This is a genomic window from Qipengyuania sp. B-5 (assembly GCF_056857815.1).
Genome location: NZ_JBSXNU010000037.1, coordinates 1 through 97,318, shown reverse-complemented (window position 1 = coordinate 97,318; position 97,318 = coordinate 1). Strand labels below are relative to the sequence as shown.

At 61.3% G+C, this 97,318-nt stretch carries 108 protein-coding genes, 2 tRNA genes, 1 pseudogene and 2 riboswitches; of the genes and pseudogenes, 52 read left to right on the top strand and 59 right to left on the bottom strand.

Translation table 11 applies throughout. The features are described from left to right. Window positions 1-255, top strand: a 255-nt coding sequence (locus tag AC13CE_RS05985) for a hypothetical protein (RefSeq protein WP_482971855.1), incomplete at its 5' end; no start/stop codon positions are given. A 67-nt stretch (window positions 256-322) separates the two neighbouring features. Here AC13CE_RS05985 and AC13CE_RS05980 read toward each other — a convergent pair. The 3 genes from AC13CE_RS05980 to AC13CE_RS05970 are packed head-to-tail and all read right to left on the bottom strand — an operon-like array spanning window position 323 to window position 2,199. After that, window positions 323-1,654 (bottom strand): dihydrolipoyl dehydrogenase family protein, encoded by a 1,332-nt coding sequence (locus AC13CE_RS05980; RefSeq protein WP_482971854.1) that lies wholly within the window; start codon window positions 1,652-1,654, stop codon window positions 323-325. Then, window positions 1,647-1,859 (bottom strand): GDCCVxC domain-containing (seleno)protein, encoded by a 213-nt coding sequence (locus AC13CE_RS05975; protein ID WP_160681134.1) that lies wholly within the window; start codon window positions 1,857-1,859, stop codon window positions 1,647-1,649. Before AC13CE_RS05975 ends, AC13CE_RS05980 begins: the two co-directional genes overlap by 8 nt. Then, complete coding sequence (locus AC13CE_RS05970; RefSeq protein WP_160681135.1) at window positions 1,852-2,199, bottom strand: mercuric transporter MerT family protein; 348 nt, start codon at window positions 2,197-2,199, stop codon at window positions 1,852-1,854. Before AC13CE_RS05970 ends, AC13CE_RS05975 begins: the two co-directional genes overlap by 8 nt. A gap of 75 nt (window positions 2,200-2,274) precedes the next feature. On the opposite strand from AC13CE_RS05970, the gene AC13CE_RS05965 reads away from it, so the two are divergent. Continuing rightward, entirely contained in the window at window positions 2,275-2,664 is a 390-nt protein-coding gene (locus tag AC13CE_RS05965) for a MerR family transcriptional regulator (protein ID WP_482971853.1), read from the top strand. Window positions 2,665-2,796: 132 nt separating this feature from the next. Here the strand turns inward: AC13CE_RS05965 and AC13CE_RS05960 are convergent, their stop codons facing one another. The 3 genes from AC13CE_RS05960 to AC13CE_RS05950 form a co-directional block, all read right to left on the bottom strand. Continuing rightward, on the bottom strand, window positions 2,797-3,429 hold the full coding sequence (locus AC13CE_RS05960) for a tyrosine-type recombinase/integrase (protein ID WP_482971852.1): 633 nt from the start codon (window positions 3,427-3,429) through the stop codon (window positions 2,797-2,799). A 286-nt stretch (window positions 3,430-3,715) separates the two neighbouring features. Then, window positions 3,716-4,984: an ATP-binding domain-containing protein gene (locus tag AC13CE_RS05955; protein WP_482971851.1), complete on the bottom strand. Its 1,269-nt coding sequence runs from the start codon at window positions 4,982-4,984 to the stop codon at window positions 3,716-3,718. Beyond that, a complete protein-coding gene (locus AC13CE_RS05950; protein ID WP_482971850.1) occupies window positions 4,981-6,795 on the bottom strand; it encodes an ATP-dependent nuclease in 1,815 nt (604 codons plus the stop codon). Before AC13CE_RS05950 ends, AC13CE_RS05955 begins: the two co-directional genes overlap by 4 nt. Window positions 6,796-6,984: 189 nt before the next feature. On the opposite strand from AC13CE_RS05950, the gene AC13CE_RS05945 reads away from it, so the two are divergent. From AC13CE_RS05945 to AC13CE_RS05935, 3 genes are read left to right on the top strand one after another with little or no spacing between them, the layout of a single operon-like run. Beyond that, window positions 6,985-9,384 carry a hypothetical protein gene (locus tag AC13CE_RS05945; RefSeq protein WP_482971849.1) on the top strand — a complete coding sequence of 800 codons (2,400 nt, stop codon included), beginning with the start codon at window positions 6,985-6,987 and terminating at the stop codon, window positions 9,382-9,384. A gap of 41 nt (window positions 9,385-9,425) precedes the next feature. After that, window positions 9,426-11,006 (top strand): hypothetical protein, encoded by a 1,581-nt coding sequence (locus AC13CE_RS05940; RefSeq protein ID WP_482971848.1) that lies wholly within the window; start codon window positions 9,426-9,428, stop codon window positions 11,004-11,006. Window positions 11,007-11,010: 4 nt separating this feature from the next. After that, complete coding sequence (locus AC13CE_RS05935) at window positions 11,011-12,660, top strand: hypothetical protein (RefSeq protein WP_482971847.1); 1,650 nt, start codon at window positions 11,011-11,013, stop codon at window positions 12,658-12,660. 402 nt (window positions 12,661-13,062) lie between these two features. On the opposite strand, the gene AC13CE_RS05930 is transcribed toward AC13CE_RS05935, so the two are convergent. After that, window positions 13,063-13,136, bottom strand: a tRNA-Gly gene (locus AC13CE_RS05930). Between the two features lie 113 nt (window positions 13,137-13,249). Here AC13CE_RS05930 and AC13CE_RS05925 point away from each other — a divergent pair. The 10 genes from AC13CE_RS05925 to mmsB all read left to right on the top strand — a co-directional run bounded on the left by AC13CE_RS05925 (window position 13,250) and on the right by mmsB (window position 22,304). After that, window positions 13,250-14,323, top strand: coding sequence for a PLP-dependent cysteine synthase family protein (locus AC13CE_RS05925; RefSeq protein WP_221537885.1), 1,074 nt, complete (start codon window positions 13,250-13,252; stop codon window positions 14,321-14,323). Window positions 14,324-14,356: 33 nt separating this feature from the next. Next, window positions 14,357-15,571, top strand: coding sequence for a DUF819 family protein (locus AC13CE_RS05920; RefSeq protein ID WP_482971846.1), 1,215 nt, complete (start codon window positions 14,357-14,359; stop codon window positions 15,569-15,571). A 90-nt stretch (window positions 15,572-15,661) separates the two neighbouring features. Further along, window positions 15,662-17,158, top strand: a complete 1,497-nt coding sequence (locus AC13CE_RS05915) for a CoA-acylating methylmalonate-semialdehyde dehydrogenase (RefSeq protein WP_482971845.1) — start codon at window positions 15,662-15,664, stop codon at window positions 17,156-17,158. Between the two features lie 28 nt (window positions 17,159-17,186). After that, complete coding sequence (locus AC13CE_RS05910) at window positions 17,187-17,672, top strand: hypothetical protein (RefSeq protein WP_482971844.1); 486 nt, start codon at window positions 17,187-17,189, stop codon at window positions 17,670-17,672. Between the two features lie 11 nt (window positions 17,673-17,683). Continuing rightward, window positions 17,684-17,980: an I78 family peptidase inhibitor gene (locus AC13CE_RS05905; RefSeq protein WP_221537889.1), complete on the top strand. Its 297-nt coding sequence runs from the start codon at window positions 17,684-17,686 to the stop codon at window positions 17,978-17,980. Then, a complete protein-coding gene (locus AC13CE_RS05900; RefSeq protein WP_482971843.1) occupies window positions 17,977-18,366 on the top strand; it encodes a RidA family protein in 390 nt (129 codons plus the stop codon). The genes AC13CE_RS05905 and AC13CE_RS05900 overlap by 4 nt, the downstream gene beginning before the upstream one ends. A gap of 48 nt (window positions 18,367-18,414) precedes the next feature. Beyond that, entirely contained in the window at window positions 18,415-19,560 is a 1,146-nt protein-coding gene (locus AC13CE_RS05895; RefSeq protein ID WP_482971842.1) for an acyl-CoA dehydrogenase family protein, read from the top strand. An 11-nt stretch (window positions 19,561-19,571) separates the two neighbouring features. Further along, complete coding sequence (locus tag AC13CE_RS05890) at window positions 19,572-20,618, top strand: enoyl-CoA hydratase/isomerase family protein (RefSeq protein WP_482971841.1); 1,047 nt, start codon at window positions 19,572-19,574, stop codon at window positions 20,616-20,618. Continuing rightward, the gene (locus tag AC13CE_RS05885) at window positions 20,615-21,397 is read left to right on the top strand and encodes an enoyl-CoA hydratase-related protein (protein WP_482971840.1); all 783 of its coding nucleotides are present in this window, start codon (window positions 20,615-20,617) and stop codon (window positions 21,395-21,397) included. The genes AC13CE_RS05890 and AC13CE_RS05885 overlap by 4 nt, the downstream gene beginning before the upstream one ends. Beyond that, window positions 21,330-22,304, top strand: coding sequence for a 3-hydroxyisobutyrate dehydrogenase (gene mmsB / locus AC13CE_RS05880; RefSeq protein ID WP_482971839.1), 975 nt, complete (start codon window positions 21,330-21,332; stop codon window positions 22,302-22,304). Before AC13CE_RS05885 ends, mmsB begins: the two co-directional genes overlap by 68 nt. Here mmsB and AC13CE_RS05875 read toward each other — a convergent pair. The 9 genes from AC13CE_RS05875 to AC13CE_RS05835 form a co-directional block, all read right to left on the bottom strand. Next, complete coding sequence (locus AC13CE_RS05875; protein ID WP_482971838.1) at window positions 22,291-23,016, bottom strand: Nmad3 family putative nucleotide modification protein; 726 nt, start codon at window positions 23,014-23,016, stop codon at window positions 22,291-22,293. The two genes, mmsB and AC13CE_RS05875, sit on opposite strands and share 14 nt — an antisense overlap. A gap of 16 nt (window positions 23,017-23,032) precedes the next feature. After that, window positions 23,033-24,640, bottom strand: coding sequence for an aminomethyl-transferring glycine dehydrogenase subunit GcvPB (gene gcvPB / locus AC13CE_RS05870; RefSeq protein ID WP_482971837.1), 1,608 nt, complete (start codon window positions 24,638-24,640; stop codon window positions 23,033-23,035). After that, window positions 24,637-26,004, bottom strand: coding sequence for an aminomethyl-transferring glycine dehydrogenase subunit GcvPA (gene gcvPA, locus AC13CE_RS05865; protein WP_482971836.1), 1,368 nt, complete (start codon window positions 26,002-26,004; stop codon window positions 24,637-24,639). Before gcvPA ends, gcvPB begins: the two co-directional genes overlap by 4 nt. A 94-nt stretch (window positions 26,005-26,098) precedes the next feature. Next, window positions 26,099-26,470, bottom strand: a complete 372-nt coding sequence (gene gcvH, locus AC13CE_RS05860; RefSeq protein WP_482971835.1) for a glycine cleavage system protein GcvH — start codon at window positions 26,468-26,470, stop codon at window positions 26,099-26,101. Between the two features lie 5 nt (window positions 26,471-26,475). Then, a complete protein-coding gene (gene gcvT, locus AC13CE_RS05855; RefSeq protein WP_482971834.1) occupies window positions 26,476-27,651 on the bottom strand; it encodes a glycine cleavage system aminomethyltransferase GcvT in 1,176 nt (391 codons plus the stop codon). A 52-nt stretch (window positions 27,652-27,703) separates the two neighbouring features. Then, a riboswitch (glycine riboswitch) is annotated at window positions 27,704-27,803 on the bottom strand. Then, window positions 27,804-27,899, bottom strand: a riboswitch (glycine riboswitch). It abuts the riboswitch before it with no gap. Window positions 27,900-27,955: 56 nt separating this feature from the next. After that, a complete protein-coding gene (gene metH / locus AC13CE_RS05850) occupies window positions 27,956-30,571 on the bottom strand; it encodes a methionine synthase (protein ID WP_482971833.1) in 2,616 nt (871 codons plus the stop codon). Continuing rightward, on the bottom strand, window positions 30,571-31,611 hold the full coding sequence (locus tag AC13CE_RS05845) for a homocysteine S-methyltransferase family protein (protein ID WP_473821546.1): 1,041 nt from the start codon (window positions 31,609-31,611) through the stop codon (window positions 30,571-30,573). Before AC13CE_RS05845 ends, metH begins: the two co-directional genes overlap by 1 nt. Before the next feature lie 4 nt (window positions 31,612-31,615). Further along, window positions 31,616-32,536 carry a methylenetetrahydrofolate reductase gene (gene metF / locus AC13CE_RS05840; protein WP_482971832.1) on the bottom strand — a complete coding sequence of 307 codons (921 nt, stop codon included), beginning with the start codon at window positions 32,534-32,536 and terminating at the stop codon, window positions 31,616-31,618. Then, on the bottom strand, window positions 32,533-33,504 hold the full coding sequence (locus AC13CE_RS05835) for an ArsR/SmtB family transcription factor (protein ID WP_482971831.1): 972 nt from the start codon (window positions 33,502-33,504) through the stop codon (window positions 32,533-32,535). The genes metF and AC13CE_RS05835 overlap by 4 nt, the downstream gene beginning before the upstream one ends. Before the next feature lie 291 nt (window positions 33,505-33,795). On the opposite strand from AC13CE_RS05835, the gene AC13CE_RS05830 reads away from it, so the two are divergent. Continuing rightward, window positions 33,796-35,835 (top strand): glycoside hydrolase family 3 C-terminal domain-containing protein, encoded by a 2,040-nt coding sequence (locus AC13CE_RS05830; RefSeq protein WP_482971830.1) that lies wholly within the window; start codon window positions 33,796-33,798, stop codon window positions 35,833-35,835. 128 nt (window positions 35,836-35,963) lie between these two features. Here the strand turns inward: AC13CE_RS05830 and AC13CE_RS05825 are convergent, their stop codons facing one another. The 4 genes from AC13CE_RS05825 to AC13CE_RS05810 form a co-directional block, all read right to left on the bottom strand. Next, complete coding sequence (locus tag AC13CE_RS05825) at window positions 35,964-37,388, bottom strand: aldehyde dehydrogenase family protein (protein WP_221537906.1); 1,425 nt, start codon at window positions 37,386-37,388, stop codon at window positions 35,964-35,966. A gap of 123 nt (window positions 37,389-37,511) precedes the next feature. Then, window positions 37,512-37,634: a DUF2474 domain-containing protein gene (locus tag AC13CE_RS05820; RefSeq protein ID WP_221537907.1), complete on the bottom strand. Its 123-nt coding sequence runs from the start codon at window positions 37,632-37,634 to the stop codon at window positions 37,512-37,514. Further along, window positions 37,634-38,641, bottom strand: a complete 1,008-nt coding sequence (cydB, locus tag AC13CE_RS05815; RefSeq protein ID WP_482971829.1) for a cytochrome d ubiquinol oxidase subunit II — start codon at window positions 38,639-38,641, stop codon at window positions 37,634-37,636. Before cydB ends, AC13CE_RS05820 begins: the two co-directional genes overlap by 1 nt. Further along, on the bottom strand, window positions 38,631-40,088 hold the full coding sequence (locus tag AC13CE_RS05810; RefSeq protein WP_482971828.1) for a cytochrome ubiquinol oxidase subunit I: 1,458 nt from the start codon (window positions 40,086-40,088) through the stop codon (window positions 38,631-38,633). The genes cydB and AC13CE_RS05810 overlap by 11 nt, the downstream gene beginning before the upstream one ends. 218 nt (window positions 40,089-40,306) lie before the next feature. Between AC13CE_RS05810 and AC13CE_RS05805 the strand changes: the two genes are divergently transcribed. Beyond that, entirely contained in the window at window positions 40,307-40,651 is a 345-nt protein-coding gene (locus tag AC13CE_RS05805; RefSeq protein ID WP_482971827.1) for a Pycsar system effector family protein, read from the top strand. A 312-nt stretch (window positions 40,652-40,963) separates the two neighbouring features. Continuing rightward, on the top strand, window positions 40,964-41,986 hold the full coding sequence (locus AC13CE_RS05800) for a GGDEF domain-containing protein (RefSeq protein ID WP_482971826.1): 1,023 nt from the start codon (window positions 40,964-40,966) through the stop codon (window positions 41,984-41,986). A 136-nt stretch (window positions 41,987-42,122) separates the two neighbouring features. Here AC13CE_RS05800 and AC13CE_RS05795 read toward each other — a convergent pair. Then, window positions 42,123-42,213, bottom strand: a tRNA-Ser gene (locus AC13CE_RS05795). Window positions 42,214-42,473: 260 nt separating this feature from the next. On the opposite strand from AC13CE_RS05795, the gene AC13CE_RS05790 reads away from it, so the two are divergent. Beyond that, window positions 42,474-43,562 carry a peptidylprolyl isomerase gene (locus tag AC13CE_RS05790; RefSeq protein WP_221537947.1) on the top strand — a complete coding sequence of 363 codons (1,089 nt, stop codon included), beginning with the start codon at window positions 42,474-42,476 and terminating at the stop codon, window positions 43,560-43,562. A gap of 27 nt (window positions 43,563-43,589) precedes the next feature. Here AC13CE_RS05790 and AC13CE_RS05785 read toward each other — a convergent pair whose 3' ends face one another. The 3 genes from AC13CE_RS05785 to AC13CE_RS05775 are packed head-to-tail and all read right to left on the bottom strand — an operon-like array spanning window position 43,590 to window position 48,068. Continuing rightward, window positions 43,590-43,955 (bottom strand): VOC family protein, encoded by a 366-nt coding sequence (locus AC13CE_RS05785; RefSeq protein WP_482971825.1) that lies wholly within the window; start codon window positions 43,953-43,955, stop codon window positions 43,590-43,592. Further along, entirely contained in the window at window positions 43,952-46,045 is a 2,094-nt protein-coding gene (locus AC13CE_RS05780) for a RelA/SpoT family protein (protein ID WP_221537949.1), read from the bottom strand. The genes AC13CE_RS05785 and AC13CE_RS05780 overlap by 4 nt, the downstream gene beginning before the upstream one ends. Before the next feature lie 58 nt (window positions 46,046-46,103). Beyond that, a complete protein-coding gene (locus AC13CE_RS05775; protein ID WP_482971824.1) occupies window positions 46,104-48,068 on the bottom strand; it encodes a M1 family metallopeptidase in 1,965 nt (654 codons plus the stop codon). 144 nt (window positions 48,069-48,212) lie between these two features. Between AC13CE_RS05775 and AC13CE_RS05770 the strand changes: the two genes are divergently transcribed. Beyond that, window positions 48,213-49,148, top strand: a complete 936-nt coding sequence (locus AC13CE_RS05770; protein ID WP_482971823.1) for a glycoside hydrolase family 16 protein — start codon at window positions 48,213-48,215, stop codon at window positions 49,146-49,148. A 6-nt stretch (window positions 49,149-49,154) separates the two neighbouring features. Here AC13CE_RS05770 and AC13CE_RS05765 read toward each other — a convergent pair whose 3' ends face one another. Genes AC13CE_RS05765 through hemF form a run of 3 tightly spaced genes read right to left on the bottom strand, consistent with a single transcriptional unit; the run spans window position 49,155 to window position 52,027 of the window. After that, on the bottom strand, window positions 49,155-49,823 hold the full coding sequence (locus tag AC13CE_RS05765; protein ID WP_221537952.1) for a potassium channel family protein: 669 nt from the start codon (window positions 49,821-49,823) through the stop codon (window positions 49,155-49,157). After that, complete coding sequence (locus AC13CE_RS05760; protein ID WP_482971822.1) at window positions 49,813-51,144, bottom strand: TrkH family potassium uptake protein; 1,332 nt, start codon at window positions 51,142-51,144, stop codon at window positions 49,813-49,815. Before AC13CE_RS05760 ends, AC13CE_RS05765 begins: the two co-directional genes overlap by 11 nt. A gap of 25 nt (window positions 51,145-51,169) precedes the next feature. After that, window positions 51,170-52,027 (bottom strand): oxygen-dependent coproporphyrinogen oxidase, encoded by an 858-nt coding sequence (hemF, locus tag AC13CE_RS05755; RefSeq protein ID WP_482971821.1) that lies wholly within the window; start codon window positions 52,025-52,027, stop codon window positions 51,170-51,172. Between the two features lie 46 nt (window positions 52,028-52,073). On the opposite strand from hemF, the gene pdeM reads away from it, so the two are divergent. From pdeM to AC13CE_RS05720, 7 genes are all read left to right on the top strand, one after another. Next, window positions 52,074-52,778, top strand: coding sequence for a ligase-associated DNA damage response endonuclease PdeM (gene pdeM / locus AC13CE_RS05750; protein WP_482971820.1), 705 nt, complete (start codon window positions 52,074-52,076; stop codon window positions 52,776-52,778). Between the two features lie 136 nt (window positions 52,779-52,914). Beyond that, window positions 52,915-53,433, top strand: coding sequence for a translation initiation factor IF-3 (gene infC, locus AC13CE_RS05745; protein ID WP_221537956.1), 519 nt, complete (start codon window positions 52,915-52,917; stop codon window positions 53,431-53,433). Between the two features lie 294 nt (window positions 53,434-53,727). Beyond that, window positions 53,728-54,798 (top strand): DUF547 domain-containing protein, encoded by a 1,071-nt coding sequence (locus AC13CE_RS05740; RefSeq protein WP_482971819.1) that lies wholly within the window; start codon window positions 53,728-53,730, stop codon window positions 54,796-54,798. Window positions 54,799-54,879: 81 nt separating this feature from the next. Then, window positions 54,880-55,062: a hypothetical protein gene (locus AC13CE_RS05735; protein WP_482971818.1), complete on the top strand. Its 183-nt coding sequence runs from the start codon at window positions 54,880-54,882 to the stop codon at window positions 55,060-55,062. Between the two features lie 45 nt (window positions 55,063-55,107). Then, the gene (locus tag AC13CE_RS05730) at window positions 55,108-56,514 is read left to right on the top strand and encodes an SLC13 family permease (protein ID WP_482971817.1); all 1,407 of its coding nucleotides are present in this window, start codon (window positions 55,108-55,110) and stop codon (window positions 56,512-56,514) included. A gap of 156 nt (window positions 56,515-56,670) precedes the next feature. Further along, a complete protein-coding gene (locus tag AC13CE_RS05725; protein WP_482971816.1) occupies window positions 56,671-57,981 on the top strand; it encodes a cystathionine gamma-synthase family protein in 1,311 nt (436 codons plus the stop codon). A 179-nt stretch (window positions 57,982-58,160) separates the two neighbouring features. Further along, window positions 58,161-58,865, top strand: a complete 705-nt coding sequence (locus AC13CE_RS05720) for an ATP-grasp domain-containing protein (protein WP_482971815.1) — start codon at window positions 58,161-58,163, stop codon at window positions 58,863-58,865. 2 nt (window positions 58,866-58,867) lie between these two features. Here AC13CE_RS05720 and AC13CE_RS05715 read toward each other — a convergent pair whose 3' ends face one another. Together AC13CE_RS05715 and AC13CE_RS05710 are read right to left on the bottom strand one after the other, a co-directional pair. Continuing rightward, window positions 58,868-59,143 (bottom strand): PilZ domain-containing protein, encoded by a 276-nt coding sequence (locus AC13CE_RS05715; protein WP_482971814.1) that lies wholly within the window; start codon window positions 59,141-59,143, stop codon window positions 58,868-58,870. 87 nt (window positions 59,144-59,230) lie between these two features. Next, window positions 59,231-59,764, bottom strand: a complete 534-nt coding sequence (locus AC13CE_RS05710) for a DnaJ domain-containing protein (protein WP_221537960.1) — start codon at window positions 59,762-59,764, stop codon at window positions 59,231-59,233. 148 nt (window positions 59,765-59,912) lie between these two features. Between AC13CE_RS05710 and AC13CE_RS05705 the strand changes: the two genes are divergently transcribed. Continuing rightward, entirely contained in the window at window positions 59,913-60,062 is a 150-nt protein-coding gene (locus tag AC13CE_RS05705; RefSeq protein ID WP_482971813.1) for a hypothetical protein, read from the top strand. A gap of 59 nt (window positions 60,063-60,121) precedes the next feature. On the opposite strand, the gene pal is transcribed toward AC13CE_RS05705, so the two are convergent. The 12 genes from pal to hisB form a co-directional block, all read right to left on the bottom strand. Then, the gene (gene pal, locus AC13CE_RS05700) at window positions 60,122-60,634 is read right to left on the bottom strand and encodes a peptidoglycan-associated lipoprotein Pal (RefSeq protein WP_482971812.1); all 513 of its coding nucleotides are present in this window, start codon (window positions 60,632-60,634) and stop codon (window positions 60,122-60,124) included. 79 nt (window positions 60,635-60,713) lie between these two features. Continuing rightward, window positions 60,714-62,099, bottom strand: a complete 1,386-nt coding sequence (tolB, locus tag AC13CE_RS05695) for a Tol-Pal system beta propeller repeat protein TolB (protein ID WP_482971811.1) — start codon at window positions 62,097-62,099, stop codon at window positions 60,714-60,716. Next, window positions 62,096-62,902 carry an energy transducer TonB gene (locus tag AC13CE_RS05690; protein WP_221537964.1) on the bottom strand — a complete coding sequence of 269 codons (807 nt, stop codon included), beginning with the start codon at window positions 62,900-62,902 and terminating at the stop codon, window positions 62,096-62,098. The genes tolB and AC13CE_RS05690 overlap by 4 nt, the downstream gene beginning before the upstream one ends. Before the next feature lie 10 nt (window positions 62,903-62,912). Then, entirely contained in the window at window positions 62,913-63,392 is a 480-nt protein-coding gene (locus AC13CE_RS05685; RefSeq protein ID WP_482971810.1) for an ExbD/TolR family protein, read from the bottom strand. A gap of 1 nt (window position 63,393) precedes the next feature. Beyond that, window positions 63,394-64,092: a protein TolQ gene (tolQ, locus tag AC13CE_RS05680; RefSeq protein WP_482971809.1), complete on the bottom strand. Its 699-nt coding sequence runs from the start codon at window positions 64,090-64,092 to the stop codon at window positions 63,394-63,396. Next, entirely contained in the window at window positions 64,092-64,544 is a 453-nt protein-coding gene (locus AC13CE_RS05675; RefSeq protein ID WP_482971808.1) for a YbgC/FadM family acyl-CoA thioesterase, read from the bottom strand. The genes tolQ and AC13CE_RS05675 overlap by 1 nt, the downstream gene beginning before the upstream one ends. A 96-nt stretch (window positions 64,545-64,640) precedes the next feature. Beyond that, window positions 64,641-65,018: a histidine triad nucleotide-binding protein gene (locus tag AC13CE_RS05670; RefSeq protein ID WP_221537968.1), complete on the bottom strand. Its 378-nt coding sequence runs from the start codon at window positions 65,016-65,018 to the stop codon at window positions 64,641-64,643. Next, the gene (locus AC13CE_RS05665) at window positions 65,018-65,332 is read right to left on the bottom strand and encodes a phosphoribosyl-ATP diphosphatase (RefSeq protein WP_482971807.1); all 315 of its coding nucleotides are present in this window, start codon (window positions 65,330-65,332) and stop codon (window positions 65,018-65,020) included. The genes AC13CE_RS05670 and AC13CE_RS05665 overlap by 1 nt, the downstream gene beginning before the upstream one ends. 17 nt (window positions 65,333-65,349) lie before the next feature. Then, a complete protein-coding gene (gene hisF / locus AC13CE_RS05660; protein ID WP_482971806.1) occupies window positions 65,350-66,123 on the bottom strand; it encodes an imidazole glycerol phosphate synthase subunit HisF in 774 nt (257 codons plus the stop codon). Between the two features lie 10 nt (window positions 66,124-66,133). After that, window positions 66,134-66,862: a 1-(5-phosphoribosyl)-5-[(5-phosphoribosylamino)methylideneamino]imidazole-4-carboxamide isomerase gene (gene hisA / locus AC13CE_RS05655; protein ID WP_482971805.1), complete on the bottom strand. Its 729-nt coding sequence runs from the start codon at window positions 66,860-66,862 to the stop codon at window positions 66,134-66,136. After that, on the bottom strand, window positions 66,859-67,485 hold the full coding sequence (hisH, locus tag AC13CE_RS05650; RefSeq protein ID WP_482971804.1) for an imidazole glycerol phosphate synthase subunit HisH: 627 nt from the start codon (window positions 67,483-67,485) through the stop codon (window positions 66,859-66,861). Before hisH ends, hisA begins: the two co-directional genes overlap by 4 nt. Further along, window positions 67,478-68,071: an imidazoleglycerol-phosphate dehydratase HisB gene (gene hisB, locus AC13CE_RS05645; protein ID WP_482971803.1), complete on the bottom strand. Its 594-nt coding sequence runs from the start codon at window positions 68,069-68,071 to the stop codon at window positions 67,478-67,480. The genes hisH and hisB overlap by 8 nt, the downstream gene beginning before the upstream one ends. 114 nt (window positions 68,072-68,185) lie before the next feature. Here hisB and AC13CE_RS05640 point away from each other — a divergent pair, with 114 nt between their 5' ends. The 4 genes from AC13CE_RS05640 to AC13CE_RS05625 all read left to right on the top strand — a co-directional run bounded on the left by AC13CE_RS05640 (window position 68,186) and on the right by AC13CE_RS05625 (window position 70,633). Next, window positions 68,186-68,686 carry an SspB family protein gene (locus AC13CE_RS05640; RefSeq protein ID WP_221537975.1) on the top strand — a complete coding sequence of 167 codons (501 nt, stop codon included), beginning with the start codon at window positions 68,186-68,188 and terminating at the stop codon, window positions 68,684-68,686. A 39-nt stretch (window positions 68,687-68,725) separates the two neighbouring features. Continuing rightward, the gene (locus AC13CE_RS05635) at window positions 68,726-69,139 is read left to right on the top strand and encodes a hypothetical protein (RefSeq protein WP_473821403.1); all 414 of its coding nucleotides are present in this window, start codon (window positions 68,726-68,728) and stop codon (window positions 69,137-69,139) included. Window positions 69,140-69,176: 37 nt separating this feature from the next. Further along, entirely contained in the window at window positions 69,177-69,827 is a 651-nt protein-coding gene (gmk, locus tag AC13CE_RS05630; RefSeq protein WP_221537977.1) for a guanylate kinase, read from the top strand. Between the two features lie 215 nt (window positions 69,828-70,042). Next, on the top strand, window positions 70,043-70,633 hold the full coding sequence (locus AC13CE_RS05625; RefSeq protein ID WP_473821405.1) for a PilZ domain-containing protein: 591 nt from the start codon (window positions 70,043-70,045) through the stop codon (window positions 70,631-70,633). A 125-nt stretch (window positions 70,634-70,758) separates the two neighbouring features. Here AC13CE_RS05625 and AC13CE_RS05620 read toward each other — a convergent pair whose 3' ends face one another. From AC13CE_RS05620 to AC13CE_RS05610, 3 genes are read right to left on the bottom strand one after another with little or no spacing between them, the layout of a single operon-like run. Beyond that, window positions 70,759-71,565, bottom strand: coding sequence for an SDR family oxidoreductase (locus AC13CE_RS05620; RefSeq protein ID WP_221537979.1), 807 nt, complete (start codon window positions 71,563-71,565; stop codon window positions 70,759-70,761). A 14-nt stretch (window positions 71,566-71,579) separates the two neighbouring features. Then, a complete protein-coding gene (locus AC13CE_RS05615) occupies window positions 71,580-72,719 on the bottom strand; it encodes an acyl-CoA dehydrogenase family protein (protein ID WP_482971802.1) in 1,140 nt (379 codons plus the stop codon). A 3-nt stretch (window positions 72,720-72,722) separates the two neighbouring features. Next, window positions 72,723-73,904 carry an acyl-CoA dehydrogenase family protein gene (locus tag AC13CE_RS05610; RefSeq protein ID WP_473821407.1) on the bottom strand — a complete coding sequence of 394 codons (1,182 nt, stop codon included), beginning with the start codon at window positions 73,902-73,904 and terminating at the stop codon, window positions 72,723-72,725. Window positions 73,905-74,074: 170 nt separating this feature from the next. On the opposite strand from AC13CE_RS05610, the gene AC13CE_RS05605 reads away from it, so the two are divergent. The 9 genes from AC13CE_RS05605 to AC13CE_RS05565 all read left to right on the top strand — a co-directional run bounded on the left by AC13CE_RS05605 (window position 74,075) and on the right by AC13CE_RS05565 (window position 82,087). Next, window positions 74,075-74,926 carry an SDR family NAD(P)-dependent oxidoreductase gene (locus tag AC13CE_RS05605; protein WP_482971801.1) on the top strand — a complete coding sequence of 284 codons (852 nt, stop codon included), beginning with the start codon at window positions 74,075-74,077 and terminating at the stop codon, window positions 74,924-74,926. Then, a complete protein-coding gene (locus tag AC13CE_RS05600) occupies window positions 74,926-76,398 on the top strand; it encodes an MFS transporter (protein WP_482971800.1) in 1,473 nt (490 codons plus the stop codon). Before AC13CE_RS05605 ends, AC13CE_RS05600 begins: the two co-directional genes overlap by 1 nt. An 82-nt stretch (window positions 76,399-76,480) precedes the next feature. Beyond that, window positions 76,481-77,815 (top strand): acyl-CoA dehydrogenase family protein, encoded by a 1,335-nt coding sequence (locus tag AC13CE_RS05595; protein WP_482971799.1) that lies wholly within the window; start codon window positions 76,481-76,483, stop codon window positions 77,813-77,815. After that, entirely contained in the window at window positions 77,815-78,903 is a 1,089-nt protein-coding gene (locus tag AC13CE_RS05590) for a Zn-dependent alcohol dehydrogenase (RefSeq protein ID WP_482971798.1), read from the top strand. Before AC13CE_RS05595 ends, AC13CE_RS05590 begins: the two co-directional genes overlap by 1 nt. Continuing rightward, on the top strand, window positions 78,903-79,982 hold the full coding sequence (locus tag AC13CE_RS05585) for a phosphotransferase family protein (RefSeq protein WP_482971797.1): 1,080 nt from the start codon (window positions 78,903-78,905) through the stop codon (window positions 79,980-79,982). Before AC13CE_RS05590 ends, AC13CE_RS05585 begins: the two co-directional genes overlap by 1 nt. Window positions 79,983-80,030: 48 nt before the next feature. Then, entirely contained in the window at window positions 80,031-80,855 is an 825-nt protein-coding gene (gene dapD, locus AC13CE_RS05580) for a 2,3,4,5-tetrahydropyridine-2,6-dicarboxylate N-succinyltransferase (protein WP_482971796.1), read from the top strand. 69 nt (window positions 80,856-80,924) lie between these two features. Then, a complete protein-coding gene (locus AC13CE_RS05575; RefSeq protein WP_221537988.1) occupies window positions 80,925-81,251 on the top strand; it encodes a hypothetical protein in 327 nt (108 codons plus the stop codon). A 49-nt stretch (window positions 81,252-81,300) separates the two neighbouring features. Beyond that, window positions 81,301-81,492, top strand: a complete 192-nt coding sequence (locus tag AC13CE_RS05570; protein ID WP_221537989.1) for a DUF3008 family protein — start codon at window positions 81,301-81,303, stop codon at window positions 81,490-81,492. Between the two features lie 163 nt (window positions 81,493-81,655). Continuing rightward, window positions 81,656-82,087, top strand: a complete 432-nt coding sequence (locus AC13CE_RS05565; protein ID WP_221537990.1) for a DUF1810 domain-containing protein — start codon at window positions 81,656-81,658, stop codon at window positions 82,085-82,087. A gap of 34 nt (window positions 82,088-82,121) precedes the next feature. On the opposite strand, the gene AC13CE_RS05560 is transcribed toward AC13CE_RS05565, so the two are convergent. Further along, complete coding sequence (locus AC13CE_RS05560) at window positions 82,122-83,399, bottom strand: dipeptidase (RefSeq protein ID WP_482971795.1); 1,278 nt, start codon at window positions 83,397-83,399, stop codon at window positions 82,122-82,124. Window positions 83,400-83,477: 78 nt separating this feature from the next. Here AC13CE_RS05560 and AC13CE_RS05555 point away from each other — a divergent pair, with 78 nt between their 5' ends. Both AC13CE_RS05555 and AC13CE_RS05550 read left to right on the top strand, forming a co-directional pair. Continuing rightward, complete coding sequence (locus AC13CE_RS05555) at window positions 83,478-83,768, top strand: DUF427 domain-containing protein (protein WP_221537992.1); 291 nt, start codon at window positions 83,478-83,480, stop codon at window positions 83,766-83,768. Further along, window positions 83,765-84,166 carry a DoxX family protein gene (locus AC13CE_RS05550; RefSeq protein WP_482971794.1) on the top strand — a complete coding sequence of 134 codons (402 nt, stop codon included), beginning with the start codon at window positions 83,765-83,767 and terminating at the stop codon, window positions 84,164-84,166. Before AC13CE_RS05555 ends, AC13CE_RS05550 begins: the two co-directional genes overlap by 4 nt. Before the next feature lie 3 nt (window positions 84,167-84,169). Here the strand turns inward: AC13CE_RS05550 and AC13CE_RS05545 are convergent, their stop codons facing one another. Further along, on the bottom strand, window positions 84,170-84,421 hold the full coding sequence (locus AC13CE_RS05545; protein WP_221537994.1) for an SWIB/MDM2 domain-containing protein: 252 nt from the start codon (window positions 84,419-84,421) through the stop codon (window positions 84,170-84,172). A 33-nt stretch (window positions 84,422-84,454) separates the two neighbouring features. Beyond that, window positions 84,455-84,988, bottom strand: coding sequence for a YbhB/YbcL family Raf kinase inhibitor-like protein (locus AC13CE_RS05540; RefSeq protein ID WP_482971793.1), 534 nt, complete (start codon window positions 84,986-84,988; stop codon window positions 84,455-84,457). A 508-nt stretch (window positions 84,989-85,496) separates the two neighbouring features. Here AC13CE_RS05540 and AC13CE_RS05535 point away from each other — a divergent pair. Together AC13CE_RS05535 and AC13CE_RS05530 are read left to right on the top strand one after the other, a co-directional pair. Next, the gene (locus AC13CE_RS05535; RefSeq protein ID WP_482971792.1) at window positions 85,497-86,723 is read left to right on the top strand and encodes a S41 family peptidase; all 1,227 of its coding nucleotides are present in this window, start codon (window positions 85,497-85,499) and stop codon (window positions 86,721-86,723) included. A gap of 193 nt (window positions 86,724-86,916) precedes the next feature. Then, window positions 86,917-87,249, top strand: a complete 333-nt coding sequence (locus AC13CE_RS05530) for an Mpo1-like protein (protein WP_221537996.1) — start codon at window positions 86,917-86,919, stop codon at window positions 87,247-87,249. Here AC13CE_RS05530 and AC13CE_RS05525 read toward each other — a convergent pair. The 3 genes from AC13CE_RS05525 to AC13CE_RS05515 all read right to left on the bottom strand — a co-directional run bounded on the left by AC13CE_RS05525 (window position 87,246) and on the right by AC13CE_RS05515 (window position 89,373). Next, on the bottom strand, window positions 87,246-87,698 hold the full coding sequence (locus AC13CE_RS05525) for a DUF3429 domain-containing protein (RefSeq protein WP_482971791.1): 453 nt from the start codon (window positions 87,696-87,698) through the stop codon (window positions 87,246-87,248). The genes AC13CE_RS05530 and AC13CE_RS05525 overlap by 4 nt on opposite strands. A 101-nt stretch (window positions 87,699-87,799) precedes the next feature. Then, window positions 87,800-88,228 (bottom strand): COG3650 family protein, encoded by a 429-nt coding sequence (locus AC13CE_RS05520; RefSeq protein ID WP_482971790.1) that lies wholly within the window; start codon window positions 88,226-88,228, stop codon window positions 87,800-87,802. 239 nt (window positions 88,229-88,467) lie between these two features. Beyond that, window positions 88,468-89,373 carry a hypothetical protein gene (locus tag AC13CE_RS05515; RefSeq protein WP_482971789.1) on the bottom strand — a complete coding sequence of 302 codons (906 nt, stop codon included), beginning with the start codon at window positions 89,371-89,373 and terminating at the stop codon, window positions 88,468-88,470. 195 nt (window positions 89,374-89,568) lie between these two features. Between AC13CE_RS05515 and AC13CE_RS05510 the strand changes: the two genes are divergently transcribed. The 4 genes from AC13CE_RS05510 to AC13CE_RS05495 all read left to right on the top strand — a co-directional run bounded on the left by AC13CE_RS05510 (window position 89,569) and on the right by AC13CE_RS05495 (window position 91,855). Next, window positions 89,569-90,156: a hypothetical protein gene (locus AC13CE_RS05510; RefSeq protein ID WP_482971788.1), complete on the top strand. Its 588-nt coding sequence runs from the start codon at window positions 89,569-89,571 to the stop codon at window positions 90,154-90,156. Between the two features lie 235 nt (window positions 90,157-90,391). Then, window positions 90,392-90,985 carry a LuxR C-terminal-related transcriptional regulator gene (locus AC13CE_RS05505; RefSeq protein ID WP_482971787.1) on the top strand — a complete coding sequence of 198 codons (594 nt, stop codon included), beginning with the start codon at window positions 90,392-90,394 and terminating at the stop codon, window positions 90,983-90,985. Between the two features lie 52 nt (window positions 90,986-91,037). After that, window positions 91,038-91,388 (top strand): hypothetical protein, encoded by a 351-nt coding sequence (locus tag AC13CE_RS05500; protein ID WP_221538002.1) that lies wholly within the window; start codon window positions 91,038-91,040, stop codon window positions 91,386-91,388. Window positions 91,389-91,399: 11 nt separating this feature from the next. Then, entirely contained in the window at window positions 91,400-91,855 is a 456-nt protein-coding gene (locus AC13CE_RS05495) for a hypothetical protein (RefSeq protein ID WP_482971786.1), read from the top strand. 54 nt (window positions 91,856-91,909) lie between these two features. Here the strand turns inward: AC13CE_RS05495 and AC13CE_RS05490 are convergent, their stop codons facing one another. The 3 genes from AC13CE_RS05490 to AC13CE_RS05480 all read right to left on the bottom strand — a co-directional run bounded on the left by AC13CE_RS05490 (window position 91,910) and on the right by AC13CE_RS05480 (window position 92,963). Further along, complete coding sequence (locus AC13CE_RS05490; protein WP_482971785.1) at window positions 91,910-92,254, bottom strand: HPF/RaiA family ribosome-associated protein; 345 nt, start codon at window positions 92,252-92,254, stop codon at window positions 91,910-91,912. Between the two features lie 193 nt (window positions 92,255-92,447). Beyond that, window positions 92,448-92,663: a hypothetical protein gene (locus tag AC13CE_RS05485; protein ID WP_482971784.1), complete on the bottom strand. Its 216-nt coding sequence runs from the start codon at window positions 92,661-92,663 to the stop codon at window positions 92,448-92,450. A gap of 87 nt (window positions 92,664-92,750) precedes the next feature. Next, window positions 92,751-92,963 (bottom strand): cold-shock protein, encoded by a 213-nt coding sequence (locus AC13CE_RS05480; protein ID WP_221538006.1) that lies wholly within the window; start codon window positions 92,961-92,963, stop codon window positions 92,751-92,753. Between the two features lie 281 nt (window positions 92,964-93,244). Between AC13CE_RS05480 and AC13CE_RS05475 the strand changes: the two genes are divergently transcribed. After that, on the top strand, window positions 93,245-93,403 hold the full coding sequence (locus AC13CE_RS05475) for a hypothetical protein (RefSeq protein ID WP_221538076.1): 159 nt from the start codon (window positions 93,245-93,247) through the stop codon (window positions 93,401-93,403). A 4-nt stretch (window positions 93,404-93,407) separates the two neighbouring features. Here AC13CE_RS05475 and AC13CE_RS05470 read toward each other — a convergent pair whose 3' ends face one another. From AC13CE_RS05470 to AC13CE_RS05455, 4 genes are all read right to left on the bottom strand, one after another. Beyond that, entirely contained in the window at window positions 93,408-93,599 is a 192-nt protein-coding gene (locus AC13CE_RS05470) for a hypothetical protein (RefSeq protein WP_482971783.1), read from the bottom strand. Between the two features lie 23 nt (window positions 93,600-93,622). Beyond that, on the bottom strand, window positions 93,623-93,826 hold the full coding sequence (locus AC13CE_RS05465; protein ID WP_221538008.1) for a dodecin family protein: 204 nt from the start codon (window positions 93,824-93,826) through the stop codon (window positions 93,623-93,625). Between the two features lie 305 nt (window positions 93,827-94,131). After that, window positions 94,132-94,443 carry a hypothetical protein gene (locus AC13CE_RS05460; protein WP_482971782.1) on the bottom strand — a complete coding sequence of 104 codons (312 nt, stop codon included), beginning with the start codon at window positions 94,441-94,443 and terminating at the stop codon, window positions 94,132-94,134. A 48-nt stretch (window positions 94,444-94,491) separates the two neighbouring features. Beyond that, the gene (locus AC13CE_RS05455) at window positions 94,492-95,022 is read right to left on the bottom strand and encodes a YbaY family lipoprotein (protein ID WP_482971781.1); all 531 of its coding nucleotides are present in this window, start codon (window positions 95,020-95,022) and stop codon (window positions 94,492-94,494) included. 2 nt (window positions 95,023-95,024) lie between these two features. Between AC13CE_RS05455 and AC13CE_RS05450 the strand changes: the two genes are divergently transcribed. Further along, entirely contained in the window at window positions 95,025-95,468 is a 444-nt protein-coding gene (locus AC13CE_RS05450; RefSeq protein WP_482971780.1) for a PRC-barrel domain-containing protein, read from the top strand. 86 nt (window positions 95,469-95,554) lie between these two features. Here the strand turns inward: AC13CE_RS05450 and AC13CE_RS05445 are convergent, their stop codons facing one another. Next, window positions 95,555-96,178: a cation efflux transmembrane domain-containing protein gene (locus tag AC13CE_RS05445; RefSeq protein WP_482971779.1), complete on the bottom strand. Its 624-nt coding sequence runs from the start codon at window positions 96,176-96,178 to the stop codon at window positions 95,555-95,557. A 171-nt stretch (window positions 96,179-96,349) separates the two neighbouring features. Here AC13CE_RS05445 and AC13CE_RS05440 point away from each other — a divergent pair, with 171 nt between their 5' ends. Beyond that, window positions 96,350-96,967 carry a DUF2726 domain-containing protein gene (locus AC13CE_RS05440; RefSeq protein WP_482971778.1) on the top strand — a complete coding sequence of 206 codons (618 nt, stop codon included), beginning with the start codon at window positions 96,350-96,352 and terminating at the stop codon, window positions 96,965-96,967. Window positions 96,968-97,178: 211 nt separating this feature from the next. Here AC13CE_RS05440 and AC13CE_RS05435 read toward each other — a convergent pair. Beyond that, a pseudogene (locus AC13CE_RS05435) lies at window positions 97,179-97,318 on the bottom strand (IS630 family transposase); the annotation flags it as partial.

Sequence of the window (97,318 nt, the reverse complement as noted above, 5' to 3'; positions counted from 1 at the left end):
CGGACCCTTCCGCTTATCGGCACCGTCAGCAGCCGTCGGGATCAGCGCAAAGTCGAAATCCCCATAGCGCACCGCGTGCGGCCCGCGGGTTCGGGCACCGTCGACTTTCCGACGCCTCGCGGCGTCCGAAACTCTAAACGTTTCCGGACAGTCTGCTATCTAGCGCCGGACCTGGTCAAGCAGACATTCGGCTTCCGACGCCAAAGCAGACGCATGCCGACCTTTGTTGCTTCTTCAATGCGGTCGATCATTTAGCGAAAAGCAATGGGTATCTGCAGCATCCGTTAGGGAGTTTCAGGCGACTGGGTGAAGTCGCCGCACGTCAACCGACCATGTATCCTGCGTCAGACGCTGCTGTCGGGTAAGCGAACATCGTCGATTGAATATCGTTTGCAGTCAGCCCATGCCGGATGGCGAGACTGAAAATATTGATAAGTTCGTCAGCGTCGGGGCCGACGAGGTGTGCACCCAGAATGCGGTCCGAGCCTTTCTCGATCAGAACCTTGTGTCCATAAATCTCCTCGTTCAGACGCCGCGCCGAAAACCAGCTTGGGTGTGATCCAGCGTTCACCTCGAAATCCAAACCGGCTTCGCGCGCCTCGCGTTCCAGCGCCCCGACCCTCGCTGCGGGCGGTTCGGTGAAGAGTACGCTCGGCACGCCCCGGTAATTTGGTTTTCGACCGCTATCTTCGAGTATATTCTCCACCACGACCTTTGCATCGTGACTGGAAACAGGCGTCAGCGGCGGCCCATTGGCGGCAGCGTCCCCAGCGGCGAACACTTTGTCATTGCTTTGGCTGCGGAGCTGCGGGGTAAGCAACAAACCGGATTTACCCCGAGCTACTTCACCCGCCTCCAGGTCGAGTTCGCCGATTGCGGGCACTCTGCCTGCTGCATGCACTGCGAGTTCTGTCTCGATCGTTCTGTCGCCAGCGTGCACCTTGAGACCCGCGCCATTGTCCGTCACGCCGCTGACCTCCGCGTCCACAATCTCAATTCCTAGATCATCAAAACTCGGCATCAGCCATTCGACGATGTCAGGGTCGAATGCCTTCAAGAGACGGCCACGTTGGAGGATCGTGACTTTGGCTCCGGCGCGTGCAGCGAGATGGGCAAATTCCGCCGCAATATAACCACCGCCGACGAACACGATCTGATCAGGAAGTGTATCCAGTTCGAGAAAGGCGTCGCTGTGGGTCAACAATTCCTCACCTTTGATCCCAAGCGGTCGAGGGGTCGCTCCGGTTGCGATCAGTGCGTGGGAGAACCGCAGGTCGTTACCCTCCACTTTGATCCGATCGGGGCCAGCGAAGCGCGCCCTGCCGTGGAACGTTGCAACGCCCTTGCGTTCGTATCGCGCCTGTTGCTTTTCTGGGACAGGATTGGTGAAGCTGCGCTTGAAGGCCTGTAGTTCGTTCCAGTCTATTGAAGCCGACCCATCGATACCGTGCCCCTTCATCCGTCTGAAAGCTGCGAGCGCCTCCTCGCCGCTAACCATCATCTTTTTGGGGTCGCACCCGCGAAGGGCGCACGTGCCCCCATAGGGCCGATAATCGATAACCGCGCATCGCTTCCCCTCGTCGGCCATGCGATGGACAGCGACCTGCGCAGCCGTTCCGGAACCGATTGCGATGAAGTCAAACTTCTCAGCCACTACAGCAATTTCCCTCTTGGATCGGTGGGCAGGGGACCGTGCCGTATGAACAGAACACGCAGCAATCGCCGTGGAGCGGCTGAAGGCGTACGCCGCAGCTCGAGCAATTATAGAAAAACATGCAGGCGTTGGTCGGCATTTCCTCTTCCTTCTCGTGCCCGCACTCAGGGCAACGCAGGCGAGAAGTCAAAATCAGTTCAGCCATAAAAGAAAGCTCCAATCAGCAATACTGCACCGATGGCGATCCCTACGGCGGTCAAAACCCGATAGGTTAGTGAGCCACAATTCCCATCAGCCGGACACGTTCGGACGGTGTGAAATTGCCAAAGTAGTCGGAGGGTTGCCGCGAAAAGCAGAACCGACGCGAGGATAAGAAGCGGTGACCGATAAGGCGCTACGACCGGTGACACACTGCCAAGCCAAGCCGAACCTACGCCGACCGACGCCAGTGCCAAAGGAAGCGCACAGCAAGCAGCAGCACCGAATGCTGCAAAGAGGCCGCCGCCCGTAGCTAATCCGTTCCACCAAGTGCCAAGGCTGCGCATTGAATGTCCTTTTGCAGAATCCGAGTCGCAGCCATATCTACTGTCTGTAGCAACTACAGACTCAAGGGGTTTTGTGTGAAAATCGGTAAAGTGTCGAAGCAAACCGGATGCAACATCGAGACGATCCGCTATTACGAACGGATCGGCGTGATCGAGCCGCCCCCGCGCCAGGGTGCTTACCGCGATTATGGTCCGTCGGATATAGAGCGCCTCCGTTTCATCCGGCGCGCACGAGAACTCGGCTTTTCGCTTGAAGAGGTGCAAGCACTGCTCGATCTTGCGCCCCGACCGCAGAAGAATTGCGATCGAGTGCAATCGATCGCCGAACAGCACCTATCAAATGTTCGCACCAAGCTAGCAGATCTCACACGGATGGAAATTGCTATCGCCACATTGGTCGAACAGTGCGGCACAGGGAATCATGATCAATGTCCGGTGGTAGAGAGTTTAACCGGTAACGACTGAAACGGCCGCGCAGCAAGGTTCGAGCGCACCAGATAAAGCCGGCAGCTATCCACCCCATCCCGGCCGTTAGACCGCGTGTCGCAGATGCCTCAAAGCGGTCGGCCGGGGATCAACGGCCGACCGCTCAATGGCTTAAATTTCGGTGCGCTCTGCCAGGAGCAATGCGTCTTCAACATCGACACCGAGATAGCGGACGGTATTCTCGATCTTGGTATGCCCTAGCAAAATCTGGATCGACCGAATGTTGCCGGTGGCCCGATAGATCATTGCGGCTTTTGTCCGCCGAAGCGAATGCGTTCCGTATTCAGACTTCCGAAGACCGATCGCATTCACCCATTCATCGACTAGGCGGGCATACTGCCGCGTGCTCATGTGTCCGGCTTGATCGATCCTGCTGGAGAATAGATAATCGCCCATAGAACCACCCCGGCGTTCCAGCCAGGCTAGTAACGTGGCTCGCACGTCGGCGGTGAGTTCGAACTGGACTGGTCGATTGGTCTTCTGCTGAATAACGATCGCACGATTGCGGATGTCAGTGCCAGCAACCACGTCGCCAATCTTGATCTTCACCAAATCGCAACCGCGCAGCTTGCTATCGATTGCGAGATCGAAGAGCGCCTTGTCTCTCAACCGGCCTTCGCGATCGAGGTGAAAGCGGATCGCCCATATCTGTTTTTGCGATAGTGGGCGCTTGGTGCCGACATTCTTACCAGCGTTCCATGCCACGCGTCTCTGCATGGCAGGGTCAAATCGTGAGTATCCCATTGTCTTTCTCCTTGGCCGTCATTGGCCAAGGGAAGAGGATCCGAAGAAGGTGAAAATCTGGGGCGGGCAGAATCTGGGCCGGAAGGAGAATGTCCGGTCTCGGGTGCCGAGCTTGGGGAAGCAGACATTCGGACGAACCGAGTGCTTCGACAGCCGCCGCCGACCTTTCAGACCTTCAGGCTACCGAACTGGCAGCCCTAAAACGGTCGTTTGTTCATCTCACTCATACTGACGCCAGTTGAGCCTTTGCTGCCAGTCTAAAAGACGGCCACACGGCATCGAGCACTCAGGCGAACGGCGCGGCAGTGAGAATATTCTGGCCCTGGACGATAACATTGCACCAGCGCTTTGCCCGGGTGATGGCGTTGTAGAGGAGCCGACGCTTGTGTTCAGCATCGCCGCCCACCTGATAGGGCCAAATGACAACGACGCCCTCGAACTCCCTGTTCTTGGCCTGCTGGACCGTCATCGCGGTCAGTTGATGCGATGCACCGCCACCATGTTGCCGTCGCAGCGAGACCTGTCGCGCAATAACAGCCTCGATCTCCGCACGGGTGAAATTCACCCGTGCGCAAGCGTGAATCTGGTTCTCGACCCACGATAAAGTTGCGCGCACGGGTCCATTGCGCGGCATCGCTCGCAGCGCTCCACAGGCGTCAGTCGCCGACGCATCAGCCGCCAGGTCGAGACCGGCGATGATTGCCTGCGCCTCGTCGCGGTCATTGCCTTCCCAATGTAGATTATAAGGCCCATTTTTGTGTTTGCCGCAGGGCCCCTGAGCGAGACGAGCGACAACCGACGTGGCAAACCCGCCTTGCAGCGCTGGCGTGATCACCGCGACATCACCACCCTGCCGCCAAGCGATGGCATTGGCGAGCAAAGTCGCGGCAAGCGGCACACTGGCTCCCGGGGGCAGGAGCTTGAATCCCACGCCGTTAATGGGCGCATTGCCCGCACGGATCGCGGTCGCTGCCGCTAGCAGACCCGGTGAATTCGTGCGGCGCACCTGAACTAGTGCTTCCGGCTCGGTGTCCTGCTGCAACCAGGCGACCAGCGGGTTGGGCCGAAGCGCCTGATCGAGACACTGGAACTCGTCGGCGGCGATCAGCGCATGGCCTTCGCCCGCAAGGGCCTTGAGCATGCGCAGGCGCTCGGGCTTCAGGTCCTGACCTTCGTCGACAAGCACGATTGGAAAGCTTGACGCTACCCACGCGCCGACTTGGGCCTGTTCCAGTAGCAATCCGGCTGCGTCGCAGACGCGATCAAAATCGCCTTCGCCCGCAGGAGCTATTGCGAGCGCGCCCGCCAAACCCCGCCATCGGCGATAGATGCGCCAAGCAAAGGCATCGATCGTACAGCATTCCACGCGTCCACGAAGGTTGGCGACCGTCCGCAACCGCTCGGACAGGCGACGTCGCGATCCGTGCATGAAGGTGAGCGCGAGAACGCGCTGCCCGTCGCAAAGCGGATGGGCTTCTAGACGTTCCGCAAGCATCTCCATTAGTCGGTACGTCTTCCCGCACCCCGCACCGCCCTCGACAGCCTGAATGGTCACGGTGTGAAGACCTTGATCGCCGGATGGTCCGGGTCCGCTACAAACAATGGATTGTCGATGCCCTGAGCGACTTCGGTGATGGCGTTGAGGAGCGATCGTGCTCGGGCGCAACATGCCTCATTTGCACCGACCGCCCCCGCTATCGCTTCATAGCTGGAACTATCCTTCTTGAGTCCGCCTGATGCACGCACCTCGTCCTTTAGCCGTGCGACGAGATCCGCCACATTATCGGGTGGATCGTCGATCGGAATGATCGGCAGGCAACCGGGAGCATCTGCATCGATGATCCAACCGATCAAATCCTCGAGCATCTGGCCGTCGGCCCAGCGCAGGATAATTCCTGAATTCGGCGCGCCAGCTTCAGCAAGCGCATTTGCATAGCCCACGCCCTCTGGATCTCCATCGACCAACGCGACCACACGTGGGTGAAGTGGCGACATCGTTGCCACCGTTCGCAACACGGAACCGTCATGGGTCGGGATGACGCCGACGAAGGCGTCGAAGCGGCATTCATCGGCAGCGGCCCAGCTTTGATGGAGATCAACAGCCCGGACGAGCAGACCCAGCCATTCATAGTCCGTGCGTCCCTCAGGAATCAATACGAAGTCGTGCATGACCGCCGCGATCGTCTCGACGCGGTTGACCTGAAACAGCTTTCGGATGCTGTTGGGCGTGTCCGCCGGCAAGGTTGATTGTAGGAGAGGCACTGAAGTCAGGACGCCGCCTTCGTTGCGCAAGACAACGACGCCACTCGGGTCAGCCAATGCAGCGACCATCGGCGAGTGGGTCGAGACAAAGGTCTGGGATGACAGTGACTGTATGCGATGCACCAGCCGCCGCTGCAACGCCGGTGGAACATGCAGTTCGGGCTCCTCCAGCGCCATCCAGAAATTCTCGTCAGCCTCAACCCGCAGTCGTCCAAACTGCAACAGCAGCAACAGATGCTGCAGAGACAACAGTCCGCTACCGTGTCGTTTCGCCGGAAGCGGTAGGTCCGCGCCATTATGGGCGTAGTGCGATACGACGGATTCGAGCAGCCCGTCCGAATCGGTGGGCGTCACCCGCAAATGCAATGTCGGGTTCATCCGGAAAAAGCCGCTCAGCTCATGATTGAGCCGGTCGACGATCGGCGAGAGCCGTTCGTCCTGCTCGAGCCTAGCTTCCGGCGCGCGCAAACGGTCGCGCTCGGCGAGAACCGACTCCGAAGGCTGTCCGTCGCCAGCGGCGACTACGCGGCGGAACAGCTCGGAACCGAACGACACGGTTCGGTCCCACGTCCGCGCTGCAGGTACGAAGAAGAAGCCGAGTTCTCGGATAAGACGCGCAGGAAGCGGGGTCGCCATCTCGTCGTCAAACACATCGCCGACACTGTCGTCGTCGTGGAAATAGCGCAGCGTCTCTACCTCGAGCGATGGCCGATGGAAGCGCGCCGAGAAGGCAATCTGGCAGGCGAGCTTCCATGCTGGATCTGTACGTGCGGGATGGACGGTGCCGGTCGCCGCGTTCCACCACTTGACGATGCCCCTGTCGTCCCGGAACCAGTCCGGATGCTGGGTCGGATCGTCGTCATGGAAACCGATGACTGTTGCGGTTAGCCGAATGCGATCTGCAGGCTGCGGATTGCTGCCGTAGAAATCATGCTCGGTCAAAGAGCGAATCATCCGGTCGCGGCCGAATAAGAGCGCCAACGCCTCGATCACCGTGGTCTTGCCGCAGTTATTGGCACCAACAAGCACTGTGTGCGGCGAGAAACGCACTATGCCGTGTTGCACGCCCCGAAAGTTCTCGATCTTAAGGCTGGCGATCTCCATTTCTTCCCCCCGCTACCGATCGGACGGCAATTGGAGCCGCATCTGGCTGTCAGCATGACATCGTCGAGCAGGCCAGTGATTGCAATCCACCGTAAAGGCATCGTCAACATCTTGCCATAAGGATCGAATATCTCGTTCGCAGAACACTAAATAGTGCAGTTTGGACACCAACCGGTGTAAAATGGGGAAATGACTGTCACCCAGACCACGGTCGGCAAGACCGAAACCGACCTTGAAGTCCACGCGAACTCGGCCCTAAAGATTGCTTTGCCCTGGCTCGATGTCGCTGGAATAAAGCATCAGCTGACCTTCTCCTTTAGACTGGGCCACAAGACGGTCCAGATTAACGGCGCCAAAGCCTCCAGTCGGCGCGGTCGGCTCGATATGCTGATTGAAAGCGCCGGCAAGCGACTGGCGATCCTCGAACTGAAGAAGCCGGGGCAGCCGCTCGACGCGGACGATGTTGACCAGGGGCTATCCTACGCCCGCGTGCTGCATCCCAGACCCCCGATCGTGATCGTCTCGAACGGAACCGAGACCCGTACCTATGCGACCGAAACGGGCGATCTTCTAGAGAACGGGCTGGCAGATGAGCAGGCCTTCGCTGCCTTAATGGATGCCGCGATGATGAATGCCCACGCCGGTCTGCAAGATGCCATCGCAACGCTCATGGGGCCGGGTTCGGCTGTCTGGATGGCCGCCATCCGGGCCGCTACCGAGCAGACGCTCGACGAACTGACCGGCGGCTGGAGCGACATTCGCACTCCGTTCACGCCCGATTTCCACATTTCGCGCAAGGCCTCCGCTGAGGCGATGACGGTTCTGCTTGGCACGCGCCGCGTCGTCGCGATCGAGGGTGCACCCCTGATCGGCAAGAGCCATGTCCTGCGCGAGCTTGCGATCGGCACAACCGCGTCGGACGAGATGGCAGTGCTCCTCGTCGAGGCATCGGGCACCGCCGCGATCGGGATCACGGAGGAGATCGCCCGGCTCCTGTCGGGGACGATCGGATGGCGTATTTCGGCTGAAGAGGCACGGCGCTGGCTCGAGCGGCTCGCGTCATCCGATGGTCCGCAACTCGTGATCGCCATCGATGGTCTGGGCCTCGAACATGACGGCATCCGCCGTGAACTCGAAGCGCTGTCGGCTCAATTGATGGGGCCGAAGGTGAAATTCGTAGTCGAGGCCGACACTTCGGTGGTCGACCGTCTATGGAAGGGTGTGACGCGGCGTAAGGATACCGTCTTCGCCCGTCGAGGCGTGCGTATCATGGTCGATCGGCTCGACGACGACGAATTTGACCAGGCCCTGAGGGTGCTGCAGCGGCATGACGTGACCTTCATGCATGGTGCGGACAGGGCCGATGAATATCGCCAACCCTGGTTGCTGCGATCGATGGCGGCCAGCGTTGTTGAAGCGCCGGAGAGGACCAGTGGCATGACGGCAATCCTGCCGCCGCTGCTAAGCCTCGACCTATTCCGCTATACCCGCGCTCACTTCATTCAGGATGAACTCGCTGAACAGGCGGCGACCTTAGCACGCGCGGTGCTCGATGATTATGGCCGGGGCGATCGGCCCAACGACGTCATTCTGCGATCGATGCACAGCTTCATGGTTCGCAGGGCGACGATGCGCGACCATGCCGATAGCGACGAACTGGGGGCGATGGTGCAGTCTGGCCTGACTGGAACTGCTCTCGACATCGGCAATCGACCTCTCGTCACCGGACGCATTCCCGAACTGATTGCATCCGAACTCGCGCGGCAGATCGCTGAGCAATTGGCTGAGCGCATGGGCGACGAAGAGGGGGATGCCGACGCGGACGCCGCCGACTGGCTCGTCGCGACAACCGCGCGCCTGCCCTTTGGCGATGTGATCGGCGCGCAGGCGCTGGTCGATCTCATTTCATGGCGCAACGGCATCTCGGTCGCGTTCCTGAATAGGTTGTTCCAGCGGGCGCCGGAGGTCCGCCCGATCAAGCCGGGTACGCGCGCAGTCGTCTGGATGCCGAGCGTCGGCCAGCTCAACATGACGACGCGCGCCGACGGCGTGACCGTGATCAAGAAGCCCGGCTGGAGGGAAGGCATCGAATTGCCCGCCGGCGAAGCCGCGGTGACCTATGCCGATCTCGACGCCTGGCTGATCCTCTCGCATCTCGCGAGCGTTCGGATCGGCGCGCTCGCGACCGATGAAGACCGGATTGTCGGCCTCATGGACCCGGCGATCTTGGCGCTGGTCGGCACCAGTCCGATCCTTCTGCGCCGCGTGCCTGAAGATCCCGAACGCTCCGGCCACCACACCCATAACGGCCCTGGCGGTGCCCAGCTCGCCTGCCGTGAAGACGGAATCATCGAGCCGGTCACCTTCTCGCTCCTGCGCTTTCTCGAGCGCGAGCAGGACAATGCCGACGAGTGGCTCGGGGAGGCTTGTGACGACGGATCCGCCCCCTTGCTGAATCGCCTTTCGCAGGCCCTGTTCATACTGACAGTGCTGAACCCAAAGGCACCGCGGGCGAAATGGGCCAAAGTCCGGCTCGACACATTGGTGAATCCGGCGCTGAAGAAGGCCCTTTCATCGACCGAGGGTTAGCGCGTAATCTGATGTCGTCCTTTCCACCACTCCCCGATGATATGCCCGAGCATCTCAGAGTGCTCGTGGAAGATTTGGATCGCCGCCAGCAGGCCTTCGATGCGGAATGGCCGAAGGTCATGGAATTGCGCCGACGATATTTCGTCGAGCGGAGCGAAGCTGCCAAATTGGAAATGGAGGCGGCGATCGAGCGCGCGCAGCGCGCCCGTGTCGATCTCGATGCCGCGATCGCGGCTATGTTCGAGGCCGCCGGGATCGATCCGGACGATCTTGCCGAGGAAAGAGAGCCGGTCGGCGACCCTTTTCCGAGGCTCAGTCGGGCATCGATCGTGGAGGGGACACCGGCTGCGACTGCTTATGTCGAAGACCATCTGCCCGAGGCAATCGAGTTCATCGAACGTCATGCGCCCAACGGCTGGTTGGAGCGAGAACCTGCTGACCTTTTTCGCTTGTCATCGGTGGCCGATGAACAGCCCGTCTCAATTCTAAAGGGTGTGCGACTGGAAAGCGAACGGCCGAAAGGACACCGACTTCGCCAAGCCATGACATTGGCGAAGGACTATCTCGCCAACGATCCGCGCTACGACCATTTCGGCGGCGCGCTGGCCGTAACCCAGCTCGCCCAGCTCGGGCGGCGGATCGAGGCGCTGCGGGCGGTCGGTGGTTCCCAAGAGAGGATCGACGCCCTCTATTCCGGCGCCGAGACCGATGCGACTATGTTCGAACTTCTCGTGGCAGCTGCTTGCTCAGCGCAGGGCAGAGCCATGGTCTTCGTCGAGCCAACGAGCGTCAAATCGCCTGATCTGCGCTGCACGGACGCTTTCAACATGGTCGTCGAGTGCAAGCGCAGCGCAGCGCTCACGGTCTATGAGGTCGATGAGGAAACGCGGATGCGTAGCCTGTTTCGCCTGCTCAGGGCTAGCGCGATGGCGCGCGGTCAGTTCGGCAGGTACGAGGTTGCGTTCTCGATCGAGGCCAGCGCGGTCGATATCGCGGATGTCGCCGCGACGTGCCTTCGGCAGCGGCTTGCCGCGCATCCCGAGCGGCCACTCACCTACCCATGGGGCAACGTTGCTTTTAAACCGCTGCCACGTCGCGTCGACCTCGACGAGGTGACGAAGGCGTACAGCCCGATCATGCTGGATGAGGTATTCGGTTGGAAACTGGAGATGCCGAGCTGGGATGGCTTCATCTGTCAGATCGACGGGCCTCCCGCTGTAGCCGTAGACCAGGTGCGCTCGCCGGTTGGGCTCGCCTGGCGGGTCGACGCGGAGGCAGCGATCACCAAGCGGAGCCGGGCACCACTGGGCCTGTTCGCTAAGGCGGTAACGCAGGTACCGCGCGGGGAGTTCGGGTTGGTCTATGTCGCCTATCCCGAGGGCGCGCGCTCCGATGTGGCCGACAATCGCACCCGTGCGTACATGGAGCGCATCCATCAATGGGAGCATGACGGCGCCATTCGTATTCCCGCCACCTTCCTCGTGCGCCAGTTTCCTCTGCCGACCGGTCATGGAAATCCGGACATGGTGGAGAACACGATCCGGTTCCTGAGCGAGGAAGGTGGCGGCGACGAGTGGATCTTCCGCGAGTATCCAGCCGCCATCTTTACGAGTAAGGATTAGCCGATTGCTTCGGTTTTCCGATCTGAACCCGGCCCTGCTCAATCCCCGCAGCGATCAGACGGTGTTCGAGGCGACCATCAATGCGCTCGGCACGTACACGACGGAGCATTTCGTGCTGCGCTTGAGCCCCCGAACGCATGAACTGGTCGATGCCATCACCCGGCAGGAAACAGACGGCTATGAGACGGCCGAACTGTATCAGGCCTATTCCACCTATCTGCACGAAACGATCCACTGGTGGCAACATGTGGGCTCGACGGCAGGCCTAATCCTGAGCCTGGCCTATCCTGCGCAGGTGTACGGCAGCATGGGCTTCCTCGCGGATTTTGCGCGCGAGGTCGGCGCCGTGAAGCCGATCAAGGGATGGGCAGATCGCGCTTTGATCGACGGCACGCCGACCCTCGATCCAGGGCTCGTTGCCGGCAATGTCGCCGTAAACAACGCACTCGATATTAACTACTATAAGCAGCTCGCCCTCTTTCCCGAGTCGGTGCTGGAGCATGAGCGCTCGCCCTTCTTCCTCGGTGTAGGGCACAGCTATCTCAAGGCCTATGGCGACACCGTCAGCGCCATCAACGGCTCGTGCGACTTCACTGACGGCCAATTTCCAAATCCCAAGAGCTGGGATGCGGAAACCCGTCGCCTGCATGCCGAGCGCAGCGAAGGCTTTCCTTATGGTCCGCGGCCGCCCTACGCGGAGATCGGCCGGCGCCACATCTTTGAAAGCCAAGCCCGCTTCTGTCAGATCCAGTTTCTGGCGTCGGCCGGCGGCCCTCAACTGCTTCAGACCTATCGCGACGGTGGCTATTTCGCGCCGCTCTACCGGGATGCCTTCGAGCTGTTCCTCAGGTTGACGGCCACACAATGGCCGGAGCGCTACGACGACCCGCTGGTCGGTCTCTTTCTTTTGATTTGCGATCTGGCGATCAACCCCACGCGTGGTTTTCCGCTGGATATCGAGCATTTCGACGACCTCATCAGCGATGTGGATGCAGGCGCCCGTTTCACGCTTCTGTGTCTGGCAGCGGCGGAGGCGCCGGAACTTGCGAACGGCGTGCAGACCTACTCCGCCCTCGAATATGATTATATTGCGGGTCGGCTGACCGACCGTTGCGGTTACGACCATCCGCGTGCGGCCCTTGAAGCGGTCGTCAGCCTTGTCGGAGATGGTGGTCCGGTCGACGCGCTGATGGAGGAGCATCGCACATTCGGCTTCCGAGCCGTCAACACGCCGGTGCGCGTCATGGTCGCGCACTATATCGCTTTCTGTCGCGACAAGCTGAAGCGACCTGAATTCTTCTGCTGGCCCGGTATGTGGCTGGCGGGCGATAAGGCGACGCCCGAGGAGAGCGCCCTTCTTGTGGATCATCTGTCCCTCTTTCAGGACCGAGCCGATACCGAGCAGATCTTTCCGCGCGCGATACGTGGCCGCAGCGATCAGAACATCAACATGCTCGTGCAGACCTTCTTCACTGGCATGCTCGTGTACGATCTGGCGCTGCAATGGACCCTGCGACCGGGGCCGTTCTGCTACGACTTCAAATGGCTCACCGGGAAGAGCGACAACGCCACCCTCATCGCGCTCGCCAAGCACCAGTTCCGACAATATTACGGGATCGACTGTGATACGTGCAATCTAATTGATCCACCTTAGATCTGGTAGCAAGTACAGAGTAAACTCATCGGTGGCTTGCCAATGCGGTTCCGGCTTTCCGCTTCACGAGCGAATTGATGGTGTTTTCCTGGCAGCGCAGCAGATCATCTTCCTCATCATTCGCGACGAAATGGAGCCTCCTGATCCGACGTCGGCTTTAGGGCGCGCCGATCAATCCACCGAATGACCGGGAAGGGAGCGCTTTGCTGTCATCGCGGCAAGCTTGATCGAACGGCAGGTTTCGGGCGAAAGTTGCAACCGCTCGAATGACCGAGGTGAGGGCGCAAAGCTAATGTTCCCACAAGCCAGCGATGGAAATTGGATGTACGAAGGTCCAGCCCCGGCGGCGCGGTGCAGCAATCTGCAAATTAGGCGCAACTTTAGTGCAACCGGACAACCCGCTGGAGCGGGTGAAGGGAATCGAACCCTCGTCGTCAGCTTGGGAAGCTGCTGCTCTACCATTGAGCTACACCCGCGAGGTGGGGCGCTTGCCATGATTTTCGCGAAACGGTCAATACACTCCGGCCTTGCCCGCGGAAAATGGCGGCGCCGGGGTTCCCCTGCGGTCCGGAGGCGATACAAGGCCCCGATGACTGACAAGCGCGAATGGCAGAACTGGGCGATTGGCCGGATCGAAGCGGATTTCAATCGCTCGGCCGATACGCATCTGATCCCCTTGCCGGTCCCTTCGCTGCCCGACATCGCGATCTACCTGAAGGACGAATCGAGCCATCCCACCGGCAGCCTCAAGCACCGGCTGGCGCGCTCGCTGTTCCTCTATGGGCTGTGTAATGGCTGGATTCACCGGAACACTGCTATCGTGGAGGCGTCGAGCGGGTCGACCGCCGTTTCCGAAGCCTATTTCGCCCGCATGCTCGGCCTGCGCTTCATCGCCGTGGTTCCCCGCAGCACTGCGAAGGCCAAGATCGATGCGATCTCCTTTCACGGCGGGGAGTGCCATTTCGTCGACAAGCCTTGCGAGATCTACGATGCCGCGCAGGCGCTGGCGGACGAGCTGGGCGGGCATTACATCGACCAGTTCACCTTCGCCGAACGGGCGACCGATTGGCGGAGCAACAACAATATCGCCGAATCGATTTTCACGCAGATGTCGCGTGAACCGCATCCGGTTCCCCATTGGATCGTGTGCGGCGCTGGTACTGGCGGGACATCCGCAACCATCGGCCGCTATGCCCGCTACAACCGCTTTGCCACGCGCGTCTGCGTGGCCGATCCGCAAGGTTCCGTCTTCCATCGCCACTGGGCGGACAGATCGGTCGAGCGGGTGGATCATCCCTCCGGCTGCATCGAGGGGATCGGCCGCCAGCGGGTCGAGCCCAGTTTCCTGCCCGACGTGGTCGACCGGATGGAAGTGATCCCGGACGCTTGCTCCATCGCTGCCGCGCACGAGGTGAGCGAGCGGCTCGGCCGGCGCTGCGGCGGGTCGACCGGCACCAATGTCTGGGCCTGCGCAAAGATCGCCGCGGAGATGGCCGACAGGGGAATGTCGGGCTCTATCGTTTCGATCCTCTGTGACGACGGGGCGCGCTATTCGGACACCATTTTCGACAACGACTGGCTTGCCGAACGCGGGCTCGACATCCTACCGCAAAAAAAGAAGATCGCGCATTTCTTCGATACCGGCACTTTCGCTGCCGGATAGGCGCGGCGAATACGAGAGAGGGACGCTTACCCCATGATCACCGACGATCGTATCATCCTCGGCCTGCTGGCCGCATTGCTGGCCTTCGTATTCGCCACGCGCGACCGGCCGGGCTGGCAGCGTTTCTACGTCTTCGTGCCGATCATCCTCGTCTGCTATCTCGTGCCGTCACTCTTCGTGACGACCGGCCTGATCGACACGTCGGAAAGCCAGCTCTGGCCGATCGCCAAGGATTACTTCCTTCCCGCCGCGCTGTTCCTGATGACGCTCAGCATCGACATCAAGGGCATCCTCGGCCTCGGCAACAAGGCGATCATCATGTTCCTGACCGCCACGGTCGGGATCATCCTGGGCGGGCCGCTGGCCCTGTGGATCGTGGCGCAGTTCGATCCCACCGTGATCGGCTCGGGTGACACCGCCGCCTGGCGCGGGCTCGCGACGCTGGCGGGAAGCTGGATCGGTGGAGGCGCGAACCAGACTGCCATGCTTGAAGTCTATGGCTATCCACTGGAAGGTTTTGCCGCCCTGCTAGCAGTGGACATCATCGTGGCGGAAATCTGGATGATCTTCCTGCTCTATGGTGCCGGCGCGCATGAACGTGTCGATCGTTGGCTCGGTGCAGACAGTTCATCCATCGCACGGCTGCGTGACTCGATGGCGGACTACACCGCGAAAACAGAGCGGATCGCCACGGCCAACGACTATGTCCTGCTGTTCGGCGTCGCCTTCGCCGTGGTTGGGTTTTCGCATCTACTGGGCGGGTGGCTGGGCAATTTCTTCGCCGAATTGCAGGGCGAAGAGGCAACGCTGGCGAGCAGCTTCTTCTGGGTCGTGGTGATCTCCACAACGGCCGGTTTGCTGGCAAGCTTCACCCGCGCCCGCGAACTTGAGGGCATCGGTGCAAGCAAGTTCGGCGTGTTGTTCATCTTCCTGCTGGTGGCGGTCATCGGTACGCGGATGGATGTGACCAAGATCATGGATGCGCCAGTTTTCATGGCGATCGGGGCGATCTGGATGCTATTCCACATCATCCTGCTGCTGATCGTCGCCAAGATCATCAAGGCGCCGTTCTTCTTCGTCGCAGTGGGCAGCAAGGCGAATGTCGGCGGTGCTGCATCGGCACCGGTGGTGGCTGCGGCCTTCCATCCCGCCCTGGCCCCGGTCGGCGTGTTGCTGGCGGTGCTCGGTTATGCGTTGGGTACTTATGGCGCGATCCTGTGCGCGCAGATGATGGCAGCGGTCGGCTAGACGCAATCCTTCCCGGTTTCATTTGATACCGGTTGATTTCGGACCTCTCGCTTGCCAAGGCCGTTGGCAAGAAAAGAGAGGAATTTTTCCATGCGCCAGGTTGACCACTTCATCGCTGGCGGGGCCGGTGGCTCCGCCAATCGCACCCACCAGATCTGGAACCCGTCGACGGGCGAGGTCCAGGCCGAAGTCCCGCTGGGCGATGCTGCATTGCTGCAGAAAGCGGTCGATGCGGCCAAGAAGGTCCAGCCCGAATGGGCGGTGACCAACCCGCAGCGCCGTGCCCGCGTGATGTTCAAGTTCAAGGAACTGGTCGAAGCGAACAAGCAGGAACTCGCCGAACTGCTTTCGAGCGAGCACGGCAAGGTCGTCGACGATGCGCATGGCGACGTGCAGCGCGGCCTTGAGGTGATCGAATATGCCTGCGGCATCCCGCAGGCGCTGAAGGGCGAATACACGCAAGGCGCGGGGCCCGGTATCGACGTCTATTCGATGCGCCAGCCGCTCGGTATCGGTGCTGGCATCACCCCGTTCAACTTCCCGGCCATGATCCCGATGTGGATGTTCGGCATGGCGATCGCGGCTGGCAATGCCTTCATCCTGAAGCCTTCCGAGCGCGATCCCAGCGTGCCTGTGCGGCTTGCCGAACTGTTCCTCGAAGCGGGCGCTCCCGAAGGCCTGCTGCAGGTGGTCCACGGTGACAAGGAAATGGTCGATGCCATCCTCGACCATCCCGATATCCCGGCGATCAGTTTCGTCGGCTCATCCGACATCGCGCAATATATTTACTCACGCGGCACGGCCAACGCCAAGCGCGTGCAAGCCTTCGGCGGGGCGAAGAACCACGGCATCGTCATGCCCGATGCCGATCTAGACCAGGTGGTGAACGATCTTGCCGGGGCCGCTTTCGGTTCTGCAGGCGAGCGCTGCATGGCGCTCCCCGTCGTCGTCCCGGTTGGTGAGGACACCGCCGATAAGCTGCGCGAGAAGCTGATCCCTGCTATCAACGGCCTGCGGGTAGGTGTCTCGAACGACCCGGATGCGCATTACGGCCCCGTCGTCACCCCCGAACACAAGGCGCGCGTCGAAGGCTGGATCGACACCGCCGAGAAGGAAGGCGCCGAGGTCGTGATCGACGGGCGCGGCTTCAGCCTGCAGGGCCATGAAAAGGGCTTTTTCGTCGGCCCGACCCTGCTCGACCGGGTCACCACCGACATGGAAAGCTACAAGGAAGAAATCTTCGGCCCCGTCCTCCAGATCGTGCGCGCCAAGGATTTCGAGGAGGCCGTGCGCCTGCCGAGCGAGCACCAGTACGGCAATGGCGTCGCCATCTTCACCCGCAACGGCCATGCGGCTCGCGAATTCGCGAGCCGCGTCAATGTCGGCATGGTCGGCATCAACGTGCCGATCCCGGTTCCGGTGAGCTACCACAGCTTCGGCGGCTGGAAGCGCAGCGGCTTCGGCGACATCGACCAATATGGCATGGAAGGCCTGAAGTTCTGGACCAAGGCCAAGAAGGTCACCCAGCGCTGGCCCGACGGCGGCGGCGATGGCTCGAACGCTTTCGTCATTCCGACGATGGGATAGGATTTCGGTGCGGAGCGTTGGAGACAGCATGAAACAGCTCAACCTTCTCCGCTCCGCCCTACCCCTCACGCTTCTCGCCCTTGCGGCATGCGCTGAACCGATCGAAGACAGGCCCGAGACCGAAGAGACGATGATGCCCGTCGAACCCGATGGCGGCATCGGAGACGGTGCGACGCCGCCCGCCGATATGGTAGATGGCGATATCCCCGGCAGCCTCCATGGACGATGGGGCCTCGTTCCTGCCGATTGCACCTCCGACCGCGGCGATGCGAAGGGTCTGATCAATATCGATGCCGAGGGCATCCAGTTCTACGAATCGCGCGGCGTGGTAGATACCGTGGAAACCAGCGAACCCGGCCAGTTCAGGGCCACCTATGCTTTCACCGGCGAAGGTATGGAATGGACCCGCGACATGGAGCTCAGCCTGTCGGAAGACGGCACGCAACTGGTCCGCAGCGAATATGGCGAAGATGCGCTGGCCGAGCCGCTGACCTACACCAAATGCCCTGCCTGAGGAGAATAAGCATGAAGACGATCCTGTTGGCCGCCGCCACCATCCCGCTGGCCGCCTGCGCCACCGCCTATGGCGAAGACACTCCCTCTCCCCCCTCTGCAGGTGGCACGTGCAATGCCGAAGCGGCGCAGTCATACGTGGGTAGTGAAGCGACACCGGAAGCCGGCGCGGCAATACTCGAGGAAAGCGGGGCGCGCACTCTTCGCTGGGGGCCGCCCAATTCGGCCTGGACCATGGATTACCGCCAGGACCGCGTGAATGTCCGCTATGACGAAGGCATGACGATCACCGAGATAACCTGCGGGTGAGCACACGCCGCCATGCCTTCACCGGCTCTCCCTACGAAACGAAGTTCGGGTTCGCCCGGGCAGTTCGCGAGGGCGACCGGATCATCGTTGCTGGCACCGGCCCGGTAGAGGACGACGGCTCCTCCACGCCGGGCGGTGCCGCCGCACAGGCCGAGCGCTGTTTCACGCTGATCCTGAAGGTAATCGAGGAACTGGGCGGCACACGAGACGACATCGTGCGCACCCGCATGTTCCTGACCGATTTCGACGATCAGGAAGAGGTGGGCAAAGTCCATGCGCGCTTCTTCGGAGAGGTGCAGCCCGCCGCAACTATGGTCGGCTGCGCATGGCTTTGCCGCAAGGAATGGAAAGTCGAAATCGAAGCCGAGGCAATCGTTCGCGGCTGACCCCGCGGCCCCCTTCCCATCACCCGTCCACAGGGCTAGAGCGCAGCCATGACAGGACAATTCCAGCTTACCGAAGAGCAGCTGCAGATCCAGGAAATGGCGCAGCGCTTCACTGCCGACAACATCACCCCGCATGCTGCGGAGTGGGACGAGAAATCGCACTTTCCGCGCGACGTGATCAAACAAAGCGCCGAACTCGGCTTCGGTGCGATCTACGTCTCCGAAGAAAGCGGCGGCATCGGCCTCGGCCGGCTCGAGGCAGCACTGATCATGGAAGCCATGGCATACGGCTGCCCCGCGACCAGCGCCTATATATCGATCCACAACATGGCCGCCTGGATGATCGACCAGTTCGGAGGCGCGGAGGTGAAGGAGAAATATCTTCCCGACCTCGTCACAATGGAAAAGATCGCCAGCTATGCACTGACCGAACCGGGTAGCGGCTCCGATGCTGCGGGCCTCAAGACGAGCGCGAAGCTGGATGGCGATCATTATGTGCTCAATGGCACCAAGCAGTTCATTTCGGGCGGCGGTTTCAACGACGTCTATGTCACCATGGTCCGCACTTCCGACCACAAGACCAGGGGCATAACCTGCCTGGTGATCGACAAGGACACGCCCGGCGTTTCTTTCGGCAAGCCTGAAAAGAAGCTGGGCTGGAACGCCAGCCCCACCGCGCAGGTGATCTTCGAAGATGCCCGTGTTCCGGTCGCCAACCGCGTGGGCGATGAAGGCGAAGGTTTCCGCTTTGCCATGATGGGCCTCGACGGCGGCCGTCTCAATATCGGTGCCTGCTCCCTCGGCGGGGCGCAGCGCTGTCTCGACGAGGCGGTGGCCTATACCAAGGACCGCAAGCAGTTCGACACACCCATCGCCGACTTCCAGAACACGCAGTTCATGCTCGCCGACATGGCGACCGATCTGGAGGCTGCACGCGCTCTGCTCTATCTTGCCGCGGCGAAGGTCACAGACAATGCGCCCGACAAGAGCAAGTTCTCCGCCATGGCCAAGCGCCTTGCCACCGATAGCGGCAGCAAGATCGTCAACGACGCGCTGCAGCTCTTCGGCGGGTACGGCTACTTGCGTGAATATCCGATCGAGCGGTTCTGGCGCGACCTGCGAGTCCACTCGATCCTCGAAGGCACGAACCAGGTCATGCGAATGATCGTGGGCCGCGACCTGCTGCGTCAGTAAGCGAGAGTAACATGACCGACGAAGTGAATATCCATGCGCATGGCCGCACCGGCCATATCTCGCTGAACCGCCCCAAGGCTCTCCACGCGCTTACGCTCGACATGTGCCACGCGATGAGCGCTGCGCTGACGGAGTGGGGCGCAAGCGGCCAGGTCGAGGCCGTGATCCTCGACCATGCCGAAGGACGCGGGTTCTGCGCCGGGGGCGACATCAACCTGCTGCGCCATTCCGCACTCAACGATGGCGGGAAGAGCGGCCGCGAATTCTTCCACGACGAATACCAGCTCAACCACCAGATGATGACCTATAACAAGCCCATTGTGGCCTTCATGGACGGCATCACCATGGGTGGCGGCGTGGGCATCGCCCTGCCGTGCAAATATCGCGTCGCGACAGAACACACGCGCTTCGCCATGCCCGAAACAGGTATCGGCCTGTTCCCCGACGTGGGCGGTGGCTGGCACCTTTCGCGCCTCGGCGGCCGGCTCGGCCAGTTCCTTGCCTTGACCGGCGCACGGCTCGACGGGGCGGAGTGCGTCTGGGCGGGCATCGCCACGCATTACCTGCCGACGGAAAAGCTGGCCGAAGCCAAGGCTCGCATCACCGAGCATCCGGACCGCATCTCGGGCATCCTCTCGGAACTCTCCGTGTCCCCGCCCGAAGCGCGGATCGAAGCCAATTTCGATGCCATCAAGAAGCACTTCGCCTCCGATCGCTACGAGGACATCCTCGCCAGCCTCGAGGCGGACGACAGCGAATGGGCGGCGAAGGAACTCGCCACCCTGCGCTCCAAGAGCCCGCAGACCTGCAAGGTGGCACTGCGCCAGCTGGCGGAGAGCGAGAAGCTGGACAGCTTCGCCGACAACATGCGCATGGAATACCGCATCGCCAGTCGCGTGCTGACCCGCCCGGATTTTTCCGAAGGCGTGCGCGCGGTGATCGTGGACAAGACGAACGACCCCCAATGGGATCCGGCAACGCCCGAGGGCGTGAGCGACGAACTGCTCGACAGCATCTTCGCCCCGCTTCCCGCTGACGAGGAATGGAAACCCCTATGAGCTACGAAACCATCACCGTCGAACAACGTGACGCGGTTACGCTGATCACCCTGAACCGCCCCAAGGCGCTGAATGCTTTGAACAGCACGGTTCTCGAAGAACTGATTCACGCCTTCGCCGCCTATCAAGCGGACGACAGCCAGCTTTGCGCAGTTCTGACCGGATCGGGCGACAAGGCCTTTGCCGCCGGTGCCGACATCAAGGAAATGAGCGAGAAGGACGCTGCGGACTTCTACCTCGAGGATTTCTTCGCCCCCTGGACCAGCGAGATCGTCAAGAAAACCCGCAAGCCGTGGATCGCCGCAGTCAACGGCTTCGCGCTCGGCGGTGGGTGCGAACTGGCGATGATGGCGGACTTCATCATCGCATCCGAAAACGCCAAATTCGGCCAGCCCGAGATCAAGCTCGGCGTCGCGCCGGGCATGGGCGGATCGCAGCGCCTTACAAAGGCGGTGGGCAAGTCGAAGGCGATGGAGATGTGCCTGACAGGCCGGATGATGGATGCCGAGGAAGCCGAACGCAGCAACCTCGTCGCCCGCGTCGTGCCGCATGACAGCCTGCTCGACGAGGCGATGAAAACCGCCGCGCAGATCGCCTCGATGCCGCCGATGGCCGCAATCGCGAACAAGGAAATGGTCAATGCCGCTTTCGAAACCAGCCTCGACCAGGGCCTGATCATCGAGCGCCGCATCTTCCAGATCCTCGCCGCGAGTGAGGACAAGAAGGAAGGCATGGCCGCCTTCGTCGAAAAGCGCGAAGGCAAGTGGAAGGGGCGCTGAGCCCCTCCCCTTCGAACACGAGAATACGCGGAGAGAGAACATGAAAATCGCCTTCATCGGCCTCGGAAACATGGGCGGCGGAATGGCCGCGAACCTCGTCAAGGCGGGGCACGAGGTGAACGCCTTCGACCTTGCCGATGAAGCGCTTCATACAGCCGCTGAACACGGGTGCACAACGTTCGACGATGCCGGCGCGGCATGCCAAGGTGTAGATGCAGTGGTGACGATGCTGCCCAATGGCGCAATCGTGAAGTCGGTCTATAAAGAAAGCGTCATCGGTCACGCCCCTGCAGGTGCTGTCCTGATCGACTGCTCGACCATCGACGTTGCTACCGCCAGGGAAGTGATCTCTAACGCCGAGGCTGCTGGGTACGACATGGTCGACGCCCCCGTTTCGGGCGGGATCGCAGCGGCGAATGGCGGCACCCTGACCTTCATGGTCGGCGGAACCGACAAGGCCTTCAAGCGCGCCGAGGAAGTGCTTCAGGCGATGGGCAAGGCGGTGATCCATGCGGGCGATGCGGGCGCGGGGCAGACCGCGAAGATCTGCAATAACATGCTGCTCGCCATCTCGATGATCGGCACGGCAGAAGCCATGAAAATGGCCGAAAAGCTCGGCCTCGATCCGCAGAAATTCTACGAGATTTCCAGCCAGTCCTCGGGATACTGCTGGTCGCTCAATGCCTATACGCCGATGCCTGGAGTCGGTGTCGAAAGCCCGGCGGACAACGAATACAAGGGCGGCTTCGCCACCGCGCTGATGCTGAAAGACCTGCGCCTCGCGATGGATGCGGCGAAAGATGTCGATGCGAAAACCGTGCTCGGCGCCAAGGCTGCGGAAATCTACGAGGCACTAGCCGAGGAGCATGGGGGGCTCGACTTCTCCTCAGTCATCAAGACCCTCTGAGTTCGCGCATCACCCGCGCGAGCCATTCGCGCGGGGGCTGACGCCTGCCCACATCGGCCACGAATTCCTGGCCGCGCGCCACGCTCTTCAGCCGCCCGTTGCCGAGCCAACGCTCGGGACGGTCGTGATAGGATAACCCTCCCCGCTTCAGCCAGTCGGGCCGCTTCCACAGCGATGGCGGCCCGCCCGGAACGGTGAGGCGCAAGTCCTCGCTCGCCCGCGCAGCCGTGCCGCCCGGTCCGATATAGATGCAGTCGTTGGGGCCATGCATTTCCAGCGCATGCGGGTGGTTCGCTTCGGCCAGCCAGGCGGGCACTCCGCGCGCGAGGTGAACGGTCTCGGCGACCTCCATCCACCCGAAGATCCGGTGGTGCAGTTCGCCGCTCTCCTCCTCGCGGAACAGGCCGAAAAAGAGGAATACATCGCCCTTTCCCACGCCGCGATTGGCAAGGTGGGTCTGCGCCGCACCGACCTGTCCGAAGAGACAGGTTCCGTCATCGCGGAACATGGGATCATGGTGGCAGAGATCGTCCGCGCCAAGTTTGCCGCGACTGGCCGCGGCCGCATGGTCCCCAAGCCCCAGATCGCGGTAGCTGGTGCGCGACGCAGCGCCTGCCGGGATCGGCAGGCTCAACGGCCTGCCGTCCACGATCGGCGAAGGTCCGCCGCCCGAAGCGCTATCGAAGCCCTTGCGGCTGAAGACGATCTTCATGGCCGCGGGCCCGCGCTTACCGTCCGCCCTGCTCGCTCATGCTCGGCGCACCGCCGGGAGGGTTGGGTTCTTCCCAGGCGAGGATCGGCTTGCGTGCCGCCAGCGTCTCGTCGAGGCGGCGACGCGGGGCATAATGCGGTGCGGTCTTGAGACTTTCGTCGCCTGCCTTCGCCCGCTCCGCCACGCTGCGCAGCGCGCCGATGAACTGGTCCAGCGCCGCCTTGCTCTCGGTCTCGGTCGGCTCGACCAGCATCGCGCCATGCACCACCAGCGGGAAGTACATGGTCATCGGATGGTAGCCCTCGTCGATCAGCGCCTTGGCGAGGTCGAGCGTCGAGACGTCCCCGGCGAAACCCTTATCTCCGAACAGCGCCTCGTGCATGCACGGCCCGCTGTGGCCGAAGGGCGCATGGAGCACGTCTTCGAGGCTGCGCAGGATGTAATTGGCGTTGAGCACCGCATCCTCGGCCACCTGCCTGAGACCGTCCGCACCGTGGCTGAGGATATAGGCCAGCGCACGGGTGAACATGCCCATCTGCCCGTGGAAGGCGGTCATGCGGCCGAAGGCCTTTGTATGCTCGAACTCGGCTGCGTTCTCTTCCTCGACGAGGTGGACCACGCCGTCTTTCGTCCGCGCCGTGAAGGGCAGCGGGCCATAAGGCGAAAGCGCTTCGGACAGCACCACCGGCCCCGAACCCGGACCGCCGCCGCCATGCGGGGTAGAGAAGGTCTTGTGCAGGTTGATGTGCATCGCGTCGACACCGAGGTCGCCCGGGCGCACCTTGCCGACGATGGCGTTGAAATTGGCCCCGTCGCAATAGACGAAACCGCCCGCTTCATGGACCGCGTCGGAGATCGCTTTCATGTCGCGCTCGAACAGTCCGCAGGTGTTCGGGTTGGTGATCATCACGCCCGCCACGTCCGGGCCCAGCCGCGCCTTGAGCGCTTCCAGATCGACCCGCCCATCGGCATTGGCGGGAATGTCCTCCACCCGGTAACCGGCAAAGGCCGCAGTCGCCGGGTTGGTGCCGTGCGCGCTTTCGGGGACGAGGATAACCTCGCGGGCATCGCCGCGGGCTTCCAGCGCAGCGCGGATGCAGAGAATTCCGCACAGCTCGCCATGCGCGCCCGCCTTGGGGCTCATCGCCACGCCGTGCATCCCGGTCAGCTCGATCAGCCAGTGCGCCAGTTCGTTCACGACCTCCAGCGCGCCGCGCACCGTGTCGACCGGCTGCAACGGGTGGACATCGGCAAAGCCGGGCATGCGCGCGACCTTCTCGTTCAGCCGCGGATTGTGCTTCATCGTGCACGAACCGAGCGGGAAGAGGCCGAGGTCGATGGCGTAGTTCTGGCGCGAAAGGCGCGTGTAGTGGCGGATCGTTTCGGGTTCGGAAAGACCGGGCAGGCCGATTTTCCCGCTGCGGTCGAGCCCGCCGAGGCGGTTCGAGCCGGACTGCGGTTCGGGCAGGTCGACACCGGTGGTCTCGGTCGAGCCGATCTCGAAGATCAGCGGCTCCTCCAGCATCAGTGCGCGGTTGCCGGTGACGGTATCGGGACCGGCCATGGCGTTGTGATCCTGCACAGGCGTGCCGGGCTTCCAGCCGGATGCGTTGGGCGCGCTCATGCCAGCACCTCCTCGAGAGCCAAGGCAAGGGTTTCAATATCCTCCTCGGTCGTGGTTTCGGTGACCGCGACGATCAGCCCGTCGGCGAGGTCGGCGTGGTCGGGGAACAGGCGGCCGAGCGAGACCCCTGCAAGCACATCCTGCTTGGCCAGCTTGCGCACGACGGCACGCGCATCGGTACCGAGGCGGATGGTGAATTCGTTGAAGAAGCTGTCGTTGAGCACCGAAACGCCCGGCACCTTGGCCAGCCGGTCGGCGGCGATGCAGGCGAGACGGTGGTTCTCCATCGCCAAGCGGCGCAGCCCGGCTTCGCCCAGCAGCGTCATGTGAACGCTGAATGCCAGCGCGCAGAGGCCCGAATTGGTGCAGATGTTGCTGGTCGCCTTTTCTCGGCGGATATGCTGCTCGCGAGTGGAGAGCGTCAGCACATAGCCCCGCTTGCCCTCGGCATCCTGCGTTTCGCCGCACAGGCGGCCCGGCATCATGCGGACATGCTTGGGATCGCGCACGGCAAAGAGGCCGAGATACGGACCGCCGAACTGCAGGCCGACGCCGATCGACTGGCCCTCGCCCACGACGATATCCGCGCCCATCTCACCGGGCGACTTCAGCGCGCCCAGAGCGACCGGTTCGGTATTCACGACGATCAGAAGCGCGCCCTTGGCATGGGCTGCCTCTGCTATGGGAGCAAGGTCGGTCACGCGACCAAGAATGTCCGGATATTGCACAACGACCGAGGCGGTATCCTCGTCGATGCGCGCGATCAGGCCTTCATTGTCAGGTTCTGCCTGCATGGCGGGCCTGGCATGTGCGATCTCGTCGTCGGTGAACTTCGCCATGGTCTTCACGACCTCCGCATAATGCGGATGCAGCGCGCCGGAGAGCACCACCTTGCGTTTCTTGCCGCGCGCGATGCGGCCAGCCATCGCCACCGCTTCCCAGCACGCGGTCGAACCATCGTACATGCTCGCATTGGCCACCGCGCAGCCATAGAGATGCGCGACCTGGCTCTGGAATTCGAACAGCATCTGCAGCGTGCCCTGCGCGATTTCCGGCTGGTAGGGCGTGTATGCGGTCAGGAACTCGCCGCGCTGGATGATGTGATCGACGCTGGCAGGGACGTGATGCTTGTAAGCGCCCGCACCGAGGAAGAAGGCGGCATCGGCGGCCGCAAGGTTCTTCTTCGACAGCCGCCGCATATGCTTTTCGACGGCCATCTCGCTGGCGTGCATCGGCAGGCCATGGATCGGACCGTCGAGCCGGGCTTCCTCCGGCACATCGACGAACAGGGCGTCCACATCGGACGCACCGATTTTCTCGAGCATTTCCGAGCGGTCGGCATCGGTCAGGGGAAGGTAGCGCATTTCAAAATCCCGTCATCCCAGCGAAAGCTGGGATCTGGTGCAGCAAAGTCCGACCATGCGGACAGCGATCCCAGCTTCCGCCGGGATGACGAAGTTACAACCCGTCGCAGAAGCTCTTGTAGGCCTTGTCGTCCATCAGGCCTTCGAGTTCGGACTTGTCGGAGACGGTCATCTTGAAGAACCAGCCGTCTTCTTCGGGCGAGGAGTTGACCAGGGCCGGATCGTCATCGAGGCTTTCGTTCACCTCAACCACTTCGCCTGAAAGAGGCGCGTAGACATCGCTTGCCGCCTTGACGCTTTCGACCACGGCGGCATCCTTGCCCTTCTCGACCATAGTGCCGACTTCGGGCAGTTCCACGAAGACGATGTCGCCAAGCTGGCCTTGCGCGTAATCGGTGATGCCGACCGTGGCGGTATCGCCTTCGAGGTCGATCCATTCATGCTCATCGGTGAAATAACGGGCCATCTCTCTCACTTTCCTCTGTGATAGCGGTGGGGGACGAAGGGCATGCTGGCGACCTTCGCGGACAATCTCTTGTTACGAACCTCGACTTCGAGTTCGGTTCCTTCATCGGCGAGCGCGGTGTCGATATAGGCCATGGCGATCGGCCGTTCGAGCGTGGGCGAAAACCCGCCGCTGGTGACGCGGCCGACCTGCTTTTCGCCAGAATAGACGAGCGCACCCTCGCGCGCAGGCAAGCGGCCGTCGATCGCCAAGCCGACGCGTTTTTGCGCGGGACCATCGGCGAGCACCTTGGCCACCGCTTCATGCCCCATCCAGCCCCCGTCCTCGCGGCGCTTCTTGGTGAGCGCGAAGAGGAGATCGGCAGAAACCGGATCTGTTTTTTCGGTGATGTCGTGGCCGTAGAGCGGAAGGCCCGCTTCCAGACGCAGGCTGTCTCGCGCACCGAGGCCGATGGGACGCACCTCGATTTCAGCACAGAGACGGTCGCAGAGGCTTTCGGCAAACTCGGCGGGAACCGAGATTTCGAAACCATCCTCTCCGGTATATCCCGAGCGGGTGATGCGAAGCGGCCACTCGCCGAAGTCGTGGACGAGCGAATCCATGAAGACCATGTCGTCGATGACATTGCGCATCACGCGATTGAGGGCGGTGGCGGCGTTCGGACCCTGCAGCGCGATCAGCGCATGCTCGTCCATGTGAGTGAGAGTGACGTCGTCATCGAGATGTTCGCGCAAATGGGCGATATCGTCCCACTTCATCGCACCGTTCACCACGAGATAGTAGGCCGGCACTCCCCAGTGGCCCTCGGTACCTTCTTCCTCGTCACCCTCGATCCATGGCGTCGCATTGGTGACCATCAGATCGTCGAGGATGCCGCCGTCTTCGGCCATCAGCAGCGAATAGCGCGTGCGCCCGGGCTTGAGCGAGGCGATCGCGCCGGGAAGCAGCTTTTCCAGTTCCTCGGCAGCCTTCTCGCCGGTCACCATGAGCTGGCCCATGTGGCTGACATCGAACAGGCCCGCCTGGTCACGCGTCCAATTATGCTCGGCAACGATGCCATCATACTGGATCGGCATTTCGTAACCGGCAAACGGGACCATGCGCGCGCCCTTGCCGCGATGCCATGCATCGAGCGGCAGAGTGCCGATTTCGTCCTCAAAGGTTTCGTTTTCTTCGCTCAAGTCCCGTCCTTCAAAAGCATGGGTGCGCCCGTCGCCGTGCGCCAAACCAACCCATGCCCCCTCTGTCGGGAAACCTGAGAGACTGACACGCCAGTTAGCGCGCTTACCCCTTCGGTGGCCGCCTGATCGGGCGACGCTTTCCAGAGTGTCGATGGCAGCGCACGGTCCATGTGCCTGAGAGTTTCCGGGGCGGTTGCTCCTTCGGCGCTATGCGGGTCTTCCCGCAGAGTCTCTCCCGTGCGCGCCCGCTGCAGAATCGCTCCTGAAGCCGACGCAAATGCCCTGCGCGATTAGCGCAGTGCGGTCAATCCAGATTGGGCCTGAGCCAGCGTTCGGCAGTCGCGATATCCACACCGCGCCGCTGTGCGTAATCCTCCAGCTGGTCGCGGCCGATACGCGCAACTCCGAAATATTGCGCTTCGGGATGGCCGAAATAGAAGCCGCTCACTGCCGCAGTAGGCAGCATGGCATAGTTTTCGGTCAGCTTGAGCCCCGCATTCGTTCCGGCATCGAGCAAATCGAACAGGATGGGCTTCAGGCTATGGTCGGGACAGGCAGGGTAGCCGGGCGCCGGACGGATGCCGCGATACTGCTCCTTGATCAGCGCTTCGTTGGTGAGCTGCTCTTGCGGCGCATACCCCCATAAATCCGTACGGACATGCTGATGAAGCCGCTCGGCAAAGGCTTCGGCAAAGCGATCAGCCAGCGCCTTCAGGAGGATGTCCGAATAATCGTCCTTGTCGGCAAGGAATCGCTTCGAGTGCTCCTCGATTCCGTGGATGCCGACGGCAAAGCCGCCGATCCAGTCGCCCGCCGGATCGATGAAATCGGCCAGGCACATATTCGCCCGGTCGCGGCTTTTCTTCACTTGCTGGCGAAGGAAGGGGAGAACCACATGCTCCTCGCGCTCGGAGAGGTGAAGTGTCACATCGTCGCCGTCGCGCGCGCAGGGCCAGAAACCCGCAACTCCCTTGGCGGTCAGCCATTTCTCGCCGATGATCCGGTCGAGCATCTGGTCCGCATCGTCTTTCAACTGGCGCGCGGTTTCGCCCACCACTTCGTCGTCGAGGATCTTGGGATAGGTTCCGTGCAGTTCCCAGGCGCGGAAGAACGGTGTCCAGTCGATATAGTCGCGCAACTCTGCCAGATCCCAATCTTCGAAAGAGTGGACCCCGGGCTGCAAGGGCGGCGCGGCCTTGTCCGAGAGATAGGCGTCGAAGAAGTTCGCTCTCGCGTCTTCGAGGCTGAGCAGCACGCTCTGTGTCTTGCCTTCGCGCGCCTCCCGTACCTTGGTATAATCGGCGGCGGTGGTCTCGACGAAATCGTTCCGCTGGGTGTCCGACAGAAGCCGGCTGGCCACACCCACAGCACGGCTTGCGTCCAGCACGTGGATCACCGGCCCCTTGTAGGCAGGATCGATGCGCAGCGCGGTGTGTACCTTGCTGGTGGTAGCTCCGCCAATCAGCAGCGGCATGGTCATTTCCGCAGCCTGCATTTCCTCCGCAACGGTGACCATCTCGTCGAGCGAGGGCGTGATGAGCCCGGACAGGCCGATCATGTCTGCCCGGGTTTCGCGCGCGGTTTCGAGAATCTTTGCCCATGGCACCATGACGCCAAGATCGATTACTTCGTAACCGTTACACTGCAGCACGACGCCGACGATGTTCTTTCCAATATCGTGAACGTCGCCCTTGACCGTGGCCATCACGATTTTGCCCTTGGCTTTGCGTTCCTGTTCCGGAAGCAGGTCCTTCTCAGCCTCGATGAAGGGGATGAGGTGAGCGACCGCCTTCTTCATGACGCGGGCGGACTTCACCACCTGGGGCAGGAACATCTTGCCGCTGCCGAACAGGTCGCCGACCACGTTCATACCGTCCATCAGCGGACCCTCGATCACTTCGATGGGCCGGGAAAACTCCTGACGAGCTTCTTCGGTATCGGCCACTACATGCGCGTCGATGCCTTTCACCAGCGCATGTTCGAGCCGCCGCTGGACGGGCCATCCGCGCCATTCTTCCGCGGCCTTCTCGTCCGCCGCGTTCTTGCCGCGATAGCTTTCGGCAAGGTTGATCAGCCTTTCGGTCGCATCCGGGCGGCGCATCAGGATCACATCCTCGCATGCTTCGCGCAGTTCAGGATCGATCTGGTCGTAAACATCCAGCTGGCCAGCATTGACGATTGCCATGTCGAGCCCGGCGGGGATCGCGTGGAACAGGAAAACCGAATGCATCGCGCGGCGCACCGTTTCGTTGCCGCGGAAGCTGAAGCTCAGGTTTGAAAGGCCGCCGCTCGTCTTGGCATGCGGGCAACGCTGCTTGATTTCCTTTACCGCCTCGAGAAAGTCCAAGCCGTAGCGGTCATGCTCTTCGATCCCCGTTGCAACCGCGAAGATGTTGGGATCGAAGATGATATCCTCTGGCGGAAAACCCATACCGGTAAGCAAGTCATAGGCCCGGCTGCAGATTTCGACCTTGCGCTCTTTCGTATCGGCCTGTCCGGTTTCATCGAAGGCCATCACGACAACGGCAGCGCCATAATCCATGCATTTGCGTGCATGTTCGAGGAAAGCTTCCTCGCCCTCTTTCATGCTGATCGAATTGACGATCGGCTTGCCGGAAACGCATTTCAGGCCTGCCTCGATCACGTCCCATTTGGAACTGTCGATCATCACCGGCACGCGCGCGATATCGGGCTCGGCGGCGATGAGCTTGAGGAAGGTCGTCATCGCATGCTCGGCGTCCAGAAGACCCTCGTCCATGTTGACGTCGATCACCTGTGCACCATTGTCTACCTGGTCGCGTGCGACTTCGACGGCGGCTTCGTAATCGTCGGCGAGGATCAATTTCTTGAACCTTGCAGAGCCGGTCACATTGGTACGTTCGCCGATATTGACGAAGCGGGCGGTGGTCAGGTCACTCATCAGGCGGCAATCGTGAAGGGTTCAAGTCCGGCGAGGCGCATATCCGGGCCGATACTGGGTGGCTTTCGTGGCGCGATGCCGGCGACGGCCTTCGCCATCGCGGCAATATGTTCGGGGGTAGAGCCACAACAGCCTCCAAGCGCGTTGATCCGGCCACCGTCGGCCCAGACCTTGGTGAGCGCGGCGGTCGTTTCCGGCAGTTCGTCATACTCGCCAAGATCATTGGGCAGGCCGGCGTTCGGATAGGCCATCAGATAGGCATCGGCGATGTCGGAAAGTATCTGGACGTGCGGCCGCAATTGCTCAGCGCCGAAACTGCAATTGAGGCCGATCGTAAGCGGCTTCGCGTGTCGCACGGTATACCAGAAAGCTTCGACGGTATGTCCGGAAAGATTGCGCCCTGAAAGGTCGGTAAGGGTAAGCGAAATCATCAGCGGGATGTCGCGCTCAAGCTCGCGTTCCAGCTGCTTCACCGCCATGATCGCCGCCTTGCAGTTGAGCGTATCGAATACGGTTTCGATCAGGATGAAATCTGCCCCGCCCTCGATAAGCGCCCGGGACTGCTCGACGTAGACCTCCACGATCTCGTCGAAAGTCACTTCGCGAAAGCCCGGGTCCTCGACATCGGGCGACAGTGAAAGCGTCTTGTTGGTCGGCCCGACTGCACCAGCGACAAACCGCGGAATTCCATCGGTGCGAGCGTCGATCGCTTCACGAATTATCTTCGCGGCGGCCACGTTGATGTCGTGGACAAGCCCTTCCGCGCCATAATCCGCCTGACTGATGCGGTTAGCGTTGAAAGTGTTCGTGGCGAGTATATGTGCGCCCGCATCGATATAGCTGTCGCAAATCCGGCGGATGACTTGGGGCTGGGTCAGGTTGACGAGATCGTTATTGCCCTTCTGGTCGGCCTCCAGCCCGGTGTCCCCTGCATAGTCCTCCGGTCCCAGCTTCGCGCGCTGGATCTCGGTGCCGTAGGGCCCGTCCTTGATAAGAATCTGCTTCGCCGCGGCGGCTTCGAATTCGTGTCTCTTGGACATTGATTTACGCTTTCGGTCGCAGGCCGAGCATGTGGCAGATCGCATAGCTCAGCTCGGCGCGGTTGAGGGTGTAGAAGTGGAACTGCCGGACGCCGCCCGCATAGAGACGGCGGCACATTTCGGCGGCGATGGTGGCGCTGACGAGCTGGCGGGCCTCGGGTCTCTCATCCAGACCGTCGAACAGGCCTCCCATCCACTCGGGAATGGCCGTGCCGCAGAGGCCGGACATACGCTGGACCGCCGCGAAACTCAGGACCGGCATGATACCAGGGACGATCTCGCCCTCGATCCCGGCAGCAGCCGCCTTGTCGCGAAAGTCGAAGAAGCATTCCGGCTCGAAAAAGAACTGGGTAATCGCGCGTGTCGCACCCGCATCGAACTTGCGCTTGAGATTATCGAGGTCTGCCTGCCGGTCCGACGAGTCCGGATGCACCTCGGGATAGGCGGCGACCGAGATTTCGAAATCGGCGATCTTCTTCAGTCCGGCAATCAGGTCGGCGGCATTTTCATAACCACCGGGATGCGGAGCATAGCCTTTTGAGCCGCTGGGGGCATCGCCGCGCAGGGCAACGATATGGCGCACGCCTTCCTGCCAGTATTCCCGGGCCACCTGATCGACTTCCTCGCGGGTCGCGTCGACACATGTCAGGTGAGCTGCGGCGGGAATTGCCGTTTCGTTCACGATGCGCCGAACCGCCTGATGGGTGCGCTCGCGCGTCGAACCGCCTGCTCCGTAAGTCACCGAGAGAAAGCGCGGATCCAAAGGGGCGAGCGTCTGGACACTCTGCCACAGCGTCTCGCCCATCTTTTCGGTCTTTGGCGGGAAGAATTCGAAGCTGACCTCGATGTCGCCGGGCAAACCGGAGAAAAGCGGTCTTTCCAGTGCCCGCTGCGCTTCGCGCATCTGGTCGAGAGTGGGGCTCATCCAACTGTCCTTTCCGAACCGCGCCGGCGGTTGCACACCCAGATCTTTACGCCGATCTCACCATCGTCGAGCGAGATCGGCTCTCGCGGTTCGAAGCCCGCATCATCGAGTAGTTCATGCATATGGCCGTCGGCGAAGCCGAGCCGGGCATGGGCGTGCTTCTCACGAAGCTCCTCCCGCTGGTGAGCGGCGAAATCGACGATCGCAATTCGCCCGCCTGCCCGGGTCACCCTCGCCGCCTCGCACAGAGCGGCTGCCGGACTGGTCGCAAAATGCAGCACCTGGTGGAACAGGACGGTGTCGAAACTGTCGGGCGCAAAGGGCAGGCTTGCGAAGTCCCCCTGCATAACCTCGACCCGGGCGGCAGGGAGATGTTGTAGCTTGGCGCGGGCCAGCCGCAGCATGGCAAGGCTCTTGTCGAGAGCGACGATGTGATCTGCCTTGTCGGCGAAGAGTTCGGCCATCCGTCCCGTACCGGTTCCGATATCAAGAAGGCGGCCCAGCGCCCTTTCCTCGAGCGCTTCGGCGAGCGCTGCTTCGACCAGTTCATCGGAAGAGTGCAGGCGCCGCAATTCATCCCAGTCATGGGCATGATCGGCGAAATACTCCTGCGCTTGGGCCTCGCGAGATGCACGGATTTCCGCCAACCTGCGGCGGTCGCTTTCGCATTGCTCACCAAAGTCGCTGTCGAATGCCTCGATCCGGGAAAGAAAGCGCCCAAGGTCGGCCCGGATAGTTGAAGCATCCTCATCGTCGCTCTTTGCGCGCAGAAAAATCCAGCTCCCCTCGCGTCGACGCTCGGCAAGCCTCGCATCGCAGAGGATACCGACATGGCGTGAAACGCGCGGTTGGCTTTGCCCGAGGACCTGAGCAATTTCTCCCACCGCCAACTCCATCGAGCCGAGCAGCCGCATGATCCGCAGGCGCGTCGGGTCCGCAAGGGCACGAAAGATGGTTTCAGTCCGCATCACGCCCGACATATAAAGATATTTTTATGTCCGTAAACGATGGAAGGCAAAGCATTGCTTGCCCCGATGCGAACTGCGGTTTGGCGGCCTCGCTTACCGGATATTCACCATTTCCTCTCATCTTCGTGACTCGCTTGTGATGATCCCGCGCCTCGGCGGTCATCCACCACGCGTGTCGCCGTAGGACGAACATCTGAGTCGGTCACAGCTAGATGGAGGCAACGTGCGCAGTCGAAGTCGGACATTTCTCCTCCAGTCACCCGTACGCCTGGCACCACGAGCGAATATCGGATGATCCAGGCAATCACCGATACGGAATGCCAAAGGCTGATAGCCGATCTGCTGGCATACATGTCTGCAAAGGAAAAGGCGGGCCAGTTGGCAATGCGACCGGCCCCGTTCCCCGGCGATCGCGGTGAAAGGGAGCGTCTCGCCGCTGATATTCGCAAGGGCATGATCGGATCGATCAAGGGAATCCGCGACCGCGAACAGGCCGATTATTTCCAGAATATCGCCCAGACGGAGTCGCGTCTCGGTATACCCCTGCTTTTCCCGGCAAGAACCGGGACTGGGATCGACACGATATTTCCCACTGCGCTCGCTGCAAGCTCGAGCTGGGATATGGAGGCTATCGAGACTTCGGAGGCCGTTATCGCGCAGGAGGCCGAGCGACGCGGCATAAACTGGGCATTCGGTCCCGAGATCGTTCTATCCGATGAGCGTGGAGCACCTTCGGATTCGTGTGGCCAGGACACGCATCTTGCCGCACGCATAGCCGCTGCTCGTATCCGTGGGCTGCAGCAGACGGACGCAAGCGGCGCGTTCGCCTTGCTATCTTGTCTGGATTTGTCCGGCATTATCGCAAGCTATCGACAGGACGACAAACGCACGGGACCGACTGGAGCGCTCGATATTACGCTCGCCGCCATTACGGAGGCAGATGTCGGAGCTATTGCTATCGATGAGCTGGGCGGTGAAGTCCAACATGCGGTAGATACAGCATTTCGGTTCCTTAAAGGGCCCGGGGGCTTCGACGGAATATGGCTTTCCGAATGGGACGATCTGGCGCGCGACTTGACGGGTTCCGGGGTTACCGGCTTGCGCGACGGCATATCGGCGGATTTGCTGGCAACTGCTATCGATCAAGGGCGGATTTCAGCAGAGCGCCTGGATTCTTTGGTCGCACGCGTACTGCGCGCAAAATTCCGTCTTGGCCTGCTTAGGGCCGCCTTGTCGTCCAGCCAGGCCCCGCAGACGAATGACTTGCCGACACCGATCCACAATCGGGAAGCCGCGCTTGAGCTGGCAAGGCGTTCCCCCGTGCTTTTACGCAACGAACCGCAATTGCTACCGCTGGGAATAGATTCTGGCGACGTCCTTCTGGTGGGTCCCGCCGCTTCCGATCGATCCGCGCCTCTCGCCGGACGGGCAGGCATCGCAGCGAGCATTATCGATGGCTTGGAACAGCTCGGAGTGCCGCATCGCTATGTATCGGGCCTTGCGTTGCGCGACGGCGGAGCGGGGCCTGGAGACATGATCGCCGCCGACAATATGGCGATCGGAATGGCGATCGAGGCAGCGAAACGGGCGGGAACGGTCGTGCTGGTTCTCGCCGGCACCGACAAGGGTGAACTCGGAGAAGCGAACGAGCAGTTATTATACGCGCTTTCCGCCGCCAATCCGCGCCTGGTGTTGGTCACCATGGGACCGCGGCCAATCGATCCACGGATTTCGGGAGAATCCCTCCCCTGCATCCTGCATGCCGGCCAGCTGGGAACGATGAGCGGCCACGCCATCGCGGAGTTGCTGACCGGTGAAACGTCTCCGTCAGGAAAATTGTCGCTGGAGATATGCACGCCCGATGGGTCTACATTGCTGCCCTTTGGCCACGGCCTGACCTATGCCGATTTCGCCCTGACCGAATTCTCGATCGAATTGGGGCGGGACACTATCTTCGCCATCGCGCAGCTGCACAATGCAGGCAATTGCGAAGGGACCGAAACCGTACAGCTCTACATCGCGCGCCGGACGACGGACGGCGAAACGCGGCCTCGGCGGATGCCTCTCGTCGATTTCCAGCGTATCCATCTCCGGCCGGGTGAACGGGAAACCCTCACCTTCGAGATCGGTCGCGAGGCGATGGGATCGCATCAACCAGATGGCAGCTTTCGCATCGAGGCCGGAATCTTCGATGCCTTTCTCGGCCTGAGCAGTGAACGGGGAATTGGCGGCGAGATCACCCTTTCGGAGCAGATGGCGCGCACCATGACGGTGCAAGGCGTACACCCCACTCCGACGATAGGTTCGTTCGGCACCCGCAGGCGGGCCTAGCGCCGCCAATCATCGCGCACCCCAAGCAGTGCGAAGTCGCTCCAACATAATCGCCGGAGACATGGTCGATCACGCCTCACTGGCGCATCAGGGCGCGCCTTCGCTCATACCTGTATGGGGAGGGAAGATCAGACCCTGGCGTCGCGCTTTACCGTGATGACCTGAGGATAGGTAAATTCCTTCAGACCATCGATCCCGTACTCCGCGCCGAAGCCCGACTGCTTGTGTCCACCGAACGGCGCCAGCGGGGAAATGTGAAGGAATTCGTTGATCCACACTGTCCCGGTTTCGAGCTGTTCGGCAATTTCCACGCCCTTGTCGGTATCCTTGGTCCAGACTGCACCAGCCAGCCCATATTCCGAATTGTTCGCCCGCTCGATGGCTTCTTCCACCGAGGCGAACTTCATCAGCGGCATGACCGGCCCGAACTGTTCTTCTGCCACGATGCGCGCATCTTCGGGCGGATTGTCGAGGATGGTGATCGGCACGTAGTATCCCGTGCCCGAGGGATCGACATCCCCGCCGGTCAGGAATTCATAGCCCTTGTCCTTGGCATCCTGAATCAGTTCGCAAACGCGATCGAACTGCTTCTTGTTCTGGATCGGGCCGACGCCTGTGCCCTGCTGCGATCCATCACCGACGACAACGCCCTTGGCGTATTCGGCAATGGCCTTGGAAAGATCGTCATAGATGTCTTCGTGGATGTAGATGCGCTTGGCTGCGACGCATATCTGCCCGGCATTGGAAAAGCTCGACCAGAAAAGCTGTTCGGCCACCTTCTCGACATCGGCATCGGGCAGCACGATCGAGGCATCGTTACCGCCCAGTTCCAGCGTAATCCGCTTCAGATCGCCCGCGGCGCCTTCCATGATCTTCTTGCCCGTCGCCGTGGAGCCGGTGAAGGTGATCTTGTCGATATCGGGATGCTCGGTGATAAGCGGACCGAGTTCGTCGGGGCCGGTGATGATATTGACCGTTCCGGCCGGGACCACGTCCTTGATCAATTCTGCAATGCGCAAGGTGGTAAGCGGCGTGAAAGGCGATGGCTTCAGCACGATGGTGCAACCCGAAATCAGTGCGGGCACGATTTTCTGGATCGCCATCATGACGGGGAAATTCCACGGCACGATGCCGCCGACGACGCCAACCGGTACGCGGCGCGTACGGCTGAGGCGTGTGTCGTCATCCTGGTTGATCACATCGTCGAGCGTGAGCGTCGATTGCGCTGCGGCCAGTCCGGCAGCGCCGTAAATCTCCTGCTGCGCCTGTGCATGCGGCTTTCCCTGCTCGGTGGTCAGCAGGCGGAACAGCTCGTCGGCATTATCCTTGATCACGCCGGCGATGCCCTGCACGACCTTCTGGCGTTCTTCCGCGCTGGTCTTGCGCCAGGTCTTGAATGCGCGCCGGGCGGCAGAGACTGCGCGGTCGAGTTCGTCCTTTCCGCAAGCAGGCGCGAGACCCACGACCTGCTCGTTAGCTGGATTCACGACTTCGAAAGTCTGTCCGGCAGTAACCATCTCGCCGTCTATCAAATTGGCATAGGTCTTCGTCATGGGTCTCTCCTCAATATGCAGATTCGGTTGCGGAGAGAAACGTAATGGCTCGCAGCGGAATCACAAACTCCAATCAACATGCGAAGCATCGAAGCTTGACCGGTGGCTATTGAATCGCGTCAGTCAGAGCCCGAGCCATGTCCGGATCAGCAGCGCCACCACACCAAGGACGGCGACACTGGCGAGCCAGATGACGGCCATCCAACCCAGCCTTTGCCAGAGAGGTTTTTCTTCGGGACGCGTCATCAATGATAGCCCTCGTCCGCGACCTTGCCGCGGAAAACCCAATAGGCCCATGCCGTATAGGCGATGATCAGCGGCATGGTGATCGCAACTCCGATCAGCATGAAAACCTGGCTACGCTCGGGCGCAGCGGCATCCCAGATAGTCACGGACGGAGGTACGACGTTCGGCCACATCGTAACGCCGAGCCCTGCCATGCCGAAGAAAAAGAGGGCAAGGCTCAACCAGAAGGGCTTGCTATGCCGTTCGACCGACAGAGCGCGCAGCAATGCCAGCGCGATGATGCCGGTCAGGATCGGCACGGGAGCAGCAAAGTAAATCTCCGGTTCGGTTAGCCAACGTTCGGCATACTCCGGGCGCAGGCCGAGATTGTAGAGGCTGACGGCGCCCATCAGGATGAAGGTCATCCAGGCAGCGCGCTTGGCGAGTTTGCGCGCGTGGTTCTGGCTCTCCCCTTCCAGTTTCCATACCAGCCATGTCGCACCCAGCAGCGCATAGCCCGCGACCGTGCCGAACCCGGTCAGCAGGGTGTAAGGCGTGAACCAGTCGAACCAGCTTCCTGCATAGGAGCGATCGACGACTTCGATCCCCTGCAGCAATGCGCCCAGAGTCATGCCCTGCGCCATCGCGGCGACCAGGCTTCCACCGGTAAAGGCCGCATCCCAGTATCGCCGGTGGCCGGGATCACGCCACCGATATTCGAATGCCACGCCGCGAAAGACGAGGCCGAGCAACATGGCGATGATCAGCGGATAGGTGGCGGGAAGGATGACTGCGTAGGCCAGTGGGAAAGCCGCGAACAGGCCTCCCCCACCCAGCACCAACCACGTCTCGTTTCCGTCCCAGACCGGCGCGATCGAATTCATCGCACAGTCGCGTTCCGGTCCCACCTCGAAAGTCGGGAAGAGTATGCCGATGCCGAGATCGAAGCCGTCCATCACGACATAGGCAAACACGGCAAAGGCGATGATGAACGCCCAGATGGTCGTCAGGTCCACGTTAACGGCCATCGGTCGCCTCCTGGTGATCACGCGGCAGGGTGTCGGGATCTTCACCCGGGTTCTGCGTCGGCCCCGGCGTGATGCCCGCGGTCCGGATCGGTCCCTTGTCGCCGCGCTTCACGCCGTACTCGCCCGTGTGCGGCGGCTTGTGCATCAGGTGAAGGATGTACCAGACGCCCGCGCCGAACACGGCGAAATAGACGACGACGAAGGCGAGCAGCGAGGCACCCACAGCAGGAGCATCGAGCGGGCTTGCTGCATCAGCCGTTCGTAACAAATTGTAGATGACATAGGGCTGTCGGCCGACCTCGGTAGTGATCCAGCCTGCGAGGACTGCAACAAAGCCGCTCGGCGCCATGACCAGTGCCGCCTTGTGCAATATGCGCCAATCATAGAGCTTCTTGCGATACCGCGCGAACAGGCTCCATAATCCCAGTCCCAGCATGGCGAAGCCGATGCCGACCATGATCCGGAACGACCAGAAGACGATGCCGACGGGCGGTTCTTCATCGTCGGGTATCGTGTCCAGCCCGGCCAGCGGAGCATTCAGGTCGTGCTTGAGAATGAGCGAGGAAGCCTTCGGAATCTCCAACGCGTAATCCACACGCTTCTCTTCGCTGTTCGGAATGCCGAACAGGATCAGCGGCGCACCATCAGGGTGGCTGTCGAAATGCCCCTCCATCGCCATGACTTTCTGCGGCTGATGCTCGAGCGTATTCAGGCCGTGCATGTCTCCCGCGAATATCTGGATCGGAGCGACGATCGCCGCCATCCACATCGCCATCGAGAACATCTTGCGCGCATGGAGGTTGGCGCGATCCTTTAGCAGGTGCCATGCACCGACCCCGCCTACCACGAAGGCAGTGGTGAGATAGGCAGCGATGACCGTGTGGACGAGGCGATAGGGGAAGCTCGGATTGAACACGATATTCCACCAGCTGTCGCCGGGCAGAAACTGGCCGTTCGCTCCGATTTCATAGCCCACCGGCGTCTGCATCCAGCTGTTGACCGACAGTATCCAGAACGCGCTGATAAAGGTCCCCACCGCAACCATCAGCGTAGCTGCGAAGTGCAGTTTCCTGCCAACCTTGTTCATGCCGAACAGCATGACCCCCAGGAAACCTGCCTCGAGGAAGAAGGCGGTCAGCACCTCGTAAGCCATGAGCGGGCCGATGACCGGCCCTGCAATATCCGAGAATTTCGACCAGTTGGTGCCGAACTGGTAGCTCATCACGATTCCGGACACGACGCCCATGGCAAACGTGATCGCGAAAATCTTCAGCCAGTATTTGAACAGGTCGAGATAAAGCTGCCTGCCGGTCTTGAGCCACAGCCCCTCAAGCACCGCGAGATAGCTGGCCAGTCCGATGGAGAAAGCCGGAAAGATGAAATGGAAGCTGACCGTAAAAGCGAACTGAATGCGGGCCAGCAGCAGGGCGTCGAGCTGTTCGAACATGTATCGGCTATAACCCAAATTGAAAGATCGCGCATTGCGAACAGTCGAACTGGTATTCGCTTTGATGCATCTTGATGCATCCCCCTAGGAATGGCTCTCGATGCCGAAAAGCAAGCATCGTCGCAACAGGCAGATGGGTCGGCCTTCCGGTCATCCGTTTTAATGGGACCAAAGCGAATTCAAGATGAATGTGAATTGCCCATATCCATTCGCGAAGCGTGCTCGCGCTGTTTTCCTTCCTCTCTGCGCTGAGCGCGATGATGGCGGTGATGCCGTCGACCCGGGCGGGCCAAGCTGGCCCCGAACGCCAGAACATCCTGTTCTTCGGTGTATTCTCGCGCTTGAGCGAAGAGGAGTTCGCCACCGACGTGCTCGATCGCCTGGAAACCGACGAAGATCTCTATCGCACCATGCTGCGCGACATCTATCAGAACGGGCTAGTGCTCCAGCACCGCAAATATCGCTATCTCGGCATCGCCTACCGCATCTTCATGGTCGGCCTCGTGCTGACTCTGGCCGTGTTCCTGTTCGAAAGCAGTGACCTGCTCGCGCGCCTGTTTTAGGGTTCCCTCTGGGAGTAACATCTCCGACCCACACGGGGATTAGACGTCAAGCTGCCACTACCACGCGACGCAGATCCTAGCCGAGCCTGATCAAACTCACATTTAATTGCCGCGGTTGTTGCCGCGCAATCGCGGGCGATACCTTCGAGGCGCGTCCCGAACCGAAATCGCAGCGATTGCAGTGCTTCTAAACTCTAACCATTCCGCTTTTAGTCCGGACGGTTTCCCCACAAGGTTGAGGTCTTCGGCATCGCCGATTCTGCTAAGGTCCGAAGTACGTCTTTACCGCGCTTGCCAGAGTGTGGCCGTTCGTTGCTCTTTGATTTTTGCGCTTATGTCCGGATAAACGTGGTATTTACCCCGAGATGTCACCGAGGCCAATTATCTCGAGCCGGACCCATGAACAAAATACTTGCACCGAAGGCCTTCAATCGCGTCACCAACCTCGCAGCTGGCGACGAGGTGAACACCCTGGAACTGTACGATCAGGCCGCTTCACTCGCAGCTCTGGGCGCTTGGTCATGCGATCTCGAAAGCGAACGTCTTACCTGGACAGGTGGAGTTTTTAAACTCTTCGGTCTCTCCGTCGAGCAGCCGCTCGAGCGACAGAGCATTGTCGAGCTCTATAGCGAACAGTCACGCGAGCTACTCGAGCGAAAACGATCGCACGCAATTGAGACGGGTGGAGCCTTTTCGCTCGACGCCAACATAGTGCGCCCTGACGGGGAGGAGCGCTGGATACGGATAAACGCAGCGACGCGAAGCTCCGGTGGACGAGCCAGAACTCTTTACGGGATGAAGCAGGACATTACCGAGGATCACACACGGTGGGAAGCCCTGCGAGCTATGGCCGAATTGGACCCACTCACTGGCGTTGGAAACCGCTCGCGCTTTCAGCGCTTCCTGGACCAACCAGATGAGCCTGCTCAGGACGACGTCGGGGCGTTAATCTTGTTCGACATGGACGAGTTTAAGCGGCTCAACGACTGGTGGGGACACTCTGCCGGGGATGCGTGTCTAGCCGCTTTCGGAGAGCGACTGAGAAATGCGTTTCCCGAAGCGCAACTTATTTCGCGGATCGGCGGCGATGAATTCGCAGTGTTGCTTCCGTCTGGCAAAACGCGGCGCGATACGGAGATGGAAGTGGGAATGCGCATCGGTAGCCTGCGGAGCCCAATACTTTACAACGGCGATTTATTGCCAATTGACGTGTCGGTTGGATTGGCCTTCGTTCCGAAAGACACTGAATTGAACCCCAAACTCTTGTTCGAAGCGGCCGACAGGGCGCTTTACGACGCCAAGAGAAATACCTCGAAATTTCTTGTCTGCTCATGATGCGTAGTATCGATAGGCAGCCAGAGCATATACTCTATCAATCGCTCTCTGAACTACGCAAAGACCGCTTGAAGGCCGCAGAACTGCGGGATTCAGGGATGAAGCGTCTGGTTTAGGTGAGCTTGGTCAGACTAGGTGGCGGAGCAGGAGGGATTCGAACCCTCGATACGGGGTTACCGTATACACACTTTCCAGGCGTGCGCCTTCGACCACTCGGCCACTGCTCCGCATTCCCGGAAGGCGCGCCTCTAGCGGGACTTGGCAGGGTGCGCAACAGCGACAAGGCGGGCACCGCGCAGGCGCAGGAATTTTATCGGCGGGCGGGAACCGGATCCTGTGTAGCGGCGTTTCGGATTTACACCCCCCAAGTTGCGGTGCTGCGCGGAATGGCATTCCCTGCGAACACCGTTACAGAGCCCCTTCCCGCCCACAAAAACGTGCGTGAAGGGGCTTTTCTTTTGCGCAGGCGGTGCCAAGCTCCTTCTCCATGAAAAAGCACCTGATCTCGCTGGCAGCAGCGCTCACCCTTGGCTCGCCTCTTGCCGCTCAGGAAACCGTCGAAAGTCCGCCCAGTCCCAACGAGATCGTGGAGCAGGCAGGCGCTGAGGAGTGGGTCGCGATCCCCGCTGAAGACCTGCTGGTGATGACGCTTGCTCCTGATGCCGAGGGGAACGCGCGCAGGGTGGTAATCCAGTTGATGCCCGAACCCTTCAGCCAGGGATGGGTGGAGAACATCCGAACCCTCGCCCGCGCCGGATGGTATGACGATATCACCGTCAACCGTGTACAGGACAATTACGTCGTCCAGTGGGGCGATCCCAATTACGACAATCCTGAGGCTCAAGGTGAGGCCAAGCCGCTGCCTGAAGGGCTGAGGGTGATGGATGAGAGCGACTATGCTACTTTGCGGAAAACACCTGGAGGCAGCGAACTTAACCGGGCCGTGCGGGCATTCGCTCATCGATACGCAAAAGCAATTGCTTCCAATCCCGAAGCTACTAGGTTTGATCCGGTGCACAATCGCTATGAGATAGTCGGCCGATATCAGTCCGATAGCTATGCACAATTTACTGGTTTTCGCTGGGGTTGGCCCTTCGCAGGCGCACCGATCGGCTTCTGGCCCGTCCATTGCTACGGCATGGTCGGCGTCGGGCGCGGAATGTCACCAGATACGGGTTCGGGCGCCGAACTCTACACGGTGATCGGTCATGCCCCGCGCCATCTGGACCGTAATATCGCGCTGGTCGGGCGGATCGTGGAGGGGATGGAACACCTCTCCAGCCTCCCGCGCGGTTCGGGCGCGCTAGGCTTCTACACAGCGGAGGAGGCGGACAAGCGCACACCGATACTCTCGGTCCGCGTGGCCAGCGACCTGCCTGAAGCGGGAACGGCCTCTAGTAGCGAAGCGGTAGGCCGACAAACACGCCCGGAATTCGAATACCTCTCCACCGAGGGAGAGACCTTCGCTCGCTATGCCGAAGCCCGTGCCAACCGCCGCGATCCCTTCTTCATCGTGCCCGCGGGCGGCGCAGACATCTGCAACATTCCGGTGCCGGTCAGACGCGTTGAAAGGTAATAGTCCGAGCCTGAAACAGACCCGCGTCTAGAGCCTTTCCATCAGCTCGATACGGTTGCCGAAGGGATCGGCGATGTCGCCTCGGCGATAACCGTCGAGCGGCTTGCCCGGTTTGAAAGGAACCCCCGAAGCCTCCAGCTTGGCTGCCAGCGCACCGAGGTTTTCGACCAGCAACGCGGGATGCGCGCGGCGGGCAGGCAGGAAGGCGTCCTCGACCCCGTAGTGAATCGCTATGCCCTCATCTTCGAACCAGCATCCGCCATTGACAGCGAGATGCGCGGGCTTCTCGACCTCCCGCAGTCCCATCGCCCCGGTCCAGAACTTGCGCGCATGCGGTTCCCCGCCGTGCGGCATGGCGAACTGGACGTGGTGGATGCCGGTGATCAGGCTCATGCGCGCTCTGCCTGCGCCACTGCATCGCTGGCACGCAGCGCGCTGAGGATGCGGGTGAGGTGTGCAAGGTCCTGTACTTCCAGATCAACCTCGTAAGTCGTGAACGGGTGATCGAGTTGGGTCTGCTCCAGGCTTTTCACATTGGCCGCGTTCTGCGCGAAAATCCCCGCCATTTCGGCGAGCGTGCCCGGCCGGTCGTAAAGCGTGACGCCAAGCCGGCCGACAGCGCCGCGCGATCGCCGGCCCCAACTCAGATCGAGCCAGTCATTGTCGATACCGGTGGCGAGCTGGTGGCAATCGATCGCGTGTACCTCCACCCCCTCACCCTTCTTGCGCAGCCCGACGATCCGATCCCCCGGCACCGGATGGCAGCATTCGGCCAGTTGGTAGCCGACACCCGGGGTCAGGCCGCGGATCGAAAGTGATTTGCCACTGCGCAGCCATTCGTCGTCTTCCTCGGCCATGTCCTCGGTCGAGCCGGGAACGAGCGCTTCCATCACGGTGCGATCGGAAATTTTCGCCGCACCGATGGCGTAGAAGAGATCTTCCGGCTCTTCCATTTCCAGCCGCTTGAGCGCCTCGCGCAGTGCTTTCTTGCCGATCTTGGCGGGCACGCGGGTGACGATTTCGTCATAGAGTTTCTGCCCGATATCGGCGACCTCGGCACGTTCCTTCTGCCGCACCGCACGGCGGATGGCGGCACGGGCCTTGCCGGTGATGACGAAACCCAGCCAGCTCATCTGCGGCTCGGCATTCTTGCCTTTCAGGATTTCGACCACGTCGCCATTGTTGAGCTGGGTGCGCAGGGGCATGTGCCGTCCGTTGATCTTCGCACCCACCGTCTGCGCGCCGAGATCGGTATGCACCGCAAAGGCGAAATCGACCGCGGTCGCGCCCTTTGGCAGCTGGAACAGCGCGCCCTTTGGCGTAAAAGCGAAGATGCGATCCTGATAAATCGCCATGCGCGTATGCTCGAGCAGTTCCTCGGCATCGTGGCTGGCATCGACGATCTCGATCAGGTCACGCAGCCAACCGACTGCGCCATCGGGCCGGTCGCCCTGCTTGTAAGCCCAGTGCGCGGCAAGGCCGAATTCATTTGTCTGGTGCATGTCCCGCGTGCGGATCTGCACTTCCACCCGCATCGACTTTCCGTAAATCAGCGAGGTATGAAGCGAGCGGTAGCCATTGGTCTTGGGCGTCGAGATATAATCTTTGAACTTGCCCGGTAGGAACTGCCACGTCGTGTGCAGCACACCCAGCGCGCGGTAGCAATCGGCCACATCGTCGCAGATGACGCGAAAGGCCATGATGTCGGTTACCTGTTCGAAGCTGACGTGACGCTCAGCCATCTTGCGCCAGATCGAATAGGGATGCTTCTCGCGTCCCGAAACCTCCACATGCAGGCCCGTTTCGGCCAGCGCATGCTTCATGTCGAGCGCGATGGCATCGACCTGCCCGCCATCTTGTTCGCGGATCTGCTGCAAACGCTTGGTAATGGTGGTATAGGCTTCGGGCTCGATCTGCTCGAAGGCGAGCAGCTGCATCTCGCGCATATATTCATACATACCCACGCGCTCTGCCAGCGGGGCGTAGATATCCATCGTCTCGCGCGCGATCCGCTGGCGCTTTTCGGGCTTCTTGATGAAGTGGAGCGTGCGCATGTTGTGCAGCCGGTCGCCCAGCTTCACCAGCAGCACACGTATATCCTCGCTCATGGCGAGCAGGAACTTGCGCAGGTTCTCCGCCGCGCGTTCGTTCTCGGGCATCTGCTCGATCTTGGATAGCTTGGTCACCCCGTCGACCAGCCGCGCGACTTCGGGGCCGAAATTGGCCTCGATATCCTCGATCGTGGCCAGCGTATCCTCGACCGTATCGTGCAACAGCGCGGTGGCGATCGTCTCCTGGTCGAGCTTCAGATCGGTCATCAGACCCGCAACCTCGACCGGATGGCTGAAATACGGATCACCACTGGCGCGCGTCTGTGTGCCATGCTTCTGCACAGTATAGACATAGGCGCGGTTCAGCATCGCCTCGTCGGCGTCGGGGTCGTATTCGAGGACCCGCTCTACAAGTTCGTACTGGCGCAGCATCTGCTGTTTAAGATGGGGGCAAAGCGCCTCTTTTTGCAATGCAAAAGAGCGGGTGAGACTATTCGCTTCTTCCCATCACCCGATCGACCGCGCCGCGCGTCACCGCGTGGTATGTCGGGCGGGTTTCCGTGTAGATCCGCGTTGCGATGTGTCGGCCCCACTCACCCTCATTCCACAGTGTTGCGAAAAGTGGGCTTACGAACTTGGCACGACCGACGCGGCCTAGGAATTCCTCGGTTTGCGGAACGGCGGGTTCATAGCGGTTGGCCAGTGCCAGTTCGAGCCAGAGAAACAGGATTTCGTTATTCTGCGTGGTCGAAAGGCCGAGCTTGCTTTCGAGATTTTCGAGTTCACGAGCGCTCAGCTCAGTCGGAATACGCTGAAGAAAGCGCTGGCGTTCGGCAGAAGTCCAGTTCCCCCATTCAGATGGTGTCCTGAGCCGGAGACCCTCGGCATCAGGGAAAGCCATCCCTGTCGCCGGATCGACTATTGCGGTACGAATCCTGCTGTAGTCCCTCACCGCCGCATCGACTTCGGCAAAGGCCGCCGGATCGGGCCGCGCGACATTGGACGGGAGGCCCGGTTCGAAGATCCACTCGCGCAGCATCAGCCGGTCGGCCTCTGCCTGGTTGCGGACTAGGTTCGCCATCATGTCGTCATAGAACAGCTCGCTGGTCGCTGGCTGGAATGCGTGGTTGTCGAACCACTGGCGCAGCCACGCATCGAACCGCTCGCGGCCCACGATGCTTTCTACCGTGCGCAGGAAGAAGTGGCCCTTGTCATAGGTGATCGCGCTGCCGATTTCGGCACCGGTGGATTCGTGGTGCAGCGCAGTGCCTGGCGCATCCATGCCGACTTCGGCCAGCACGTCCTCGATTCCCGCAAAGGCCAGCGCGGCTTCCTGCTCAGCGCGTTTCTCCCCATAAACCGCCTTGACGATGCGGTTTTCGAAATAGGAGGTCACGCCCTCGTTCAGCCAGCTGTCTTCCCAGACCGCATTGGTGACGAGATTGCCCGACCAGCTATGCGCCAGCTCATGCGCGACGAGACCGTTGTTTGATCGGTCGCCCGCAATGAAGGTCGGCGTGAGGAAGGTCATCACCGGATTTTCCATTCCGCCATACGGAAAGGCGGGCGGCAGTACGATCATGTCGTAGCGTCCCCAGCGGTATTCGCCATAAAGCTCTTCCGCCGCATCGATCATCTCTTCGGTATCGGCGACTTCGTTATAGGCACGCTCCAGCGCCGAAGGTTCGGCCCAGACACCGCTGCGCGGACCTATTGCCTGGAAATCGATATCGCCTGCCGCGATGGCGATGAGATAAGGCGGCACCGGCTTGTCCATCACGAAACGAAAAGCGCGGCGACCATTGCCCAGATCCTCCGGCTCGCCCTGTCGCACTCCGCTCATCACCACGTCGAGCGGCTTGGGGGCGGTGACGCGTGCTTCCCACGTCTGCCGGATTCCGGGGCTGTCCTGCGTGGGTATCCATGTCCGGTTGAGGATCGCCTGACCCTGGCTGAAGAGATAGGGATATTCGCCGCCAGCGGTCTGCTCGGGGGTCAGCCATTGGAGGGCTGCCGCATCGGCGGGTGCCATGTACTGGATGCTGACATTGCGCGCGCCTTCCAGCTGGATCGTCAGGGGCGCGCCCTTGCCGCCTTCTTCAACTGCCTCGCCGATCTCGTAGGAAAGCTCGCGTCCCGAACCGTCGGTGATACGCGAAATCTGCAGACCATTGCTATCAAGCACGAGTTCCTCCTCGCCTGGCTCGGCCAACACCCGCAGGTTAGCCACACCGCCGACACGCTTCGTTTCGAAGTCCAAGGCGAGATCGAGTGCCACATGAGTCACGCGCGCTTCCTGCGGCTGGGCATAGGTCATTGTGTCGACAGCATCGGACCCGGTGAGGATGGGAGAGACCATCGGATCGGCAACCGTTGCTGGACTGGAACCCGTCGGCGACGTGGCGCACGCGGTTGTGGCAAGCAGCAGGGACAGGACGGTGATGGTGCGACGCATGGAATTCTCCCGGATTGTCTTCAGGCCGGAGGATGCCCCGGCACGGACTAAACGCGGGCCGTCCTATCGACGATCCCGGCACCGTAATCCAGTGCTGGCGATGAAATCGTCCGCAGCCTCTGGCAATGTACGGGGAAATAAGGCATGGGAACGTTAACAATAAATGGCGGAGAGGCTGCTATGATCCGGATTTCCACCCTTGCCCTGTCAATCGCGCTGATGCTGGGCGCCGCGGGCACATTGTACGCGCAGCAGGCAGATGCCGGCGCAGCGTTGGCCGAAGCGGTCGCGCCGGAGCGCGAATTGCTGTTCGCCGACGAATTCAACGGCGGGGCGCTCGACCGTGATAAGTGGATCGTTATCGGTCCTGACTTCTGGGTGAACAACGAACAGCAGGCCTATATCGACGATCCCTCGACCATCGCATTCCGCAGCGATGTGCCCGGGGCGGATGGCGGCGCTCTGGTTTTGCGTCCCGTGTTCAAGCCCGGGACCGATCCCAAGGCCGAGCGGAATGCGCCGTTCGTTTCCGGCCGGATCGAAAGCCAGGGCAAGTTCGATTTCCAGCACGGCCGCGCCGAAGCGCGGATCAAATTGCCCGATAACGTGGGCGTATGGCCAGCTTTCTGGCTATTGGGCAACGACCGGTGGCCGGACACCGGCGAAATCGACATCATGGAATATGTCGGTGAAAAGGACTGGATCGGCGTCGCCCTTCACGGCCCGGGCTACTCGGGCGAGACCCCGCTGGTAAACAAGTTCTTCTTCCCCGAAGGCGTCGACGTGACGGCCTGGCATACCTATGCCGTGGAGTGGACCGACGAGCAGATCGATTTCCTGATCGACGGCCACGTAACCTACCGTGTGACCCGCCCCATGGTCGAGAACTACGGCGAATGGCGCTTCGACAATGAGAAATACCTCATTCTCAACTTCGCCATGGGCGGTGCATACCCGTTCAAGACCAACCGCATCGAGGAACCCTATAACGGCGTTCCCCAGGAAACTGTCGATGCGGTGAAACGGGGTGAGGTGGAAATGCTGGTCGACTGGGTGCGCGTTTACGCACCGAAAAAGTAAAAGCCGTCAGCTCACTGAAATTGCCGAGAAGGCCTCGATCCGGTCGATCCGACCCGATACCACCAGCTCGTCGTCGGGCATGATAATCGTGTCGGGCACGGCGTGGATGAAATCCTCGCCCGCCCGCTTCACGCCGACCACCGTAACATCGAATTTCTTGCGGCACTGGCTGGTTACCAGCGGCAGGCCGATGATCGGCTCGGGCGCTTTCAGGCGGGCGATGGCGAATTCGCCATCGAAGCTGATGAAATCGAGCAGGCGTTCGTTGACCAGGTGCGCAACGCGTTCGCCCATTTTCTGTTCGGGAAAGACGACGTGATGTGCCCCGGTGCGTTCCAGAATACGGCCGTGTCGGTCGCTCGTCGCCTTGGCCCAGATATTTGGCAGACCGAGATCGACCAGCGCCAGTACCGCCAGCAGGCTCGCCTCCACATTGGAGCCGATAGCCACAATGGCAGTATCGAATTCAGCCGCTCCAAGTCGGCGCAGGGTTTCGATCTCGGTACAATCAGCTTCGACGATCTGGGTGAGCGCATCCTTGTGCTCGCGAACGATTTCAGCATCGGCATCGGCGCCGAGCACTTCGTGCCCCATACGTTCGAGAGTGGCAGCGACGGCGCTGCCGAAACGGCCAAGACCGATGACGAGGACGGGTTTGCGTGGGTCAACCGACAATCGGGTTCTCCTCGGGATAACGATATGGGCGATCGCTTCCGCCAAGGGCAAGCGCGGTCGCAGCGGTAATGGTTCCAACGCGGCCGATGAACATCAGCATCGCCAGCACGATCAGCGCCGACGGCGGCAATTGCGCGGTGATGCCGGTCGACAGGCCGACGGTGGCGAAGGCGGAGATCGTCTCGAACAATACGTCCTGCAAGGGCAGCCGCGTGATCGAGGTTATGAACATGGTCGCACACAAGACCATGAGCAATGCGAGCGAGGCAACGGTCAGAGCCTGCCGCTCCACCGCATGGCCGAAGCGGCGGCCGAACATGCCCGCATCGCGTCGCCGCAGGACTTCTGCCAGTACGATCGCGAGAAGCACCAGGAATGTCGTAATCTTGATGCCTCCAGCGGTGCCGGCGCTGCCGCCGCCGATGAACATAAGTACGTAATTCACCACCAGCGTTTCCTCGCGGAAAGCGCCGAGATCGAGGCTATTGAATCCGGCGGTGCGCGGCATGACCGAATGAAACCCTGCGTTGAGCAGCTTGGCTCCGGTCGCCATCGGCCCGAGCGTATCGGGATTGCTCCACTCCATGAGCATTATCGCCAGCCAGCCTAACAGCAGGAGCATCAGCGTGCCAGCCAGCGTCATCTTCGAATGCAGCGTCCATTGTCGCCAGTGCCGTCCGTGAACGCGCCAGTCTTCCATCACAGGAAAGCCGAGCGCCGAGACGATCACCGCCAGCGCTATCGGCACCAGGATGACACCATCGCCCTGGAAACCCATGACGCTGTCCGAGAAGGTCGAGAATCCGGCATTGTTGAAGGCACTGATCGCGTGGAAAAGCCCGTGCCATGCAGCCTCGCCCGCGTTCATGCCCCAGTTAGTAGCAAAGCGGAGCGCGAGAATCACCGCCAGTATCAGTTCCACCGTAATTGTGATCCGCAGGATAAGCTTCAGAAGCGACGCTGTACCCGTAAGATTCAGGCGGCTACGCTCGACCTGGGTTGCCATCCGGTCACGCAGACCGAAGCCGCGTCCTGCCATGAGACCCAGCAAGGTTGCCGCCGTCATGATGCCCAGCCCGCCGATCTGAAACAGCGCCATGATCACAACCTGCCCGAAACCGGACCAATAGGTTCCGGTGTCGACCACTACGAGTCCGGTCACGGCGACTGCCGAAGTTGAAGTGAACAAGGCCGTGACAAACGGCACCGGCTCGCTCTCGGCGCTCGCGATGGGAAGCATAAGCAGGATGGTGCCAAGCGCAATCGCTGCCAGAAACAGCAGCGGGATCAATCGCACCGGATCGCGAAGGGCGTGAATCATGACGGCATAGCGCGCAACTGCGTGGTTAGCTCCACGTCGCTTCGGGGGGCAGGCTCATCAGGATGGCATCGATATTGCCGCCTGTCTTGAGCCCGAACAACGTCCCGCGGTCGTAGACGAGGTTAAATTCGGCATAGCGACCGCGCCATTCGAGCTGCTGGCGTTTCTCGGCATCGGTAAATTCACTGTCCATCCTGCGACGCACCAGTTTCGGGAATATGTCGAGGAAGGCTTCTCCCACATCCTTCGTGAAGGCAAAATTCCGCTCGAAAGCGGCTTCGTCATCGCATTCGAGGTGATCGTAGAAAATCCCGCCTACACCGCGATGCACGCCGCGGTGGGGAATGTAGAAATAGTCGTCGGCCCATTTCCTGAACCGGTCGTAATAAGTCGGGTTGTGCGCGGCGCAGGCGGCGCGGAACCGGGCGTGGAATTCCTCGGTGTCCTCCTCATAGGGAATCGGCGGATTGAGATCGGCCCCGCCCCCGAACCACGCAGCCTGCGTTGTCAGGAAACGCGTGTTCATATGGACCGCAGGCACATGCGGATTGGCCATATGCGCGACGAGGCTGATCCCGGTAGCGGTGAAGCCGGGGTTTTCTGCACTGGCGCCATTTATCGAGGCGGCGAATTCGGGCGCGAAATTGCCGCGAACGGTCGAAACATTGACGCCGACCTTCTCGAATATCTTGCCCCTCATCAGGCCGCGCGTGCCGCCCCCGGGATCATCGTTACCCTCTTCCTCGCGGTCCCAGCCGTCGTACTGGAACGAGGCATCGCTGCCCGCTTCGCGCTCGATGCTTTCGAACTCTGCGCAGATGCGTGTTCGCAGGGTTTCGAACCAGCCACGCGCCTGTTCTGTCTCATCGGCCCAGTCGGTCATGGGAGAAGCCCTTGCCATTGTAGCGCGCAAGCGGCAATAGCGATGCATGGTTCCCCTTTCGTTCGCAGGAGAGGAATGGCTCCTCACCGAAGGTCGTGCGCTTTACTGGCCGCGAGAGCAGGCGCTGCTGGTGGCCGACCTGCACCTTGAGAAAGGGAGCTTTTTCGCCCGTCACGGGCAGATGGTCCCGCCCTACGACAGCCGCGAAACGCTGGAGCGCGTGGCACTCGCCATCCGCGAAACCGGCGCGCGCAGGGTCATTACCCTGGGCGACAATTTCCACGATTCGGAGGGGTCCGCACGGCTTGAACCGTATGCTGCAGGAATGCTCTCGGCGCTTACGAGGGCGGTCGACTGGGTATGGATCACCGGCAATCACGATCCCGACATGGACGTGCGTTGCGGCGGGACTTTGGCAGAGGAGCTGGAGATCGGCGGCACTATCCTGCGCCACCGCGCGCAGCGGGGCGAGACCCGGCCCGAACTTTCCGGGCACTATCACCCGCGCCTGCAACTCACCGTCCATCGCCGCCACATCCGCCGCCCCTGCGCAGTGGTGAGCACGAATGAAGACGCTGGCGGCAACCCTTCCGGGCGCATGATCCTGCCTGCTTTCGGCGCTTACACCGGCGGGATGAATGCCGCCGATCCGGCTATTTTAGAGGCGCTCCAGCCGGCGGAGCGAATCGATGCCGTCGTGTCCGCAAAAGGCAGGTTGGCCCGCTTCAACCTTTGGTCCCGCGCTGCGTGATGGCAACGGATGCGGAGAAATCAGCGCGCGTGATTGCCTTCCCCTTTGCGAATCTGCGGAACAGCGCCTACATCTTCACATTCGATAGAGACGTAACCAAGGAGAATACCCCATAGCCCGTCCACCCCGGCGCAGCATGCAAATGCCCGTGAAAAGCGGCCCGCGCTACGATAACATGATCAATGTCCCCAAGGTCCGCGTGATCGATCACGAAGGCGAAAACCTGGGGGTGATGTACACCCGCGAAGCGACCGAGCAGGCCAACGAGCTTGGCCTCAACCTCGTCGAAGTGTCCCCAAATGCGGACCCGCCGGTGTGCAAATTCCTCGATGTTGGCAAGTATCGCTTCGAAGCGCAGAAGAAAGCCAACCTGCAGCGCAAGACGCAAAAGACGCAGGATATCAAGGAAATCAAGATGCGCCCGAACATCGATGATCACGATTACGATGTGAAGATGCGCAACGTGCACAAGTTCATCGACAATGGCGACAAGGTGAAGTGCACCCTGCGCTTCCGCGGCCGTGAAATGGCGCACCAGCAGTTGGGCATGGACCTGCTCAACCGCGTGCGTGACGATATGGAAGAGACCGCCAAGGTCGAGAGCTTCCCGCGCCTCGAAGGCCGCCAGATGGTAATGGTGCTCGCGCCGAAGTAGGCAAGGCAGGTAATCAATGAGTTTGACGGGGCGGCACGCGAGTGTTCGCCCCGTTGGTGTTGTAGAATAGCAGATTTAAGGATTTATCCGTTGCTTGTATTCGACGGATAACACCATTCGCTCGGCAAAGCACATGGCATCGGTGTAATTATTCTTCTAAAATTCATCGTGATAGCCATTCTGAATTTTTGGACAGATAGAGCCATGATTTTCCGTTCGATCATCATAATCGGCGCATTTGCAAGCTTCGCCTGCGCCTTACCCCTCCATGCACAACAGGGAGGCGCGAAGCCGGTGAGCAGTCCCACCACAGGCGATGCTATTGATCGTTTCGTACCCCGACCGTCGGGCAAAGAGACCAAGTTCGAATACTCGTTCTTCGATACGGCGCTAGAATACATGGTGTTGCGCATGTGGCCTTCGACGCGCGACGGGTCACGCAATCCCGATCCCATCATTGGATCACGGATGAATTGGGGCCACACCTCACGCTACAGGCTGGAGAGCAACCGAATTGTCTTTTCCATGCTCGAGGAAAAGGACATCACGCCCTTGACCGAATACCGACAAGATCTGGAGCGGCTCGGGAGTGAAATCGATATTGCGTCGCTGCCGCGGAACGAGCAGCTCGCCTACTGGATGAATCTTCATAACGTCGCGGTCATCGAACAGATCGCGATCAACTACCCGGTCAAGTCCCCTTCGCTGCCCAAATTCGGCCCCGGACAAACTCCGCTCGACCACGCGAAGGTCCTGACCGTCGACGGAATCGCCCTCAGCCCGCACGACATCCGTACTCGGATCGTGTTTCCCAACTGGAACGATCCCGATGTCATCTATGGCTTCTTCCGAGGGGACATCGGAGGCCCTTCTATCCAGAGAAGAGCGTACACAGGGGAGAATTTGGCCGAGCTTCTAGGCAGCTCAGCGCGTGAATTCGTCAATTCGCTGCGCGGCCTTGAGAGCTTCGGCAAGAATATCAGCGTGTCGAAAATCTACGAGGAAGCAGCCCCCTTCTACTTCCCGCGTATGGATGAAGACCTGCGTGCACATCTTGCAGAACACGCCGCACCAGAAGTTTCGAGCCTCCTCGCGCAAGGCGGGGAGTTTGAAATAAATCGTTATGAAGACACGGTCGCCGATCTGGCCGGTGGGGAAAAGGAACCGAGTTACAGTTATGTCGAACTGGGAGGCATGCCACAGGATACGCGCATCAGCCCCTCGATTGCGCGCCTCCTTGGTGAGCGCCAGCAGAAGATCGAGCAGTTGCTCCGCGATGGCGAATTGCGCGGTCGTGTGATCGTCCTGTCGCCGGCAACGGGTGAAGAGATCTCGGCCGAGGAAACCGCGCCCGAAATCGACTAGCGACCATCCCAGAGGTTGCCAGGCCACGTGCTGTGAGTCGAGGCAGGAACACATATGCCGCGCTCCCGGTTTTCATTTTATTTGATTTTTCTCGGATCATCCTACTACATCAGCCGCGCGACGATTACGGCCGAAGACCCCGACGGACTCCACGTGCGGTACGAGGGGCAGATCATGCTACGGCGGATCAACGATGTACCCGGCGCCACCGAACAGCAACTGCGCTGGAATATCGACAGCGTAACGCTCGACTGGACGCACTAGCCCTCGCCTTCCCCGCTTGCTAGCAGCACGGCAGGGGAGAGAGGGATGACCGCCAAGCGTATCGGACTGGGCGTGGGCGCACTGGCCCTGCTGGCCAGCATCCTGCTGCCGATGCCCGCTGGAATGAGCCGCGAGGCCATGATCGTTGCGGGTCTCGTCATCCTGATGGCCGCCTGGTGGATGACCGAGGCGCTGCCGCTTACCGCCACTGCGCTGATGCCGTTCCTCGTCCTGCCCTTCGCCGGGGTAATGGATGCGCAGGAGACGGCCAGCGCCTATTATTCACCCATCCTCTTCCTGATCCTTGGCGGGGCCTTCATCGCACTTGCCATCGAGCGGACCGGACTACACAGGCGCCTTGCGCTCGCCCTGTTGAGGATCGCCGGCCACCGTGGTCAGGCAGGCGTGCTGCTGGCCTTCATGGTGACGGCTGCGATCCTTTCCATGCTGATATCCAACACCTCCACCGCGCTCATCATGATGCCGATGGCAATGGCGGTCCTGGCCAGCGGTGGGTCACCTGAGGGAGACACCGAGGGACTGGCGGGAGCACTTCCCATAGGCATCGCCTTTGCCGCCAGCATCGGCGGACTCGGCACGCTGGTCGGATCGCCGACCAACGCCATCGCTGTAGGTCTGCTCGACACGATGACCGGCACGCGCATCACCTTTGCGCAATGGACGCTCTACGGCCTGCCGGTCGTGATCCTCGGCGTTCCGCTGGCGGCATTTCTGGTAGCGCGGGTCCAGAAGGTGGCGGCGCACCCCTTCGATACGGAGGCAGCGCGCCGCGCAATCGACTTGCATACGGCCTGGAGCAGCGCGGAGAAGCGGCTCGTCCCAGTGGTCGCAGTGACCTTTACACTGTGGATGGGCCAGATGTGGATCGCGCCCTACCTGCCCGATGGCTCATTGACCGACGGGACAATCGCCGTCGCCATGGGGCTGACACTGTTCCTCCTGCCCGACGGGACGGGACGGCCGCTGCTCCTCTGGAAAGAGGCCGACCGCGCACCCTGGGGCGTGATCATGATGTTCGGCGGCGGTCTCGCGCTCGCGGCGGGCATGGGTGCAAGCGGGTTGGCCGACTGGCTGGGGCAGGCGCTTCTGCCGCTCGAAAGCTGGCCGCTGCTGCTCGTCGCGCTGGCGGTCGTGGCGATGGTGGTTCTCATCACCGAATTCGCCAGCAATGTCGCCACAGCCAGCGGGATCATTCCCGTTGTCGCCGCGCTGGTGGTAGCGCTCGGCGTCGATCCGATTCTGCTCGCCATGCCTGCCGCACTCGCCGCCAGCTGGGGCTTCATGCTGCCCGCCGGGACCGGGCCGAATGCCATCGCCTGGGCGACCGGGCGTATCCGTATCGAGCGCATGGTCAAGGCGGGTCTCCTGCTCGACCTGGCAGGCATCTTTATGATCGTCGGGGTGGTCTGGGGGATCGGCGCGTTGGTCTGAGCAGGCAGTTGATTCCCGTTCGCGTCCGCCATATTGGCAGGCCCATATCGGCTGCCGGTGGAGAGGCGTTCCTGCGGAGGTTAGGAACGGGCGCCCCGGCCAGTTCTCACGGCTCCCGCCTTCCTGGGAGCGATATGCAGGAAGGATGCTCTCACCATGAGCGACCACGATATCGACCCTACTTCGCCGCGCATGGCACCCAAGCCCGAAGTCACCAAGATAAACGGGCGCGAGCTAAAGCCCAGCACACTTATGATGGGCCATGGCTTTGATCCGGTGCTGTCCGAAGGCAGCCTCAAAGCTCCTATCTTCCTCACCTCGACATTTGCTTTCCCCAGCGCGGCCGACGGGAAGCGTCACTTCGAAGGGATCACCGGCAAGCGTCCGGGCGGCGCGGATGGCCTCGTCTATTCGCGCTTCAACGCGCCGAACCAGGAAATTCTCGAGGATCGCCTGTCGGTGTGGGACGGCGCGGAGGATGCGCTCAGCTTCTCCAGCGGCATGACCGCGATCTGCGTGCTGATGCTGGCCTATGCCAGCCAGAACGACGTGATCGTACACTCCGGTCCGCTCTATGCCGCCTCCGAAGGCTTCGTCGCCAAGATCCTCGCCAAATTCGGCGTGACCTATGTCGATTTTCCCGCAGGCGCGACGCACGAACAGATCGACGCCGTGCTCGAAAAGGCCAGGAAGCAGGCGGACGAACAAGGTGGCAAGGTCTGCATGGTCTATCTCGAAAGCCCGGGTAACCCGACCAATGCACTGGTCGATATCGAAGCCGTGCGCGATGCCCGCAACGCGGCGCTGGGCGAAGATTGCCCGATCGCGATCGACAATACCTTCCTCGGCCCGCTGTGGCAGCGTCCGCTCGAGCATGGCGCGGATATCGTCGTCTATTCGCTGACCAAATATGTCGGCGGCCATTCGGATCTCGTCGCTGGGTCCATTGCGGGCGCTAAGAAGTGGATGGATCCGGTGCGCATGCTGCGCAACACCATGGGCGGCATCTGCGATCCGAACACCGCCTGGATGCTCTGCCGCAGCCTCGAAACGGTGGAACTGCGGATGAGCCGTGCGGGCGAGAATGCCGCCAAGGTCTGCGATTTCCTGTCGAAGCATCCCAAGGTTGAAGGCCTCGGCTATCTCGGCATGATCAAGGACGCGCGCCAGCAGGACATCTACGATCGTCACTGCCTCGGCGCGGGCTCGACCTTCTCGCTGCTGCTCAAGGGCGGCGAGGCGGAATGCTTCCGTTTCCTCGACAGTCTCAAGATCGCCAAGCTGGCTGTCAGCCTCGGCGGGACGGAAACGTTGGCCAGCCACCCGGCGTCGATGACGCACCTCTCGGTAGCCGAAGGGCGCCGTGCGGAACTTGGAATCTCGGACAACCTCGTGCGCATTTCGATCGGTATCGAGGACGCCGACGATCTCATCGCCGATTTCGAACAGGCGCTGGAGGCGGTCTGATACGCATCGGTTTCCTCGCCTGCGCGGATACCCTGCCGGGCGAGGGAGCGCGGCGGGGCGATGCGTTCGAGCACGATGTCGAGGTCGCGGCGCTGCGTCCTGCATTCGAGGGCGCGGGTCTGGAACTAGTAGAGATCGACTGGCGTGCCTCGCTGGACGAGTTCGACGGGCTCGCACTGGTGCTGCTGGGAACCGCGTGGGACTATCAGGACCATCTCGAGGAGTTCCTGGATAAGCTGGCGGCGGTCGAGGCTCGCGGCACTATGGTTTGCAACCCGCCGCCCGTGGTCCGCTGGAATGCAGAGAAACGCTATCTGTGCGAATTGGAAGAGCGTGGTGCGACCATAGTCCCGACGCTCTGGCTCGGCGATGCGGGACGCGAGGAGGTGCTCTCCGCGATGGACCAATTCGGCATCGACCGCGTGGTCGTAAAACGACAGGTGGGTGCTGGCGGCCTTGGGCAGCACAGCTTTACGAGAGCCGCCTTGCCGGACGAGGAATGGCGCATGGGCCGCCCCTGCATGATCCAACCATTCCTGCCCAGCGTGGTCGAGGAGGGCGAATACACCTTCGTGTTCGTCGATGGGCAGTTCAGTCATGGCGTGCTCAAGCGTGCCGCGGAAGGTGAATACCGAATTCAGTCGCTCTTCGGCGGAAATGAGAGCGATTACGCACCCGAACCGGCAGATCTGGCGCGTGCCCAAGCCGTCGTGAGCGCCCTGCCCTTTGGCGATCTGCTCTATTGCCGCATCGATATGGCACGGCTGCCTTCAGGCAAACTGGCAGTGATGGAGGCGGAGGCGATCGAACCCTATCTTTACCCCGAACAGGGTCCGCAGCTCGGGAAACGCTTGGCGGCGGCTATCATGAACCGCCTTATCTGAATTCAGAGTTCGAGCGCATCCATCGCGAGCGGACTGAGCTTGTGCATGAAGCGAACACCCGCTTCATTGCCTTTAACCCACACGATCTGACCAGCCAGCTCGTTCCGATCATCAAGTTCGAAAAATATTGTCGAACCCTTGTTCACAAAGCCGTCGAACAGCTCGATCCGGCAACCCGTGAGCGAGATATCGCACAGGATTGCCCGCGCACGCTGGATCGGCACTCGGCAATCGAGCACTATATCGCTGCCCTGGCGGTTTGTAGTTCGCGTCTGCATTTCGGGTCCTCGGTGTGCTCCTCCCTTTTGCCGGGAAAGCCGCAAGAAAGGGTTAATGTCGCATTTATACAATGCGGCAGTTCGCGCTCAGCCCTTCCATTCGCGGCGTTCTTCCGCGGCTTTGAGCACCTCGTAGGCGACCTGATATTTCTGGAACTGGTCGGCTGCTTCCTTGTCGCCCGGCTTGACGTCCGGATGGACCGCCTTCGCCTTGACCCGCCAGGCCTTCTTGACCGCAACGAAATCCGCGTCGGCCTCGAGCTCCAGAATTTCGAGCGCGCGCATTTCGTCGGCACTGCGCGATCCGTCGCCCGAACCGCCCCAGCCATAGTGCTGGGCCTCGGCATAGCCGGCGTTCTCCGCTTGCTCTGACTTGGTGCGCGCGGCCTTTTCCGCCTTGTCGAGGCCTTCGAAATAATCCCACTTCGAATTGTATTCGGCCGCGTGCTTCTGGCAGAAATACCAGCGCTCGGGCGTGTTCGGCGATTTCGGCGCAGGGCAATCGCCTCTTTCCTCGCAACCGTGCCGGTCGCACAGGCGTACGGTCGCCGCTTCGCGGCCCTCGTCATAGCCGCGCCAGCGGGGAAAGCCCCAGTCGTTCGAGCGACGCGCCTTAGGCACAAGCGGTCGCGAAATATGTCGTCGGTCGAGCGGGCATGGCTCTCAATCTAGGGATGCTGGCGCTATTGGCAAGCGCGTGGGAAGGGAAGATACCTTGCTGTGTTGCATTGCAACGAAGCATTCATGATCCCTCCTTAGAGAGACCACCATGAGCAAGCAACTTACCCTTTCCGCCACTGTCGCCGTGTTGAGCATGGCTGCTTTCGCGCTCGTTTCGGGCCTTGGGAATTTCGGGGCCGCGAACGATACCCATCAGGTCGCGGGGGCGCCACCGATCAGCCTCGACGCTTCGCGCTGACGAGCGCTGCAAGTTGATAAAAAGCCCCGGCCGAAACCGGGGCTTTTTCTTATCGGTGATCAGTCGATCGTGACAGTGGCGGCGCGGCGGTTCTGGGCCCAAGCGGCCTCGTTCGACCCCAATGCCACCGGACGTTCCTTGCCGTAGCTGACCGTGCGGATCCGGCTGGCCGGAATACCCAGCGAGACCAGGTAGTTCTTCGCGGCATTGGCACGACGCTCGCCCAGCGCGAGGTTGTATTCGCGTGTTCCGCGTTCGTCGGCATGGCCTTCGATGGTAAAGCGGACATCGGGATACTGGTTGAAGTACTGTGCCTGCGTCTGCAGCTTGGCGCTGTCTTCCGCATCGATGTTGTAACGATCGGTATCGAAATAGACGGTGGTGTTCGCCTGGCCGACTGCCTGCATGAAATGCTCCATGCTGCCAACGGCGGGGCCACTGGAGGTGGGCGTGGGCGTAGGCGTCGTGGTTTCGGCCGGCGGCGGCGGAATCTCTTCCGGGGCCTTCTTCTGGCATGCTGCCAGCGCAAGCGCGGAACTGAGCATCACTGCAGTAGCAATACGGGTATTCATCAGGCTGTCCCCTTATAAACAGCGGTTGAACTTGTCTTTGGCCCCCGTTTCATCCGTCCCCACGGATAGAACAATGTTCTTACGGCAGGATCGGTCCCCAAGCAGGGTCCGAGGCATCCACCGGCGTCGGCAGGCGACGCTCGTTCTCGCCGGTGAGGTCCACCTGCCAGAGCGAGGTATCGCCGGTATTGCGCTGCGTCCGGAAGAACTGGATGATCCGGCCATTGGGCGCCCAGGTCGGCGCTTCGTCCTGCCAGCCACGCGTGAGCGTGCGGACATTGCCGCCTGAAGGCGACATGACGGCAATGTTGAAATCGCCCGCGATCCGCGTGAAAGCGATCTGGTCGCCGCGCGGGCTCCACTCCGGCGTCGCACAACGGCCACCGCCAAAACTGATGCGGCGCTGGTTCGAACCGTCGGCATTCATGATGTAGCACTGCTGCGCACCCGAACGGTCGCTTTCGAACACGATCTGGCTGCCATCCGGCGAATAGGACCCGCCAACGTCCACGCTGGCGCCATCGGTCAGGCGCTGCGGCTGTCCGCCGCTGGCGGAAACGCGATAGATGTCGGTATTGCCGCTCACCGCCATGGAATAGAGGATCCAGCGCCCGTCAGGGCTGAAGCGCGGGGCGAAGGTCGGATTGTCGCTCTGCGTCACCAGTTGCTGGCGGCCGCTCCCAATATCGTAGATGTAGATGCGCGGATTGCCGTCGACATAGCTAAGATAGACCAGCTTGCTGTAATCGGGCGAATAGCGCGGGGTAAGCGCGGTCGAGCGGCCGGTGGTGATGAAGCGATGATTTGCCCCGTCGCTATCCATGATGGCCAGCCGCTTGGTCCGGTTATCCTTCGGGCCGGTTTCCGCGATGTAGGCGATACGGCTGTCGAAGAAAGGGCTTTCGCCGGTCAGCCGCGAATAGACGAGGTCGGCGCATTTGTGCGCTGCACGGCGCCAGTCGGCGGGTGCAACGACCCAACCTTCGGCTACGAGACGCTGCTGCAGCGCCATGTCGTAGAGATAGCAGCCCACGGTCAACCGATCGTCACTACGCGCGCGAACATAGCCGTGCACCAGCATTTCCGCGCCGCGCACGCCCCAGGTCGACCAAACGGGCGAGGTGATGTTGTCGAAGCTCGGCTTGGGCAGCGAGTCCGGGCCGGTCGGCTTGAACAGGCCATTATTCCGCAGGTCGGCGGTTATCACCCGGGCAAGTTCAACGCCCAGCGCCTCGGTGCCGTTGGCATTAGCAGGCGTAGAGGCGTTGCGATCGGTCGCAAAGGCGGGAATGGCGATGCCAAGATCATCGAGATTGCCTTCGAAGCTGACCGACCCGGAGAGGCCTTCCTCCTGCTCGATCGTCTCGACCTCCTGCCCTTCCGGAACAGGTTCGCCGAGATCTTGGTTCTGCGCCGCCAGTGGGCTGGCGACAAATGCGAGAGTTGCGAAGATCAGTTTTTTCATTGGGCAAGCTTCCAGTCAAAGCTGAACGAAGTGATGTTCTTCCACGCCTCGTAATACTCGGGTGGCAGATCATCAAAGGGGGCGGCAAGTTGTACGGCCCGGATGGCCTGTTCGGCATGGCGGCTCGCTTGCGCGCGATTGGTGTCGTTGATGCCGGTCTGCCGGACTACTTGCGGTCGACCCGCCAAGCTACCGTCGGGGTTGAGACGGAAACGGAGGAAGGTGGTGATTGCATCAACATCGGGTCCGCTTGGCGGTTGCCATCTCGGCTTGATCTTGCGGGCGATGGCCTGAACCAGAGAGGCCTTCGCGCTTGCACCAATCTGCGAGGCGGGGGTGCGGGTTTCGTCAGTGGTCGTGCTGCCACCGGCGCCTGCCAGAAAGTCGCTACCGATGCGCGAACCGCCGCTGCGTTCGGACGGTCTGGGCTGGCTGCGCTCGCGCGGCTGTTCGCGGCGAGGCTGCGGGCGGGCCTCACGGGCAGGAACGGGCACGGGCGACTGTACGCGCTGCGTGGGTCGTTCGACCACCGGGTCGCTCGGCGCGTCGAGCATTTCCGGTGAAGGCGAGGGAGTGTCGGACAAAGTCGGCGCGATGGCCGCCCGGCTTTCCGGCACAGGATCGGGTGCGGTCGCCTCCATACCGACATCTTCGGCGAGGTTGACTGTCATCCTTTCGGTACGCTCGATTTCGGGCGCGGGCATCAGAGCCTGGATTACCATGGCGGCGAGCAGCGCAAGGTGCAGCGCCACGGCGACGATCAGACCTGTGCGTTCTTCGCTCCTGATGCCTGCGCTATACATGGGACCGTGGCTATTCCCCGGACTCTGAACCGCGGTTGACCGGCGGAGCCGATTGTCCGCCATTCGTCACCAGTGAAATCCGGTTGAGTCCGGCGCGGTTGAGTTCTCCCATGACCGCCATCACGCGCCCGTAATCGAGCGCGCGGTCGGCGCGCAGTGTGATATCCGGCCCTTCGCCCGTGCGCGGGATGACCTCAAGCGCCTGCGGCAATTCGCCCACCGGAACCTGGTTGTCATCGATATAGACATAGCCTTCGGTGTCGATGCTGATCGATACCTGCTGTTGTTCCTGCGGCAGCACGTTGGCGCGGCTGTCGGGGAGCTGGATCGGCACGCCCGCAGTCAGCAGCGGCGCGGTAACCATGAAGATGATCAGCAGCACCAGCATCACATCGACGAAGGGCGTGACGTTGATTTCGGCCATGGGCCGCCGCCCGCCGCGTCCGCGACGCCGCCTTGTTCCTTTCCCGGAAGCGAGAGTCATCGCCATGTCAGCGCTGCTCCAGCTGGCGGCTGAAGCTGGCGTGCAGCTTGTCGGCGAAGCGGTGGAGGCGCGTCTCGAAGCGTTCGACGGCATGACTGAACCGGTTGTAAGCGATTACCGCGGGAATTGCGGCGAACAGGCCGATGGCGGTGGCGAACAGCGCCTCGGAAATACCCGGTGCTACCACTGCGAGCGACGAACTTTCCTGCGCGCCGATCTGGAAGAAGCTGTTCATGATGCCCCAGACCGTGCCGAACAGGCCTACGAAGGGAGCGACTGCGCCCACCGTGGCAAGGAAGTTCAGCCGCTCGGCGATATCGTCGGCCTCCTGCGCGATCTGGCTGTCCATCGCCGCGGCGATCCGGCCCCGCAGCGCCTCGCGGTCGCGCACCTCGTTCTTGGTCGAACGCCGCCATTCGCTGATCGCCGCCTGCGCCACGCGGGCGGAAGGGATATCGCTCTTGCCGCGCTCGGACATAAAGCGATCGAAATGATCTGCCTGCCAGAATTCGCTTTCATAGGTCAGCTGCACGCGCTTCAACTTACCCATGCGAAGGCTGAAGGACACGATGATCGCCCAGACCCAGATGCTGGCAAGGATCAGGCCGGCCATGACCGCCTGGACGACGATATCGGCATCAAGGAACAATTGCACCGGGTCGAGCCGGGTCGGTGCGCCGATGGAAAGAAGGGAAAGTGTGGTCATCAATCCTCTGTCGAATGAACGAAGCGCGCGAAAGCCGCGCGCCATTCTTCTGGCTGGCGAATAGGCCGTCCGCCGGGTGAAACGAAGCCGACGCGCAAATGTGCCTCGGCCAACAATTCTTCTCCGCGGAACGCCTTCTGGTGCATCCGGCAGGATGCTGCCTTGAGTTCGGTACAGCGGGTCTCGATAAGGATGTCGTCATCGAGCTTGGCTGGCCGCAAATATCTGAGGCTGACCTCGGACAGTGCATAAGCGCCGAGGCCCGCTTCGATCGCGGCGCGCTGATCGATGTCGAGGCGGCGCAGCAGGTCGGAGCGCGCGCGTTCGAACCAGCGAAGGTAATTGGCGTGATAGACGATGCCCGAAAGATCGGTGTCTTCGTAATAGGCACGCACGGCATAGAGATGCCGGTCGCCATCGAGTACTCCGTCGGGGGGATTGGGCAAGGACATGCGAAAGGCGCTCTAGCGCAGCGGGGAGTCGCTGCAAAGCCGCCTTTCACTCCGAAAACATGAACGGCGGTGAAACGAGATTCTCGCGCGGCGAAACTATCTGGCGATCATCGGACCGAGCGGCTGGCCGCCAAAGATATGGACGTGCAGATGCGGCACTTCCTGCCCGCCATGCGCGCCGACATTGGCCATCATTCGGTAACCGGGCTCCACCAATCCCTTGTCGCGCGCGATCTTGCCGACCGCGCGCACGAAACCGGCGATTTCCTCCGCACTGGCTTTCGCACTGAAATCGTCCCAGCTGACATAGCGCCCCTTGGGGACCACCAGCGTATGCACTTCTGCCTGCGGATTGATGTCCTCGAAAGCAAAGGCCCATTCGTCTTCGTAAACCTTGGACGAAGGGATCTCGCCGCGCAGGATTTTCGCGAAGATATTGTCATCGTCATATGGTTGGGTCGGGTCGATCGGCATTATTCGCTCCTCGAGTTTTTCTCATCGATACCGGACACGCCCTCGCGCCGGTCCAGTTCGGCCATGACGTCCGCCAGGGGCACGTTCTTTTCGGCCAGCAGCACCATCAGGTGGAACAACACATCGGCTGCTTCACCGACCAGTTCCTCGCGGCTGCCCGAGAGCGCTGCAACGCAGGTTTCAACGGCCTCTTCGCCCAGCTTGCGCGCCATGACCGGCAGGCCGCGATGGGTCAGCTGCGCCACATAGCTGGTGTCGGGATCGGCCGTGCGGCGCTCGGCAATGGTCGTCTCGAGGCGGGTAAGCGTGTCCATGGAGACCGTGTGCGGTATCAGCCGCGCGCAGGCAAGCCCGCCGCGCGCAGGGCACGGTGCGCCTCGCCGATCGAATGCTGCCCGAAATGGAAGATCGAGGCGGCGAGCACGGCGCTGGCATGGCCCTGTCTCACCCCTTCGACGAGATGGTCGAGCGTGCCGACACCGCCGCTGGCGATGACAGGCACGGAAACACTGTCGGCAATCGCGCGGGTCAGTTCGAGGTCGTATCCCTGCTTCGTCCCGTCCCCATCCATCGAGGTAACGAGCAGTTCGCCCGCGCCCAGCTCTGCCAGCCTTTGCGCATGTTCGACCGCGTCGATACCGGTCGGCTTGCGGCCGCCGTGGGTGTAGATTTCCCAGCCGCGAAAGCCCTCGCCCTGCGTATTGGCGCGCGCATCGACACTGGCGACAATGCACTGACTGCCGAATTTCTCGGCAATCTCGCGCACGAGTTCCGGCCGCGTGACGGCTGCGGAATTCACCGCCACCTTGTCCGCCCCAGCCAGTAGTAGCGCCCGCGCATCCTCGACGCTGCGTACCCCGCCGCCAACGGTCAGCGGCATGAAGCACACTGCCGCGGTACGCCGCACCATGTCGAGCAGCGTTCCGCGCCCCTCGTGACTGGCGGAGATGTCGAGAAAGCACAATTCGTCCGCCCCGGCACGGTCATACGCCTGTGCCTGCTCCACCGGATCGCCCGCATCCTTGAGATCGACGAAATTGACCCCTTTCACCACGCGTCCGTCGGCAACGTCTAGGCAAGGAATGACGCGGATACGGACGGTCACTTCAAGAGCCTCATGATTTCGCCGCCATCGCCAGCGCCGCCGCCAGGTCCAGCCGCCCGTCATAAAGCGCACGCCCGGTAATCACGCCCTCGATACCTTCCTTGGCATAGAGCGAGAGCACATGGATATCGTCCAGACCCTTCACCCCGCCGCTTGCGATCACGGGAATATCGACTTGCCGCGCCAGTTCCACGGTCGCGTCGATATTCACGCCCTTGAGCAGCCCGTCGCGCCCGATATCGGTGAACAATAGCGCTGCAACTCCGGCATCCTCGAACCGGCGGGCAAGATCGTCCACGGGCACGTCGGACACCTCGGCCCAGCCCTCGGTCGCGACCATGCCGTCCTTCGCATCCACCGCGACGACTATGCCGCCTTCGAACTCGCGCGCCATGTTCTTGACGAACTCGGGGTCCTTGAGGGCCGCAGAACCCATCACTATGCGCGACACGCCCGCACCGAACCATCCTTCCACATCCTCGCGCTTGCGGATGCCGCCGCCAAGCTGGACATGACCGGGAAACGCCTTGACGATGCTCTCCACCGCCTCGCGGTTCTGCGCCGAGCCGACGAAGGAGCCGTCGAGATCGACCACATGCAGGTGCTGTGCACCCGCCTCGGCGAACAGCGCCGCCTGCGCGGCGGGATTGTCGCCATAGACGGTCGCGCGCTTCATATCGCCCTCGGCAAGGCGCACGACCTGGCCGCCCTTCAGGTCGATGGCGGGAAAGACGATCACGGTTTCCACTCCAGGAAGCGTTGCAGGATGCCGAGCCCGTAGCTCTGGCTTTTTTCGGGATGGAACTGCACCCCGAGGATATTGTCGCGCCCGACTGCGGCAACCAGCCCGCCGCCATGGTCTGTCATCGCCAGCACGTCGCGACCGCTGTCGGCGTGGAAGTGGTAGGAATGGAGGAAATAGGCCTCGCCAACCTCGATCACCTCATGGTTCTTCGCATGCGGTGTGGGCGCGACGTCGTTCCAACCCATGTGCGGCACTTTCACGCTGGTATCGGTCGGCTCGATCAGCCGGACTTCGCCTTCGATCCAGTCAAGCCCCGTCGTTTCGCCATATTCCAGCCCGCGCGTGGCGAGCAATTGCATGCCCACGCAAATGCCGAGGAACGGCGCGCCACCCACAAATACCCGCTCGCGCATTGCTTCGATCGCGCCCTTCTCCGCGCGTAGCCCTGCCGCGCAGGCCCCGAAACTGCCGACTCCAGGCAGCACGATCCGGTCGGCGGCGCGCAACACGTCGGGATCGGCCGTGACCTTCACCTGCGCCCCTACCTTACGCAGCGCGTTCTCGACCGAGTGCAGATTGCCCGCGCCGTAATCGACCAGCGCGATCACTTCACCCACCGAGCTGTCCCTTGGTGCTGGGGATCGCCCCGCCCTTGCGCGGATCGATTTCCACTGCGGCGCGCATTGCGCGGGCGAAGCCCTTGTAAATGCTCTCGCAAATATGGTGGTTATTGGTGCCGTAGAGCAATTCGACATGCAGCGTCAGCCCGCAGGTCTGCGCGATGGAATGGAACCAGTGCTCGATCAGCTCGGTATCCCATTCGCCCAGCTTTTCCTGGCTGAAGCCCGCCCGCCAGACGAGATAGGGCCGCCCGGAAATATCGAGCGCCACACGCGCCAGCGTTTCGTCCATCGGCGAATAGGCACTGCCGTAACGCGCAATCCCGCCCTTGTCGCCCAGCGACTGCGCCAGCGCCTGCCCCAGCGCCAGCGCGCTGTCCTCGGTCGTGTGATGCTGGTCGACATGGAGATCACCATCGACCTTCATCGTTACGTCGATCAGCGAATGCCTGGAAAACTGCTCGACCATATGATCGAGGAAACCGATCCCGGTGGAAATGTCATAGGCACCCGTCCCGTCGAGGTCGACTTCGACCAGGATGTGCGTTTCCGCGGTGTTTCTTTCGATACGGCCTGTTCGCATGCCGCCTGCCTATAGGCGCCAGTGTGGGCGGCGCAAGAAATAGCCGCTATTCGCAGGGTAAAGACAGGCTTAAACCGCTTGACCACGGCATCGTGCGGTTCCACCTAGGAGGGCATGAGCGAAGACACGCCTGACAGCCTTATTCCCTATGACACCATCGTGCAGGAGGCCCTGCGCGCAGTGGTTGGCCGGGTACTGGGCGAAATCGAGCAAAGTGGCAGCGAACTGCCCGGTGCGCACCATTTCTACATCACCTTCAAGACACACGCGCCGGGGGTTTCGATCCCCGCCAGCCTGCGCGAGCGGTTTCCCGACGAAATGACCATCGTGCTGCAGAACAAGTTCTGGGATTTGAACGTGCGCGAAGACGGCTTCTCGGTCGGCCTGTCCTTCAACCAGATCCCGTCGCAACTCGACATTCCCTATTCCGCAATCACGCAATTCGTCGATCCGGCGGTGGATTTCGGCCTGCAGTTCCAGGCGACCGTCGCCGACATGGCTCCCGCCGCGACCGAAGAGGCTGGGAATGACGAGGAACAGGGTCGCCAGGCACCCGTTGCAGGTGTGGAAGACGGCTCGAATGTCGTCTCGGTCGATTTCGGCCGGAAGAAATAAAGGCGCGGGGGCTGATCTGCGCCGGAAGGTGCACAGGGAATGGTTAGACACGTCAAGGAAATGGGTGCGGATCTCGTGGAGAATACGCGCGAGGCGACAGGTGGTCGCGAGGAAAATGTACCCGGCCCGTCGACCAATCCCATGACCAACATTCTGCTGGCGGATCTGATGATCCGCGCAGGGTCATACGTCATGCGCGATGCAATCGAGCGCGGAATGCTTCGCGGGCGCTACGGACGCGAAACGGCGCGAGAGATGATCAAGAACAAGTCGCTCGGCCAGCAGGCGATCAGCTTCGCACTAGCCAAGGTGGCGACACGCAGTCTGCCCGGCGCATTGCTGGTGGGCGGCGGTGCGCTCGCCAAGACGATCTTCGACCGCAGCCAGAAGCGAAGAAAATCGCGCCGCGAAGGCGATCGTGCCCTGATCGAACAGGCCCATTCGGACGAGTAGGCTTGATTTGAACGCGCCGCTTGGCCCAAAGGCGCGCATGGCCGATTCCTCAGACAGTCACGACAACGCACTCGCCCGGCGCGGATTGATGTTCATCCTCTCCTCGCCCAGCGGGGCCGGGAAGACCACGATCAGCCGCATGCTGCTGGCTGCCGATCCGTCGATCAAACTATCCGTCAGTGTAACAACCCGCCCGCCGCGCCCGGGCGAAATCGACGGTGTGCATTACTTCTTCCTCGACGATGCCGCCTTCGACCGTATGGTGGAGGAAGACGATTTCTACGAATGGGCGCATGTCTTCGGCCACCGCTATGGCACACCCAAGGGCCATATCCGCAATGCGTTGAAGGAAGGACAGGACTTCCTTTTCGACATCGACTGGCAGGGTACGCAGCAGCTCTACCAGAAGGACCAGCAGGACGTAGTCCGCGTGTTCATCCTGCCGCCCAGCATCGCCGAACTCGAACGCCGTCTGCGCAGCCGGGCGACGGACAGCGAGGAAGTGGTGCAGGCCCGCATGGAACGCGCCCGCGCCGAGATCAGCCACTGGGACGCCTATGACTATGTGGTAATCAACGAGGATGTGAACGATTGCTTCGCCAAGGTGCGCGAAATCCTCGACGCCGAACGCATGAGGCGCCAGCGCCAGACAGGCCTGATCCCGTTCGTGCGGGAACTGATGGGGTAAGCGGGTTTGGTGTGAAGGCGAGTCGGGCAGCTAACCACCCTTTTCGAATGCCCTGCTCTGCCCTGCCGAGGCACCGTAAGCGGAAGCTTCTTGCCCTCAATGGCCCCGACATCGGACCTCGGGATGCCGACTTCCTGCCAGCACTACGCGTTTTCTCTTAGCCGGCCTTTCCCGGACCATTCACCATAGTCTGGGATAAGTTAAGGATCGCCGCCATGGAAAACTCACTCGCCCCTCGGGATATGTCGCAAGCCTACGAGCGCTCGTATCAGCGTAAGGCGATGTTCGTTACTGCAAACCTGTCTTCATCTGGAATGACCGGTAATGTGCGCGTGCGCAACATTTCGGATTCCGGAGCTCTGATTGAAGCCGACACCTTGCCGCCGGTGGGCGAACGCGTGAAGCTGCGCAAAGGCGAGCTAAGTGCAACCGGCACCATAATCCGCCGCGAAGGCAAGCAAGCAGGGATCCGTTTCGAGCGCCTCGTGAACGCGATCGACTGGTTGCCGAACAAGGCACACTCGCAATTGATGGTCGACATCGCTTTCGAAACGATCAAACCCCGTTTCGAGGGCGGCCCTCCCACCGCCAACGCTGCGGCGAATGCGCGCGCAGAGGCAATAGCCTTGCCGTCCAGCCCAGCCACGCGAGACGAACTGGAAGGCATCGCCGATATGCTCGATGCGCTGGCGGACCGGATGAGCGAAGACCCGGTGATCCTAGCTAGCTATCTCGACAAGCTGCAAGTGCTCGACATCGCCTCGCAAAAATTGCGCAAGGTTGGACGCAACCTACCTGATCGCTAACCGGCTTCGAACTCTCTGCCCCGAGGCACATCCCGCGGCACAATCGCCCCTAATGCGCTCTGCGGCCAGAAAAACTCGAGTCAGCGAGACACCCGCCTCTCAACAGACAGGAATGCAGCGCGGAGCTACCTACCGCCCGCCGGATCGGCGAAATGCGTGGGCAGGTGAGCGTTGACGATACCGCCGTCGACCGCGATCGTTTCGCCTACGGTATAATCGCCCGCGCGGCTGGCGAGATAGACGCAGCTTCCGCCCATATCGAACTTGTCGCCCACGCGCTTGTTCGGGATGCCCTGAGCGCTGGCCTCGGCATGGTCGCGCGCGACCTTGTTCATGTTGCTCGGGAATGCGCCCGGCGCGATGCCGGTGACATAGACGTGGTCCTGCACCAGCCGCGCGGCCATGCGGCGCGTAAGGTGGATCAGCGCCGCCTTGCTCGCCTGGTAGGAATAGGTCTCCCACGGGTTGATGCGCAGGCCGTCGATGCTGGCAATGTTGATCACCTTGCCGGGCTTGTCCTGGCTGGCATTGGCGGTGAGGAGCTTGTGCAGTTTCTGCGTCAGGAAGAAGGGCGTCTTGACGTTGAGGTCCATGACCTTGTCCCAGCCCTCTTCCGGGAAGTCGAGATAATCCGCCCCCCAGGCCGCGCCGGCATTGTTGACGAGGATGTCGAGGTGGGATTCCTTCGCGGAAATCTCGGCCACCAGTTCATCGATGCCTTCCAGCGTCGAGATATCGCCCTGGATCGGAACGACCTTGTCGCCCAGTTCTTCGGCAGTTTCGTGCAGTTCGCCGCCCTTGCGCGCAGTGATATAGACCCGCTCTGCGCCCGCGGCGAGAAAGCCCTCCACGATCATGCGGCCGATGCCGCGGCTGCCGCCGGTAACGAGGGCAATGCGTCCCTTGAGGCTGAACATGTCTTCGAGGTTCATATCGTCTCTCCCGCTCAGTAGCCGCTCATTTCGGCGACACGGCCCGCGTGGTAATATTGGTCGCCGAGGAATTCCTGCAGCGCCCGGTCCCGTTTCATGTAGAGGCCGATGTCGTATTCGTCGGTCATGCCGATGCCGCCGTGCATCTGCACCCCTTCCTTCACCGCAAGACCCGCCGCCTTGGCGACCTTGGCCTTGGCCACACTCGCCATGAGGTCCGCCTTCTCGCTGCCGCCATCGAGCAGCTGGGCCGCCTTGATGGTGACAGCGCGGGCGATCTCGACTTCGGAATAGAGATGCGCGGCGCGGTGCTGCAGCGCCTGGAATTCGCCGATCAGCTTGCCGAACTGCTTGCGCTGCTTGAGGTAGTCGACGGTCATGTCCATCGCGCCCTGCGCCACGCCCACGCCTTCGGCAGCCGCACCCACGCGGCCCGCCATGAGCATGGCATTGAGCACTTCGCGCCCGCCGTCGACTTCGCCGATCACGGCATCGCCGTCGAGCTCGACACCGTCGAAAGTGACATGGCTGGCCATCGAGCTGTCGACCAGCCGGACGCTGTCATGGCTCATGCCGCTGGCATCCTTCGGCACGGCGAACAGCGTGATGCCGTCCGCATCGCTGTCGCTGCCCGAAGTGCGCGCGGCGACCACGATCATCTCGCTGCTGGCGCCATAGACCACGAAATCCTTCTTGCCCGACAGGCGGAAGCCGTTGCCCGATTTCTCCGCCTTGCAGGCGATGGTTTCGGGGCGGTGCTTCGCGCCTTCGTCGATAGCGACCGAATAGACCTTCTCGCCTTCGATCAGGCCGGGCAGCCAGCGCCCCCGGACATCGTCGCTGCCGTGCTTGAGCGCGGTAGCCGCCAGCACGGAGGAGGACAGGAAGGGCGAGGGCGTAAGGTTGCGCCCGATCTGTTCGAGCACGATCCCCGCCTCGACATGGCCCATGCCGAGCCCGCCGTCGTCTTCGCCCACCAGCATGCCGGTGAAACCCATTTCGGCAAACTGCTTCCACAATCCGTGGCCGAAGCCGTCCTTGCAATCGCGGTCGCGCCAGTGGCGCAGCTGCTTCGCAATCGCGCCTTCTTCGGCCATGAACTGCTGTGCGGTTTCGGCGAGCATCGCCTGGTCTTCGTCGTAATAAAGGGGCATCGATCAGGCTCCCGGCAGGTCGAGGATACGTTTCGAGATGACGTTGAGCATGACTTCGCTCGTGCCGCCCTCGATCGAATTGGCCTTGGTGCGCAGCCAGTTACGCGACGGCTTGCCGCCGGATGTTTCCTCGCTCTCCCATTCGAGAGCGAGGCTGCCGCCCGCTGCCATCATCAGTTCGTGCCGTCGCTTGTTCAGCTCGGTCCCGACATATTTCATCATGTTCGGCTGCGCGGGATGCGCCTTGCCGACCTTGAGTTCGTCGAGGAACTTCTCGCCCATCGCGGCATAGGACAGCGCGTCGACGTCGAATTGCGCCAGCTCTGCGCGCAGCACCGGATCGAGTTCGCCAGCATTGCGCTTCATCGCCGCGCCGATGGCTGCGGTGCGGTCACCGCCGCCCGCGCCCGAGATCATCTCGCGTTCGTGGCCCAGCAGGTACTTCGCCACGTCCCAGCCGCGGTTGATCTCGCCGACATAGGCGGGGATGTCCTCGCCATAGCTCTTGGGCACCTTCACATCGTCCATGAAGGTTTCGCAGAACGGGCTGTTGCCGCTGATCAGCTTGATCGGCTTGGTCGAGACGCCATCGCCCGCCATGTCGAACAGCATGAAGGTGATGCCCTGGTACTTGTTCTGCTTGTCGGTGCGGACAAGACAGAAGATCCAGTCGGCCTCGTCGGCATAGGAAGTCCAGATCTTCTGGCCGTTGACGATCCAGTGATCGCCCTTGTCCTCGCCGAAGGTCTGCATCGAGACGAGGTCGGAGCCGCTACCCGGTTCGGAATAGCCCTGGCACCAGCGGATTTCGCCTTTGGCTATCTCGTTGAGGAATTTCTGCTTCTGGCCTTCCGTGCCGAAGTGGAGCAGCGCCGGGCCGAGCATCCAGATACCGAAGCTGGACAGGGGCGGGCGGGCACCGATGCGGGCCATTTCCTGGCGCAGAATCTTGCCCTCTGCGGGGTTCAATCCGGCGCCGCCATATTCCTTGGGCCATTCGGGAACGGTATAGCCCTTGTCCCGGCAGGCTTCGAACCATGCCTTCTGGGCATCGTTCTTGAACTTGGCATTGCGGCCGCCCCAATAGACGTCGCCCTCGTCACGAACGGGCTCGCGCATTTCGGGGGGACAATTGGCTTCGAGCCATTCGCGCGTTTCGGCGCGGAAGCTTTCCAGATCGGACATTACCGACTCCTCTCTCAGATCTCTTCGGTTGACGTTTACGTTAGGGTGATTCGCAGCCTTCCCGCAAGGGCGATGATGAGGAAGCGCCATGCCGTAGCGTCAGGCGGTTTGCGTTGACGTAAGGTGCGGCTCGCCTAAGCTTGAAGCCGAGGATTTCTGGGAGAAAGACGATGCGATTCACGGGCAAGATCGTGGTGATAACCGGTGCGGCATCCGGTATCGGAGCCGAGACCGTGCGCCTGTTCGCCGGCGAGGGTGCGACCGTATTTGCCTCCGATATCGACGATGTGGGCGGAAAGGGACTCGAACAGGAAACCGAAGGCGTCATCCGCTATCGCCACTGCGACGTCAGCTCGACCGAGGATATCCGCAGGCTGATGGACGGGGCCGCCGAAGAAACCGGCGGCATCGACGTGGTCTTTAACAATGCGGGTGCTGGCGGCGCACGCCCCGGGATCGACGAGATCGAACCCGACGAGTGGGATCGCACGATGGACCTGCTGCTACGCTCCGTCGCGATGGGCATCCGTTATGCCGTTCCGCACATGAAGCACCGCAAGGGCGCAAGTATCATCAACGTGTCAAGCGTGGCGGCGGTCGGCCCCGGCTATTCTCCTACCGCCTATGCCGTGGCCAAGGCAGGTGTCCTGCACCTCACCAAATGCGCCGCGACCGATCTTGCGAGGCACGGCATCCGGGTGAACGCCGTGCAGCCTGGCTTCATCAACACAAACATCTTCACCGCCTCGCTCGACATTCCCGAAGAAATGGCCCGCACGGCCAAGGCCGCGATTGCGCAGATGTCGTCCAATGCTCAGCCGGTGGCCCGCGGAGGTCAACCGCGCGACATCGCCGAAGCGGTCGCCTTTCTGGCCAGCGATGCGGCCAGCTTCATGACCGGCACCTCCATGCTGGTCGACGGCGGGCTGACCATCGGCCCGCGGCATAGCTGGGATCCGGAAGTACCGGGCCTGTTCGATACGCTAGAAGCCATGCAGAAACAGGCGCAGGGTAAGGCCTGATGGCATTCATTGCCGGCCCCCTGCCCCAGCGGCTGAAACTGGTCCACGGGTCGGGGGCAGTTGCATTCGGGATCAAGGATTCCGGTTTCAGCTTCTTCCTGCTGCCGTTTTACAACCTCGTACTGGGTGTCGATGCAGGAACTGTCGGTGCGGCGCTGGCGACGGCACTGATCGTCGATGCGCTGGTCGATCCGCTGATCGGCCATCTTTCCGACCGGACCTATACGCGCTGGGGGCGCCGCCTGCCCTGGCTCTATCTTGCCCCGATCCCGCTCGCTCTCTTATGGACGCTGCTGTGGTCCCCACCCTTCACCGGAACGCCGGGATATTGGGATATTCTCGCATTGGCCGTGGGCGTTCGCCTCCTGCTCTCAGCCTGCGAAGTTCCATCGGTCAGCCTCGTCCCCGAGATTACGGACGATTACGACGACCGCACCACCCTGTTCCGCTATCGCTTCCTGTCGGGGTGGCTTGGCGGCCTGCTGATGATGGTCATGGCCTTCAGCGTATTCCTGCCCACACCCGAAGCCCAGCTGCGACCGGAAGGCTATGCCGAATACGGGATTTTCGGAGCGGCCCTGATGGCACTGGCGGTAATCGGATCGGCGGCGGGCCAGCACAGCACCGTAGCCCACCTGCCCCCGCTGAAACCGCCGCCCTTCTCGCTGAGGGGCGCGTTCGCCGAGATTTTCGATGCTTTCCGGGAAAAGGCCTTCCTGATTTTCGCAGTAGGTGGTCTCGCCATCTATGTAGCGCAGGGCATGACCTTTTCGATCACGCAATATGTCAATCTCTACGTCTGGCAGTTCTCCGAAACCGCCTTCATGTTCTACCCGGCGGTGCTGTTCCTCTCGGTGGTGCTCATGTTCCTCGTGGTCGGGCCGCTCCACCGTATGTGGGGTAAGCCGAAATCCGCCGCCGTCGGCGCACTGGCCGGCCTCGCTCTCTATTTCACCCCCCATGCCCTGCTGCTGGCGGGTTTGTGGCCGGAAACGGGGACGACGACCTCGACAGCCATACTCTTCGTCTTCCTGATCTTCGCCAATACGGCGAGCGTGATCTCGATCATCTCCGCCACATCGATGGTGGCGGAAATTGTCGAAGCCTTCGAAGAACGCACCGGCAAGCGGGCGGAAGGGACATTCTATTCCGGAAACTGGCTGGTGCAGAAATGCGCGACCGGCGGCGGTATCCTGCTGACCAGCCTGATCGTCCAGTCCATCGATCTTGCTCCCGGCACGGCCCAGGCCGATGTTGCGCAGGGGACCGTGCGTCAACTGGTCTGGTTGTATATGATCACCTCGACCTTGCTGATGCTTGTTGCAGCATACTGGCTGAGCCGCTTCCCGATCACGCGCGAACAGCATGAAGCACGTGTCGCCGCGCGCAGATTGCGCGAAACAGGAAAGGAAGACGATCCGATCGGCGATGCCGTAAGGGCAGATCCGGATGCCCACACGATTACACCGTGAACCCTGCTTTACGGGACTTGGCGAGGCCCGAATGATCTGCCAGTTTCCGGAAGAAACCGATTTTGAAGAGAGGAATTAAGCGATGGATTTCGAACCCACAGAGAGGCAAGTTTACTGGCGCGACCGGGTGAAGAACTTCATCGAGGATCACGTTCGCCCGGCTGTGCCGACCTACAAGGCGCAGGATGCCGAGGGAGAGCGCTGGAAGGTCATCCAGGTGGTGGAGGACCTCAAGGCCAAGGCCAAGGCCGAAGGCATCTGGAACCTGTTCATGCCCCCGCGCAACGACGGGCATCACCATGTCGACGAGACCTATGATTTCGAAGGTCCCGGCCTCACCAACCTCGAATACGCGCTTTGTGCCGAGGAAATGGGCCGCATCGGCTTCGCCTCCGAAGTCTTCAATTGCTCCGCGCCCGATACCGGCAATATGGAAGTGTTCCATCGCTACGGTACGCGCGAACAGAAGGACCGCTGGCTGACCCCGCTGATGAATGGTGAAATCCGTTCCGCCTTCCTCATGACGGAGCCTTTCACCGCTTCCTCCGACGCCACCAATATCGAAACCCGTATCGAGCGTGACGGCGACGAATATGTCATCAACGGGCGCAAGTGGTGGTCTTCGGGCGTTGGCGATCCGCGCTGCAAGGTCGCCATCGTCATGGGCAAGACCGATTTTTCGGCGGGCCGCCATGCCGCGCAATCGATGATCCTGATGCCGATGGATGCACCGGGCGTGACGGTGCTGCGCCACCTGCCCGTGTTCGGATATGACGATGCGCCCCACGGCCATATGGAAGTCGAACTCAAGGACGTGCGCGTCCCGGCCACCAACATGCTGCTGGGTGAAGGACGTGGATTCGAGATCGCGCAGGGCCGCCTCGGGCCGGGCCGCATCCATCACTGCATGCGCACCATCGGCGTGGCCGAGGAAGCGCTCCACAAGATGTGCCAGCGTCTTCAGGAGCGCGAGGCTTTCGGCAAGCCGATCTACAAGCACTCGGTATGGGAAGAGCGCGTGGCCCGCGCCCGGATCGACATCGACATGACCCGTCTGCTGTGCCTCAAGGCCGCCGACATGATGGACAAGGTCGGCAACAAGAGCGCCAAGCAGGAAATCGCCATGATCAAGGTGCAGGCGCCCAATATGGCGCTGCGGATCATCGACGATGCAATCCAGGCGCATGGCGGCGGCGGCGTGTCCGAAGATTACGGTCTCGCCAATGCCTATGCCCACCAGCGCACGCTGCGCCTCGCCGACGGGCCGGACGAGGTTCACGCCCGCTCGATCGCGCGGATGGAATTCGCCAAGCACATGCCCAAGCCGGGACCCTCCGCCAACGCCCTGCGCGACGGCAAGGGGCCGGTCGGCGGCGATGACCGGCAAAGCTCGGGCGACATCGGGGCAACGCGCTGATGGCTAAGGCGGCTATACTCGAACAGGTCGGCAGCCTGACCATAGGTGAAGTCGAACTGGCCGATCCCGGCCCGCACGAAGTCCTGATCGACACCAAGGCCTGCGGGCTGTGCCATTCGGACCTGCACTTTATCGAAGGCGCCTACCCGCATCCTCTGCCCGCGATCCCGGGTCATGAGGCGGCAGGCGTGGTCCGTGCGGTCGGCAGCGAAGTAAAGACGGTCAAGCCGGGCGATCACGTGGTCTCCTGCCTCTCCGCCTTCTGCGGCCACTGCGAATTTTGCGTCACCGGCAGGATGGCGCTGTGCATGGGGGCCGATACCAGGCGTTCCGCAACCGAAACACCCCGGATCAAGCGCTTGATTGACAAGTCGCCGGTCGGACAGATGCTCAATCTTTCGGCCTTCTGCGAGCAGATGCTGATCCATGAACATGCCTGCGTCGCCATCGACAAGGACATGCCGCTCGACCGCGCGGCGATCATCGGCTGCGCCGTGACGACCGGTGCAGGCGCGATCTTCAACGCCTGCTCGGTGGTTCCGGGCGAAGCGGTGGCCGTGATCGGCTGCGGCGGCGTCGGCCTTGCCGCAATCAATGCTGCGAAGATCACCGGCGCGGGCAAGGTTATAGCCATCGATCCGATCCCGGAAAAACGCGCACTGGCCGAGACACTGGGGGCCACGCACACGGTCGATGCCATGGCGGACGATGCGGTCGAGCAGGTAATGAAAATTTCTGGCGGCGGCGTGCATCACGCCATCGAAGCGGTGGGCCGGCAGGCTAGCGCGGACCTTGCGGTGAAGATCCTGCGCCGCGGCGGTACGGCGACTATCCTCGGCATGATGCCGCTCGACTGCAAGGTCGGCCTCGGCGCGATGGACCTGCTCTCTGGCAAGAAACTGCAAGGCGCGATCATGGGCATGAACCACTTTCCGGTCGATCTGCCGCGCCTCGTCGATTTCTACATGCGCGGTTTGCTCGATCTCGACACGATCATCGCCGAGCGTATCCCGCTCGATAAGATCAACGAAGGCTTCGAGAAGATGAAACAGGGCACCTCGGCCCGCAGCGTTGTGGTGTTCGACTGATGACGACAGGCCCCGATATCGATTACGACAAGGAAATGGTCGGCACTGTCGAAGTGCCGGATAAGGATCGCCTGAACCTCGAAGCGCTCACGGCGTGGTTCACGGCCAATGTCGAAGACTTTGAGGGACCAATTTCCTACACGAAGTTCAAGGGTGGTCAGTCGAACCCGACCTACAGGATCGACACCCCGAACCGCTCCTACGTCCTTCGCCGTCAGCCTTTCGGCAAACTGCTGCCCAGCGCGCATGCGGTGGACCGGGAATACACTGCAATGCACGCGCTCGGGCCGACCGGCTTCCCCGTACCCAAGACCTATGGCCTGTGCGAGGACCCCGAAGTCATTGGGTCGAAGTTCTTCGTCATGGGCCTCGCCGATGGACGATCTCTCTGGAACGGGGCGCTTCCGGGTATCGACAAGGAAGACCGCCGGGAAGTCTACAATGCCATGATTGACACCATGGCGGATCTTCACTTGCGCAAACCCGATGAAATCGGACTCGGCGACTATGGCAAGCCTACCGACTATTGCGCGCGCCAGATCGCCCGGTGGAGTAAGCAGTACAAACTCTCCGAAACCGAACACATGGAGAAGATGGAGCAGCTGATAGATTGGCTGCCACAGACCATCCCGCCCCAGCACGAAAGCAGCGTGGTCCATGGCGACTATCGGCTCGACAACCTCATTTTCGAGAAGGAGGATAACAAGGTCCTCGCCGTGCTCGACTGGGAATTGTCGACGCTGGGCGATCCGATTGCCGATTTCAGCTATCTCATGCTCAACTGGCATAATCCGCACGATGGCAGGGCCGGACTGCTCGGCCTCGATCTCGAGGAACTGGGTATCCCTTCGCAGCAGGAAGCGGTCGACCGCTATGTCTCACGAACCGGCTATCCGGTTCCGCCAATGGACTGGTATTTCGCCTATAACCTGTTCCGGCTCGCAGGCATCATGCAGGGTATCAAGAAGCGGGTGATCGACGGGACGGCTTCTTCGGCCCATGCCAAGGCCATGAGCGAGCGTGTTGGACCATTGGTCGACCGGGCCCATGAATTTGCCGTGGCTGCGGGGATGGACTAGCGCGCCCACGCTGCTAACGACCTCTCCGAAATTCCGACGGAGACAAACATGAGCGCCGACCTCGAAAACCGTATCGAAGCCGCGTGGGAAGACCGCGCCAATGTCACGCCGCAAAGCGCGGACGTGCGCGAAGCGGTAGAGGCAGCGCTCAAGCTGCTCGACAGCGGCGAAGGCCGCGTGGCAGAGCCCGATGGAAAGGGCGGCTGGACGGTCAATCAGTGGCTCAAGAAAGCAGTGCTGCTTTCTTTCCGCCTCAACGATAACCGCGTGATGGAGGGTGGCAGCGCGGGCCATCCCGCCTTCGACAAGGTACCGAGCAAGTTCGCCGGCTGGGACGATGCGCGTTTCCGCGAAGCAGGATTCCGCGTCGTTCCCGGCGCCGTGGCCCGCGAAGGCGCATATATCGCTCCTGGATGCGTGCTGATGCCCAGTTTCGTCAACATCGGTGCCTATGTCGGCAAGGGCACGATGGTCGACACCTGGGCCAGCATCGGCAGCTGCGCGCAGATCGGTGAAAACTGCCATATCTCGGCCGGCGCGGGCATTGGCGGCGTACTCGAGCCGATGCAGGCCAACCCGACCATCATCGGCGACAATTGCTTTATCGGTGCCCGCAGCGAGATCGTCGAGGGTGTGATCGTGGGCGAAGGCAGCGTAGTCGCCATGGGCGTCTTCATCACGCAGTCGACCAAGATCGTATATCGCGACACAGGCAAAGTCATCCACGGCCATATCCCGCCCTATTCGGTGGTAGTGCCTGGTTCGATGCCGGGAAAGGACGGCGGCCCAGGTCTCGCCTGTGCTGTCATTGTAAAGACTGTCGACGCGCAAACTCGCGAAAAAACCGGTATCAACGATCTACTGCGCGACTGAGGCGTAGGAACATTCCACACAAACGCGCGTAAACCCTGCGAACTGGATTTTTCGCAGGGAGGTTTTGTGATGCATACTGAAGATGGCCACGTCCACTTGGACGAACAAGAGGCAAGCGGCGGCTCCAAGGAAGGCGTCGTCCGCTGGGTGCTGCTCGGTGGCCTGGTGCTGGCAGTTATCCTCCTTTCGATCGTCTGGATTATCCCGGCGATGACGCAGGGCGATGTGGAGGAAGAGGCCACTGTTAGTGGCGAAATCCGGTCCATGGAAGAAGGTGGCGATAACACCGACAGCATTGTCGGCGTACCGGACGAAACGGATCTGGGCGACGACACCGTTGCAACACCGCAGGACCAGACCACTACCGAAGACGGGCTCGAAGTCATCGAGAACTGATCGGTAACGAGGTGCTCAGGCGCAGCAGCAAATTGAAGGAGCAAGGCTGATGCCAGCAAAATCGAAAGCGCAACAAAAGGCCGCCGGAGCGGCCCTCTCCGCCAAGCGCGGCGACACGAAGGTGTCGGAATTGCAAGGCGCATCCAAGCAGATGTACGACAGCATGTCGGAAGACGAGTTGGAAGATTTCGCCTCCACCAATCGCGACGATCTGCCCGATCATGTCGAGGATGACGATTGATGGATCGAGACTTGCGGGCCGATATGTGTTTTGAATTTTACGGCTGCGTGAACATGCAGCACGGTGTGCCCATAGAGTGCTTCGATGCTGTGGAACCAGGTCCGGGCCGTGACCGCTACGGGAAATGCGGTCTCGTGAGCCGGGGGCGCGCGCTCCTCGACTGATGCCTACCGACGATCCCTTCGGCCACTTCGTCAAGGCGCAGGATGGCGGAATCTACGAGCAAGCACTCGAGGAGATCGCCGAGGGTGAAAAGAAGAGCCATTGGATGTGGTTCATTTTCCCGCAAATCGAAGGTCTGGGGACCAGCGCCAAGGCGAAGAAATACGCTCTTGCGGACCTCGACGAGGCCCGCGCCTATTGTCAGCACGAGGAACTCGGACCGCGTCTGTTCGAGGCAACGGAGGCGATGCTGGAATGGGCCGGCACAATGAGCGCCGAGGATATCCTGGGTGAAGTCGACGCGATGAAATTCCGCAGTTCGATGACGCTGTTCGAGCGCGCCTGCGACGATGAGGATGCCGAGGTTTTCGCCGATGCGCTGGAGGCCTTTTACGAAGGAGAACGCTGTCCTTTGACGCAGGAGCGAATGTGACCAACAGGCTGCAAGGCGAAAACGCCGGGACTGACTAGCCTTCTTCGTGGCGCGGCTCGCCCGCCGGATATTCGATCGGCATCGCGCCACGCTGGCTTTGCGCATAAGCCTCCGCCTCGCGCATCGCCCGCAACACGTTCCGCATTGAGATCTTCTCGAGATCTTCCTGTGAATAGCCGCGCCGCGCAAGTTCTGTGAACAATGCCGGATAACCGCTGACATCCTCCATTCCGGAAGGTCCGTGCGGCATTCCGTCATAGTCGCCGCCAATACCGATATGATCGATGCCCGCCACTTTTCGGATGTGATCGATATGATCGGCCATGTCCGAGATGGTCGAGACCGGCTCGCGATTTTCCGCGTCCCATTTCGCCAGTTGCGCCTCGACTTCATCGGGAAGCCCCGGGTAGAGCGCTTCTAATCGTGCACGCTCCGCCGCGCGATTGGCCGAATGGTTTCGCAGATCCTCATTGATGAACCACGGAAGCGCGACAACCATCACCACCCCGCCATTCTCTGGCAGGCGCTCGAGCACGCCGTCGGGTACGTTACGAAGGTGGCCTGTAACGCCGCGCGCGCCGGAGTGGCTGAAGATCACGGGCGCGCGGGCAGCGTCCAGCGCATCGTGCATCGCCGCCTCGCTCACATGGCTGAGATCGACCAGCATGCCGATACGGTTCATTTCGCGAACCACATCCATGCCGAAGGCATTGAGCCCGCCATGCTTAGGCGCATCAGTCGCGCTGTCGGCCCAATCCAGCGTGCGGCCATGGGTCAGGGTCATGTAGCGTGCGCCTAGATCGTACATCTGTCGCAGCACGGCGAGACTGTTGCCGATCGAATGACCGCCCTCCATTCCCAGTAGCGAGGCGATCCGGCCAGCTGCGATGGCCTCCTCGACGTCGTCCGCCGTCAGAGCCAGTTGCAGGTCGGAGGGATAGCGCGCAATCAGGCGTTTGGTCACATCGATCTGTTCAATGGTCTGCTGCACCGCGAGCGGCTCTTCCCCGGCTGGACTGACATAGACCGACCAGAACTGAGCTCCGACCTGGCCCTGGTCGAGACGGGCGAGATCGCTATGCATGGCGTTGCGCTCGCCCTCTGCGGTGTCGAGCGTATCGGCGAAATCGAAGTCATTGATGACATTGCCGAAACGTGCACGTAGCTGGATCGGAACATCGTTGTGCCCGTCCCACACCGGGGCCGCCTCCAGCGCAGCTTCTGCCGTCGCTTCGGGCGATTGCTGCGCAATCGCCGCGGAAGAAAGCAGGGCCAGGGCGGCAACACCGATGTAAGGACGAATGGAAGGCACGAATTTCTCCTCGCTGGAACTGGAACAGTCTTCGTTGGCTGTTCTAGCGAATGATCCATCGAAAGAAAGGGACTGCACATGACCGTTGTGGCGCGCTGGAATGGAGAAGAGATCGCCCGGAGCGACGATACGGTAGTGGTCGAGGGAAATCATTATTTCCCGCCTTCGGACGTCGCACGGAGTGCCCTCGTTCCTAGCGAGAGGACCAGCATCTGCCCATGGAAGGGTACGGCGCAGTATCATTCGGTCAATGCTGGCGGCGCCATCAACGCAGATGCAGCCTGGTATTATCCGGATCCCAAGCCGGACGCCGCACAGATCAAGGATCATATCGCCTTCTGGAACGGCGTCGAAGTTTCCGAGGAGTGACCCGCGCCATCTTCCGGTGGCTGCTCGCCATATCCTACGCTGGCGCCGGATATCTCCATCTCGTCTCGCCCCGCCCCTTTATCGACATCATGCCGGGGTGGGTGCCTGCGCCCGAGGGTGTAGTTTTCTGGACGGGTGTTGTCGAACTGTTGGGCGCCGCAACGCTGCTCCAGCCCTGGTCAGTCAATTTGAGGAAGGCCGGCGCGATCGGCCTGGCGCTTTATGCGGTCTGCGTGTTCCCCGCCAACATCAATCATTTCGCAATCGATATGGCGCGCAACGATGAAGGTCTAGGGCTGGCCTATCATCTGCCGCGAATGGCTGCGCAACCCGTATTTGTCTGGCTCGCGCTATGGGTCGGCGGCGTCACGGACTGGCCATGGCGCCGCCGCTCCTGAAGATTACGACATGTGCTTCGAAACGGCACCGGTCATCTTGAACATGGAGATCTGCTCCTTGCCGATCACCGCGCCCAGCTTGTCGTCGGGATTGATCATGCGCCGGTCCTTCGAATCCTGAAGGTTGTTCGCCTTGATGTGGTCCCAGACCTTCGAGGTGACCTGTGCACGGGTCATTGGGCCCTTGCCGACTACGTTTTCCAGTTCCGGCGAAAGATTCACCGGCTTCTGCAGTGCGTTGTTCTTGCCAGCCATTTCAGTATCCTTTCAGTTGGCTACGCTTATTGATCAGTCTTCGATATCGAAGTCTTCCGCGCCCAGCTCCTCGATCTCATGCCCTTCGAAACGGGCGGTGAGGATCGCGATAGCTGTGACGTGTCCCTTGATCTGCTTGAGCAGCTCCTCGTAACCCGCGCCCGGCATCAGGGTGAGCGGCAGGTCGAGAGCGAAGAGCTGAAAGACATAACGATGCTGCACGCCAAGCGGCGGGTCGGGCAGCATCCATTCCGAATTCCCGACGGCGTTTTTCCCTGTCCGAGGTGGTGTTTCCCCCTCGAACAAAGCACCCTTCTGAGGCTTCAGGCCCCAGACGAGCCAGTGGACCTTGCCGTCTTCGGCATCCTCGACCACCAAGACGAGTTCCTGTGTGCCGGGAGGAGGGGCAGTCCACTCCAGCGGCGGCGCGACCGCATCGTCTTCGATGGCAGTGAAGCTTGGATCGAGTTCACCACCGTCGCGGAAAGCGGGACTGGAAAGCGCAAAGCCCGATTTGCCAAGCAGCTTCTCCTCTGCAACTGCGCCGATGGTGAGAGAGCCCTTCACTCCGCCGCCGACTGCTTGCTGAACCCACTCTGGCATTCCGGTACTCAATTAAGCTGCTCCATCCGTTACTTTTGCGATTTACGCATATTCAGGGCGCAGCCTAGGCATAGCCATCCAGCAAAGACCATGCCTCACCAGTGAATTTGCACCGTTTTTCGCCCGATTCATCGTGGTTTTCCACCATATTTCGCTACGGCAGACGTAAGGCACACCTCGAAACGAGAAGCCCCTTGCTCATCGCCGGGTAATTGGTCATTCCTAGCTTGAACGCATGATGCAGGGAAACCTGCGTCCCACCTGGGGAGGAACTGCCGTGAAATTGGGTCGCACCGCTTTATCCGCAACACTCGCATTCTCGCTCGCAGCCTGTGGCGGAGGAGGGTCGGGAGGGACCTCGGGGAATATCGGCGGAGGATCAGGTGGCGGGGGTAGCACGGGAACTTGCTCACTTTCAGCTAGGCAGGATTGGGCACTTTCCGTACTCCAGGAATGGTACCTGTTCCCGGACTTGCTCGACGCCTCGGTGACCAAGGCAAACTACAACAACCTGCAAAGTTATATCGATGCACTGGTCGCCAACGCCCGGGCGGAAGGCAAGGATCGCGGCTTCACCTACATCACATCGATCCAGGAAGAGAACGATCTGATCAACAGCGGGTCGAACGCCGGCTTCGGCATTCGCCTGATTTACGACATAGACAACAATCGCGTATTCGTGGCGGAAGCGTTCGAAAATGCGCCTGCCTTCCCGCAAGGCTTCGATCGCGGCACCGAAATTCTGCAAATCGACGGCCAGTCGGTATCCACGCTCATGTCTACGGGTGGCCCTCAGGCAGTGAGTGACGCTCTCGGCCCCAGCGATCCCGGGGTCACCCGCAGTTTTGTGATCCGGGATGTTTCCGGTGTCGAAAAGTCGGTCAGTGTCACCAAGGCGGAGTTCTCGCTCGATCCGGTTTCCGACCGCTATGGCGTCAAGATTCTCGATGACGGGGCAGGCGGCAGAGTCGGCTACGTGAACCTGCGCACCTTCATCATACAGGACGCAGGCCCTCAACTTCGCGAGGCATTCGATCGCTTCAGAGACCAGGGCATTACCAACGTTATACTCGATTTGCGCTACAATGGCGGGGGACTGGTCTCGGTCGCCGAACTCCTCGGCGACCTTATGGCCGATGGATTGGAAGGCCAGGTATTTTCGCAGACCAAACTGCGTTCTTCCAAGTCCGCAGAGGAAAGTACCGCCTTGTTCCAGGACCAGCCTGAACAGATCCGCGCAATGAAGCTGGCCGTAATCGCGCGCGGAGGCACGGCTTCCGCAAGCGAACTGGTCACCAATTCAATGATACCCTATCTTGGCGACAACATTGCATTGGTAGGCACCGATACGTTCGGCAAGCCGGTGGGCCAGTTCGCCTTCGACCGCTCGGCGTGCGACGATCGCCTGCGCGCCGTCACCTTCAAGACCGTGAACGCCGACGGCCAGGGCGAGTACTTCAATGGCCTTGCAAGTGTTATGCCTAATACCTGCCGTGCTAATGACGGGATATTCAACCAATTGGGCGATCCACAGGAAGCCTCGGTGTCGGTTGCGCTGGATTTCATCGCCGGACGAACCTGCACCCCGATTGGAGTGGCTGCCAAAAACGAAATCCTGAAGGCGGAAGATGCGCCGCGACAATTTCTGCAGCCCGCCGCACCGAATGCTGCGCAGCGTGAGAACCCTGGCCTGTATTAAGCTGCAATGCGTTCGAATAGCCGAGAATAGTGCGAATGGCTTGAACGATGGGATTGTCCCCCGGTCGGGATCGGTGAGGCAAACTGTCATTCGCGGCTGATATCGAATAGATGGAGGTGATCGCGCCGCCCCAAATCGGCGCCGCTCGCAAAAACTCTTGACCGCCAGACAGGTGAGCCATCACACTGGCATAATGGCAAAGACCTATACGACGTTTGCCGAGTTTTGGCCCTTCTACCTGCGCGAACACTCGAAACCGCGCACGCGGGCACTCCACTATTTCGGGACCACCCTGGTAGTTCTGCTGGCGTTGGGGGCACTGGTGAGCGGCACCTATTGGCTCCTGGCCATCCTGCCGGTGGCAGGATATTTCTTTGCCTGGATTGCTCATTTCAAAGTCGAGAAGAACCGTCCTGCGACCTTCACCTACCCGCTGTGGAGCCTCGGAGCGGATTTCAAGATGTGGTGGCTCTGGCTGACCGGGCGGCTGAAGCCCGAACTGACCAAGGCCGGTGTTGACGTCTAAACCATCGCAATAAGCATCGTCGCTCCACCGAGCGCTATCGATAGAGGCGCGCGCAACCTCATCCACCAGCGCGGTCCGAGCGCCCCGATCCGGGAATCGACGCCGAGCGCGATCCAGAACCCCGCTCCGAGCATGATGAGGACGGGTTCAAGTGGAAGCATCCCGCCAGCCCATGCACCTAGACAGCCAAACGCGATCAGGCTTGGAAGCACTGCGGCGATCCAGAGCCACGCCAGGCCGCTGCGCCTTTCGGCTGCGGGTGCGCCTGCGGCAATCCCCCACCAGGCTCCGCCCAGGAAAGTGAAGACCAGCCCTGCATAGATGGCGGCAATGCCTGCTGCTGTGTTCTTCCACTCGTCCGGCCCGAACAGAGCCGCGGCCAGGCATGCAAACTGCGGCAATAAGCCTGCAAGTCCCAGCAAACGGGGCCAGCGAGGAATGTTACGCATAGCGCGCACCAGTCATCAGTTCAGCCCGTAAGGGAGACCGGGAAATGGATCGCATGGAAGTATGGTGCCGAAGATTGCGACCGCATCAGGTGTACCCGTAATCACGGGTTTTCCGGTCCCGTGAAGGGCTGGCGATCGGTCCATGCACAACCGCTGCGTTGTTCTTCGCCGACCTTGAGCGTCGCCGCGAAGGGATAACTTCGGTCGCTCATTCCGTCCGAACATTCCCCCGGCGTAACCGTAAGGTCGAAATTCCCGCCATCGATCTTACCGGTAAAAGCCAACCCGTTGTTTCCGGCGAACCGTTCTACCACGAACGTCGTCCCATCCTGATTTTCCGGCGTCGAGTACTGCGCTTTCGAGCCCTTGATCTCACCACCCCAAAACGGTTCCGTTCCGATCAGGTAGATGGTCTCCTCTTCCGATATTCCGTCGAACGCCTGCGCGGGGGCACCGGTGGCGGTATCTCCGCCCGGCTGGCAAGCGCCGAGTAGCAACAGCGGCGCCAGAAAAATTATGGGGCGGTTCATGGATTGCCTCCCAGGTGATAGTGGCGAAAAGACAATTACTTCCGGGTACTTCCCAGCGTCACGAGCTGGAGAGAAGGTTCTCCCCTGTCGCGCATAATAGTATATCGCGGAAAGGATAAATCGTTCCGCCTCCTATTGCCTATTCATCGCCGAGCCGGTGCGATCGGCGGCAGTCTCCCAGCCTTTCTGCAAAGATGACCTGACGCTCCAAAAGCACGGCAGCAATTATCGCCCGGTGGTCAACCGCGCCCGAAAATTCGAGCCAGAAGCCCTTTCTTCTCCGGCTCTTCTTCCTGTACCGTTCCCGAAATCCGGCGGCGAAGATCGGTGCCGGATGGAGGTTCCTTGATTTCCTCGACTTCGCGGCGGGTAATCATGCTCTCGGGAAGCATTTCGGCCATTTGGGGGCCCCTCTCGACCTGTTTCGGTGTTGCCGGCCGATCACCCTCGATCAATCCGTGCACAGCCACAACGTCGGGCCTCATGTCGACCATGCCGGCTAACACCGGCACGTGATGCGGCAAGGGTTTGTCCTTGCAGATCCGTTCCACTGCGCGATGGAACAGGAGAGCGCGCCACCAGCATGCCAACACATATTCCACATAGCGCCGGGGCGCATGATCGGGCGTATCGTCCCTGAAAAAGTGACGTTCCTTGTGATGGACAAGCGCGGTGTTGATCGCATCGAGTCCTTCGCACTCGAGGAATACCTCTATATCCTCGTCATAGCCCGCCCAAGCCGGTCCTTCCTCTGCGGCGGTCTGTTCAACCAGCGCCGCCCTGTCGGCGCGGCTAAAGACGAATGGCTCGTCCGTATACAGACCCAGCATCATATAGGGGTGATGCACCTGGCCCTTCTCGAAGGCGCGGTCGGTTTCATTCGCGATGGCCAGCGTTACCCCGGTGATCTGCTCTCCTTCATGCAGTTCGATCGCTTCGCACAATTCGTCCCAACCGGTGATTTTCACGCGGTCGGGCTCGTCGATCAGGCATCGCGTTGCCAGTTCCGTATCGAGCTCGGCGAGCTGCGCCGCCAGATATTCTTGCGCATCATCCAGTTGCCCGGCGTGAAAGTGTTCATGCATCACGGCAGTCCACGCTGCCTCGCCTTCCTGAGTGGTGAACTGGCTTTGTAATTCGTGCATCTTGCCCTTGGTCCGTTAGTCCCGGTCTGACGGGGGATTATGGCTTACATTCCTCACCATCCCATTAACTGTTCCGTCAGGCCAACCTTACCGATGGGATCGCCGACAACATACAGGCGTTACCGCGGCAGGCCCGGGAGGGAACTCGGCAACCGAGGCATGCGTTACTTTTCAAAACGCTACTTGCGGAGACAGATGATGAAGTTCGCTCCCCAAATCCTGGGTGCGGTGGTAATCGTGGCAATCGCGGGAGCCGTGAGCGGCGCCATGATCGGGGATAGCACGGTTCTCAAGGAAGGATATAGCGACACCCTGCCCGAAACCCCGATCATCGGCGCATCCAACGATGGCTTGCGCAACATGGCGAGCCTGCCCGACCATTACCCGCTCAAGACTCCAGAAGGCACGATCGAGGTCGCGGAACTCGCCCTGCGCGGCCGTCTCCACGATCGCGGTGGATCCATATGGCGGGAAGACCGAAGCAACGAGTCCGCGAAACTGAGCGCAGGCTATGATTTTTACAAGACAGCGAGCCCCGAAAGGATCGCGCGCGAAGAGGCTTTGCTCGCCTACACTGGAGGCCGCGCGGAGAGGCTGGACAGCTCGATTGAAGAGACCGGACCACCGGCCAGGCAACGCATCACCCGCGCAGAAGCTCCTATGGCCTTGGCCGAACCGGTGAAAATCGAAATCGCAGGACATTCGCAAGCAGCTCCTGCGGAACCGAAGATCGGTAACTCCAAGACTGTAGATGTTGCAGCTGCTCTCGCTCACCGAGACTGACGATAGATCTGCCATGTCGGCTTTCCGAGACCCTGACAGCATATATCTCGGCATAGCCCGTTCAATAAGACCGGCATGAAATGGTATGCGGGTTCAGATCAGGGCGGCATCAGAACAGTGTCGATTACGTTGATCGCGCCATATTAATAGAAAATTACCTATATAAATCTGTGACTTGACTAATTACGTCACTTTCTCCATATTAAGTCGAAATGATAACTTAGTAATTGAGGCTGTGGTTTGCGCCGCGGTCGATAGGGTCCGCATTTCCGACCTTTCCGAGGGGGGAAGCTACGTGGAACAAATTCTGGTCCGAAACGGACGTTTCAGAATTTCCGATGATACGGATCGTATCGTACTCCCCCTATGCGGCCGCCAACTTGACTGCATGACGCTCGTCAAAAAGGGGCTCACAACTAAACAAATCGCACGTGAACTGGGCATTTCTCCGCGAACGGTGGATCAGCATATCGGTGCTGCACTCGCAAATCTCGGTTGCGCCAACAGAACGGCTGCGGTTGCGCTGATGCACGAGTTCGAAAGAGGTCTGCACCGCAATTCGGAGACGCCGCTTATACTTTCGAATCCCGAAACGCTGGGCGATCCTGTGATTCACGCCGGGATGATATTTCCCAACGCCGGGCAGAGAGGCACGAGTTCGCCAAACGAACGGATCCTGCCCCGCCTCGGAGGTATCAGGAATACGGCCAACGCCCAGCTCCGCATCACCTGGATTTTCCGCATCGCGATGATCTGCAGTATGCTGACCTGTTTCCTCATTCTATCCATTATAGCGGCTTCCGCTCTGGCAAAGGGTCTCGCCGAATGATTTCTTTCCTTTCTCCGCAAGCAATCAGGGTTGCGGCATGAAGGAGAACATCATGTTCGAAATCGAAAAGTCATCCGGCCAGGTTGTTGCAGCCGACACGCAAAAATCCGTCGACGCGCTGGACCAGGCGGTCATGTCGATGGCACATCTTTGCGCCAGCATCGTCGAGGTGAGCCGGGCGTCGCGCCTGCCGGTCTCGACACCCCAACCGGCCCTTGCCAATGCCGGTGAGAGCCTGTCCAAATTGATCGCCGGCCGGGAAGACATCTCACACGCGGTCCGCGAGCTTATCGCCATTCAGCGCACATCGAGCCTTCAGGCCGTGTCGTTCGGCTGTCCCGACGGCTTGCCGCAGGCACAGGCGCAAAGATCCGAACCTGCTGTCGAAGCCGACGCTGCATAGGGAAGCCAGAGATGATCGTCGCATTTGCCTTCTGGTTGTTTCTCCTCGGAGCCTTATCGATCGGATGGCAAATCGGCGATGCATTGGATCGCAAGGCGATGGCTGCGATTTTCTGCGCCGCGTTGGCGACCTCCTTGATGGGATACGTCTTCGATGGCTTGGACAAGCATATCGCCGTGCGCATCGTGGATCTCCTGCTGCTTGCAATCATGGTCCGTATCGCAATGACATCCAGCCGGCACTGGCCGATCTGGTTCGCGGGCATCCATGCCACGGCGGTCCTGATCGGCTTTGCCGGATTGATCTTGCCCGATGCGCGGGTGCCGGTGCTTTTCCTTGCCGCGGCATCCTGGGCGATCCCTGGAATAATCGTCATGGTGGTCGGTTTGCTTATCGACCGAAACAACGGGATCGGGGAACGCGGTCAGGAAAAAGCACTCGCCCTGGAAGACATTACCTCCCCCTGACCCCGAACAGATTGGCCGGGACGGACTCACATGCCCCGGCCGAATTCCAGCCTCCTAGAGAACCTTCTCCGGGCGAGGATCATGGCCGTGGCGCTGTTCCTTGCCGAAGGTCCGTTCAAGCCGCTGGACGAGCGTATTGGCCGCCTTGCGAGCCGCATCGTCCACCTTGGCGGCATGTTCGGTCACGCCGATCGGCTTGCCCGAGCGCGGGCGCGCCTCGATGGTACAGGCCTTGTCGTCACCCCCGCCCTTGGCCCCATTCTCGTCACGCACGTGTATTTCGATCCGGGTAAGCCGTTCCTCGAACCGGGCAAGCTTGCTGCGAACGCTAGCCTCGATACGCTCGGCGACATTCTCCGTACCCATGATACTGCTGTCGGAATTGAACTGGACCTGCATGGCGCTTTTCTCCTTTTATGCCTTGCAGGATCAACGGACCGCCCGAGATTCGGTTTCCCGATTCCAGCCAGGAAAAGCGCGTGTCGCACTCTTTTCTTGGCACGACGAAACGGCGGCGAGGGTTGGCCCCTCCCGCTAGCAAAGCATCGATAATGTAGAAAAGGTCCGCGCGGAGGCGGGACTCGTCAGTCGGTCAGGAAGTGGCCGCGTCCAGCGCCATGCGCTCGGCAGCCTTCTCGCGTTCGAGCTTGCGGCGCTGTTCGGCAACGGAGCGGGCCTGTTCGGCGAGGCCCCGCCAGGTCTTTTCGGAACGCAGCGCCCGATCGCGCACATTGGCCAATTCCGCGGCCTTCGCATCGGCGGCGGCTTCTTCCGCGCGGGCGGAATAGAATTCGTAGGTCTGGCTCATGTTCGCGGGGCTCCGATGGGAAACTGAAAGATGCTGCGCACCATGGCCGGGATCGCCGGCCATGGCGCGCAACGTCGGGTATTCGCGTCAGTCGGCAGCCGACAGGTTGATGGCGCTTTCCTTGCCATTGCGTCCCTGCTCGACTTCGTAGTTGAGGCGCTGCTCCTTATCGAGCGTCTGCATGCCTGCGGCCTGCACGGCGCTGATGTGCACGAAGCTGTCTGCCGAACCGTCGTCGGGCTGGATGAAGCCATAGCCCTTGTCGGAGTTGAAGAATTTTACGGTGCCAGTCTTGGCCATGTAATGTTCCTTTCGAGAACGGGTATTTGCCGCGCCGCGACATGCGGTGCGGTCGTGCGTAAGGTCGTCCGAAGAAAGGAAGTCGTCGTCTGGTTTACGCCGGGGCTGCAAGCAGCAAGCGGCGGTCGTCAAAATCCGAAGTCCGTCGCAAATTTCGACGTCAGCGCAGCCTTAGTAGCACAGCCTTGCCCAGACTCCTAATCATTCGTCGCTATCGGCCATATGCGCCATACGAATTGATGCGGGTGTTTGCCCGAAAGGGCGTATGGCCGCGGCGGGGCATGCCGCCCTTACTGGAAACGAACATGGCCAAGGGTCAACAACGCAAGAGCCGCGAAGCACGCAAGCCGAAGGCCGACAAGGGGCCCAAGCAGAACGCCTCCAATCCCAGCCTCAAGCCCGGCGCGATCCGCGGGCTGGAGAACATGAAGAACTCCTGAGCGGTCAGTCTTCGGCCGCGTCGCCGCCAGCACCGGCGGCGCGGGATTTCTTCGCGCCCCGGTGCTCTGCCAGCAGACGGTCGATCTCGGCGATCCGGCGGCGTTCGGGCGTGTCTTTGGGCAAGCCCTTCAGACGCGAGGTCGCCCATAGCTGGCGCCGTTCGGATTCGAGGTTCTTGAGGTAGAGATCGGCCACTGCCGGCGTTCCTTCCGTTTCGGTCAGTCGTTGACCACGAAGGTGATCTTGAGCGTGCAGCGCCATTCGGTGATGTCGCCGCCCGAAACCCGGGCCTTAGTATCCTTGACCCAGACGCTCTCGATCCCCTGGATGGTCTTGGCCGCGCGCTTCACGCCCTGGCGGACGGCATCCTCGATGCTTTCGGTCGAGGAGGAGATGACTTCGGTGACTTTGGCAACGGACATAATGGTCTCCTTGGATGGTGTGTGCCTTCCCAACCAAGCTCTGGCGCGCGCAGATGTTCCGCCGGAGTGTCCGCTCAGCCCCCTCCCCGCGACGATACGGGGCGAGACATGGACCGGGTGTTACACTGTCCAGGGGTAAAAACAGTCGGCTTGTGCGGAGGGGCGTCGGCTTGCGGGCGGCGCGCGTCGGCATGGCGCATTTCGGTGTCAGCTTGCGCCCCGCCGGTGTCTGCTTGTCTGCCCGAAATGTCAGCTTGCGACGACCCGGCGCGCAGGTAGTCGAGCGCCTCCAGCCCCGGCCCCTCTCACGGCGAACGCTGCGCTTCCAGCCGCGCCCTGCTCGCCGCCGCACGGGCGCGCAGGCCGGCGCGGCGCGCACCCTCGAACGCTTCGCGAAAGGCGGGCCCGTCCAGACGGGCGCGCAGGGCATAGGCCGCCTGCCGGCTCATCCCCACAGCCCTCGCTGCTTCCGCCACCCGCCCGCATTGTTCCAGAGCGCGCAGGAAGGCCTGCACCTTGGGCACGGTCCAGCGATAATCGGCATTGCACTGCCGCGCGCGCCTGCGCGGGCTGGTGGGAGCGGAAGGGGCGGAAGGCTGAGTCGGTTCGTCGGTCATCCGGCAGGATGAGCCACGGCTGCACGCCTGTAGGAAAGTGTTTTCGCCTCAGCCCTGAGTGCGGACCATCACCAGCGTACCCAGATCGACGCGGGCCTCCCCCGCCACCGGCGTCACGGGGGTTCGGGTGTCGGTGATCCACATCAGGCAGCCATCACCGTCTTCTATCCGCACACGCGCGGAGGTGGTGATTGCGCCTTCCAGCGCCGCACGCGGCACCTCCACGGCAAAGGGCAGCGGCACCTGCCGCCCCTCGGCGGGATAACTTTCCTCCGCCAGCACCTGGGCCGGGGCATCGGCGCGCGACACGTCCTCGATCCGGACGGTCATCACCGCATCGGGCGGCAGGGCGATACGTTCGCGATAGGTCGCCTCCCCGGTGACTGTGACCATCTCCTGAGCGGCAGGGGTGGTGGCGCAGGCGGAGAGAGCGAAGGCCAGCGTGGCGGCGAGCGGGGCGATGAGTTTCATGGCAGGTAAACTCCGCCGGATGCTATCGCGTTCCCGCCCGCCCCGCCGATTTTGGAACGGCGGCCTGCCGCACGCATTGAACGGGTGAACGATCTTCACAAGGACCATCCATGCACCACCCCAAGACCGCCTTCACCAGCCTTGCCGCCGCCTGCGCCCTGATTGCCGCTTGCGGCGAAACTCCTGCCGAACAGGAAGCCGACCGCATGGAAGACCAGGTGGAAATGGAAGCCGACCAGAGCGCCTATGCCGCCAGCAATGAAGAGGCCGCGCTGGGCCTGACCGAGGAAGAATTGCTTAACGCCGATCTGGTCACCGCCGACGGGACCGACCTTGGCGATATCGAAGCGGTCCGCCGCGATGCGGCTGGCGCGGTAACCGGGCTGGTCATCGAACTGGAAGACACCGATCCCGATCGCTGGGTCGAAGTGCCGATGGACGGCCTCACCACCCGCCCCGATGGCGACGACATGGACGTGCAGACCGGCATGAGCGCAGAAGACCTGTCCGCCCTGCCCGATGCGGAAATGGGCGCGATGAAATCCCCGGTCTGATCATCGCACCGGAGCAAACGCAGGCCCGCCCCGGATTCCTCCGCGGCGGGCCTTGCTTTATCCGGAGAGGGTTCGCCTGCCCGCGCTCAGGCGGCGCGAAGCTGCGGGGCGGCCTCGGCAATCACGCGCAGGGCGCTGCGCAGGAAGATCATCGCCATCAATCCGCCGATCACGATATCGGGCCATGGCGAGGCGAGCCACCATACCAGCCCGGCGGCCAGTAGCACGCCGCAATTGTTGATCACGTCGTTGCGCGAACATTCGAAAGTGCTCGCCATGTTCACATCCTGATGGCGGAAGCGGGTGAGCAGGCGCAGGCAGACGAGATTGGCGGCCAGCGCCAGCGCGCCGAACACCAGCATCAGCGTTGAGGATGGCGGCACCCCGCTCTGGACCTTGAGCGCGACATTGACCGCGATGCCGATGCCGAGGCCAAGGATGACCACGCCCTTGAGCATCGCCGCCCCGGCCTTCCACCGGTCGCTGCGCGCCAGCGCGTAGAGGCTGACCGCATAGACCACGGCATCGCCCAGCATGTCCGACGCATCCGCCATCAGCGCGGCGGACCCGGCAATGATCCCGGCGCCGAATTCGAGCACGAACATCACCGCATTGATCGCCAGCACGATCACGAGCACGCGCCGCTGATCGGCCTGGCGCGCGAGCTTTTCCAGTTCGGTGGACTTGGAGGAACAGCAGTCTGCGGACATGGGGGCTATGTGGAACGGGTGCGGGGGGAGTGCAACAGGTTGATCTCGTCACCCCGGACCTGATCCGGGGTCCAGCTTCTAACAACTTAGGCGTGAAAGAAAACTTTGACGATTTACTGCCATTTAGCACATTGAATTGCGAGCGATCCTGTGGGGAGGCGGATAGCGGTCATGGATATCATGGACATGGTTTCGGCCAATATGGGCAACTGGATTTCGATCCTCGTGTTCATTACGGTGTTCACGCTGATTGTCGGTGTTGCCAAGGCGTTTCTCGAGCCGAAGAACAAGGGCAGGCGCCGCCGTTCGAATTATCGCAAGCCTTATCTGAAGGATGTCTCGGACTTCCGCAGCAAGGGATCGACAGCGGATTCAACCGAGCAATTGCGGATCGTGATGGAAGCGGATTTCCAGTCCCGCTCGCTGCTCAACCGGCCTGAGGCGAAGGTATTCAAGACGCTCGACGAGGCGGTGATCGCGCGTAATCCGGGCTGGCAGGTGATGGCGCAGGTTTCGCTGGGCGAATTCCTGTCGAGCAAGAGCAAACCCGCCTATTTCGCAGTCAATTCAAAGCGCGTCGATTTCGCGCTGATGGACGAGAACTGCTGCGTGGTCCACGCACTCGAATATCAGGGTTCGGGTCACCATCAGGGCACCGCCGCCGCGCGCGATGCGGTGAAGAAGGAAGCGCTACGCAAGGCAGGCATCGGCTATCACGAGATCGTCGCCGGCCACACCACGCCGAGCGAACTCAGGGCGCTGGTGGAGAAGCTGGTTCCGGCGGGTTAGGAGGAAAAGCTTACAGGCTGTTGATCGCGAAATTGCTAATGGACCGTATTGTCTTCGGCAGCACCGACGTCGTCTTGCGCTTCTTGGTCGACAACATTCTGTTTCTCTTGAACCCTCTCTCCATAGGCGGATTCTAAGGCATCATTAAATTCGTCTTTGTCGCGGACGAACCTGAAAACCGGCCACGTTCTAAAGTTAAGTATGCCGAACCCTAGTCACCTGAATCTGAAGTTCGGCTCATAGCTTTTTGACAGAAGCGTTTGACCGAGGCGAGTATCTCATCGGCGGATTTGGTCCAGCGATAGGGTTTGGGGTTTTCGTTGTGCGTTTCGATGAAGGCGAGGATATCGG

What these genes read in the sequence shown, in the direction of transcription:
- AC13CE_RS05615 (WP_482971802.1), bottom strand. Translation starts at nt 72,719, where the DNA reads ATGCCCCTTTATTACGACGAAGACCAGGCGATGCTCGCCGAAACCGCA.
- AC13CE_RS05975 (WP_160681134.1), bottom strand. Translation starts at nt 1,859, where the DNA reads ATGGCTGAACTGATTTTGACTTCTCGCCTGCGTTGCCCTGAGTGCGGG.
- gcvPB (WP_482971837.1), bottom strand. Translation starts at nt 24,640, where the DNA reads ATGAGCGCGCCCAACGCATCCGGCTGGAAGCCCGGCACGCCTGTGCAG.
- pdeM (WP_482971820.1), top strand. Translation starts at nt 52,074, where the DNA reads ATGGTTCCCCTTTCGTTCGCAGGAGAGGAATGGCTCCTCACCGAAGGT.
- AC13CE_RS05845 (WP_473821546.1), bottom strand. Translation starts at nt 31,611, where the DNA reads ATGTCCAAGAGACACGAATTCGAAGCCGCCGCGGCGAAGCAGATTCTT.
- AC13CE_RS05575 (WP_221537988.1), top strand. Translation starts at nt 80,925, where the DNA reads ATGCATACTGAAGATGGCCACGTCCACTTGGACGAACAAGAGGCAAGC.
- AC13CE_RS05920 (WP_482971846.1), top strand. Translation starts at nt 14,357, where the DNA reads ATGATCACCGACGATCGTATCATCCTCGGCCTGCTGGCCGCATTGCTG.
- AC13CE_RS05835 (WP_482971831.1), bottom strand. Translation starts at nt 33,504, where the DNA reads ATGCGGACTGAAACCATCTTTCGTGCCCTTGCGGACCCGACGCGCCTG.
- AC13CE_RS05810 (WP_482971828.1), bottom strand. Translation starts at nt 40,088, where the DNA reads ATGTTCGAACAGCTCGACGCCCTGCTGCTGGCCCGCATTCAGTTCGCT.
- gcvPA (WP_482971836.1), bottom strand. Translation starts at nt 26,004, where the DNA reads ATGCGCTACCTTCCCCTGACCGATGCCGACCGCTCGGAAATGCTCGAG.
- AC13CE_RS05725 (WP_482971816.1), top strand. Translation starts at nt 56,671, where the DNA reads ATGAGCGACCACGATATCGACCCTACTTCGCCGCGCATGGCACCCAAG.
- AC13CE_RS05635 (WP_473821403.1), top strand. Translation starts at nt 68,726, where the DNA reads ATGGTTAGACACGTCAAGGAAATGGGTGCGGATCTCGTGGAGAATACG.
- AC13CE_RS05455 (WP_482971781.1), bottom strand. Translation starts at nt 95,022, where the DNA reads ATGGTCCTTGTGAAGATCGTTCACCCGTTCAATGCGTGCGGCAGGCCG.
- dapD (WP_482971796.1), top strand. Translation starts at nt 80,031, where the DNA reads ATGAGCGCCGACCTCGAAAACCGTATCGAAGCCGCGTGGGAAGACCGC.
- AC13CE_RS05440 (WP_482971778.1), top strand. Translation starts at nt 96,350, where the DNA reads ATGGATATCATGGACATGGTTTCGGCCAATATGGGCAACTGGATTTCG.
- AC13CE_RS05945 (WP_482971849.1), top strand. Translation starts at nt 6,985, where the DNA reads ATGACTGTCACCCAGACCACGGTCGGCAAGACCGAAACCGACCTTGAA.
- AC13CE_RS05605 (WP_482971801.1), top strand. Translation starts at nt 74,075, where the DNA reads ATGCGATTCACGGGCAAGATCGTGGTGATAACCGGTGCGGCATCCGGT.
- AC13CE_RS05960 (WP_482971852.1), bottom strand. Translation starts at nt 3,429, where the DNA reads ATGGGATACTCACGATTTGACCCTGCCATGCAGAGACGCGTGGCATGG.
- AC13CE_RS05510 (WP_482971788.1), top strand. Translation starts at nt 89,569, where the DNA reads ATGATGAAGTTCGCTCCCCAAATCCTGGGTGCGGTGGTAATCGTGGCA.
- tolQ (WP_482971809.1), bottom strand. Translation starts at nt 64,092, where the DNA reads ATGACCACACTTTCCCTTCTTTCCATCGGCGCACCGACCCGGCTCGAC.
- AC13CE_RS05475 (WP_221538076.1), top strand. Translation starts at nt 93,245, where the DNA reads ATGCCGCCCTTACTGGAAACGAACATGGCCAAGGGTCAACAACGCAAG.
- AC13CE_RS05820 (WP_221537907.1), bottom strand. Translation starts at nt 37,634, where the DNA reads ATGACGCGTCCCGAAGAAAAACCTCTCTGGCAAAGGCTGGGTTGGATG.
- AC13CE_RS05885 (WP_482971840.1), top strand. Translation starts at nt 20,615, where the DNA reads ATGAGCTACGAAACCATCACCGTCGAACAACGTGACGCGGTTACGCTG.
- AC13CE_RS05465 (WP_221538008.1), bottom strand. Translation starts at nt 93,826, where the DNA reads ATGTCCGTTGCCAAAGTCACCGAAGTCATCTCCTCCTCGACCGAAAGC.
- AC13CE_RS05460 (WP_482971782.1), bottom strand. Translation starts at nt 94,443, where the DNA reads ATGACCGACGAACCGACTCAGCCTTCCGCCCCTTCCGCTCCCACCAGC.
- AC13CE_RS05585 (WP_482971797.1), top strand. Translation starts at nt 78,903, where the DNA reads ATGACGACAGGCCCCGATATCGATTACGACAAGGAAATGGTCGGCACT.
- AC13CE_RS05910 (WP_482971844.1), top strand. Translation starts at nt 17,187, where the DNA reads ATGAAACAGCTCAACCTTCTCCGCTCCGCCCTACCCCTCACGCTTCTC.
- AC13CE_RS05685 (WP_482971810.1), bottom strand. Translation starts at nt 63,392, where the DNA reads ATGGCGATGACTCTCGCTTCCGGGAAAGGAACAAGGCGGCGTCGCGGA.
- AC13CE_RS05620 (WP_221537979.1), bottom strand. Translation starts at nt 71,565, where the DNA reads ATGAACCTCGAAGACATGTTCAGCCTCAAGGGACGCATTGCCCTCGTT.
- AC13CE_RS05515 (WP_482971789.1), bottom strand. Translation starts at nt 89,373, where the DNA reads ATGCACGAATTACAAAGCCAGTTCACCACTCAGGAAGGCGAGGCAGCG.
- AC13CE_RS05565 (WP_221537990.1), top strand. Translation starts at nt 81,656, where the DNA reads ATGCCTACCGACGATCCCTTCGGCCACTTCGTCAAGGCGCAGGATGGC.
- AC13CE_RS05785 (WP_482971825.1), bottom strand. Translation starts at nt 43,955, where the DNA reads ATGAGCCTGATCACCGGCATCCACCACGTCCAGTTCGCCATGCCGCAC.
- AC13CE_RS05915 (WP_482971845.1), top strand. Translation starts at nt 15,662, where the DNA reads ATGCGCCAGGTTGACCACTTCATCGCTGGCGGGGCCGGTGGCTCCGCC.
- AC13CE_RS05905 (WP_221537889.1), top strand. Translation starts at nt 17,684, where the DNA reads ATGAAGACGATCCTGTTGGCCGCCGCCACCATCCCGCTGGCCGCCTGC.
- AC13CE_RS05715 (WP_482971814.1), bottom strand. Translation starts at nt 59,143, where the DNA reads ATGCAGACGCGAACTACAAACCGCCAGGGCAGCGATATAGTGCTCGAT.
- AC13CE_RS05875 (WP_482971838.1), bottom strand. Translation starts at nt 23,016, where the DNA reads ATGAAGATCGTCTTCAGCCGCAAGGGCTTCGATAGCGCTTCGGGCGGC.
- AC13CE_RS05780 (WP_221537949.1), bottom strand. Translation starts at nt 46,045, where the DNA reads ATGCTGCGCCAGTACGAACTTGTAGAGCGGGTCCTCGAATACGACCCC.
- AC13CE_RS05525 (WP_482971791.1), bottom strand. Translation starts at nt 87,698, where the DNA reads ATGCGTAACATTCCTCGCTGGCCCCGTTTGCTGGGACTTGCAGGCTTA.
- metF (WP_482971832.1), bottom strand. Translation starts at nt 32,536, where the DNA reads ATGAGCCCCACTCTCGACCAGATGCGCGAAGCGCAGCGGGCACTGGAA.
- AC13CE_RS05625 (WP_473821405.1), top strand. Translation starts at nt 70,043, where the DNA reads ATGGAAAACTCACTCGCCCCTCGGGATATGTCGCAAGCCTACGAGCGC.
- AC13CE_RS05770 (WP_482971823.1), top strand. Translation starts at nt 48,213, where the DNA reads ATGGGAACGTTAACAATAAATGGCGGAGAGGCTGCTATGATCCGGATT.
- pal (WP_482971812.1), bottom strand. Translation starts at nt 60,634, where the DNA reads ATGAATACCCGTATTGCTACTGCAGTGATGCTCAGTTCCGCGCTTGCG.
- AC13CE_RS05590 (WP_482971798.1), top strand. Translation starts at nt 77,815, where the DNA reads ATGGCTAAGGCGGCTATACTCGAACAGGTCGGCAGCCTGACCATAGGT.
- AC13CE_RS05825 (WP_221537906.1), bottom strand. Translation starts at nt 37,388, where the DNA reads ATGACGAAGACCTATGCCAATTTGATAGACGGCGAGATGGTTACTGCC.
- AC13CE_RS05830 (WP_482971830.1), top strand. Translation starts at nt 33,796, where the DNA reads ATGATCCAGGCAATCACCGATACGGAATGCCAAAGGCTGATAGCCGAT.
- cydB (WP_482971829.1), bottom strand. Translation starts at nt 38,641, where the DNA reads ATGGCCGTTAACGTGGACCTGACGACCATCTGGGCGTTCATCATCGCC.
- AC13CE_RS05450 (WP_482971780.1), top strand. Translation starts at nt 95,025, where the DNA reads ATGCACCACCCCAAGACCGCCTTCACCAGCCTTGCCGCCGCCTGCGCC.
- gcvH (WP_482971835.1), bottom strand. Translation starts at nt 26,470, where the DNA reads ATGGCCCGTTATTTCACCGATGAGCATGAATGGATCGACCTCGAAGGC.
- AC13CE_RS05570 (WP_221537989.1), top strand. Translation starts at nt 81,301, where the DNA reads ATGCCAGCAAAATCGAAAGCGCAACAAAAGGCCGCCGGAGCGGCCCTC.
- gmk (WP_221537977.1), top strand. Translation starts at nt 69,177, where the DNA reads ATGGCCGATTCCTCAGACAGTCACGACAACGCACTCGCCCGGCGCGGA.
- AC13CE_RS05705 (WP_482971813.1), top strand. Translation starts at nt 59,913, where the DNA reads ATGAGCAAGCAACTTACCCTTTCCGCCACTGTCGCCGTGTTGAGCATG.
- AC13CE_RS05500 (WP_221538002.1), top strand. Translation starts at nt 91,038, where the DNA reads ATGTTCGAAATCGAAAAGTCATCCGGCCAGGTTGTTGCAGCCGACACG.
- AC13CE_RS05610 (WP_473821407.1), bottom strand. Translation starts at nt 73,904, where the DNA reads ATGTCCGATCTGGAAAGCTTCCGCGCCGAAACGCGCGAATGGCTCGAA.
- hemF (WP_482971821.1), bottom strand. Translation starts at nt 52,027, where the DNA reads ATGACCGACTGGGCCGATGAGACAGAACAGGCGCGTGGCTGGTTCGAA.
- AC13CE_RS05890 (WP_482971841.1), top strand. Translation starts at nt 19,572, where the DNA reads ATGACCGACGAAGTGAATATCCATGCGCATGGCCGCACCGGCCATATC.
- AC13CE_RS05480 (WP_221538006.1), bottom strand. Translation starts at nt 92,963, where the DNA reads ATGGCCAAGACTGGCACCGTAAAATTCTTCAACTCCGACAAGGGCTAT.
- AC13CE_RS05950 (WP_482971850.1), bottom strand. Translation starts at nt 6,795, where the DNA reads ATGGAGATCGCCAGCCTTAAGATCGAGAACTTTCGGGGCGTGCAACAC.
- AC13CE_RS05760 (WP_482971822.1), bottom strand. Translation starts at nt 51,144, where the DNA reads ATGATTCACGCCCTTCGCGATCCGGTGCGATTGATCCCGCTGCTGTTT.
- AC13CE_RS05530 (WP_221537996.1), top strand. Translation starts at nt 86,917, where the DNA reads ATGGCAAAGACCTATACGACGTTTGCCGAGTTTTGGCCCTTCTACCTG.
- AC13CE_RS05640 (WP_221537975.1), top strand. Translation starts at nt 68,186, where the DNA reads ATGAGCGAAGACACGCCTGACAGCCTTATTCCCTATGACACCATCGTG.
- AC13CE_RS05925 (WP_221537885.1), top strand. Translation starts at nt 13,250, where the DNA reads ATGACTGACAAGCGCGAATGGCAGAACTGGGCGATTGGCCGGATCGAA.
- AC13CE_RS05595 (WP_482971799.1), top strand. Translation starts at nt 76,481, where the DNA reads ATGGATTTCGAACCCACAGAGAGGCAAGTTTACTGGCGCGACCGGGTG.
- AC13CE_RS05790 (WP_221537947.1), top strand. Translation starts at nt 42,474, where the DNA reads ATGAAAAAGCACCTGATCTCGCTGGCAGCAGCGCTCACCCTTGGCTCG.
- AC13CE_RS05600 (WP_482971800.1), top strand. Translation starts at nt 74,926, where the DNA reads ATGGCATTCATTGCCGGCCCCCTGCCCCAGCGGCTGAAACTGGTCCAC.
- AC13CE_RS05555 (WP_221537992.1), top strand. Translation starts at nt 83,478, where the DNA reads ATGACCGTTGTGGCGCGCTGGAATGGAGAAGAGATCGCCCGGAGCGAC.
- AC13CE_RS05730 (WP_482971817.1), top strand. Translation starts at nt 55,108, where the DNA reads ATGACCGCCAAGCGTATCGGACTGGGCGTGGGCGCACTGGCCCTGCTG.
- AC13CE_RS05675 (WP_482971808.1), bottom strand. Translation starts at nt 64,544, where the DNA reads ATGTCCTTGCCCAATCCCCCCGACGGAGTACTCGATGGCGACCGGCAT.
- AC13CE_RS05970 (WP_160681135.1), bottom strand. Translation starts at nt 2,199, where the DNA reads ATGCGCAGCCTTGGCACTTGGTGGAACGGATTAGCTACGGGCGGCGGC.
- infC (WP_221537956.1), top strand. Translation starts at nt 52,915, where the DNA reads ATGCAAATGCCCGTGAAAAGCGGCCCGCGCTACGATAACATGATCAAT.
- AC13CE_RS05495 (WP_482971786.1), top strand. Translation starts at nt 91,400, where the DNA reads ATGATCGTCGCATTTGCCTTCTGGTTGTTTCTCCTCGGAGCCTTATCG.
- AC13CE_RS05665 (WP_482971807.1), bottom strand. Translation starts at nt 65,332, where the DNA reads ATGGACACGCTTACCCGCCTCGAGACGACCATTGCCGAGCGCCGCACG.
- AC13CE_RS05490 (WP_482971785.1), bottom strand. Translation starts at nt 92,254, where the DNA reads ATGCAGGTCCAGTTCAATTCCGACAGCAGTATCATGGGTACGGAGAAT.
- hisB (WP_482971803.1), bottom strand. Translation starts at nt 68,071, where the DNA reads ATGCGAACAGGCCGTATCGAAAGAAACACCGCGGAAACGCACATCCTG.
- AC13CE_RS05445 (WP_482971779.1), bottom strand. Translation starts at nt 96,178, where the DNA reads ATGTCCGCAGACTGCTGTTCCTCCAAGTCCACCGAACTGGAAAAGCTC.
- AC13CE_RS05690 (WP_221537964.1), bottom strand. Translation starts at nt 62,902, where the DNA reads ATGTATAGCGCAGGCATCAGGAGCGAAGAACGCACAGGTCTGATCGTC.
- AC13CE_RS05520 (WP_482971790.1), bottom strand. Translation starts at nt 88,228, where the DNA reads ATGAACCGCCCCATAATTTTTCTGGCGCCGCTGTTGCTACTCGGCGCT.
- tolB (WP_482971811.1), bottom strand. Translation starts at nt 62,099, where the DNA reads ATGAAAAAACTGATCTTCGCAACTCTCGCATTTGTCGCCAGCCCACTG.
- AC13CE_RS05775 (WP_482971824.1), bottom strand. Translation starts at nt 48,068, where the DNA reads ATGCGTCGCACCATCACCGTCCTGTCCCTGCTGCTTGCCACAACCGCG.
- metH (WP_482971833.1), bottom strand. Translation starts at nt 30,571, where the DNA reads ATGAGTGACCTGACCACCGCCCGCTTCGTCAATATCGGCGAACGTACC.
- AC13CE_RS05670 (WP_221537968.1), bottom strand. Translation starts at nt 65,018, where the DNA reads ATGCCGATCGACCCGACCCAACCATATGACGATGACAATATCTTCGCG.
- AC13CE_RS05940 (WP_482971848.1), top strand. Translation starts at nt 9,426, where the DNA reads ATGCCCGAGCATCTCAGAGTGCTCGTGGAAGATTTGGATCGCCGCCAG.
- AC13CE_RS05895 (WP_482971842.1), top strand. Translation starts at nt 18,415, where the DNA reads ATGACAGGACAATTCCAGCTTACCGAAGAGCAGCTGCAGATCCAGGAA.
- AC13CE_RS05545 (WP_221537994.1), bottom strand. Translation starts at nt 84,421, where the DNA reads ATGGCTGGCAAGAACAACGCACTGCAGAAGCCGGTGAATCTTTCGCCG.
- AC13CE_RS05485 (WP_482971784.1), bottom strand. Translation starts at nt 92,663, where the DNA reads ATGAGCCAGACCTACGAATTCTATTCCGCCCGCGCGGAAGAAGCCGCC.